The organism is Lipingzhangella rawalii, from assembly GCF_031628175.1.
Lineage (GTDB): Bacteria > Actinomycetota > Actinomycetes > Streptosporangiales > Streptosporangiaceae > Lipingzhangella_A > Lipingzhangella_A rawalii.
On sequence record NZ_JAVLVT010000001.1, the window covers coordinates 113731 to 229073 of the forward strand.

Genomic DNA, 115343 nt, shown 5'->3' on the forward strand with positions numbered 1-115343 from the left:
ACTCTGAATCCACTCATCGGTGGTATCCACCGTGCGGGCCAGGTCGTCGTTGGTGACAACCCGGCTGGGCTGATGCTCGCCGAGCGCGATGACCCGGCTACCAGGCGACTGGGGTGGCAGATTCTTCATGTGTCCACCGTTTCCGTAGGGGAGCGACGGCCAGGTCCGTGTGTATGGGCCGCGATCAGCTCACGAGCCTGGTCCAGATCCTCGGGCGTCTTCACCGCCAGTGTTTCCACTCCGCGTAGGCCACGCTTGGCGAGCCCGGTCAGTGTGCCGGCGGGCGGCAACTCGATCAGGGCGCTCACCCCGGCCTCGGCGAGTGTGGCGGTGCACGCGTCCCAGCGAACCGGGGCGCTGATCTGCGCAACCAGCCGGTCCAGGTACTCCTGCCCATCCTTCACGATGGCCCCGTCCCGGTTCGACAGCAACTGGGTCCGGGGGGCGGCAACGGGTGCACCCGCCGCCGCGCGGCGTAGCCGTGCCACCGCCGGCTCCATGTGTTCGGTGTGGAAGGCGCCGGCAACCGACAACGAACGCAACCGGGCTCGCGCGGGCGGGGCCGCCGCGAACGCCTCGAGCTGCGCGCTGGTGCCGGCCGCCACGATTTGGCCCGAACCGTTGTCGTTAGCCGCGGTGAGGCCGGCCGCGCTGATGGCAGAAAGAACCTCGTCACGATCACCACCGATCACCGCGGTCATCCCGGTGTCACTCGCACTGGCCGCCTCGGCCATGGCACGCCCGCGCTCGGCCACCAGGACCAGCGCCGCTTCGCAACTGAGTACACCCGCGATACCAGCGGCGGTGAATTCCCCCACACTGTGTCCCGCCACGGCGTCGGGCAGCGCCGGGTCATCCGCGAGATTGCCCAGGAGCTGTTCCGCTGCGGCGAGACCCGCGCTGACCAGTAGCGGCTGAGCGACCGCAGTGTCGCGAATCTCCTCGGCGTCGGCCGTCGTGCCATACCGGATGAGATCCAGACCGGTGACCGTCGACCAGTAGGTCAGTCGATCGGCGAGTCCGGGCAGTTCCAGCCAGGGCGTGAGGAAACCAGGCGCTTGGGCGCCTTGTCCGGGAGCAACAATCACAAGCACACCATCTAGACTGCCTTGTCAACGTCCGCGGACTGGAGTCGCACAGGCACGAACTTCCGACCGTCTGGTTTGGGGCATTCATACAAATCCCACCGTCCGGGAGTGACCTGCGGTCGCGCTGGACGCACCAGGGGTGTCAATCTGGAGAGTGATGAGCACAGATCCTGGCCAGACGACACCCGACCCCGAGGACGAGCACCTGCGGGCGGAGACGGCGCGGCGCCTGGAGCGGGCGATGGGCGAACTCGGTACGGCCGCGGTGGCGCGCATGGAGGAACGCCTGTCCTGGTTTCGGGCGATGTCCGCCGAGGACCGTTCCTGGGTGGGTCTGGTGGCCCAGTCCGCGGTTGCGGCGTTCGTCGACTGGTTCAAGGACCCCAATCGGGGGCGACCGGCCATCACAGTGGAGGTCTACGGCACGGCACCGCGTGAGCTCACCCGTTCCGTGTCCCTGCAACAGACCGTGGAGATGGTTCGGCTGGTCGTGGATACGGCCGAGGCGCGCGTGGGTGAGCTGGCGGCCCCCGGCGGGGAGCAGCAGCTGCGGGAGGCCATGCTGCGCTACACGCGCGAGGTTGCCTTCAGCACGGCCAAGGTGTACGCGCGTGCCGCGGAGGCGCGCGGTGCTTGGGACGCTCGCTTGGAGGCCCTGGTTGTGGACGCGCTCCTGCACGGGGATGGCGAGGAGGGATTGGCGACCTGGGGAACCGCGCTGAGCTGGTCGCATTCTCCCGTCATCGTGGTTGCGGGATACCGTCCGGAGGCCCAACCGGAAACCACGCTGATGGACGAGGTTCGTCGACTCGCACGCCGGCAGGGGCATGACGTCCTGGCCGGCATGCAGGGGGAACGGCTCATTGTCGTCCTGGGGGTGAACGCCAAAGTCCAGGGGGCCGAGGATCCACTACGGGTCGCCGGCACCCTGGCCGGAGCCTACGCTCCGGGGCCGATTGTGGTGGGACCGCCGGTACCGGACCTGCACTCCGCGGCCTCCTCGGCGCGCGTCGCGGTCAGTGGCCTGCGGGCAGCCGTGGCCTGGCCGGATGCTCCCCGGCCCGTACTGGCCCAGGACCTGCTGCCGGAACGTGCGCTGGCCGGGGAAGACAGCGCCGGCCAGGAGCTGGTGCGTGAGGTGTACCTTCCGTTGCGGAGCGCAGGTTCCCCGCTGTTGGAGACGCTGACGGTCTATCTGGAACACGCCAGTTCCCTGGAAGCCACGGCACGCATGTTGTTCGTACATCCCAACACCGTTCGATACCGGCTGGGCCGGATCGCCGACCTCACCGGATACGCCCCGACGGATGGGCGTGGTTCGTTCGCGTTGCGGGTCGCCGTGGCGCTGGGCCGCCTCTCCGGGCAGGAGACCACTGGCTGAGGCCTGGCGGGGCGGGGATGTGAACCCCGATCTGCACCGCGGCGTCCTTGTTCACAGTGAGATGCTTTGCTGGCCATCTGTGACGATAGGGTGGCCAGTGCGGTAACGGGGCCGAATTTTCGGGGAGATGACATCGTGGTTGATGTGTCGGTAGTTTCGGTAGTCCGATCCATAGGTACCTGGATTGTGGGCCAGGTTCGGGCATTCCGGGAACCGACCATGGCCGGTTATCTACGTCGGGTTGTGCTGGTGTTTCTGCCAGTGCCGTTGGCGGCCCTGGTTCCCATCACGATCGCTGTGTCCGCAAGCTGGGCAGCGGCGGGCTGGCTGGTCTTGGTAAGTGTCTCGGTGAGCGTGGCCTCACTGTTGATGTGCCTGATCATGCAGCCCCCACCCCTGCCGGAGGGGCTATCCACCCGCGCGTCAGTGCGACGTTCCCTGCATCGCTACCAGCAGGTCACACGCCTGCGGATCGCCCTGCCGCTGGCGGCCCTGGCCACCGGGGGCGTTGCGGCCGTGACCAGCGGTGGGTTGGCGCCCTACGTGGCGGCGCTCGTGCTCGCGTGGCCCCAGCTGCTGTTGGCCCTGCCGTCGTACCACAACATCTCCCGGGCGCGGCAGAGCATGGAGTCCTGGGGCGCGCAGGCGCAGCTGTGGGCCGCACTGGCCGAGCCCGCACCGGAGGTTCGGCCCGGCCGGCGGCGTGATCAGTTCGCATCGCTGCCCGGGCACGGGGGAGCGGAACCAGCCGGAACTCCAGCCGGTGGCGCAGCGCAGGACTCGGGTGGATCGGCGCGGCGTAGCCATCTGGCGCGGCCACCGATCCGGCGCCCGGCCGGGGCCAGCCGCCCCGTCCCGGGAGGGCCGCGGCGCCCGGGCCCCGGCCGGACTGGTCGGGTGCGGGTGCGCCGGGACTGAGGTGGCGCCGGGTCCCCGCTCCCGGTCCTGCGGTCGTTGCGGGACGTTCCAGCGGACGGCGTGGTCACTTCCGGGTGGAAGCGCAGCGTCCCTGTGCTGGCCGCTCAGCCGGATTCCGGCCTCTCTCGGCTACGGCCCCGTCCACGCTCTGGCGGCGTTTCCCGAATCTCGGTGCCACGCCGAGGCTGGTTGAAACGTCCACGGGGCGTGTGGCGGTGCCGGAAGGTCGGCCCCAGCCCGGTGCCTCCGCTGCGGTCGTCGGTTCTGCTGGCGTATTGGCTGGGCTGGCTGGGCTGGCTGGGTTGGCACTGCCGCGTTCACTTCCCGTGTTGCCCTGCGCGTGAACCGGCAGGTCGGAGCGTGGCCGGCACTCACAATCCCCGAATCGAACCAATGACCGGGCATCCCCGTCCCCCTGCCGGCATAGTGGGGGTTGCGGGATGTGGCCGTCACGTTCCGCAGCTGTGGTCCTCGGCAAGGATTGTTCAACAACGCGTGGGGCGCGGGCGCGGAGTGAGGCTGCTCACCGGTTGTGGTCGCGAAACGACCAGGGCATCCAGGGAAGAGGTGTGGTGTGACCGAGCGGGGATGGCAGTTCTGGGTAGATCGTGGTGGCACGTTCACCGACATCGTCGCTCGGCGCCCCGATGGTCACCTGGTGACTCATAAGCTCCTGTCCGAGAACCCGGGGCACTACCGCGACGCCGCGGTGGCCGGAATTCGGCAGTTGCTGGGCCTCCACCCCGACGTCGCCGTTCCAGCCGGCCAGATCGAAGTGGTGCGGATGGGAACGACCGTTGCGACCAACGCCCTCCTCGAGCGCACCGGCGAACCCACGGTGCTGGTAACTACCCGTGGGTTCGCGGACGCGCTCCGAATCGCCTACCAGGACCGGCCCGAGATTTTCGACCGCCACATCCAGCTTCCCGAGATGCTGTACCGGCAGGTGGTGGAGGTGGACGAGCGGATGGCGGCGGACGGTACCCCGTTGCGCGTCCCCGACCTGGAGCGTGTCGCCGCGGATCTCCAGGCGTCCTATGCGGCCGGGGCTCGGGCTGTGGCCATCGTGCTTATGCACAGCCACCAGTACCCCGAGCACGAACGTCTCCTCGCTGCCGTCGCGCGTCGGATCGGCTTCACGCAGATCTCCGTCTCCAGCGAGGTCAGTCCGCTGATGAAGCTGGTGCCTCGGGGGGACACCACGGTCGTGGACGCCTACCTGTCCCCGGTGCTCCAGCGCTACGTCGACGATGTCGCCACGGCAACGAGCGGTGTGCGGCTGATGTTCATGCAGTCCAACGGGGGCCTGACCGACGCGCATCAGTTCCGCGGCAAGGATGCGATCCTGTCCGGTCCCGCCGGGGGCATTGTCGGTATGGCCCGCATGTCCCGTATGGCGGGCTTCGAGCATGTCATTGGATTCGACATGGGCGGGACGTCCACCGACGTTTCGCACTACGCCGGTTCCTTCGAACGCGTCCTGTACACCCAGGTCTCCGGAGCGCGTCTGCGCGCCCCCATGTTGGACATTCACACGGTCGCTGCCGGTGGGGGATCCGTGCTGCATTTCGACGGTAGCCGGCTGCGGGTGGGGCCGGGGTCCGCTGGGGCTAACCCCGGCCCGAGCTGTTACCGCAATGGTGGCCCCCTCACCGTGACCGACGCCAACGTGATGCTGGGCCGCATCCAGCCCGACCACTTTCCGCACGTGTTCGGCCCGCACGGCGACCAGCCGCTCGATTCGGCCTTGGTACGGCGACGATTCGGGGAACTGGCCCACTCGATCACTGCACACACGGGGGTGGAACGCAGCGCCGAACAGGTGGCCGAAGGCTTCCTGCGGATCGCCGTGCTCAACATGGCCAATGCTGTCAAGCGCATCTCGGTGCAGAAGGGGCACGACGTCACCACCTATGCTCTGACCACCTTCGGTGGCGCCGGTGGACAGCATGCCTGTGCGGTGGCCGACTCCCTGGGCATCCGTACTGTCCTGGTGCCGCCGATGGCAGGAGTGCTGTCCGCGCTGGGAATGGGGCTGGCCGACACGGCGGCCCTGCGGGAACAGTCGGTGGAGCGCCCGTTGACCCCCGAACTCATGCCGACCCTCCGGTCGATCGCCTCCGAGCTGGAGAACCACACCCGGGCCGAGCTCGTGGCGGAGGGGGTCCTGCCCGAACACAGTGATGCGGTGTGGCGCGCCCAGATCCGTTACGACGGAACCGACACCCCAGTCGCGGTCACTCTGGGTGACTATGCGTCCATAGTGGCGGAGTTCGAGGCGGCGCATCGCCGCACCTACTCGTTTCTCCTGGAACGTGGGCTCGTGGTCGAGGCGGTGACCGTGGAGGCGATCGGCCACACGGAGCAGCCGGATCTCACCCGTCACGCCGAGACCACCGTCGCGGCCAGCCCCGTGGGTGGTGGAGGAGTGCCCGCGATCCCCACGCGCGGGAGCATCTACAGCCATGGGCGGTGGCACTCGGTGTCGTTGCACCACCGCGGGCAGCTGCGGGCTGGTCACCGTGTACGGGGCCCCGCGTTGATTGTGGAGGAGCAGGCCACCACCGTGGTGGCCGAGGGGTGGGAGGCGTATCTGCCCGAGGCATCGGTCGATGGGTTCCTGCGGATGGACCGGGTGCGGGCCAGAGCCGACGACGCAGCCGAGGCCGGCACGCGCCCGGACCCGGTACTCCTCGAGGTGTTCAACAATCTGTTCATGTCGATCGCCGAACAGATGGGAGCACGGCTCGAACAGACCGCCCAGTCCGTCAACATCAAACAGCGCCTGGACTTTTCCTGCGCCCTGTTTGATCCGGACGGCAACCTTATTGCGAACGCGCCACACATGCCGGTGCACCTCGGTTCCATGGGAACCACCGTGCAGGAGGTGATCCGGCGCAACACCGGGAGCATGCGGCCCGGCGACGTCTACGCCGTCAACGACCCTTACCACGGAGGAACCCACCTCCCCGACATCACCGTGGTCACGCCGGTATTCGACGGACCTGGCGCCCAGGTGCTGTTCTATGTGGCCTCCCGTGGTCACCACGCCGAGATCGGTGGGGTGACGCCCGGATCGATGCCGGCGCACAGTCGGGAAGTACACGAGGAGGGGGTGCTGTTCGACAACTGGCTGCTGGCGCGGGACGGGCAGTTTCGGGAGACCGAGACGCGAGAACTGCTGACGGGAGCCCGTCACCCGTCGCGTTCCCCCGAGGTCAACCTCGCCGACCTGCGGGCCCAGATCGCAGCGAACGCCAAAGGCGTTGCCGAAGTCGATGCGATGATCGAGCACTTCGGGCTGGACGTGGTACTCGCCTACATGCGTCACGTCCAAGACAACGCCGAGGAATCCGTACGGAAGGTGATTGACGCCCTCGATGACGGCGCCTACACCTACGAGATGGACTCTGGGGCGGTGATCGCCGTGCGTATCAGTGTGGACCGTGCCCGTCGGAGCGCCACCGTCGACTTCACCGGCACCTCCGCGCAACTCGACACCAACTTCAACGCGCCCTCCTCTGTGGCCACCGCGGCGGTCCTCTACGTGTTTCGGACGCTCGTCGCCGACGACATTCCGCTCAACGACGGTTGCCTCAAACCGTTGCGGCTGGTGATCCCGCCGGGATCCATGCTGGCCCCGGACTATCCGGCAGCGGTGGTCGCCGGGAACGTCGAGACCTCCCAGGCGGTGACCGGGGCTCTGTACGCCGCGCTAGGGATTCAGGCGGAGGGCTCGGGGACGATGAACAACGTCACCTTCGGCAACGCCAACCACCAGTACTACGAGACGATCGGTTCCGGGGCCGGTGCTGGGGCGGGATTCTGTGGCGCCTCGGTGGTGCAGACACACATGACCAACTCGCGACTCACCGACCCCGAGGTTCTGGAGTGGCGGCTGCCCGTTCGGCTGGAGGAATTCCGGATTCGCTCCGGAAGCGGTGGTGCCGGGCGGTGGCGCGGGGGAGACGGTGGGCTGCGCCGACTTCGTTTCCTGGAGCCGATGACGCTCAGTACCCTCTCCGGGCATCGTCGTATCGCACCGTACGGTATGGCTGGCGGGAACCCGGGGGCGCTGGGGCGAAACGTGGTGGAGCGTGCGGATGGCAGCCGGGTCGAGCTGGCCGGTTGTGACTCGGTGGAGGTTCGGGTCGACGACGTCCTGATAATCGAAACCCCCGGTGGGGGCGGATTCGGGCAACCCCCATCCGTGCCGCCAGACGGATCCTGACCCGCTCGACCATGGACGGGGCGGGACGGTGGGGGGCGCAGCGCTACAGGATCGCCTCGGGCGAGTAGGCCGCGGCCTGCGGATGTGCGGCCACGATCTCGCCGACGGTTCGACTGACGGCGGTCACCTGGTCCGCCGCCGCTCCCGTGAAGGACATCCGGTCGGCGAGCAGGGCGTCCAACTCGGCACGGTCGAGGGGAAGCCGCGGATCCCGCGCGAGTCTGCCCAAGAGCTCGTTGTCGCCCGAGCCCTGCTCCCGCAGGGCGAGGGCGGCAGCGACCGCGTGCTCCTTGATCGCCTCGTGGGCCGTCTCCCGCCCGACCCCTTTGCGCACGGCTGCCATGAGCACCTTCGTGGTTGCGAGGAAGGGCAGATAACGCTCCAACTCGCGGTCCAACACGGCGGGGAAGGCGCCGAACTCGTCGAGCACCGTGAGCATGGTCTCCAACAGCCCGTCCAGCGCGAAAAAGGCGTCCGGCAGCGCCACCCGGCGGACCACGGAACAGGACACATCGCCCTCGTTCCACTGTTGTCCCGCCAGCTCGGCGGTCATCCCCGCATAGCCCCGCAGGACGACGGCCAGCCCGTTGACCCGTTCACAGGAGCGGGTATTCATCTTGTGCGGCATCGCGCTCGATCCGACCTGCCCCGGCCGGAACCCCTCGGTGACCGCGTCGTGGCCGGCCATCAGGCGGATCGTCGTCGCCAGACTGGAGGGGGCTGCGGCCAGCTGTACCAGCGCGGTGAGGACCTCGTGGTCCAGGGAGCGGGGATAGACCTGGCCCACGCTTCGCAGGACCTGATCGAAACCGAGATGCTGTGCTACACGGCGCTCCAGCTCGGCGAGTGGCGCAGAGTCCCCTCCCAGCAGGTCCAGCATGTCCTGTGCGGTGCCCACCGGTCCTTTGATCCCGCGCAGTGGGTATCGAGAGATCAGCTCGTCGAGCCGGGTGTAGGCGATCAGTAGTTCGTCCGCGGCGGTGGCGAACCGCTTGCCGAGGGTTGTCGCCTGGGCGGCGACGTTGTGGGAGCGGCCGGGCAGCACCGTGTCGGTGTGTTCCGTGGCCCGGCGGGCGAGTCGGTCCAGCAGCGCCACGCAGCGGTCCCGCACATGACACAGGCTGGACCGCACCTGGAGCTGTTCGACGTTCTCGGTGAGGTCGCGTGAGGTCATCCCCGTGTGGGCGTACTCGTGCCCGGCCAGCGCGTTGAATTCCTCGATGCGAGCCTTGACGTCATGGCGGGTCACCCGCTCCCGCTCGGCGATGGAGGCGAGGTCGACCCGCTCCACGACGCTCTCGTAGTCGCGGATCGCGGCGTCGGGAACATCCACTCCGAGTTGGGCCTGGGCCCGCAGTACCGCGATCCAGAGCCGGCGCTCCAGGACGACCTTGTGGGCTGGCGACCACAGCTCGGTGAGCGTGGACGAGGCGTAGCGCGTGGCCAGGACGTCGGGAATCTGCGGTGCGGAAGTCACGATTCTCCAGCCTAGCGGGCCGCGACGGCCGGTGGCGACGGAAACGGCCGGTATGACCGAACGGGTCATACCGGCCGCGGCGGGTTCGTTGCCGACCTGACGGTTGACGCTACTGGTCGACGTCACCCTTGATGCAGGCCGCGTAGGGGCCGCTGGCCGTGAGGATGTTCAGCGGACCCTCCCAGTTCCACGGGGCCGCGCACAGCTCACTGAGAACGTCACCGTTGATCACCGCGTAGGTGTCGCCGCCGCCGTCGGCGTAGTCGTAATCGTAGGCGCTGGCCGCGGGTGCGAAGGCGAAGGTCCCGGCGAAAGCCAGAGCCGTGACAGCCAGGGTCTTACGGAGCATGAATGGTGTCCTTTCGTGTGCACCAGCACCCGAAGTGCGTGCTGACGTATTGCTCATAGTCCAGTGCTCTATGTAGTTTTGAGGTTTACAGGGCGTGTCCGGATCGGTCACCGGTAGGTGCTCGCTCGCCGGGTGCCCTCTTGTTCCGCCGGAGCGCGGACGCCGCGGCGCGCTGTATGTGCCCCCATGGCGGCCGCGTGCCAGGGCGGGCGGGGGCGTTACTGCTTGACGTCCCCGTCGATGCATGCGGAGTAGGGCCCGGTCAGTGAGGCGATCGTCCCCGGGCCTTCCCAGTTCCAGGGCAGGGCGCACCACTTGCTGGCCACATCCCCGTTGATCACGGCGTAGGTGTCGCCGTCGCCGGCGTGTGCGGCCGGGGCGAGTGCGAAGGTGCTGGCGAAGGCGAGGGCGCCTACCGCGAGGAATTTGCGCATGTCGAGAACTCCTTTTCCGGATGACCCAATGGCCACTACGAAGAGTATCGAAGATATGACTTTATGCAACTAGCACTGCGGTGGCGTGGCGGCGACGCATGAACGACGGGGGTGGTTCGGCCGGAAGTGGTCAGTTTTGTCGGGACCGGGTCCGGGGCCTGTCGACATGACCCCGGACATCCCTAGGCTGGCGCTGCACGAAGGTGGCGAGTACTGAAGAGAGACCCGTATGGCCAGGACACCGGACTGGATGCGCTCCGCCGGTGCGGCGGAGACACCCCCGGAGATCAGAGCGAGAAGCCCGCACCCGGCGCGGGTGTGGGACTACTGGCTTGGCGGCAAGGACAACTTCGCCGCCGACCGTGAGACCGCGGAGTTGCTCCTGGACGTCCTCCCGCAGTGGGGCGATCTCGCCCGGGCCGACCGGGAGTTCCTGATCCGGGTGGTGCGCTTCTTCATGACTGATGCCCGCCTGCACCAGATCGTGGACATCGGCGCGGGCATCCCAACCTCTCCCAACGTCCACGAGGTTGCCCAGGCGATCCGGTCCACGGCCCAGGTGTGTTATGTCGACAACGATCCCCTGGTGCTCGCGCACGCGCGTGCGCTCCTGCGTGGCGGCACCCAGGGGCGTGTGGACTGCGTGCAGGCCGACCTGCGCAGTCCCCGATCCTTGATGGAATCCGCGGGCGTGGATCGTACCCAGCCGGTGGGACTCACCCTCCTCGCGGTGCTGGAGTTCCTACCTGACCAGCAGGAGGCTCGATCCGCCCTACTCCGGCTCACCGAGGCGGTTCCGTCGGGGAGCTACGTGGCCGTGGCCCACCCCCTGCGCAGCCCGGCCATGGACGAGGCATTGCGCCGATGGAACCTCCGCAGCACCGTCCCGGCGCGGGCCCGAACCGAGGCGGAGATCACCGAGCTACTGAGCGGCATGGACATCCTCGAGCCGGGGCTGGTCCCCCTCCCGGAGTGGCGTCCCGCCCCGGACACGCAGTACCGGGGGCGGGACCTGCCCTTCGTCGGCGTCGTGGCCCGCACGCGGTGACGTGGCGGCAGCCCGTGGTCACCATCCTCGTCGGGCCCTCTAAGATTGGCTGCGGTCACCCCCCGACCGTAGGAAGCCCGTATGAGCCAATCGCCACGCTGGATCGACTCCGATCCCGACTTTCCGCCCGAGCTGAACTCCAAAGTGGCGCACCCGGCGCGGGTGTGGGACTACTGGCTCGGTGGAAAGGACAACTTCGCCGCCGATCGGGCGGCCGGTGACCAGTTGTCCGCGGCCATACCGGACTGGATCCCCATCGTCCGCGCCGACCGCGAGTTCCTCGCACGCGTGGTCAGCCACGCGGTCACGTCCGCAGGGATCAGTCACTTCCTCGACATCGGTACGGGCGTTCCCACCGCGAACAACACTCACGAGGTCGCCCAGCGGCTCGATCCGGCCGCACGTGTGGTCTACGTCGACAACGATCCCATCGTTCTGGTGCACGCCCGGGCGTTGCTGACCAGCACCGAGCAGGGCGCGACGGACTATGTCGACGCGGACCTCCGCGACCCCGAACGGATCCTCAACGCGGCCGCACGGACCCTAGATCTGGGGCAGCCGGTACTGGTGACGCTGCTGGGAATCATGGAGTTCATTCCGGACGATGCGGAGGCCCGTTCCATCGTGGAGCGGTTGCTTGGGGATCTGGCTCCCGGCAGCCTGCTCGCCATGACACACCCGCTCACCGGAACCGTGATGGACCAGGCTATGCGCCTGTGGAACGACAGTGGGGCCACGCCGGTGACAGTGCGGTCCCAGTCCGCGGTGCGGGAGCTCTTCGCGGGTGTGGATCTGCTGGACCCCGGGCTCGTCTCGCTGCCCCAGTGGCGACCCACACCGCAGACGGCGCACACCGATCGGGATCTGCCGTTCTACTGCGCCGTGGGCCGCAAGCCGTAAGCAGCCCCGTACGCAGGGCTGCGCCGCCCGACCGGGAACCGGGGAGGGGCTCGTGGCCTGCGGCCCCTAGTGGTGCCCGCATCGGCCAGGACAGGGGAACGGCGGTGGCCGATGCGGGCACGGGTGGTGCCCGTTCTGGCTCAGCGGGCCTCGGTGACGGTCAGGTCCCCGTCGGCGTGGCGGGCGCGTAGCACCTTCTTGTCGAACTTGCCGACGCTGGTCTTGGGAACCTCGTCCAGGAAGGTCCAGTACTCGGGAAGTTGCCACTTGGGAAGGCGGTCGGCGAGGAAGGAACGTAGCTGTGTGGCGTCCACCGACTCGCCCTCGGCGACGACCACCGAGACCAGCGGACGTTCGTCCCATCGCGGGTCGGGGACAGCGATGACCGCGGCTTCGGCGACGGCGGGATGCGCCATGACCTCGTTTTCGATGTCGACCGAGGAGATCCACTCGCCGCCGGACTTGATGACGTCCTTGGCTCTGTCGGTGAGCGTGAGGAAACCGTCCGGGGTCAACGTTCCCACGTCCCCGGTGCGCAGCCAGCCGTCGTGGAACTTGTCCCCGGCCTCCACCTGGTAGTAGCCGCCGGCGATCCAGGGGCCGCGGACCTCAAGTTCGCCGACGCTCGTGCCGTCCCAGGGGACCTGCGCGCCATCGGAGCCGATCAGGCGCGCCTGCACGGAGGCCGGAAGTCGTCCCTGGGTGATGCGGTAGCGCCAGGCCTCGTCGCCGGTGGTGCCCCCGGGGGCATGGGCCACGCTACCCAGAGGGGACGTTTCGGTCATTCCCCAGGCGTGCAGGATCGGGACGTTGTGCCGTTCCTCGAAGGCGCGCATCAGGCTCGGGGGACAGGTGGATCCTCCCACGATCACCTGGCGCAGCGTGGAGATGTCGCGGGGACGGGCGTCCAGCTCGGCGAGGACGCCCTGCCAGATGGTGGGGACCGCCGCCGCCGCGGTTGGCCGTTCTGCCACGGTCATGTCGACCAGCGGTTCGGGTTGCAGGAACCGGTCCGGCATCAACGTCGAACTGCCGATCATCAGGGCTGCGTAGGGCAGGCCCCAGGACATGGCGTGAAACATGGGGACAATCGCCAGGACGTAGTCCGCCTGGGTGAGGCCCATACCGTCAGTCATGGCGACCTGCATGGAGTGCAGCCAGATGGACCGGTGGCTGTAGACCACTCCCTTCGGATCCCCGGTCGTGCCGGAGGTATAGCACATGGCGGCGGCGTCCCGTTCGTCAACAACGGGCCAGTCGAACTCTGTCGGTTGGGAGGACAGAAGGTCGTCGTAGCGGTGCACCTGGACCGCGGCACCGTCGAGGGCGTCTCCCGGATCCCCGCCAGCCACGATGACGTGCTGTACGGTCCGCAGCTGCCCCAGGAGCGGGGCCAGGAGCGGGACCAGGGTCGCGTCGACGATAATGACGTGATCCTCGGCGTGGTTGGCGATGTAGACCAGCTGTTCCGCGGGAAGCCGGATGTTCAGGGTGTGCAGCACCGCGCCCATGGCAGGAACGGCCAGGTACGCCTCCAGGTGCTCCTGGTTGTTCCACTGGAACGTGGCCACCCGCTGGTCCCCGGTCACACCCAAACTCCGCAGGGCGTGCGCCAGCTGCGCCGCGCGCCGCCCGACTTCCGCATAGGTGGTGCGCCGAGGTTCCCCACCGGTCCAGGTGACGACCTGGGCGGCGCCGTGCGTGCTGGTGCCGTAGCGCACGAGGTCGCCGAGGTTCAGTGGGTGATCCTGCATGGTGCTGCGCATAGCCGTGAGCCCTCCTCCAAGTGACGGACATCACGAGATTAGGAGGCGACTGTTCGGTATGGGAAGACCAGAAAAGTTACTGGCGAGTCACAAAAGGTGGTTGCCCGAGCGTTCCGAGGCGCGCTCCTCCGCGGCGGTTGTCGCCCTGGGGCTCGGGCACCCCACCACGTGTGCGCTAATCGGTCAGGGTGTGGTGCGTGAGTTCCCGAACCTCGGACCCCGGACGTGCGGAGGTGGCGGGCGCTCCGGTTGTCCCGGGCAGCGCCGGGTGTTCCCAGTACACCTCGGCCGAACGCCCCCGCAATACCAGGGTCGCCACAGTGTTCTCATAGTGTGGCCCGTCCTCGATACGCCACCGCAGCGCCGGTGCGCCGACCCCGGCCAGGCGAGCCATCAGGGCGGTGCACCAGCCGGTGATTCGTCGCGCCGCAAGCCAGGTAGCCCAGCGCAGCTTGGTCGGCAGGCGGTTCCGCGTCGGGGAGCACACCAGCTGCACGATCGGCGCCACACCGCCCACGGTCTGGCGCGGATAGGCCGTGGCGAGGTAGGAGAAGTGCACATCCCCGCCGAGGAAGAGCACACTGGCCGGAGCCGGGCCACGCTGCCCCGAGGCCAGGTCGAGGACGGCGTCAGACATCCACTGGAAGGAGGCATGGAACGCGGGCCAGTGCTCCAGGTCGAAGGCCTGGCGGAGTCGCTCGCCGGTCCCCCTGAGGCCAGCACCCCACCGTCCCGCGCACACGGCCTCGTTCCACGCCTCGAGGTAGTGCACCCCGGTGGGCAGGAGAAACGGTAGCGAACTCGCCAGGATCAGATGATCGACATCTCCGGTGAGCTGCGCAGCGAGCCAGGCCTCGGTGTCTGGGTCCTGCATCGTGCGGTGGGCGTCGTTGTCGACGATGCGCCCGCATCGGGTGTCCAACATCAGCACCCGACTGTTGGCAATATCGAACCGGTAGCTCCACTGATAGCTTCCCGGTAGCTCGTGCGCCCGCCAGGCGAACTCGTCCACGACTGCCGCCGCGTCACCCTCGGTTCGGTGCACGGAGCTGAGTACCGGGTCGGCGTCACGATCCTTGGCCGACAGATTCCCGAGATGCTGGTACACCCAGTAAGCCCCGAGGCCGGAGGTGATCCGTGACCGCCACCAGGGCTGTTCCGCGATGTTCTGGCGCCAGCTTCCCGAGGTGTTCCAGTCGTCGCGCACGTCGTGGTCGTCGAACAGCATCAGGGTGGGCACGGTGGACAGCAGCCACCGCAGGTCCGGGTCGGACCAGGCCTGCCGGTACAGCTCCGCGTATTCGTCGAAGAAGACCACCTCGTCCGCCGGCGGATCGGCCTGTCGCCGTTCCGGCGTGGCCGCGGCACGGCGCTGCTGGAGGAAGGCCTGCATCCCCTCGGTCACTTCGTCGGCGTAGACCTGGTCGCCAAGCAGGAGCAGCACACTGGGTTCTCCGTAGACGGGCGTGGACGGGGCGCCGTCCACAGACCGCTCACGGGCCAGACGCGCGGCGTAGGAGCGCAGCATGTCCACACCAAGGACCGTGTCCGTCTCGGTGGTGTGGGGCGCCGCGCGATGACACGAACCGAATGCGATCCGGACGGGGGCATCCGGGTCCAGTGTGCGGATCAGGCTTGGTGGATGGACCGCCCCGGGCTGCGGCCACACCTGAGTGTCGTCGAGCAGAACCCGATAGGGCAGGGCGTGCCCCGAGGGGAGCCCGTCCAGGTCGCACAGGGCGAAATGGTGCCCGTGCACGGTGAACGTCTCGGTGCTGGCCCGCCGCTCAGTGTGCCCGTGTCCCGCGATGACCGTCACGGTGCCCGGGGTGTCGGTCTCGACCCACACGGTTGCACTGGACTCCGTCACGTGGCGCAGCATGGGACCAAGCCGTAGTTCGACGCTCACTGGATACGCTCCGTGTCTCGTCCGGGAGTCTCGGGCCGGGGCGGCACAGCGCCCTGATCGACCCTGATCACCACCCCACCTCCCCATTCAATACCGCACGGCCGTGTGGTGGAGCCATTGCGGTTGTGCCGCGTCGGCACGGGAAGGGACCGTGGCACTATGCGAAGCGAAATCATCGACGTGACCACCGGCGGCACGGATGCCGTCGTCGACATCACTCGCCAGTGCACCGAGTTCGTGACGCGTGCGGGGGCTGTCAGCGGCCTGCTGCACGTCTTCGTGCCCCACGCCACCGCAGGTGTGGGCATTCTGGAGCTCGGGGCGGGATCCGATGAGGATCTGTTGGCGGCGCTGGCCGAACTCCTGCCGGCCGACGACCGGTGGCGCCATCGCCACGGCACACCCGGTCACGGTCGCAGCCACGTCCTACCGGCCCTGGTTCCGCCGTATGCCACGGTTCCGGTCGTGGAGGGTCGCCTGGCTCTGGGAACCTGGCAGAGTATTGCCATCGTCGATATCAATGTCGACAATCCGCACCGCAACATACGACTTTCCCTGTTGACGGAGCCAAATAACGGGGCAGGATGAGGGGAGCGGCGTGACAGAGGGGGAACGCGTTGACGCGGACCGCCTCCAGCGTGTGAACTTAGCCTGCAACGGCGGCTATAGGTACGCCGCGGGGAAAGCCCGTATAGGGCGGGCCACCTTGGGTTATGGAGGAGGACTTTCGTGAGCGCGACCGCGGGCCAGGCACAGAGCGAGCACAGCCTGGCCGATCGACTTGGCATCAGGCCGGGTCAGGTGGTGCAGGAGATCGCCGTCGACGATGACGTGGATGAGCAGCTCCGCGCGTCGATCGCCGAGCGGATCGGCGGAGAGCTGGTCGACGAGGACTACGGCGGTATCGTCGACGTCGTTCTGCTGTGGTGGCGTAGCGACGAGGAGGATGACCTCGCCGATGCGTTGGTGGATGTGATGACACCAGTAGAGGCCGGAGGCATCATCTGGGTGTTGACACCCAAGGCCGGTCGGGAGGGGCACGTTCCGCCGACCGATGTCGCCGAGGCGGCCACGACGGCGGGACTGTCCCAAACCAGTGCCATCAGTGCCGGAGCGGACTGGTCAGGGACCAAGCTGATCGTGCCCAAGATGGGGCGTTGAGGCGGGAGAGTCCTCCCACCGGTGGCCGTGTTCCCGTGCGCCGACCCCGGCAGGTGACCCCGAGCGGCGCAGGGGCCCTCTTTCGTGGTGTTCACGGCGCGAACGTTACGCTTGGGGCGCTTCGTCCCGTGTAGGGCGGGCCCGGCGCCGTACCGGATGCCGGTGCGGCCCGGTCACCGTGTTCGCCCAACGTGGGTGGCACGGATTTTCCCCTAGCGAGAGGAATCCCCATTGGCGATTGAGGTTGGCCAGACTGCTCCGGATTTCGAGCTGACCGACCAGCACGGGCAGACCGTGCGCCTGTCGGACTTCCGGGGACGGAAGAACGTTGTGCTCGTCTTCTACCCCCTCGCGTTCTCCGGCGTGTGCAGCAACGAACTGTGCGAGCTGCGCGACGACGTCTCCGAGTTCCAGAACGAGCAGGTCCAGCTGCTGAGCGTGTCGGTGGACTCGATGTTCGCGCATCGCGTGTGGGCCGAACAGGAAGGGTTCGACTATCCGCTCCTCAGCGACTTCTGGCCCCACGGGGCGGTCGCGCAGAGCTACGGTGTTTTCGATGACACCAAGGGCGTTGCCGTGCGCGGAACGTTCCTGATCGACACCGAGGGTACGGTCCGCTGGAAGGTCGTCAATGCCCTGTCGGATGCCCGCGACCTGGACGAGTACCGCAAGGCACTGGCAGAGCTGACGTAACAGCGTGCCGCATGAACGTCCGGGTGGCGGGGGCGACGCCGCACCCGCCACCCGGACATAGAGGCTGCGTGGCCGGGCCGTATCGGTCCGGCCACACCCCAGTTCAGGATATTCCGGCGGGGGTCGGCGCCGTTCCGGATTTCGCCGTGCTCGATGGTGGGGTGGACGGCCGGTGGAACATCTCGACGTCGACTTCCTCGCCGGCCATGGCTGCCGTATCCCAGGGGCCGCTTGCCACCAGCGTGTGCAGCGTCTCGTCTCCGATCCCGCGCAGGTGTTTGCGTAGCGTGGCATCGTCCGGCATTCCGGGCATGCGGGAGGCGAGGCGGTCTCGGATCCCGCGTAGTCGATCCAGGAATGTTTCGAGGTCGCTGTCCCGGTCCGGGGTCGTGTCCTGCGCCGTTGCAATACGTGCGGCGATCGGCTGACTCACACCGTGCTCGTCGGTGTCCACCATCGCCGTGAAGGCCCTGCTCTTGTGTCGGTACTGGAGCATCGACATGGCCGCTTCGTGTCGGACGAAGTCGGCGTCGCGCAGGGGACGCCCACTCCAACTGGTTGCCAGTGCCCGGGACAGGGACACGGCCGAGGCGAAGCCACTGTTGAGTCCACGTCCGGGCCAGAAGTGGATCGCGTTCGCGGCGTCACCGAGGAGAAAGCCGTAGGTGCTCGGTGTGTCCACGGTGGCCGGGAGGAGTTGAGCGGTGAAGCGCGGCCGCTGCACCATTCCCAGCCGGAAGGCGGTGATGGCCGCCAGCTGGTCGTCGGCCACTCCGAACAAACGGAGTCCCTCGCGGACGCGGTCCCACAACGCGGACCCCCGGACCAGCGCGGGCAGAAACAGGGAGCTGTGTGTGGGGCAGTGGAAGTTCTCGTGCTCGTCACGCACCAGGACGCACGGCCGGGAGGCGATACAGTCCTCGAATACCTGCCGCGCGGGGTCGATTCCCACCGCCTCGCGCGCCTCCTGGGCGGTGAGTCGCATGTTCAGGAAACCCTCGCCATGTAGCGAGTTGAGCAGGAAGCGGTTCTGGGCCACGGTCAGCAGTACGGTCATGGGATCGTTCAGGGAAGAGGCCACCCGCAGCCCCAGAACCACGTCCTGGACGTGTTCCCCGTTCAGGGAGTAGATGGACTCCTCGGCCTTGCCGAAGTTCTCCCGGAAGTACTCTCGGGTGGGCGACCGGGCGCCCTCACAGATGGCGAGTACGTGCTCGCCCCCCAGGTCCGCAGCCTGTTCCTGTGGATGGAAACGGCGTGGGACCAGCCGAATGTTCTGGGGGCGGGCGTTGGCGAGCTCCAGTAGGGCGTTCTCCACGTGGGCGATCCGTACGTTGCGAGGACCGTATCCCTCCACGGAGTCGGGGCCGGTCGGCCACATTTCGGAGTAGGTTCCCTTCTGGAAGACGTGTTCCTGGACGTGCTGGGGGAGAGCCCGGAACTGGCGACTCTGGATCGTCACCACCTGCTGGCGGCGTACGTTGCCGTGGCGTTCGTCCTGCCACACCACCCGTGTTCCTTCGTTGACCCAGCGTTCGTCGTAGACCGTGATAGCCACCCGGTCGCCCATCAGGTGTTCCAGGAGGAGCGCGAACCCCAGCCCCACGGGGCCGCCTCCGGAGACGGTGACCCGCAGGACCGGCGCGTTGTCCCGTACGCGTGCCGGCGGGACCTCCACTGCCTCGCGATTGTGGGATTGGACGGGGTGGGCGGTCACGGTCTCGTTCGGGTCCAGGTTCTCGAACCGGAAGGTCTCCTCCCCGACCGTGATCAGATCGCCCGTACGCAGCTGGCATGTCTCGACCGGCTGTCCGTTGACCAGGGTGCCGTTTCGGCTGCCGAGGTCGCTGAGGACATAGTCTTCGCCCTCGCGGGCCACACTGGCGTGGTGGCGCGAGGCTTGGCGGCTGTCGACCACGACCGTGTTGTCACTGCTGCGGCCGAAGGTAATCGGCAGCTCGTCGAGCTGGAATCGCTGTCCGTGGTGATCTCCGTCATTTCCGAGTATCTGCGGCGCCATGATGGGTGTCCTTCGCTGCGTAGGCGGGGTGCCGGGGCGCTGTCCCTCTGTCCGGATACACGGGCGCGCGGTGGCGCGAGTTCACTGCGGCCCACACCGCCGCGGACCGGAGCCAGGGCGAGATCCCGCGGGCTCGGAGCCGTGTGCCCGCGTGTCCACGCATCGGGCCCCACCTCGCTTCTATAAATCTACGATGTAAAGGTGGTGCGAGTGGTGATCCCATCCGGTGCAACCCTCTCCTCAAACCAGGTACGATGACCGAAGCCGCCGACAAACCCACCACTACGGTCCGGCGCACTCTGGGGCGCATAGCTCAGTTGGTCAGAGCATTCGGCTTACAACCGAAAGGTCACTGGTTCGAGTCCAGTTGCGCCCACCCGCATCTACCCTCGTCGGCTTTTCTTTGCCCTCATCCGCTGGGGGTGCCCTCCGGGCTGCCAGTGCGACACCGGCTCCACCCGCCCACGTATGCAGTGCTCTCGTCGGGGTCCGTCCGGTGGCCGTCCTCGGTGTCGGGGTTCGGCCCGGGGCTTTCGGCTTGCTTCTCCCGGTGTCCATCGTCGCGTAGGTGCCGGAGCACCATGTCCGGGGTGGGGGTGGGTGTCGCCGCACCGTGGATTGCCGTGGTCGGCGGGGTCGCGTTGCCTCCGTTCGTCTGGCGCGCGAACGCCGCACTGTCCTCGTTCGGCCAGATGGTGGGTCCGGTGACCTGGCCGCGACGTCGGCCCAGCGCTCCGCGTAGCCGGCTACAGTACATGCAGCCCGGCGGCCAGTGGATGACCCTCGGCGCTGGTCTTTCGGTAGCTCGTTGTGGCGCATCGTCTGCTTGCCGCGCCACGGCACCGTCTACTGTGCTGCGCACAGCATCACCCCTGCGGATGGGATTCCGGCTGCCGGTGAGTCCTGTGCCAGCGAGCCACCTACTGTCAGCCTGGTGAGCGCCTTCCCGGTCCACGTCCGATGTTCCCAGCGCGCTTCCCGGTGGCCTTGGTGCCGCCCTGCGGGGCACGACGTGGTGCGTGGTGTATTACGGACCCGCTCGGATCCGAGGTATAGGGGTCCAGGGTGGGGGCGACACGGGAATCCTGGCCCGCTGGCGTTGGAGGAAGGCTGGCCCTGTCGGCTGATCATCGAAGGGGTGATCACTGGGGAGGAGGGGGCGGAGATGCGGCGTTTGCACAGGTCCGAGGGTGCGCCGATCGCGCCGTCGGCCGCCACCCGGGCGGAGGTGCGGGCGATGGTCACGGAGTACGGGGCCATGTTCCTGGTGCATGCCCCCCGTGGGGATGGGCCTCTGGGGCGCGTTGGGGTCATGGTGGGTGGCGAGTGTGCCCCAGGTCCTGGATCCACACCCCGGCTGGACAGCGCGGCACGCGTCACGGTAAGACATCCCTGCGTGTTCCCACCCACACCCAAGACCACGAAGAGTAGCAATCCAGATACAGACCTTCCTGCGAACCCCCAATACCCAGTCACAAAACCATAACGCGCCCTGAACGGTGCAGGTCATCTGGTGTGCGCCCCACGCGAGTGGGGATGGACCGGGCGGGGGCAGGTAAAATCCGTTACGCGCCCGGTGCGCCCCACGCGAGTGGGGATGGACCGCAATCGCGGCCACCTCATCGTCATCCAGAAACGTGCGCCCCACGCGAGTGGGGATGGACCTGATCGCGTCCCGAATATTCGATACCGCGTGGTGTGCGCCCCACGCGAGTGGGGATGGACCGCTGGCCTACCTGTTGGGCTGGCGCAATCTGAGGTGCGCCCCACGCGAGTGGGGATGGACCGGAGTACTTGACCCGTGGGGAGGCCGCGTGACCGTGCGCCCCACGCGAGTGGGGATGGACCGCTTTGATTTCGATGACTAGGCAAGCGGGTGATGTGCGCCCCACGCGAGTGGGGATGGACCGCCCGGGTCGGGTTTGGTCAGCCAGCACAACACGTGCGCCCCACGCGAGTGGGGATGGACCGGGCACACCACGCACCCCACGAGTAGGGCGACCGGTGCGCCCCACGCGAGTGGGGATGGACCGGAGACCGTGATGGACCATGAGCTTCCCTCCACGTGCGCCCCACGCGAGTGGGGATGGACCGGGCACACCACGCACCCCACGAGTAGGGCGACCGGGTGCGCCCCACGCGAGTGGGGATGGACCGCAGGCGGCGCTCGGCGGCCAGCAGGCGGGAGCGGAACCGAACCGTGTCCCGGCGCACGTCGAGGATGGCACGATCGGTGCCCACGTGCAGCCGGTCACGGTCGTCCGGCGGAGCTGGACACCTCGCCTTCTACCCGGGGCTCCACGCCTATGTCAGGGGAACGAACACTCCTCCCCACCCGTACCGAATGCCCGCTTCGCATCCCCGTGACCGGCTCAAATTCTCCGGGATTACCTCATTATCGGTTACAACCTGCGCATTGTCACTCATAGCGAAATCCTATCGTCTCGGAGTTGCGCCTTTAATTGGACACTCCCGTTCTGGCTGAGTGAGTTACAACCTGCCGTTTGAGCTCCGCGGAGCAAGGTTCTGGATATGCCGTCACGAGCCCGCTAGTGTTCTGCGTGGTTAGTTTGTTGAAGATGTGTGGTGGTGGTTTCGAAGATGTCTTCGGCGGTCTTGGCTTACACGAACGGTTTGGGATCCTCGTTCGAGTCATCGATTCATGCCTGCAATGCCAGTTCGAGTTTTGTGACCGAGGTGTAGGTGCTCGGCCGGATTATCCGGCGGGTGATCTTGGCGAAGAACCGCTCCACCAGGTTCATCCTACTGGAGTAGGTCCTGATGAAATGTAGATGGAATCGGGGGTGGGCCAGCAGCCAGTCGTTGGTGATCGGCGCTGTGTGTGCCGTAGGTGTCCAGAACGAGGTGCACGTCCGACGCGGGGGGAGTGTTTCCCGGTCGATCTGGTTGAGGAACGTGCGGAACTCGATGGCGCGGTGGCGGTGGTGCTGGGCGGCGATCAGTGTGTCCGAGGCCGCGTCCAGTGCGGCGGGCAGGGTGGTCGTGCCGGCACGGGTGTCGTCATGGGTTTGGCGCTCGGGCACGGCCGGCATCATCGGCAGCATCGGGGTCGAGCGGTTGAGTGCCTGGATCTGGGATTTCTCGTCCACACACCATCAGGGCGTGATCGGGAGGGGTGAGGTGGAGCCCGGTGACATCGCGAACCTTCTCAATGAAGAACGGGTCGGTGGACAGCTTCCATGCATCCACCAGGTGCGGCGTGAGCCCGCAGGCGCGCCGGATTCGCGAGACCGCGGTTTGATTCAGTCCGGCCTGGGCGGCCGTCATCCGAATCGACCGTGGCATCGCTGATCGTGCGGGGCTGGCCCGGTCGCTCCTTGTCGGACTGCGCCTGAATCCCGTCATCGATGGAGCGGTTACGCCGCCTACCCACGGTCTGAGGCCACACGCTGAGCTCTGTGGCGCCCTGAGCGTCGGAGTTCCCTTCGGCACGCCGCAGGGTGATCCGCGCACGCTGGGCCATGACCTGCGTAGAGGTTCGCCGCCGCGCGATCTACTCCAGCGTGCGCTGATCCTCATCGCTCACCACCAAGGGCCTCTTACGCCGTCCACGTGCCGCCATACAGGCCGAACATCAATTCCTCATCGCACTAACAACTCAGAACACTAGTGGTGTCGTCGGTGGCTGACGGTGGGGTTCCGCGGCCTACCGCGGGGGGCCACGTCGAATATGCGTCAAAGTTTCATCCCCCTCGGCTCCTGCCGAAGGCGGCATCGATCTGCTCCTTCGCTCGCTCCTCCTCTCCAACAAGGCACTTGGCGTAGACCTTCTTCAGGACCGCCACGCTGTGGCCGGCCCAGCGCGCCACGAGGGTCTCGGAGACCCCAGCGTTGAGCCAGGTGGACACACAGGCGTGCCGCAGGTCGTAGGGACGGCGCGCCAACGGGGCGCGAACCTCGGCGGGAGTCAGTGCCTGACGACGAGCCTGCCGCCAGGCGCGTGGGTAGGTGACCTCAGGCAGAGGCCCGCCACGCACGCCTCGGACGAGGTGCCCCTGATCGTCGACTCCGAATCGTTCCAGGTGTTCCCACAACAGTCGGGTGAGTTCCGGGGGACACGGCACAAGGTGCTCTTCGGTGTCCTCCCGCTGTTCGGAGGCCGCAAGGGCACACTGGCGGGAACCCAGCGGTGATCCGGGGAGTCCTATGCCGTATAGGCCGTCCCGACGAGGGGCTCCAGCGTGCCGCAGAGGTGCTCGTGCTCTAAGGAAGGGAGCGATCGTTGACCGTACTGGGCCGAGTGTCCAGCAGACATCGGATACTCTCCTGGGGCGCCGCAGCTACCACGCTGGTCATGGTCGCTGTTGGCATCTGGTTCTATCAGCGCAGCACTACGCTCGACGACGCGGACTTGCAGGAGATCGCCGGCACCGCCGCGGAGTGGCTCCAGGTGACCCCCTTTCCCGACCGGCGGCCCGGCCCGGTCGCACAGGCCGTCTCGGAAAGCTTGGACCGTGCGACCGCCAGGTTGGACCAACCCGCGGTTGAGGTTCGCACCTCCGCCATGGACCACCACGACGACGGCGCTCTCTCGGGATCCTGGGTTTACCGGATGACTTACGTCTACGAGGTGAGCCAGATCGACCAGGAGGAGCCGGTTGTGTGCATCACCATGAGTGAGGATGGGGAGCGCTACCACGACGGCGACTTCTACTTCGACACCACGATTAACGATTCGAGCTGCACATAACCGTGCCGTGGCCCCGATGACAGGGTGAGGGGTCGACGCTCCACTGCTGGGCTTGTGCGCACTGGTGGTGAAGTCGCGGCCGATCAAATCCGGTTCGCGGCGGCGCGGACCCATAGCCATTCACCGCCGTCAGGGCGCCTGTGGGTGGGGGCCGTGCGCCGGCCCCGCCCCCATGTCCCGTTGGCCGGGGGAGCGCGTTTTCCCGCACGACGGCCAGCGAGATCGGGGGCGGGGCGGACGTCGCCAGGCCAGGCCCAGCCTCGCTCCCAATTCCAAACAGTAGGCCCCAGACCCCTTGACCTGTGGCGCCAGGTCAAGGGGTTAGTGTCGGCCGTGGCCCCCGAAACCCGTGGCGTTGTGCTCCTACCCGCCACGCCGTAGGTAATCGCGGGCGCTCTCGGTGCTGGTTGCTAGTTCGTACTACAGGAGACGCTCGGCCAGTCCCAGTTACCGTTGTGCTGGATCGTGACGCCCCAGTCGTTGCCACTGCCGTCGGGTGTGGCCGTCAGGACCTGGGAACTGGGCCATTCGGCGTTCACGTTCCAGGTGGCGATGATGCTGGCGGGTGACGGGACGTCCATCGTGACAGTCCAGTCGTCGGACCCCGAGACCGAAACGTTGAGGTTGTACCGGTCGTCCCACTGTTGGCCCGCCGACAGGCTTGCGGTGCAGCCGTCACCGCCGTCACCGCCGTCACCGCCGTTGCCTCCGTCGCCGCCGTTACCGCCGCCGTCCGGGCCGGTTTCCACCGTGATGTTCGAGTTGCCGCTGCTCTGGTAGCCCTCGGTTGCCATGATCATGTAGTCGTGGTTGCCCATCTCCATGCCGTGGCTTTGCCAGGCGTCGAAGTGGTTTCCGCTGGTAATGGTTCCACCGGTTCGTGGCGACTGGCGAACACTCCAGTACTGGGGAAAGGTTTGGGTGCCGTCGATGGAGGGGGCGTCGTAGCGCATCGTCTGGTAGATGTCGTATGTGCCGCCGTCGCTGGTCACGGTGCCCATGAATTCGCCGTCTGGGCGATAGGTTCCCCAGTTGTCCACCACGTAGTACTCCACGAGAGGATCCCGGGTCCAGCCGTAGAGCGCGAGATAGGCGTTTCCGGACGGATTGAAGGTTCCGGAGTAGCTCACCGCGCGGTCACCACCGGTGGCCCAGCCCTTGCCGACCACGAAGTTGCCGGTATCGCTCCACGATGTGCCGTAGTTTCCACCGGGGCCCAGATCCATAGAGACGGTGCCTGGGCTGTCGGTCCAGAATGAGTAGAAGTACCCGTCGTGGTTTCCCTGCTGGTTCTCGGTGATGGGCTCGGCGGTGGCGGTGCCGGACAACAGTGCCATGGTTGTACCGACGGCTGCTGTTACCGCGACGGCGCGGCCCAGTGCCTGGCGGGCACGGTTGTGCCATGGGTGCCGGGGCCTGGTGGGGGTGCCGGTCATGTGTGGCCTTCCTTCTCCAAGGAACGTTCCGAAAGCCGGGCAGTCGACTGCGAACCGAACGATGGCGCGTCGGCCAGGGGGATGGCCGTCGCAGCTCGATACGCATCGGTGCACCGGATCGACAGACCGTCGGGGCTGTCGATAGCCACAGTCTTCGCGTTACCGCACTGTAACGTCAATGCTTTCCGTAAAATTTCCGGAAATATGGATAGCGAAGCTTGGGTAGCAGACACGCTGTTTATGCTGGTAATGGCGCTTACGAGGCCTCAAGAGGGAGAGTGGTGCCAGAGAATAGTGTCACCCTAGCGTCAGGTAGCCCGTATAGTCCCCTCATACTTACCGGAAACATTCCGGATAGATGGTCGATGTGGGGACGGGATCCTGGAGGCGGTAGCTGACCTGGGGGAGGAGTGGAGTGTGGTCCGGGTCAACCGGATCCGATGCCCAGCGAGGCCGCCACGTCCGCGCGCAGCTGCGGCAGCATCGCATAGAGCTGGTCACCCGGACAGGTCGTGGTGATCAGATCCCGATGCCCAACGATTGCCTGGGGCTCCAGTGCATAGGTGTCGCACAACCACGCGCAGGTCTCAACCAGAGTGTCGTACAGCTCGGTGGGGGGATCCCCGTCATGGTAGGTCCCCTCGTTCTCGATGCCCACGGTCACCGGGTTGTGGTCCCGCACATGCGCTCCGAGGAGCTGACGGCCGGAACGGATTGCCTCCAGGGACCCATTCCGGCCCTCCATGAGATAACCGCCGCGGCTGATCGTCAGCTGCTGGCCGGTGTCGGACCATCCGTTGTGCTGCATGTGGTGGCGCTGAATCGCCCGGGACAGTTCGAAGGCCCGAGATTGCGACTGGTCGGAGACGTTTGGCGTGGCGGTGTGGTGAACCACGATGTAGCTCGGGGCATCGTCGAGGACCCGGGCCGGCCACTCGGGCTCGCGGGCCTGCCAGTCCGACCGATCGTGGATCCGGGGCGCGGCGGGAGTCACCGCTGGACTGGCGGGATCGGCTTCTGCGGGGGGTGAGCCGGAGCCGCCCAGCAGCACCGCCGCAGCGAGCATCGCACCACCACCGAGGATCTCTCTTCTGCTGGGGTCGGGGGTGGTACGCCTGCGTCGATGCCGTCCCATCTCTCCCTCTAGGTCAGGGGTATCAGCGGTTCGACCTCACCCTATAACGGACATATAACAGGAAGAGCCCAGGAGTTAGTTCATTTCCGCAGCGCACCGGGCCACACTCCGGGGGCATACGGAACGGCCAGCCCCGACCTCCGTGTGCAGCAGCGCCGTGTGGCCGAGGTTTCGGCAGGATCACCGGGGCAGGACGTCGGGTTCGAGACCCAGCAACTAGCTCTCAGTGTGAGATTCGCTGCATGGGTGCCTACTCAGGTGGTCGCCATGCCCCCAGGTCCAGCCGTCCCCACGCCCTGTTGACCGTCGTGTGGGGGTTTCCTGGCCAAGCTGGGGCACTCCCACCCATGTCCCCGCGCCACCGCGGGGGAGAACACGCCGCCACCCTGCCCCGTTGGCCGTCATGCGGGGGCTCCCCCGTACAACGGCCAACGGGGAGGCAGGGGTGCACCGCGGATACCCCGCCGAGCGCACAACCTCCCACTACACGGCCTAGCTCACCATGACGAATCCCGCGACCACCGCCGCGACGACGAGCAGGGCACACAGGACCGCGATGGTGATCTTGACGGCGCTGTAGGGCCGTTCGCCGTGGACCTCGCCGGTGCACCCGTTGACCAGCACCTGCCAGGTTTGTCCCCGGTAGACGTAACACCCGGTCCACACCGGAAGGAGGAGCAGCTTACCGGTGACGTCCGAGTAGTCGGTGTCCACCGAGGAGAGGCGCTGGTCGTCTCCGCCAATATCGGCGAGGCAGTCCTGCTTGATAGTTCGGGCCATCTGCCGTTTGGCGTCAGCGAGGCCCTGGTCCGGTTCAACGTCGTAGCGGAGTGCCTCGTGGCCGGCCAGATACTCGTGTGTGTAGGCAACAGCGTCGTCGAGTGGCCAGGGAGCGAGCCCGTTCAGCCGTTCGGTGTCAAGCCGGGTCGTGCCCACGACAAGGACATCGTCGAACTCGCGGCGAACCGTGCCGCTCGTGGGATACCACCGTGTACGTCGCACCCGGCGGGTGCGGGTTTCCGTCTTGCCGTCCTTCTCGACCTCGTAGGTCTTGGTCTCGTAGTAGTGTTCCCCACGTTCGCCCTCGTAGCTCGACACGGTCATCGCGTCGAAGGTCCAATGCGGAACGTAGGTGCTCTTCATCGTCTCCGCATCACTGACCTTCTTGAGACAGTTGGGAGCGAACCAAAGGCCCTGGATCCACGCCCGTAGTGCGGCGCGGGCGTCGCTACGTTCGAGGGCGAACGGCACCACCCCCTCTGGGGAAATCTGGGCGTCGTTCCTGTCGTCGACCACCAGTGGTGCCGCACAGAACTGGCACTTGTGGGACAGCTCCTCGGAATTGAACCGGGCCCCGCACTGCTCGCACTGCATATGGTGCGTCGAGATCTCTGAAGCGGCGGTGCGCGCCTTGGCCAACAGTTTCTCGTAGTCGTGTTCACGCACCGTTCCGGTCTGTGTCTCGACCTCGGCGCGGTGCCCGCAGTAGGGACATTCCAGGGCGTTGGTTCCGGGGGCGTATTCGAGGCTGGCACCACATCCCGCACAGGCGTAGGCGTCGTGGTGCTCGATGGACGGTTCGGCGGCGGGGGAGTCGTGCATCGATCCTTCTTGGCAGGCGGGCGGGGTGGAGTCAGTTCGGGGGGAGTGGGGGTGGTGTGCTGGAGAGCAACTGGGCGAGCTCAGGGACCTGGCTGGCCGGCGTCCACTGATCCATACCGGCCTTCCACACCAGCGTGTTCGCGCCAAGGACGCCCTCTGCGGCTTTACTGTTCATGCCGGACGCGTCGAACGGACCGAGCTGTTGGCCGTCAACGCCCAGATACCACTGTTCCTGCTGTGGCAACGGCGGAGGTCCGGCCTGGTTCTGGGGCTGGGCGGCCTCTGGAGCGGATTGGGCCTGCTGTTGGTTGGTTCCCAGCGCGGATGCCATCTGTTGCCCGGCGGCCACACCCATGCCCATGCCCATGGCGTCCCCCGCCCCGCTTCCGGGGTTGTTGGCCGCATCCTCCATCGCGTTGGCGGCCTGAAACTGGGCGTACTGGTCCAGGTCACCCAGGATGCCCATCTGGGAACGCTTGTCGAGGGCCTCCTCCACCTCGCTGGGAAGCGAGATGTTCTCAATGATGAAGCGTGGGACCGCCACACCGACCTCGGCCAGATCGGAGCTGAGCACCTCGGCCATGCGCTCGCCGATTGCGTGTTGGTTGGCGGCGAGGTCGAGCACCGGGGTCTCCCCGGCGGCCGAAGCCAGAGCATCGCCCAGCCGGCCAACAATCATCTGTCGCAGGTAGTCCGAAACTTCCTCGGTCCGGAACTGCGGATCGGTTCCCGCCAGCTCCTGGAGGAATCGCGCCGGATCGACGATGCGCACGGAGTAGCCACCGAACGCGCGCAACCGCACCGGGCCGAATTCGGGATCACGAACCATAACCGGGTTCTGTGTTCCCCACTTCATGTCCGTGAATTGCCGAGTGTTGACAAAATACACCTCGGCTTTGAAGGGAGACTCGAATCCGTATTTCCATCCCTGGAGGGTGGACAATACCGGAAGATTCTGGGTTTCCAGAGTGTATGTTCCAGGGCCGAATGTGTCCGCCAGGCTTCCCTCATTGATGAAGACCGCAGCCTGGGACTCGCGAACCACGAGCTGGGCGCCCATCTTGATCTCGTTGTCGTGTCGCGGGAACCGCCAGACCAAGGTGTCCCGGCTATCGTCCAACCATTCGATGATATCGATTGTCTCGCCCCGGAATGAGTCGAACAGTCCCACACTGACCCCTTCTTGCGGTTATGGTGTCGCGAGTCCTCCTGGACCCGGGGCACATTATCCAGCAAAGTGTTCCCTCCAGCAATGTGCGGGGAGCGGAACCAACGCCGACACAATCCGGCCGGCCTCCTGGTTCGCGGGCCGGGTATTCCGTATCCGGGAGCGCACGACGGACCAGACCGTGTTCCGGAGTGGTCTCTACAGAATCCGCTACCCGGCGCTGATTACGGAGTGCGACGTCGCCGTTGTCTCCAGCGGCCCCTGTTCTGTTCCCTGGCTGCGGTCATCAGCCACGGCCGGTGCCGATACCGTCCCAGGGGCGTGGCCGATGCCGGCCACGCCGCACCGCGGTGACCCTGGGTCCGCATGCGCTCCTATCGCCCCGGTATTCGCTGATGTGCCGGGGCCGCCAGACGCACGCCGTCCGGGAACGCGACCGCGGCACACCTGCTGGTTCGCCGCCTGGGTTTCGTCCCCCCGAACGTGGCACGCTGGCAGGGAGCACTCCGGAACCGCCACTGACGGATTTCTGGGGTTCGCGGCAGCCCGGACCTTCGACGGATCGGAAGGACAACCATGGCAGACGAGCTCCTGGACCACACCGAGGTGGACCGAGTGATCGGTCAGGTGGAGGGGTGGCAGCGCTCCGGAGATCGACTAGTGCGGACCTGGCAGGTCAAGGGCTTCAACGGGGCTGTACAGCTCGCGAACGTCGTCGCCTACGTGGCCAACCGCCGCAACCACCATCCCGATATCACGGTGCACGACTACAACCAGGTCACAGTGTCCGTGACCACGCACGACGCCGGCGGGCTCACCCGGCACGATGTGGCACTGGCCCGCGCGATCAACGATACGCTCGAAACGTCCGAGCGGGAGTAGCACACGCTTCGCAGTTCCGCCCGGCACAGCCTCCCGGGTCAGTGTGGTCGGCGTAGGAGCCACGCCACAAAGCCACGGCGGGGATGGCGCACGACCAGCGCCCCGGAGTGCACCTCGCCACGAATACGCACTGTGGGCGCGCCCGGCTCGGGCGCGCTGCGCACGCGGTTTCGGAACCCACCGCTGTACACGCCGACCTGGTCCTGTTCCACCAGCCACCCGTGGGGCACCACGATCTGGACCGAGCCCGAGTGCACCGTCGCAGTGAGCACGACCTCCCGCTGGGTGCAGCTGGCACGGGTCAGGTCCACACGTATGGCACCGGACACGCACTCCACCGTGATGTCGGCCGGCACCCGCCAGTACCCGTCCTTCACCAGCGATCCGCTACTGGTGCGCAGGTGGAGGGGTCCCGGCTCCGTGCCCCCCATCCGGGGCAGATCAGAGGTGACCATGTCCAGTTCGCCGCGGGTTCGCGCCGCATAGACGGCACTCACCCGCTCGTCCAGATCGCCGAGATCCAGGCGTCCGTCTGCCGTGGCCGCACGCAGGGTCTCCGCAGCGGCCTCTCGCTCGGTATCCGAGACCCGGATGGAGGTTGCCTGGTCGTGCCCCTCAGCCACAGCTGCCTCCGTTCACAGTGCCCTCCATCTGACAGTACGCACTGGCCGACTCGAACTGAAGATCACCGACGGGAAAAGCATCAGGACCTCAGGGTTCGAGGCCGGGCCCTACCGGGCGCCCACGAACGGGGGAACGGCGCTGTGGATACTGTAGATGCTGCTATGCACAGTGAACAGCAACGACCGGACGCCGTGGGTGACGTCGCTGGTGGACCATCAGATCCGCCGGCGTTGGACCACCTCGTCTATGCGGCCCCCGACGGGGAGGCCGCCGTCACCGACTTCGCGGAACGCACGGGGGTGCAGCCCGTGCCCGGGGGAGCGCACCCCGGATGGGGGACGCGCAACTGGCTGGTCGGCCTGGGCCCCGGAACCTATCTGGAGATCGTCGGTCCCGATCCGGACCAGGAGCCACCCCACGGCCAGCGCCCGTTCCTGGTGGACACCGTGCCCACGCCCGGGGTGGTGCACTGGTGCGTTCGCACACCCGACATCGTGTCGACCGTCGCTACGGCCCGGGCGGCGGGCTACGATCCCGGTCCGGTGCGCGAGATGAGTCGCCGCCGGCCGGACGGATCCCTGTTGCAGTGGAGCCTGACCGATCCGAGGTCGGCCCAGCCCGGCGGGCTGGTTCCGTTTCTCATCGACTGGGGCGACACCCGCCATCCCAGCGAGGATCTGGAGCCCCAGGCCACCGTGGAGCATCTCCACCTGTCCGCCCCCGATCCGGCTCCCGCACAGCGGGCGCTGCGGGCTCTGGGGATCTCCGAGCAGGTCGACACGGGAGCCCTGGGAATGACGGTCACCCTGCGAACCCCCGGTGGACCCGTTGTGCTCGAGCCGGCGGAGCGTCCGTGAGTACTGACATCGCACCACAGGACCTGGACTCACTGGCCAGGACCGTGGCCACACTGACGCACGGAGTCGTCAGCATCGAGGACGACCAACACCGAGTCCTGGCCTATTCCTCCTCACCGGAAGGCGCGGACGAGCTGCGTCGCCGATCCATCCTCAGCCACCACTGTCCCGAGCCCTACCTGAGCCACCTGCGGTCCCAAGGCGTGTACGAGCAACTGCTCGCCGGGGAGGTTGTCGACGTGCCCGCCTGTTCGGACCTGGGCATGCGCCGGCGCCTGGCCGTGGCCGCGTTCGTGGAGGAACGCCTCTTCGGGAGCATCTGGGTGCAGGAGGCAACCGAGTCCCTGGCCGCCACAAGTGCCGATGTTCTCACCGGAGCTGCCCGACTCGCGGCCATGGGAATCGTCCGTTCGCGCCACAGCGCGGCCTGGGGCGGGGAATCTGCCGCCGAGCTCACCTCCGCACTGCTCACCGGAAGCCGGGACGCGGCCGCCCTGGCCCGTCAGTTGGGTATTGCCGCGGATGCGCCGGCGGCCGTCGTGGCCGTCGACCTCCGGGACACCGCGGATCTGGTGGAGCACGAGCTACGTCTCAGCCGCGCTGCCAGCATCGTCAACGTCTACGCCAGTGGCTATCGCAAGAACGCCCTGGTGGCCGTTGCCCACGGCCAGATCTATGCACTTCTGCCCGCCATCGCCGGGTCACCTGGATCCACCTCCCGGATCACCGAGTGGGCCAGCACCGTGATCGGGGAGTTGCGTGCCTCTCTGCACGTGCCAGCGCAGGCAGCGGTCGCCGATGCCGCCCCGCTGGCCCAGGCGCCCGAGTCCCTGCACGCCACCCAGCAGGTACTCGACGTTCTGGCCGCGACCCCGGGGCAACGTGCCGCCTCCGTTACGGAGCGGCGTTCCACTGTGCTGCTGCACCAGATCACAGGATTGTTGGCCCAGCATCCCCAGCTGCGTCACCCTGCGCTGGATCTCCTCGATGACGAACAGCGGCGTAGCCTGGGCGCGTTCCTGGACACCTTCGGTGACACGGCCCGGGCCGCCGAGCGGTTGCACGTCCATCCCAACACCCTGCGGCACCGGATCCGCCGGATCAGCGAACGCACCGGTCTCGACCTGGACGACGCCGACCAACGGCTTGTTGTCGCGCTCCAGTTACGAACTGATCAGCGTTTGGACTCGTGAGTCTTGCGTCACCCCGAAAGTTGTCGTTGGCCACAACGGCGTGGGGTGGAGATAGTGCAGGTCCACAGCTGGCGTGGCCAGCTTCGCCGTCTAAGCTGCGCGAAACCCCTGAACTGGGAACTCGTGCGTCGGCCATCCAACGGAGCGCAATCGTGACGAACTTTGTGCTGTTCATTCTGCCCTTACTGGTTCTGGCCCTGGCCATCGCCGGTTATGTCCTGACCAAGCCACGGGAGGTGCAGAAGTGAGCGAAACCGCCGTCGTTGTCGACGTCAACTGGCCGATTGTTGCCGGTTTCGTCGGCTATCTGGTGATCCTCGTGGTCATCGCCGCCTACGCGGGATACGCACGGGCCGGTTCGATGACCGACTACTTCCTCGGCGGCCGGGCTATGCGCTATGTCGTGGTGGCCTTGAGTTCGGTCACCTCGGCCCGTAGCGGCTGGCTGGTGCTGGGTGTTACCGGCATGGCTTTCGTCAACGGTGCTGCCGCAGTGTGGGCCGTGGTCGGATACACCGTCATGGAACTGTTCCTGTTCCTGTTCGTTGCACCCCGCATCCGACGCATCACCGGGCGAATGGGAGACCTGACCCTCCCCGACTTCTTCGTCAGTCGGCTCCGCGGCGGCAACGTGCTGCGGGGGATCGTGGTCACCGTCATCGTGCTGTTCATGATCGCCTACGTGGCTTCCAACTTCCAGGCCGGAGGGACCGCCTTCGCCGGGACCTTCAACATCGACCCCGAATGGGGTCTGTTGATCACCGCGGCCATTGTGGTGCTCTACACGATGGTCGGAGGCTACGTGGCGGTGGCCCTCAGTGACGCCTTGCAGGGCCTGTTCATGCTCTTCGGACTCGTGGTCCTGCCCACTGTCGTCGTTGCCTCCCTTGGCTGGGGGCCGATGTTCGACACGTTGCAGGCCCTGAACCCGGCACTGCTGGACCCACTCGCCGTTGGCGCCGGCATGGTCATTGCCTGGATCGGTATCGGTCTCGGTTCGCCGGGGCAACCCCACGTCGTGGTCCGGTACATGTCCGTGGACGACCCGAAAAACCTGCGTCCCGCCGCGCTGTTGGCCACCTTCTGGAATGTCCTCATGGGCTGGGGTGCCGTCTACCTCGGGATGGCGGGGCGTGCGATCTACGAGACCGAGGACGCACTGCCGGGGCAGGACCCGGAGGCCCTGTTCCCGTTCATGGCCGGGGAGTACCTGCCGGCGATCGTGGCGGGGATCCTGGTGGCCGCCGTCTTCGCCGCGATCATGTCCACCGCGGACTCGCAGCTGCTGGTGGGAGCCTCCGGTATCGTCCGCGACATCTATCAGCGCATCATCGCGGGCGGACGGGACATCCCCTCCCGGTCCGCGGTGTGGATCAGTCGCGGTGTCGTGCTGGCGATGTCGCTGGCCGCCATCGGCCTGCTCTACGTTCCCGGAGCCGCTGATGCGGTGTTCTGGCTGGTGTTGTTCGCCTGGGGCGGCCTCGGAGCGGCCTTCGGGCCTCCGCTACTGTTCACCGTGTTCTGGCGGGGCACCACCGCGGCGGGAGCCGGGGCCGGCGTCGTCACCGGGGCTCTGGTGACCATCGTGTGGTACTACACGCTCTCGGACTACCTGTTCGAAGGGCTTCCCGGATTCGCAGCCTCGGCCCTGGCAGTGTGGCTCGTCAGCCTGGCCACCGCACGCAGCCGTCCTGCGGACGTAGAGGAGCAGATGCGGGTGATGCGGGGCCAGGACGGTCCCGTCACCGACAGCCCGGAGGAGACCGCCTCCCGGTAGGTGCCGCGCGGGAGATCGCGGGTGGCGCCGCCGGCCGCGCGGCGCCACCCTGGTGGCGGTGGAAGGACGGGGACTCAGGCCGGCCCGGTACCGGTCGTGTCCTTGACGGTCTGCCCCGCCTGCACCACCATCCGAATGTTGGTCGGGTCGGTGAGGACCTCCACATCATGCAGTGGATCCCCATCACACACCACCAGGTCCGCCAGCTTGCCAGCCTCCACGGTGCCAATCCGGTCGGCGAGACCGAGCAGCTGCGCAGCGTCCCGGGTCCCGGCGGCGATGGCCTGCTGTGGGCTCATGCCGAGCTGCGTGAGGAACCTCAGCTCGCCCAGGTTCGCGCCGTGCTGCGCGATCCCCGCGTCGGTGCCGAGCGCCACGCGTACCCCTCGACGGATCGCCTCCGCGACCCGCGTGAAGGTCACCTCGCCCAAGCGGAGCTTCTCCGCATAGGCCTTGTCCGTCATGAGGTGTTCCCGGCCCGCGTAGTCGAAGGTGTTCAGCGTGGGAACCAGGAATGTTCCCCGTTCCAGCATCAACTCGATACCGGCGTCGTCGATGAGGTAGCCGTGCTCCACACTCGTGACACCTCCCTCGACGGCGTTACGAATCCCCGCTGCGCCCTGGGCGTGGGCGGCGACGGCGCGCCCCCCGTGTCGCCGCGCCTCGTCGACGATCGCGGTGATTTCAGCTGCGGTGATGCCCTCGTCGTGCGGCGTGTCCGACGGGCTGGACAGACCCCCCGTGGCGCACACCTTGATCACGTCCGCGCCGTCCCGGATCAGCCGACGGGTCGCCACCACGGCCTCCTGCTCCGAGTCGGCGATCTCCGTGGCTCCCGCCAGCCAGGTGTGCGGATCGAATCCACTGGGTTGGGTGAAGTCGGCGTGGCCGCCGGTGTGGCTCATCAGCCGGAGTGCCAGCTGCATCCGGGGACCGGTTACCAGGCCCCGCTGCCAGGCGGTTCGGAAACCGGCGTCCAGCCCGCCCAGGTCCCGCACGGTGGTGACCCCCGCCTCCAGGGTGGCGCGCATTCGTTCGGCGGTTTCGAACGCCAACAGGCTCCGGTGCTGGTCCAGATGGTTCCACAGCAGGGCCCGTGGGCTGGCCAGGCCCAGGTGGACATGACAGTCGATGAATCCGGGAAGGAGGACACGCCCGTCCACATCCACGGTGTGTTGCTCCGGCTGGTGCGGTGGCGCCGAGTCGGCCGTGCCGGCATAGGCGATCTGTCCGGAGGCGTCGGTGACGACAACCGCGTTGTCAACGGGCGTTGTCCCGGTTCCGTCGATCAGCCGGGCACCGGTGAAGCGGAGGGGCTGCTGGCTCACGTTACCTCGCTCGCTGTTGTGCAACGGGTGGATCGCACTCCATTGCTCCGGGCGGTGGGGCCTGCTGCGGCCGCGGTGGCGGCGCCGCAGGTTCCCTGGAGGGTACCAAGGTGCTCGGGAGCCGGGCAGTCGCGATGCGGTCCCGCGCGTCGTCAGGTTGGGATCGCCGTGCGTAGCACCTCGGCCAGGTGCTGCGCACGGCGATCCCCGAGCTGTTCGATTTGGGTTCGGCAGGAATAGCCGTCCGCAAGCACCGCCGTGTCCGGGGTCGCAGCGCGCATCTCCGGCAACAGTCGGCGTTCCGCCGCCCCCACCGATACCTCGTAGTGCCCGTCCTCGAACCCGAAGTTTCCAGCCAGCCCGCAACACCCGGCGTCCAGGGTGCGATTGTGCAGCCCCACCCGTTCCATGAGTCGTTCCTCGGCGGAGAAACCGAGTGTGGCGTGCTGGTGGCAGTGCACCTGTGTGATCGCGTCCACGTCGAGGTTGCCGAATTCGGCGTCGGGTGCGTACTCGTTCAGGAAACCGGCCAGGGTGTGGGTCTGCTGGCCGAGCTGGGTGGCCCAGGCGGCGACGTCGGCGTTCTCGCTGGCAGCGGACAGGTACTCCGGGAGCTCGCCCCGCAGAACCGAGGTGCAGCTCGGTTCCAGCCCGACCACGGGAACCCCGGCACGTAGCGGGGCGGCCAGGGTCCGAACGGTGTGCCGCATCACGGCCCGCGCAACATTCAACTGGCCGGTCGTCACCCACGTCAGGCCGCAGCACACCGGGTTCCGTGGCACGATCACGGTGAATCCCGCGTGTTCCAGTACCTCCGTGGCCGCAGCGCCGATCCGGGGTTCCAGGTAGTTGGTGAAGGTGTCCGGCCACAGCAGGACCGTGGTCCCCGCCCGCCCGGAGCCGCCGGTGGCTCGCGAGGGTCCAGCGGCGCGCCGTCGCCGGTGGAACGCACGCAGGAAGGTGGTCTCGGCCAGGGTGGGTAGTTCTCGCTGCGCGGCGATCCCGGCCATCCGTTTGACCAGGTTCCCGGCCCACCTGGTTTGGGCCATCCCGTTCGCCTGCGGAGCTAGTGGCGCTGCCAGACGAAGCCACAGCGGAAGTGCTCCCAGCGAATAGTGGGTCACCGGCCGGATCCGTCGACGGTAGTGCTGGTGCAGAAACTCCGACTTGTAGGTCGCCATGTCCACGTTGACCGGACAGTCACTCAGACAGCCTTTGCAGGACAGACACAGATCCAGGGCCTCCCGCACCTCGGTGGAGTCCCACCCGTCCGTGATGATCTCGCCCCGCAGCATCTCCCCGAGGAGGCGAGCCCGTCCCCGTGTCGAATGCTCCTCCTGCCCGGTCACCATGTAGCTGGGACACATCACCCCACTGCTGGTGTCCACACACGTGCCGACCCCGACACATCGGCGGGTCGCCTTGGCCAGGCTGCCGTCGTCATGCGGATAGGGGAGGGCGAGGGGTAGCTGGCGCGCCGGTCCGGACACGCGTACGTTCTCGTCCAGGGGGCGCGGATCGACACCGATTCCGGGGTTCAGCAGGTTGTCGGGGTCGAACAGGAACTTGAACTGTGCGAACAGGTTCACAAGTTCGGGTGGGTACATGCGGCCCAGGAGCTCGCCACGGGCCTGTCCGTCGCCGTGCTCCCCCGAGATCGAACCTCCGTAGGAGACCACAAGATCGGCGGCTGCCTCCATGAAGTCGCGGAAGTTCGCCCGCCCGGGTGCCGTGTCGAGGTCGAAATCGAGCCGCACGTGCACACATCCCTCGCCGAAGTGTCCGTACGGGATACCGCGTAGATTGTGCTGGCGCTGGAGTTCCTGAAAATCTTCCAGGTAGCGGCCCAGCTGTTCTGGTGGAACCGCCGCGTCCTCCCAGCCGGGCCACGCCTCGGTGCCGTCCGGGGCGCGGGTGACCAGCCCGGATCCGGCCTCACGTATACTCCAGAGTTTGCGTTGCTCCGCTGGGTCGGTCACCACGATCGTCCCGGTGGTGGTTCCCGCCTCGAGGCGGGTGGCGAGCTCCCCAGCGCGCCCTTCGGCCTCGGAGGCGGTGTCTCCCCCCACTTCCAGAAAGAGCCAGCCCCGGCCCGGGGGGAGTCGGTCGAGAGCCGTCGGCCCCGGTCCCCCCGGTGCGTGCGCGAGTACCGTCTCGACCATGTCGGCGCCCATACCTTCCACGGTGAGGGGAGCCACATCGAGGATGTCGGGAACCGCATCCGCGGCGGCGGGCATGCTCCGATACCCCCCAACGACGAGTGCCCGCACGGGCGGTGCCGGCATCAACCGCACCCTGGCCCCGAGGACGATGGCGCAGGTGCCCTCGGTGCCCACCAGGGCTCGGGCCAGGTGGAAACCGTTCTCGGGGAGCAGCGCGTCCAGGGCGTAGCCGGACACACGGCGAGGCAGCCGCGGATAGCCAGTGCGCAGCAGTTCCAGGTTCGCAGTGCTGAGGTCGCGCAGACCGCGGTAGAGGTCACCCACCCGACCCGGCTCGGCGCACCGTCGCCGGAGCTCCTCCGGCGACGTGCGGCCGACCGTCAGCCGGGTCCCGTCGGCCAGCAGAACATCCAGTTCCTCGATATTGTCCGCGGTCCGGCCCCAGGCCACCGAGTGGGAGCCACAGGAGTCATTACCGATCATGCCGCCGAGCGTGCACCGGCTGTGGGTTGACGGATCCGGGCCGAACGTCAGCCCGTGTTTTCCCGCAGCCTCCCGCAGCTCGTCCAGGACCGTGCCCGGACCCACCCATGCGGTGTGGCCCTCGGGGTCGATTTCGCTGATCCCGGACATGTAGCGGGAGCAGTCCAGCACGAGCCCCCTACCGAGTACCTGGCCGGCGATACTTGTTCCCGCTCCCCGCATGGTCAGTGCCACGTCGAATTCCCGCGCCAGTGCCAGGACCGCCGCTACGTCCGCACCGTCGACGGGATAGACCACTCCGAGGGGAGGATGCCGGTAGATGGAAGCGTCGGCACTGTGCGTGGCCCGTGCGGTGGTGGAGAAGTCGACATCGCCGCGCACCTCATCCCGTAGCCGTTCCTGAAGCCGCATTGTCCGCGCGTGTGACACTCCCATGGCCGGTCCTCTCCTTGTCCCACGTGGTTGACACCAGGCCGGTGTGGGCCGGGTCTCCCCGAAGATACAGAAGGCATTGTGGGTGTTGCCGGAGGAATCGGGGAGCGGTCGGTGGGGCGAGGCGTCCCGCGGCTCCGGAGCAGATCCACGGTGCGGGAGGCTGTGCTATCTGGAGCTGCTGTCCGGGCCGTCGGGCATGATGTCGGGAGCGAAGTACTCGTCAACAGGCATCGGGCCCCGGTAGCCCTGGCAGACACAGGTGTGGTGGGAGTCGCCGCGTTCCCCGGTCCAGCGGCCAGGGATGATCACCTGAGCTCGACATTTTCTGGTCTCATTGTCGTGGAACACCAGGTGGTGTCCACAACCGCAGATCGCCTGCGGTGTACCGGACGGGCCGGTGAGTGCAGAGCGGTGGCCGCGGGCTGGTTGGCGGCGACGCCCCGCCAGTAGACGTCCCAGTACGACACCGGACAGGGCGATCGCCGCTCCGGTCACGAGGCTGAGGGGCTCCAACGGTCACCGCCCTCCCTGTCGGGGTGCCAGATCTGCCGAACGACCGGGCTCGAGTGCGGACGAACCTCAGGGTAGCCACTCTCCGCCGGTGGCACACAGTGGGGCGCGGCGCGGGCTAACCTGCCCCCGTGAGTACTTCGTCCACAAGCATGGCTGACGCACGACCGAACACGCCGACACTGGCCTCCGTCCGCACCGTCCTGGAGCGCAGCTACGACCCAGCGTGGGCTGCCTCCTGGGACGCGGTGGGCCTCGTCTGCGGTGCCCCCGAGCAGCCGGTGGGGCGTGTCCTGTTCGCAGTAGACGTGACATCTGGGGTGGTCGACGAGGCCATGAGCTGGGGGGCAGACCTGATCGTGGCGCACCATCCCCTGCTGCTCCGTGGGGTGAACAGCGTTGCTGCGGACACACCGAAGGGTGCCCTCGTGCATCGGCTGATCCGTTCCGGTATCGCCCTGTATACGGCACACACCAACGCCGACGTGGCCAATCCGGGCGTCTCGGACGCTCTGGCGAGCGCAGTGGGGTTGTCCGGGCAGCTGCGGCCGCTCGCCCCCGACGTGACCGATTCCCAAGGCGAACGTGGCCTCGGCCGGGTCGGGGAACTGGAGGTTGTGACGTCGCTGGGTGACTTCGCCGAACAGGTGGTCGCGGGAATTCCCGCGACGGCAGCTGGGGTACGCGTCGCCGGTGATGCCCGACGGCCAGTGCGTCGGGTCGCGGTTTCCGGGGGTGCCGGAGACTCCCTACTCGAGGAGGCACGAGCCGCGGGAGTCGACGTCTTCGTCACCTCTGACCTCCGCCACCATCCGGCCACAGAGTTCGTCGAAGCCCATGACACCGCATTGATCGATACGCCGCACTGGGCCAGTGAGTGGCCCTGGCTGCCCGTCGCAGCAGCGCAGCTCTCCCGGGCCATGGCCGGTCACACCACAACCGGGCAGACTACGCTGGAAACGCGAGTCTCCACCATCGTCACCGACGCCTGGCATGACGCATTCGGCATGTCTCGCCACATTCATGAGGGAGTGAAGTGAAAGCTGAACCCGAGCACCAGCTACGCTTGCTCGATCTGCAAGAGATCGACAGCACCCTGGATCGGCTCCAGCATCGGAGCCGTAACCTGCCCGAGACCGCCGAGGTGGCTCAGCTCGACGCGCGCCTTGGGGAACTCCAGAGCAGCGTGACGGAAGTCGAGACCGAACTCGCCGACATCGCACGCGAACAACGTAAGGCCGAATCCGACGTGGAGCAGGTGCGTAACCGCGCCCAGCGGGATCAGCAACGCCTGGATTCGGCGCAGGTGTCCTCCCACAAGGAGTTGGAGAGTCTCCAGTCGGAGATCGCTTCCCTCAACGAGCGGCAGTCCGAGCTCGAAGAGATCGTCCTGGAGATCATGGAGCGCCGAGAGGCGGCCGAGAACAGGCGGGCACGGTTCAACGAGGAACTGGAATCGGTGTCCGCGCAGCGGGATGAGGCCGAGGAACGCCGTTCGGCCGCGGTGGTGGACCTGGACACCGAGCAGCAGTCGGTACGCGACCGGCGTGCCCGGGTGGTCGCCGAACTTCCGGAGGATCTCCTCGCTCTCTACACCAAGCTCCGGGAATCCTATGCGGGGATCGGCGCCGCGGCTCTCCAGTACGGGCGGTGCCAGGGCTGCAAGTTGGCACTGAGCACCGCGGAACTCTCGGAAATCCGCACGGCCGCTCCGGACGAGGTGCTGCGTTGCGAGGAATGCCGGCGCATCCTGGTACGGACGACGGAGTCGGGCTTGTGAGGCGGCTCCGAATAGAAGCGGATGGAGGGTCGCGGGGTAACCCCGGCCCGGCGGGCTACGGGGCCGTCGTTCGGGATGCGCAGACCGAGGTGCTGCTGGCCGAGGTCGCCGAACCCATCGGTGTGGCCACGAACAACGCCGCGGAGTATCGGGGCCTCATCGCCGGTCTGCGTCGTGCCGCCGAACTGGCCCCATCCGCGACGGTGAACGTCCAGCTGGACTCGAAGCTCGTCGTGGAGCAGATGTCCGGTCGTTGGCGGATCAAGGACCCGGACCTGGCAGTGTTGGCTCGAGAGGCCCAGGAGCTTGCGGCCGTGTTCGCGGACGTCAGCTACACGTGGGTTCCACGGGAGCGCAACGCACATGCGGATCGGCTCGCCAACGCCGCCATGGATGGCAGTTCCGTGGATGACGGCGCGCATTCCGCTGGGTCGACTCCTCCATCGGCAGACCGTTCGACGAGCCCGGCTGGTCCTGGCTGGGCAGCTCCGGCCACGGATGCCACCACCCTGCTGTTGTTGCGGCACGGACAGACCGAACTGTCCGTTGAGCGCCGGTTCGCCGGCCGGGGCGATATCCCACTCACAGACGTGGGCGTGCACCAGGCAGATCGTGCGGCGTCCCGATTGCGTGATGTCCCCATCGACGTGGTCGTTTCATCTCCCCTGCGCCGTGCCCGAGACACGGCCGCTCCCGTGGCTGCGGCACTGGGGCTGGACGTCGAGGTGCACGACGGACTAACGGAGACCGACTTCGGAAAGTGGGAGGGGTTGACCTTCGCTGAGGCCCAGCAAGACTGGCCTGAGGCCCTGTCCCGGTGGGTGTCTGACCCTGAGCAGGCTCCGCCCGGGGGGGAAAGCTTCGCCGCCGTGGCGCGCCGGGTCAGCCTCGCCCGTGACGAGCTCCTGCGCGACTACGCGGGCAGGTCGGTGTTGATCGTCAGCCATGTCACGCCGATCAAGACCCTGCTCCGGCTCGCGCTGTTGGCGCCCCCCGAAGCGTTGTACCGCATGCACCTGGACGTGGCCTGCCTGTGCGAGGTCGATCACTATGCCGACGGCCCCGCGGTCGTGCGTTCTGTGAACGATACCGCGCATCTGCATTCGAGCGGATGACAAATCGTGGCGGCGGGACGCCGGCAGCTGGCGGCTCAGCCGGTGACTCCCGCGGCCGGCCGCCGTGGATCCCTCGGTCGTGGCCACAGCGATCGCGGGGCATATACTGAAGGGACGGGGAGTCGGTCAGGCGACCGCGGCGGTGCTCGCGTACCGTCGAGGAAAGTCCGGACTCCACAGGGCAGGGTGGTCGGTAACACCGACCCGGGGCGACCCGCGGGCCAGTGCCACAGAAAACAGACCGCCACCGATCCGGTGGTAAGGGTGAAACGGTGGTGTAAGAGACCACCAGCGGCCGGAGCGATCCGGTCGGCTTGGTAAACCCCACCCGGAGCAAGGTCAAGAGGAGAGCCTTCGGGTTCTCTGCGCGGACGATCGAGGGTGGCCCGCCCGAGTTCGCGGGTAGACCGCAGGAGGCTGTCGGCAACGGCAGTCCCAGATGGATGGTCGCCCGGTCCGGATACGGACCGTAACAGAATCCGGCTTATCGACCGGCTCCCCGTTCCTGTGGCCGCACTCCGGGCGCCTGGCTGGGGTGGCGGCAATGCCCGCGGCCGGATCATGGGCGTCAAACGGCCGTGTCACCTACATTGGGATCGTGCGTGCACCGAGCCACCATAGTCCTCGGTGCATGCCCTGATCCGGCGCCCCACGTACTAGTGACTCGGTGGAGACATGGAATTCTCGACAGCGACCTTGGCGGTGATGTTCGGGATCCCGCTACTGGCGATCATTGTGATCTTCCTGCTCGCGCGAAACTGGGCCACGCCGGTCGAACCCCCCGACGGTGAGGACACGCGCAATGAGTAGGTGTACCGGTCGCTGAGGCTGGGTCCACCCCCCTGGGGGCCGGGGTGCACAGTACCGGTCAGGTCCAGGTGCACCCCGGGCGGCGTTACCGTGCCGGTCCCTCACCGTAGGGATAGCCGTAGGCGTCATAGGGTGCGGGCGGATACTCCTCGTTCGGGGGCGGTGATGTCCACTGGACCGGCCAGCCGCCGGTTCCGGACTCGTAGGCGGGAGGGTCGTAGGCGGACGGCTGGTAGGCCGTTGGGTCCGGCGGTCCGGGCTGGTACGGACTCTGTGCCCCGGACGCGTAGGGGTCTGTGGGCTGGGGGGGCGGTGGTGGAGCCTGCCCCAGGAGATCCGGGGACGGGCCGTACTGGAACTGGTATCCGCTCTGGGCAGGTGGCCCCGGGGGTGGCGACGCAGGGGCGGGAGGCGCTGCCGCGTCGTACATGTGCACGCTGCTATCCACCGGCCCGTACGGATAATCCGAGGTGTAGGGCACGCCGGGCTGTTCTGCGGGGTACCCGGAGGCCGGATAGCCTTGGGGGCCGTTCGGATGCGGACCTTCCCAGCCCTGATGGAACCCCTCCGGGGTGTGGTCCTGCGGCGTCGCGGCCGGTTCTGCCGGAAACCATTCGGGTCCCCATCCTGCGGGCGTATAGCCGCTCGCCGAGTTGTAGCCACTCGCCGATGGGGATTGGTTTGCTCCGGGCGCGGTGTGTGTCTCGGGGGAGGGGTGGGCGGGGTAGGGGGCAGAGCGTGGCTCGGTTCCCGGGAACGAGGCCGGCTGATACGCCGAACCCGCGGGCGGGTTCGGGGGATAGTGGCTTCCGGTGTCCACGGTCGGGCGTTGGTGGCTTCCGGTGTCCATCGCGGGGCGTTGGTGGCTTCCGGTGTCCATCGCGGGGCGTTGGTGGCTTCCGGTGTCCACGGCCGAGCGTTGGTGGCTGCCAGTGTCCATACTGGACCAGATTGGGGATCCCGTCTCGGGTCCGGCCGTGGCTGGCCGGAAGCTGGGATCGGACAAGGGGTCGTCTGTCGCCGAACTACCGGGGCCCTGGTCCGGTGTGGCAGCCCGGGGCCTGGAGTGGGGTGGATTCGCGTCCGCGGCGGGTTGGAGTGGCGGCTCGACTGGCGGAGGGCTGGCCGCCGGGCCGGATGGGGTGGAGCCCTGGGAGACGGCGGTGTGTCCTGGGCCGGTGTCGGGCACCCCCATCAGCGGGCCCGACACCGTAGTGGAGCTGGGGTCCTGCTCCGGCATCGACGGCTCGGTGTTGCGCGGGGGAACACTGGTGCGCGGCTGGTGAGCTCGGTGAGCGGACTCGGGAGCCGACGTCGAACCGGGTGCGTGCACCGCGTTGTCCACAGGTGCCGCGACGTTCTGGTTGCCGGCGCTTTCGGTTTCCTCGGTTCCCTGCCCCAGGCTCGCGAGCTTGTCCAGGTCGCTGCCTGCGGCCCCATCCGAGCTCGACGCGGTGTCCGCCCTGGTTCCCGCTGCCGGGGCCGCGGTATCCACGGCGGCGTGCTGCTCTGCGGCCTCGGTTGCTGGGCTGTGCGGTTCGCTGTCTACCGAGCCATGTGCGGTACCGGTCCTGCGTCCGGGGAAGGGGGCGTCCTCGTCCGAGATGCTGGACCAGAAGTCGGCGTCGGACAGGTCGTCGTCACCGTCGCCCCACTCCTCGGGTTCCTTCCGCCCGCGGCCTGGCCGGAACCGCCGCGCCGCCGAGGGCCGCCGTTCCTCCGCCGGTTCGGAGTCCTCCTGCTCCTCGTCGAACTCCGCGTCCTGGGTGTCGGAGGAACCCAACGCACGCATACCCAATGCGATCAGAACTAGAACCAGGAGTACGACGAATACGGCGCCAAGAATGTAGATCATCATCAGAGACGCACCACCCTAGGGCGCGGGGCCACATGGTCAGAGGGGTCGGCGCTGGCGCGCAGACAGACTGCTGTCATGACAGAAACCGCCCACCTCGTTGCTCGGTACCTCCTGCGGCGTTCTGCGTGCGGTCCCACGCCTCCGCACGCCCCAGTGGCGGGACGGACGCCGAAGAAGTGTGTCCATCAGAAGTTCAGTGGGGGGCACGATTCCACTTTATGCGCTTCTGCGGTGAATGTGCAGTGGGCGACACGCATCGTCCCGTGTGGAACGTGTCGGTGCCCGAGGTGTCTCGTGTGGCATGTGTCGCGGCGCAGTGGGGGGTGACGGTGTGGATATGTGTCGTGCATGTCACCTGCCATCGTCGGCGAGCAGCCGCCCCCAAGCGAGGCTCCGGGCGGCAATCGCCCCCAGGGCCTCGTCGAGTTCGGCGGTGTCGTCATCCTCGAGCGTGATGGGAGCCTGTAGTGCGTAGACCGTGAACCGGTAGTGCTGGAGCACCTCATCGGAGTTCGGGCTGTCCTCGGACTGTTCTGACCGCTCGTCCTCGTAGCCGCGCTCCGCGGATGAGCCGTCCGGGCAGGGGGGATCATAGCCGACCTCGCCAACGGAGTTCTCGGCCTGTTGGGCCGAGGAGGGCAGCCCGTTCTCCGGCAGTTCGGCTATGTCGGGATCGAGGTTGTACACGACCCAGTGCACCTTGGGTCCGCCCGCGGCCTGGGGGTCGTCCACAACCACGGCGATTGACTCGGCATGCGGTGGAACTCCCGACCATTGCAGAGGTGGACTGTTGCCCTCCCCATGGCAGGTGTAGCGATCCGGGATCTCCCCACCCTCCTGGATCACCGGACTACTCACGGTGAGATCGTCCGTGGCCTCGTCGAGTGGAGAGCCGAGGATCATACCGCAACCAGAGACCAGTATCGTCAGGGCACTCGCCGCGCCGCCCACCGCCAGTGGCCGGGCTCGAGCGGCCCGGGCTGGCCGCGCGTGCGAAGGGGACCTGTTCACGTCCACGGACTCCAACTCCGGTTCGCAGGGGTTCGCTGGGGTATGCCGTGTCGAGGCTCTGCCCAAAACCCTACTCTGCCGGATGCAACGGTGTGGCCAGTCCCGGTGGTCACCGTGACCACCGGGACTCGCCCGATCAGGAGCGGTTGCGGTAGGCGCGGGCCGCCAGTGGGAAGAAGACCGCCGTGATCACCACCGTCCAGCCCAGAGTCCACAGCAGCGGTTCCGTGACCGGGGCGTCTCCACCCACCAACAGGCCACGCATGGTGTCCACGACATGGGTTACCGGGTTGATCTCGGCGAACGCGGCCATCCATCCTGGCATGTCGTTGGGATCGACGAAGGCCGAACTCCCGAAGCTCAGCGGGAACATCCAGATCATCCCGAAGTTCTGTACCGCCATCTGGGTCCGCATCACCAGGCCGATCCAGGCCGAGATCCAGCACAGCGCGAAAGCGAAAACCATGATGACGGCGGTGCTCGCCAGCACGCCGACGAGCCCGTTGCCCGGACGGAAGCCGATAGCCATTCCTACGGCGAGAATCACGACCACGGTCAGGAAGTAACGAACCAGGTCACCGAGCACCGCCCCCACCAGCGGGGAGGAGCGCGTGACCGGCAGGGAACGGAACCGGTCGAAGATCCCCTTCTGGATGTCGGTGTTGAGCGTGATCCCGGTTCCGATCGTGGTGAAGATCACGGACTGGGCGATGATGCCGGGCATCAAGAAGTCCCGGTACACCTGCCAGTCGCCCATCATGGCCTGCCCGAACACGAACACGAAGAGCGCCACGAACATGATGGGCATGAACGTCAGCCCGAGAATCTCCTCCGGATTGCGCTTGATCTTGAGCAGACTGCGCCAGGTCAGGAGCAGGCCGTGTCTGACCAGTGCCGCCGGGGTCAGCCGAGCGGGACCGGTGGGCCGCATCGGTGTGGCGGTGGACCCGGCCTCGACCGAGGGAGTGGTGGTCACGGTCACGGATGTGCCTCCTCCGGGATGATGGAATCGGTGTCGGGGGCCTGGGCCGTGTGTCCGGTCAGTGCGAGGAACACCTCGTCCAGGCTTGGCTTGCGCAGTGCCAGTTCGGCCACCGGGATCTGGGCGTCGTCGAGCTGGCGTACCACGGCCGGAAGCATCGCGGGGTCGGTGACGGCAGCGCTCACCTCAGTTCCGGAGTGACGGACGCCCCGCTCGGTGACCGCCTCTACGATGGCCGTGGCGCGACCGAGATGCTCCGGATGGACGGTTTCCAGCTGGAGAACCTGGTCGCCGGCCCGTGCCTTGAGCTGCTCGGGGGTTCCCTCCGCGATAACTGTTCCGTGGTCGAAGACGATGATGTCGTCGGCCAGCTGGTCCGCCTCCTCCAGATACTGCGTGGTCAGGAGCACGGTCACTCCGTCGTCGACGAGCCCCCGGACCACGTCCCACAGCTCGTTGCGGCTGTGTGGATCCAGTCCCGTTGTCGGCTCGTCCAGGAACAGCAGCGACGGCTGTCCTACCAGGCTCGCCGCGAGGTCGAGCCGGCGACGCATCCCACCGGAGTAGGTCTTGGCCGGGCGATCCGCTGCGTCCGTGAGGGCGAACCGGTCCAGAAGCTCGGCTGCGCGGGCCCGTGCGGCGGGACGCGAGAAATCCAACAGGCGGGCGATCAACGCCAGGTTCTGGTTGCCGGTCAGCTCTTCGTCGACCGCGGCATACTGGCCGGTCAATCCGATCCGGCGCCGTACCTCGTGTGCCTGCCGAACAACGTCGAATCCGGCTACGGTGGCGTGACCCTGGTCGGGTTGCAGCAGTGTGGACAGAATGCGCACCGTGGTGGTCTTCCCGGAGCCGTTCGGGCCGAGTACCCCCAGCACCGCGCCGGTCCGTGCGCGCAGGTTGATCCCGTCGAGTGCGGTGGTGTCGCGGAACCGCTTGACCAGCCCCTCTGCGCGGATGGCGTCGGTCATCCTTCCCCCAATACGAGATTTCGGTGCCGGAGAACATGGAGAGTGTGCCGGACCGGGGCGACATTTCCCAGCGATTTTCGCAGTGGCGGCCCGACGGCTCGACGGCCCGACGGCCCCACGGCGCCGCGGCCACCGGAACTGCTGCCGCGCCAGTGTGACGCCGGGTGTAACAGTTGGCGGGGAACGCCTGTTCCCACACGGAACGAGACGCTCGTAACAGCTAGAATTCGGGCGTGAACGCCCGACTACGACCTCCGCGCCATCTCGTCGACCCGCGAGCGATCTATATGTGGACCGTCAGCGGGCTGGCGGGGGCTGTCGTGAAGATCCTGTTCGGTGTGGCTGTTGCCTCCACCGTGGCGGTTGCCCGATTCGGCTGGGTTCCCGTGTGGGTGCTGGACAACGTCTGGTGGCTGTTCGCCGCCTATGCGACTTACGCACTGGTGCGCGCCGTCGTCATTCCCCAGTGGCGTTACCGGGTACACCGATGGGAGGTCAGCGACGACCTCGTTTACACGCGTACGGGATGGCTGAACATGAACTGGCAGTTGGTTCCGATCAGCCGGGTCCAGACCGTCGACCACACCCGTACGTGGTTGGAGCGACTGTTCGGACTGGCCACGGTGCAGATCCAGACGGCCTCCCACGCCGGATCTTCGGAGATCACCGGATTGGAGGAGCAGCTGGCGGGGCAGATCGCCGAGGACATCGCCGGCCGAGCCGGGGAGTTGCGTGATGACGCAACCTGACGCGCGACCTGGTGGCCCAGTGACATGACACAGCCAAACGATCCGCCGCAGCCGGAACGGGGCAATTCGCCAGAATCCGGTGCGCGGCCCGAACCTGACCGTACCCAGGACGTCTCCGGCGCCCGCGGGGTCGCCGGCGAGAACGGCGTGGCCCCGGACTCGGCTGACAGCCTGGGCGGGGGGAGCCCGTCCAGCCAGGGGGAGGCGCCCCCCTGGTGGCCCGATGCCGCCGGGGAGGTGGCCCCGGACGAACAGTGGCACCATCCGGCGCCAGAGGGAATGCGGCGGCTCAGTCCCCGCATCCTGGTGACCGAGCCGGTGCGGTACCTGCGGACGCTCTTTCCTTTCGTGATCGTTGCGCTGATCTTCGGTACGACCAACCCGATGGTTCTCACCGGCGCGGTCCTGGCCATCGTTGGCTTTCTCGTCAGTGGTTTCGTGACCTGGCAAACCGTGCGTTACCAGGTCACGAGTGAGCATCTGGAGATCCATCGTGGGTTGGTGAACCGCAGTAAGCGCACGATTCCCCTGGAACGGATCCGGGGTGTGGACGTCACCTCCACACTCCTGCACCGCATCTTCGGTCTCGCCGTTGTCCGGGTGGAGGCGGCCGCCGGGGGAGGCCACTCCGAAGAGGGCACCCTCGACGCCATTGATGTCGGGGAGGCCGAGCGGCTGCGGGACGAGCTGCTGCGCCGTCGAGCCGAGCTCCGTGGTCAGACGCACGAGCACCAAGGTCCGCAGTCCACATCCGACGCGGCGCTGGCCTCGGGTGCATCGACCCCCGGAGCCACCGACCATACCGACACAACCGTCGAGCCGGATGCGCCCACCGAGGAGGACCTCCCGCAGCACAGCACCAGCACTCGGGTGCACTTCGTGCTACCGGCGCGTTGGTACCTGTTCGGCGCACTGAGCCTCGGCTATCTGTTGACCCCGTTCGTTGTCCTGGCCACACTGCTCGGCTTTGCGGGGCAGGTGGCGCGGGATGCCCGACTGGCCAGCGACGTCGACGTGCAGAGCGTCGCCGACTGGATCGCCGAAAGCAGTGCGGCCACCATCCTGTGGGCCGTCGTGGGCGGCATTGCCGTTCTTCTCGTGCTCATGCCCGCATTCGCTGTGGTGTCGTACGCCGTTAACAACTGGTCGTTTACCCTGTGGCGCCGCGGTGTCTCCCTGGTGGCCGAGCGTGGTCTCTTCACCCGGCACAGTGTGACCCTCGAACTGCGGCGGGTGCGCGGCTACGAGATCCTGGACAGTCCTCTGGAGCGGTGGGCCAGCACTGCGGCGCTGCGTGCCATCGTCACGGGGTTGGGGGATGCGGCGACCCGGGCCACGCTGCTACCCATCGTCCGCAGAAGCACCCTGCATCGTGTGGTCTCCTCGGCTCTGACCCCCTTCAGGGGGGAGCTCGTGGCACATCCACCCGCGGCGCGCTCCCGAAGGCTGTTCCGCGCGGTGACACCCTTCGTGGTGCTGGCGGGGATCGCCTGGGCTCTGGGGCAGTACTGGTTCGCCGTGACAGCCCTCGTCCTGGCACTCGCGTCGGTGCCGCTGGGAATCGACCGTTACCGGGCCCTGGGGCACGGCTACGACGGCCACCATGTGAGCGTACGCTCCGGCAGTCTGAGCCGCACTCAGGCTGTGATCGAGCGTCCCGCAATCATTGGCTGGCGTTGGAACCAGTCCCTGTTCCAGCGCCGGGTCGGACTGGCCACCCTGGAAGTAAGCGTGGGTGCGGGCAGCGGAGGCTACTCGGCCTTGGACATGAACTTCGCCGATTCCGTGCGTTTCGTCTCCGAGGTGACGCCAGACATGGTGCGCCCGTTCCTCGTGGACACGTCCCCGTCTGGCCCCCAGGATGAGGCAGCTACGTAGGAACGGCACCCGGATCCAGCCGGCCCCTAGTCCTGCTTCTTCGAACCGAACATGATCTCGTCCCAGGAGGGGACGGAAGCGCGGCGCCCACGTCCCCTGGACTTGGCACGGTGCGCCGGCTTTGCCGGACTTGTCGCCGTTTCGCCGTCCGACGAGCCCGTTTCCTCCTCCCGGCTGGGCGGGTTCGTTCCGATCCCGGCGCTTGCGGCTGCCGGACGTCGGCGCGTGGGCCCCGTCTCCGTCGCGGGGGGCTGTGTCGCGGGAGGTTCCGCGGCTGGGGGGTCCTCTGCTGCGGTGGTGCGTCCGGGAGCCGGGGGGGTCGGTGGCGTGAGGATCGACGGCGAATCGGCGGGGAACGGCGGGCTCGGCCGACTCGATGGCACCGAGCCCGGCACTGGCCGGTCCTCGGATTCCGCGGGTGCGGGTGACTCGGTGGGCCGTGGCGGCTCGGCGCTCGCGGTCGGTGCCGGGCGGTGCTCCTGCGGCTCCGGAGCGGCGGTGTGGGCCACCTCGGGAGGGTGGCCGTCGGTCCCGGAGGGTCCCGCGGTCGGCTCCGCCGGCTGCCGGGGCGCCTCCTTCCCGGAGGGAGTGGCACCGCGCCGGGCGGGAAGCGGAGTGACGTTCGCTCGTGGGTCCGGTGTTCGAGGGCCCGATCCCGACGCGGTGTCCGCACCGGTGATGAACCGCTGGGCCTCCTCGTCATCCGGGGTGACGCTGCGGCGGCGGGGGTCGTAGGTCCAGTGGGCGTTGCGTTCCTGGCCATCGATACTGAAGGACAGTTGGACACGCCAGGTAGCGTCGGCGAGTTTCCACGAGTCCCACACGGCATCGCCAGCGTCCACGTGGCCCGGCCCGATCCGTGCGGTCACCAGATCTGCCAACGGAGGGCCGGGAGTGGCCTCGGCCGAGCTCCGGACCGTAGCCCGTTGCGCCTGCTGTGCCATGTACTCGCGTTCCTGGAGCACGGGTCCCTCGAACCAGCGCACACGCTCGATCGCGATCCCGGACACCTCGGAGATGGACTCCGCGGTCTCTCCCGAGCGGATCCGGGCCTGGATTTCCTTCGGGCGCAACGGATTCTCCACTTCGATTTCGTACGGGCCAAGCCGGGAGAACTGGCCCCGCACAGCAGCGCGGAGACGGTCATCGACGGGCAGGGCGAAGCGGCTACCTCGGTCAGCGCTCGCCAACACCAGGTGAGTGCCGTCCTCGCTGACGGCGACGAGGCGAAGCTCCTGCATCGAGTTCCCTTTCGCGTCCCGTCGAGGGTATGTCCCGGGCCATCCCCCATGTCCTCAGTCTTGTCGGCGTTCACTCCGTTCGGCCAGTACCGTCCTCGGCATGTCCACGTTGCCGTCGTCGGGTTCCGGCTCAGTCGGTGGCCCCGGAGCAGTGTCCATGTCCATTACCACCCACTCCCGCGTACCTATGGTGCCATCTTGACATGTCCGACGCCCGGGTACAGGGTTCGCCGCTCGGGCGCGGGCGGGATCCCTACGGTCGACGTCGCAGGCGACAATGCGGAGTACAACCGGGTGTCGTGATCTATCCGATGGTGGGTGGGCTGGGAACGACCGGCGAGGATCGCGTAGGTTTGGGTGTCTCCGTGTGGAGGTGCCCGCATGCCGTCCGTTCTCGGATCCCCCAGGGCGGCGACCAGGATCAGCGGGTACTGGGCGACATCGTGGCGCCCCTTCGCGTCACAGGAAAGGGGGGATCGTGCGCGAGCCCAACCGCACCGAAGACACGCCATCCGTCGACACGACCGACGCTGCTGCTGTGGACACCAGCAGTGCCTCTCCGCGTATCGACCTGAGCCCATCGCAGGTCGTCGGGGGTGGTGCGGCAACGTTGGCGGCAGCGACAGCCGCCTCCTACGCCGGGCTCTACGGGACGATCATCGGCGCCGCCGTCATGAGTGTGCTCAGCACCTCTGGTACCGCGGTGTTCCAGTACTACCTGCGGCGCAGCGGGGACAAGGCCAAGGAACTGGCCGAGACCCAACGGCGTCGCCCGGCAGGGTCGAACGCGCCCGACGGTCAGCCAGGCGGTGGGGCTGGCGGTGGGGTTGGCAGTGGGGTTGGCAGTGACGGCGATACGACCACAGCCCTGTCGCACACGGCGCCGTCGCAGACGCACGCCTCGTCCGGCACGGACGTATCGGTGCCGGGATCTCCGAAGCCGCGAGCAGCGGGGGGATGGCGACGCTGGCGCGGGGCCGCGCTGTCGGCTGTGGCGGTTTTCCTCGTCGTCATGGCTCTGGTCACGGCGTTCGAGCTGTTTTCGGGCAAGTCGCTCAGTGACACGGTTCGTGGTAGCGACGGAGGGTCCGCCCCCACGCTGCTGGGGGGTGGGTCCACGGCCGAGGAGGACGAGCCCGACTCCAGCGAGGGCGACACCGGTGAGGATGCCGATCCCGCACCGCGGCAGCACACGGAACCGAATTCGGAACCGGAACAGGGCCAGGGCGGCCAGGAACCCGGAGCCGGTTCCGACTCCGAGGGAGACCGGGACGCCCCCACGGACACCGAGCCCGGTGGCGCTGGAGGCGACGACGGTTCGGATGACGGCCAGTCCGATGTTCCCGACAGTGGGGATCGAGACACCGGGCAGTCGGATCCGGGTGATCCGGGTGAAGAGTAGTGCGGGCGGTGCAGCCGGGGGCGCCGCGGGTGTCCACCGATCCCGCGCAGCCCCACCCGAGGCGTCAGTCCCCCAGGACGCGGTCGATATAGGCGTTGCCGAACCTGCGCTCGGGATCCACCTGGTCGCGCACAGACCGGGCGTGCCCCAGGCGTGGGTACAACTCCACGAGGTCACTGTAGGTGCGGCTGTGTAGCTTGCCCCAGTGCGGGCGCCCGGCGACGTTGGCGAAGATCGCTTCCAGGTCCGCGAAGTAGTGGTCGTGACGTCCGCGTTCGTGGACGTGGGCCGCGACGTAAGCCGTTGGACGTCCGTAGGCGGGGGAGAGCCAGACGTCGTCGGCGGGGGCGAACCGGATCTCCAGGGGAAAGGTGATTCGGTACTCCCGTCGGTGGAGAAGAGCGCGGATCTCCCGAAGCACATCGCCCAGCGTTTCCACGGGGATGGCGTACTCCGTTTCGACGAAGCGGACTCGACGCGCCGTGGTCAGTACCCGATGCGCGGTATCGGTGTAGGTACGCGACGTCAGAGCTCGGGCCGACACCTGGTTGATCATCGGGACCAGTCGGGGAGCACGATGTGCCGTCCGGTTCACCAGCTCGAAAGCGGTGTTCTGGAGAAACTCGTCGTCCAGACGGCGCCGCCACCGGGGCAGGGGGTGTGCCGGCCCCTCCACCCGGTTGTTCTGCTTGGTCTGGACCCGGTCCGTGTACGGGAACCAGTAGAACTCGACATGGTCATTGGTGGCACGGAGCACGTCCAGCTGCTCCAGTGCCTGATGTAGCGGCATCGGCTGTTCCCTGGCCTGGAGCAGAAAGGATGGGACCACCGCGAAGGTGACCGAGGTGAGGATACCGAAGGCTCCGAGTCCAAGCCGGGCCGCGGCGAACAGGTCAGGGTTGTGTTCGGGGGAACAGCTCACAATGGAGCCGTCGGCCAGGACGAGCTCCAGGGCGAGGATCTGCTGGGCGAGCCCGGCCAGGGTTCGACCCGTACCGTGCGTGCCGGTCTGGGTCGCACCCGCAGCCGTCTGTGCGGCGATATCACCCAGATTGCCGAGCGAGAGCCCGTGGTGTTCCAGAACCTCGTTCAGGTCGCACAGGGGGAGACCCGCCTGGACGGTCACCCGTCCGGCGTCGCTGTCTACGGAACTGACCCGCCCCAGAGCTGTCGGGGCCAGCAGCATGCCGTCGGTGACTGCGGCTGCGGTGAACGAGTGCCCGGAGCCGACCATACGCACCCGCTCACCGCGTCCGGCCGCCTGCGACACGGCGACGGCCACCTCGGCGGCGCTGGTGGGGGTACGGACCGTTTGGGGGCGTGCCTGCTGGGTGCCCGCCCAGTTCTGCCACGTTAACGTACGCATCGCTTCACGGGCGTGACGTCTGGGCCGGTGGTGGTGGCCACGCCACGCGCCTCCTTTCCGGGCCGGCAGTACCCGGAGACTACCGTGGCCGAGCCTGGGCCGGTGCACGAGCCGGGCGAACAGCTGGTTACATGGAGTTATGCAGCGCACAGCACAGCCATACGATGCCTTCCTATTGCTGTCCTTCGGCGGGCCCGAGGGAACCGAGGACGTGATCCCGTTCCTGGAGAACGTCACCCGGGGACGCAACATCCCGCGCGAGCGTCTGGCCGAGGTCGGCGAGCACTACTTCATGTTCGACGGGATCAGCCCGATCAACCAACAGTGTCGCGACCTCATCGCCGCGATCGAGACCGACTTCGCCCGCAATGGCGTGGAGCTTCCCGTCTACTGGGGCAACCGGAACTGGGATCCCTTCGTCGAGCACACCCTCGCCCGCATGCACGAACAGGGCATACGGCGGGTGGTCGCCCTGGCCACCTCGGCACACAGTAGCTACTCCAGCCACCGCCAGTACCTTGAGGATATCGAGCGGGCCCGGAAGGCGATCGGTCCGCAGGCGCCCGAGGTGGATCTGATCCGGCCCTACTACGACCACCCCGGCTTCATCACGGCCCTGGCGGAACACACCCGCGAGGCGGTGAACCGGGTGCCCGACGGGCTGCGTTCCGAGACCCGCCTGCTGTACTCCGCTCACTCCATTCCTACGGCCATGGCCGAAGCCAGCGGCGACCCACGCACGGAGCACGGGCCGGGTGGCGCTTACGTCGCCCAACTCGCGGAGGCGGCGCGGCTGATCACCGAACAGGTTGCGAGCGAACTCGGAACCGCCTACCCCTACGAGCTCGTCTATCAGAGTCGCAGCGGCCCGCCGAGCCAGCCCTGGCTGGAACCCGATATCAACGACCGCCTGGAAGAGCTGGCGGCATCCGGGGTGCGGTCGGTTGTCGTCATTCCACACGGGTTCGTTTCCGACCATATGGAAGTGATCTACGACCTCGACGTGGAGGCTCTCGAAACCGCCCGTAAACTCGGGATCCACCTCGAGCGCGCACCCAGCCCCGGGGTTCACCCGGCGTTTGTGTCCATGGTCCGTGAGCTCGTTCAGGAACGGAGCGATCCCGCAGCCGAACGGGTGTCGTTGAGCCGGCTCGGTCCCTGCCCGGATGTGTGCCCCGTCGACTGCTGCATGCAACGATGAGCATCGAGACCGGATACACGAACGGGCCCGGTGCGGGGGACTCCTCACCGGCTGCATTGGTGGACCTGGCACAGCGCATCGCCCTGGAAGCTGGCGAGATCGCCGCAGCCGGCCAGTCCCGGGTTCGCGTCCTCGACACCAAATCGTCGCCCACGGACGTGGTGACCGAGATGGACCAGGCCAGCGAGCGGCACATCCGTGACCGAATCGTCGGCCTGCGTCCCACAGACGCGGTTCTGGGCGAGGAGGACGGTGACTCCCGGGGCAGCAGCGGCGTGCGTTGGATCGTCGACCCGATCGACGGAACCGTCAACTATCTCTACGGTAGGCCCGACTGGGCGGTCAGCATCGCGGTCGAGGACCGCGGCACCGTGGTCGCCGGGGTTGTGGCGGCCCCGGCCCTGGGCCGCACCTACACCGCGATCCGGGGTGGCGGTGCCTGGGATGGACAGCGCCGCCTCCGGCGCGATGCTCCACCCGAACTCGACACGGCGCTGGTGGCAACCGGGTTCGGCTACGCCGCCCAGCGCCGCCAGCGGCAGGCGGAGATCCTGCGCGGGCTACTCCCCCGGGTGCGGGATATTCGCCGTGCCGGTTCGAGTGCCCTGGACATCTGCGCGGTGGCTGCGGGGGAGGCCGACGCCTACTACGAGCACGGACTCAGTCCTTGGGACTGGAGCGCCGCCGCGCTGGTGGCCACCGAGGCCAAGGTCCACGTACGGGAGCCTACGGAGCGCGAGCCCACGGGTGTCCAGCCAGACGGTCGCGCTACTGATCTCCTGGTCGCTGCTCCCGAGCCCCTGTGCTCATCCCTGGACATCCTCGTCGGACAGTGTGATCCGGGCATGGGCACGGTGGGGCGGATCACAGCGCCCTCGTGACCCGACGCCCGTATTCTTATCTCTTTCTTACTCGTGATGTGTCATATTTGAGATGTGCGGGGTTGACGTCGCTGCCGGTGTCTTGGGGGATGCGCCGGCAGCGGCCCCCGCGGCCGGGGTAGCGTGGCACTGCCGGTGTGTTGGGGGATGCGCCGGCGGTGCCACGCGGTCCCGGCCATAAGGGAGCGAGACGTGCGGGTACTGATTGTCGAAGACGAGCAGGTCCTGGCGGACACGATCGCCGTTGGCCTGCGTCGGGAATCCATGGCGGTGGACGTCGTCTACGACGGAGACAGCGCGCTCGAACACAGCAGCGTCAACGACTACGACGTGATCGTGCTCGATCGTGACCTGCCGAAGGTACACGGTGATGACGTCTGCCGCAGTCTGGTGGAGCGCAGCTACTCCGGCCGGATCCTCATGCTCACGGCTGCCGGCGAGCTCAGTGACAAGGTGGCCGGACTCAGCCTTGGCGCCGATGACTATCTCGCCAAGCCCTTTGCGTTTGCCGAGCTCACCGCGCGGGTGCGTGCGCTGGGTCGTCGGGCCACGCCTCCGCTTCCCCCGGTGCTGAGCCGTAACGGAATCACCCTGGATCCCGCGAACCACACGGTGCAGCGGGACGGTCGCGACATCAGTCTCACCCCCAAGGAGTTCGCGGTGTTGGAGGTGCTGCTGCGCGCCGAGGGCGGCGTGGTGAGTGCCGAGGGACTGTTGGAGAAGGCCTGGGACGAGAACGCGGATCCGTTCACGAACGTGGTCCGGGTTACCGTCATGACACTGCGCAAGAAGTTGGGGGAGCCGCAGGTACTCCACACCGTCCCCGGTGCCGGCTACCGTATCTAGGCCGGTTTCCTGTGGTGTCGGGCCTGCGGAGCCGGCGGGACCCCGGACAGGTAGCCCCGCGGGCGAGGGTCGTCGCGACCACGAGCGGCAGGCGCCTTCTGCCCCGCGCGCCCTCGGGGCGGAGGCCGTCCGGAACCGGGAGACCCATCACGGCATGGCGGGTAGCGAGGTGAGTAACGATCGACACGGAGCGGGATTCGGACGGGGCCGAGGAGGCGGCAGCGCCCGACCACGGCGAGAGTGATTCCCGGACGGGCCCGTCGACCGGGTATAGCAACGGCGGTCCGCGCTGGCGCCGGCAGGGCGCGAGCCAGGACCGCTCGGGGGCCGCCCGCCCCCGTGGTTCGTCCTACCTTCCCGACAAGCTCAGCCTGCGCGCACGTCTCACCCTGATCTACGGAATGCTGTTCTTTGCGGCAGGGTCGCTGTTGGTGTTGGTCAACTACGTGGTGGTGGCTGGCATCCTCAACCAGTTCGACCTGTTGCTGGTTGTCCAGGGGGACCAGCTCGTTCCCGACCAGCAGGTTGCCGACCAGCTCAAGGCACAGCTGATCGAGAGTGTGCTGGGTGATCTGACCCGCTACTCCATCATCGGGCTGGTGGTGGTCGGACTGTTGGCCGTCATTCTGGGCTATGTGGTGGCCGGCCGTGCCCTGTCCCCGCTGCACCGAATCACCCGAACCGCACGCCGACTGTCCGAGCGTTCCCTGCACGAGCGCATCGCCCTGGGGGGACCCGACGACGAGATCAAGGAGCTCGCGGACACGTTCGATGGAATGCTCGCCCGTCTGGACCACGCGTTCGATGCGCAACGCCGGTTCGTGGCCAACGCCTCGCATGAGCTACGCACCCCGTTGGCGATCAACCGCACCCTGCTCGAGGTGGCCCTGGCCGACCCGGACGCCTCCGCGGACCTCAAGGCGATCGCTCGGACCCTGATGGAAACGAACACTCGGCACGAACGACTTATCGAAGGCCTGCTGTTTCTCGCCAAGAGCGACCGGGAGCTCAGTGCGCGGTCTCCCGTCGACCTGAACGAAGTGGCGACCACGGTCTTGGGTCAGCTGTCCGAGGAGGTGAGTGAGGCCGGACTGCAACTGCGCACCGACCTGCACCCCGCCCCCATGGTCGGGGACCCGGTTCTCCTGGAACGGCTGGTGGCGAACCTGGTGGAAAACGCGATCCGGTACAACACCACCGACGGCGAGGTCATCGTTCGGGTGGGGCCTCACGACGGTGCCGCGGCGGTCCAGGTGGAGAATCCCGGGCCGGTCATTCCTGCCTACGAGGTCAGCGACCTCTTCGACCCGTTCCGACGAGGCTCTGGGGATCGCGTGTCCTCGCGGAACAGCGCGGGGCTGGGCCTGTCCATCGTACGTTCGGTGGTCCGGGCGCACGGCGGGGAACTTCGCGCATGGCCGCGGCCGGGGGGCGGTCTCGTTGTCACCGCCAGGTTTCCCGAGAGTGCAACCACTACGGATCCAGAACGGCGAACCGACCCGGACGGGATCGTGTCCGTACCCACGACCCAGGCCTCCAACTGACGAACGCGTGTCACACGACACGATCACCAGTGGAGCAATCCGCTTCTGTGGGTAGGTATGCTCACCCGGGCGCGCATCCGGTGGCGGGGCAGTGACGTCATCGTGAACGTGTCCGCACGGTAGTCACGACAGTCGTGACAAGTTCAACCGGGAGCACAGGCGAGTCGTGGGTGGCAGAGGGGTACGGCGTGCGCGACCGCGTCGCGCCGTGTACGCGGCGGAACCGAAGCGCGTGTGTGCGCGGGCGGATCCACGCCGACGCCCAGTCCGACGCCAGCGCCGTGACGACCCAGCGTGCGGCCGGTATCGGCCATCGTCCTACGCGGTGGTCACAGTCCACTTACGCCGGGGGAATTTCTTGCTGAATCGGGCACAAGATGGCTTGCCCAAGCGTTACAAGCGCGCGACGAGGGATGAACCGAGGGGGATGGAGTAAAGGAAATGGCCACCGACTACGACAGCCCGCGCAAGGCGGACGAAGAGATGAGCGAGGACAGTCTGCAAGAGTTGCAGGCGCGTCGCACCGACAAGGGCACCAGCACCATCGACGTCGACCCGGAAGAGGTCGCTGAGGGGATGGAGCTTCCCGGTGCGGATCTGTCCAATGAGGAGCTGTCCGTCCGGGTTCTACCGCGGCAGGCTGACGAGTTCACCTGTTCGCGGTGCTTTCTGGTCCATCACCGTAGCCAGCTCGCCGAGGAGCGTAGCGGGCAGCTCGTCTGCCGGGAATGTGCTGCCTGAGCCGCCCCGACACCGGATGCGGCAGCGGCGACGCCGACGTCCGTACCGCGTTGTGCGTCCACGGCGAGGTTGCCATGTGGATCTCCGTGGACGCACAGCGCGTCCGTGCCGTGGGCGCCGGAGACGCACGGTACCGGCGATGTCACCGGGCGAACGTGGGTGACCCACGTCCCCGGCTCGCCGATCCGCCTCGCTGCTGGCACTGCCGGCACTGCTGGCACTGCCGGCCCTGACGGCGTTGGCGGCGCTAGCGGCACTGACGCCGCGGCAGTCGTCTAGGCCCGGGTAGAGCCGCGCGCATGGCCACCGAGTCGCCGATGCGCAGCCCGGACCGCCAGTACACGGGTGACCTCCATGCCCACTCCCGTGAGTGCGGCCCAGCCCAGAGCCTCGGCAAGTCCCGTGTCGAGGGACTCCGGATCCGTGGGCGGTTCCTTGCCCGTCGCGCTGGTCCATGCGAAGCTCAGGACCTTGCGCGCGGCGTAGCCGGCGGCGATCGCAGCGACGCCCGCCACGATTCGGGAAGTGAAGTCCCCGCCTTCGTCTGTCTGTGTCATCTTCGCCATCCGCGTCTAGCAGTTGCGTGTCACCTTGGGTCGACCCGCCGGTGGGATCTGGTCCGCGCCGGTGGGTGCGGACACGGTTCCCGGCACGATTTCGTGCCGGGCGTCCGTAGAACGAATCCTTTCACGCCTGGGACTTACCAGGAGCCGGTGCGAGCGACCGGCCAATACCCATACCATGGCCCCTATGACCCAGCGCTCTCCTGACTTCAGTGTGCCCAGTAAGCCCTCGCTCGACGGTGTCGAGGAGAAGTGGGCACAGGTATGGGAGCAGACCGGTGTCTACCACTTCGACCGTACTGCCCAGCGCTCGCAGGTGTACGCGATCGACACTCCGCCCCCGACGGTCTCCGGGTCGCTGCACATCGGACACGTGTTCTCCTACACCCACACCGACATCGTCGCCCGGTTCCAGCGGATGCGGGGGAAGGCGGTCTTCTACCCGATGGGGTGGGACGACAACGGTCTGCCGACGGAACGGCGCGTACAGAACTACTACGGTGTGCGCTGCGACCCTTCCCTGGCCTACGATCCCGACTTCAGTCCACCGGAGAAACCGGATCCCAAGCGTCAGGTTCCGGTGTCACGCCGGAACTTCATCGAGTTGTGTGAACGTCTTACGGTTGCTGACGAGCAGGTGTTCGAGCACCTGTGGCGCCGGCTGGGGTTGAGCGTCGACTGGCGGTACACCTACGCCACCATCGACGATGATTCGCGAACCGCCTCGCAGCGGGCGTTTCTGCGTAACTTCGCCCGCGGGGAGGCCTACCTGGCCGAGGCTCCCACGCTGTGGGACGTCACGTTCCGCACGGCGGTGGCCCAGGCGGAGCTGGAGGACCGCGAACGTACCGGGGCCTACCATCGGATCGCGTTCCAGCGGCCCGACGGCCGCACCGTGGAGGTGGAGACCACCCGCCCCGAACTGATCCCGGCCTGTGTGGCCCTGGTTGTTCATCCCGACGACGAGCGCTACCGCGAGTTGGTGGGTCAGTCCGTGCGAAGCCCCCTGTTCGGGGTTGAGGTGCCGGTTCGGGCACACGAGCTCGCCGAGCCGGACAAGGGAACGGGCGCGGCGATGATCTGTACGTTCGGTGATCTCACCGACGTCACCTGGTGGCGGGAACTGAACCTGCCGGCGCGCCCGGTCGTTGGCTGGGACGGCCGGATTCTTGCCCAGACCCCCGAGGCGATTGTCCGTCCCGAGGGGCGGGACGCCTACGCGCAACTGGTGGGCGCCACGGTGCACACCGCGCGCGAGCGCATCGTCGAGATGCTTCGGGCCTCCGGGGAGCTGGTCGGGGAGCCGCAGCCAACAACACGGCCGGTGAAGTTCTACGAGAAGGGGGACAAGCCGCTCGAGGTTGTGACCACCCGGCAGTGGTACATACGTAACGGCGGGCGTGACGCGCAGGTGCGCGACGAGCTCATCGCGCGGGGCCGGGAGCTGAACTGGTACCCGGATCACATGCGTACCCGCTACGAGAACTGGGTTGGTGGACTCAACGGTGACTGGCTGATCAGCCGGCAGAGGTTCTTCGGGATCCCGTTCCCGGTCTGGTATCCCCTGGACTCCTCCGGGAACCCGGACTACGCCGCGCCCATCCTGCCCGACGAGTCCGCTCTTCCAATCGATCCCAGTTCCGACGTTCCACCGGGCTACACCGAGGAGCAGCGAGGTGCCGCGGGTGGGTTCATCGGAGATCCCGACGTGATGGACACCTGGGCGACCTCCTCCCTCTCGCCACAGATCGCGGGGCGCTGGGAGCGCGACAACGACCTGTTCCACCGGGTGTTCCCGATGGATCTGCGGCCGCAGGGGCAGGACATCATCCGCACCTGGCTGTTCTCCACCGTGGTGCGCAGTCACTTCGAACATGGGGGCCTGCCCTGGCACAACACCGCGATTTCCGGATGGATCCTGGACCCGGACCGCAAGAAGATGTCCAAGTCCAAGGGCAATGTGGTCACTCCGATGGACATGCTGGAGCGGTACAGTTCGGACGCGATTCGCTACTGGGCTGCCAGTGGACGCCTGGGGACCGACACCGCCCTGGACGAGGGACAGATGAAGGTGGGGCGGCGTCTGGCGATCAAGTTGCTCAACGCCAGCAAGTTCGCGCTGTCCGTTGCCGGTCCCCACAGCGGCGCCGATCCCGCCGCCGTCACGGAGCCGCTGGATCGGGCTATGCTCGCGGCACTGTCCACTGTGGTCGCGGACGCCACCTCGGATCTGGCCTCCTATGACCACACCCGCGCTTTGGAACGCACCGAGCGGTTTTTCTGGGAGCTGTGCGACGACTACCTGGAACTGGTGAAGGCGCGGGCCTACGACGCCGAGGCCAACCCAGTCGCGGCCGCCTCCGCGCGGTCGGCCCTGTTGCTCGCCCTGTCCACCCTGCACCGCTTGCTGGCACCGTTCCTCCCCTTCGTTACCGAAGAGGTCTGGTCCTGGTGGCAGGAAGGATCGGTGCACGGTGCCGAGTGGCCGGACGGCACCGATCTGGACACCGCCGCGGCGGGCGCCGGGGCTGATGTCCTGCATGCTACGGCCGAAGCGCTCCGGGGGATCCGTAAGGCCAAGTCGGAGGCCAAGCTGTCCATGCGCGCAGACGTGGCCCGGGTCCGGGTGTGCGGGAAGACCGCCGAGGACGCTCGTCGGGCGAGTGCTGATCTCGCTGCGGCCGGTAACGTTCAGGACCTCTTCTTCGAGGACAGTGATGAGGTGGAGCTGCACGTCGACGTCGAGTTGGCGGAATCCGCGACCGGATGACCTCGCCGGCGCGGCCGCGACACCGCGACACAGTCGTGGCCGCGCCGTGCCCCGGGGCTCTCCCGGGGAACGGGGGTGTGGCTGGCGCTGTCCCCGGTTGCGGTGGCCGGGGTGGGCTACGCGGCCGGTTCGAACGACTCGGTGAATTCCTCCATCAGTTCGCGGCCGCCGGCATCCCACTCCGACTGGGGCATGTTCAGGAACAGGGCGTAGCCGTACTCGTCGGTGTGGAAGCCACGGTTGATGGCGCGCATTGGCCCGTACTCGTTGTTGGCGTGCGTGAACTCCCAGTCTGCTGCGGTGTGGTAAGGGTCCATTGCGGGGTGATCCAGATACTCCATGCGGACCCGGTCGTAGTCGGTGAAGTTCCCCGCGATCTGGCTTTCGAGATCCTCCCAGTCCGCCAGCGCGTCGTCACCGGGATTGGTCGTCTGGTCCACCAGGAGATGCCCGCCGTTCGGGTTGCGGAAGTAGACCATGTCCCCCTCGGGATCCACCTCCCACTCCTCCGGCACGTGCAGGGCGAATCCGGTGGCGTCCTCGTGCAGGGTCATTCCCTCCGGAGGACTGTTCGACTCGTCCTGGTCGCCGTCGTCGTCGCCGTCGTCTCCGTCATCACCACCCGGTTCCGTACGGTTCGGCTCCCCCGTGTGCGGTGGGTCCTCGTTGCCTGCGGGGGTGGCGGAGGTTCCGTGGTCCCCGGTGCCCAACACGCTGATCAGGCCCACCGCAAGGAGCGCCACGAAGGCCAGGACCGTCACTCCCGCCGCCGCCCACGTCCGCGGGCGACGCGCCACGACCGGAGTGATCCGCGGTAGGTGGTGGGAGGCGGCTCGGACCAGCCCCATGGGCGTAGCCCGATCGACACCGTTGGTGATCTCACGCAGGGCAGCGCTCGCGGAGGTTCCATCCATCCGCTGCTGTGGATCCTTGGTCAGGAGACCCGTGAGGACCGTTCCCAGCGGCCCGGCCTCGGTCGGTGGTGGTGGTTCCTCGGCGATGATGGCGGTGAGTGTCGCCAGGGGACCGCCCTCACGGTGGAACGGGGACCTGCCATACAGCGCCGCGTACAAGGTGATCCCCAAGGACCACATGTCCGAGGCGTCCGTGGCGGAGCCGCCGCGGGCCACCTCGGGGGCCAGGTACGCCGGCGAACCCACGAGTACCCCCGTACGTGTCAACGTGGAGTCGCTGTGGTGCACCGCGATACCGAAGTCCGTGACGACTACCCGTCCCCCGTCGGTGACCAGGACGTTTCCCGGCTTGACGTCTCGATGTACCACGCCTGCGGCGTGCGCCACCGCCAGTGCGTCTGCGAGCTGTCGACCGTAGCTGGCCACCTCCGCCACGGGACGTGGCCCCTCGTCAGCGAGAATGGTGGCCAGAGAGCGGGCACGTACCAGTTCCATGATGATCCAGGGGCGATCGTCGGCCTCGACGACGTCGTAGATCGCAACAATTGAGGGATGGCTGATCCGTGCTGCGGTACGCGCCTCGCGTTGCATCCGCTGACGCAGTTCGGCGCGTTCCGTGGTGCCCATTCCCGGCGGGAAGATCAACTCCTTGATCGCGACGTCCCGCTCCAGCAGGCTGTCTCGTCCCTGCCACACCCGACCCATCCCGCCCTGACCCAACAGGATCTCGGGGTGGTAGCGCCCAGCGAGTGGAAAGATCGAGGAAGGATCGGTGGTGGTATCCGAGTCATCGGTCATCACGACACTCCAGGCGGCAAGAACGAGGGTCGGAAAACAGGGGGGAGGACCGGTATCCCCGTGATCGAGGGAGGATCACGGTTCGGTTCCGTTCGGATTCTACGCAACCACAGCTGCCACGCGGCTGCCACGCGGCTGCCACGCGGCTGCCACGCCGGTGGCACGCGGGTGGGAGTGCACTCCGGTAGGGTGACGGGTTGTGATGCCCGCAGACCAGACCCACGTACTCGTGCAGTTGCTGGACCCACAGGCACAGCTGCCGCGCTACGCCCACCCGGGCGATGCGGGCGCAGACCTGGTGACCACGAGTGAGGTCGAGCTGGGCCCTGGTGAGCGCGCGGTCGTGGGTACGGGGCTGGCCGTGGCGCTTCCCGAGAATCATGCCGCCTTCGTGCATCCGAGGTCCGGACTCGCCGCCCGGTACGGTGTCACCCTCGTGAATGCTCCGGGCACGATCGACGCGGGCTACCGTGGCGAAATCAGGGTGACCCTCCTCAACACCGACCGGAGCCACAGCGTGCGGTTCCGTCGTGGGGACCGGATCGCCCAGCTGGTGATCCAGCGGGTGGAACGCCCCGTGTTCCAGGAGGTGGCGAGTCTGCCGGAAGCAGAGCGTGGCACGGCGGGTTTCGGTTCCACCGGTGGCTATGAGGTCGCAGGACAAGCGGGAGAGGTGTGAGGCGTGTTCGGACGCCGACGCAAGAAGCAGAAGAGTCAGCAGACGGACGCTCGGGAGATTGGGATCGTCGATGTTCCCGAGGAACTGCGTTCGACTCCGGCCGAGCCGAACAAGCCAGCCGATGTGTTTCGTGGCCAGGGCCCCTGGGACGCTGCGGAGGACGTTCCCGAGGTGCGGCGCATCGACTTCGGGAGTCTTCGGGTTCCGGTTGTCTCCGACATCCAGCTTCAGGTCAACATGTCCAAGAAGAAGGAGCAGGTGGTCGGGGTCACCCTGGTGAGCGGCAAGACCATGCTGCAAGTGATTCCCCTGGCGGCTCCGAAGTCCACGGGCCTGTGGGAGGAGTTGCGTTCGGAGATCCAGGAGGAACTGACCAAGGCCAAGGCCCAGATCCGCGAGTTCGAGGGCACCTTCGGACCCGAGGTGCGTGCGGTGATTCCAGTTCCGGGGAAGACCAACGACTCCGGGAATCCGGTGGGGCGTCCCGTGCGCTATTTCGGGGTTGACGGCCCCCGTTGGCTGCTGCGTGGCATCATGCGTGGAGAGGGAGCGCTCGATCCCCGGGTGGCGGCCCGAATCGAAGAGGTTTTTCAGGGCATCGTCGTGGTGCGTGGGGAGAACCCGCTGCCGCCGCGGGAGCGGCTGCCGTTGAAGTTGCCTCCCGAGACCCGCGCGGGCATCAAACGCGCGCGTGAGCAGGCGGCTCAGGAGGACAGTTCCGGCGACGCCTCCGGTGGGGAGGAAGCCCAGCCGGAAGCGATCGGCACAGACCAGGATGGGGCCACGTCGGCGTCCACCGTGTCGACCGGCGCTCCGTCTTCGGACGGGGACGCAGCACCACGAGCTGACGAGGGCGAGGACGAGGACGCAGCCCGGACACGGGGAGGCAGTCAGTGACGGACACGTCGGCAGGGACCGAAGCCCTGCCCAATGACTGGAGCCGTGTCCTGGGCGTGGTCGCACACCCGGATGACCTCGAATACGGGGCATCCGCTGCGCTCGCACGCATGTCCCGTGCGGGTGCGCACGTCACGGAGCTGTTGGTGACCAGGGGAGAGGCGGGCATCGACAGCATCCCGCCCGAGGAGTGTGCCCCGATCCGCATGCGCGAGCAGGAGGCGGCCGGAAGCGCGGTCGGAGCGTCCGGGGTGGAGTTCCTGGAGTTCCCGGACGGAGCCCTCGAATACGGTTTGCCCCTGCGGCGCCAGCTGGCCCGGGCGATCCGCGTGCACCGGCCCGATCTCGTTATCTCGTTGAATTTTCGGGAGAGCTTCGAGGAGGGTGGCTCCTTCAACCATCCCGACCATCGGGCACTGGGGCCGGCGCTGTTGGATGCCGTGGTCGACGCCGCCAACCGCTGGATGTTTCCGGACCTCGCGCAGGACGGGCTGCCGCCGTGGAAGGGCGTGCGGTATGTGGCCTTCGCCAATCCGCCGCATCCCACCCATCACGTGGAGCTGTCCGAAGCCGATCTTCAGGCCGGAATCGCCTCCCTGGTGGCGCACGAGGTGTATTTCGCGAATCTCGACCAGACCATGGATGCCGAGTCGTTCCTACGGGAAATCGCGGAGCGCAACGGCGCGGCCGCCGGGGTTCCCCTGGCTGCCGCGTTCGAGGCCATCCCCTGCTGATCCGCCCGGTCCTGTGACACGACGAGGCAGGCCCGGCTACGGTGCGGCGACAGTGCCGAGGAACAGCAGTGCACCGTCGCGCCGTAGTAGCACGTGAAACGGGCGGTCGGCGGTGAAGGTGACCGGACGCTGGGTCGAGACCGCGGCGAGGGTCATCATCACCGCGGTGGCTGCGGCGCCCTCCGCCCCGTACTCGTCCACCTCCAGTACCGCTTTGTGCTGGATCCCGTCAATCATGAGGGGAGTGCGCGAAATCCCGGTCAGGTCAGCGTCGCTGGTGAATACGGTGCGTACCCCGCACTGGGAGAGTGCGCCGCTGAGCTCGCTGTCGTAGCTCAGCCCGAACCGGGGAAGCTGAAGTCGAACCTCGGTGGGCGACCTGGCGCGGTACAAGGCATGCAGCTCGGCCGGGGCCGGCAGAGACGGAACGTGTCTCTCGGCCGGGGGCGTGGACGGGAGTACCACATCCATGGCGAGCTCGTGTTCCGCACGCAGCGTCACCATGCGCCATCCACCAAGCTCGGCGTGGGGCAGCTGGCCGGTGTGGCGCATCATCGGTACGCTACGTCGCCCATCGGGGGCGTGGAAGGTCGTGGGGCGGGTCGCGTCTGCGTCGAAAGGAGTGAGCCAGCGGAGCCGCGCCCAGAGTGCGTTCACCAGCACCGCACGTGTGTCGGCGTGCAGGGATCCCGGCCCGAGGAGATCCGTGATACGTCCGCGCGTCACCTTGGACACATCGCTGTTGATCTCCTGTCGGGCCCGGTCGGCATCCGTGGCGAAGTCGGCGTGGAGTACGGCTGCGTCGGGGCACTGCCGCAGTGTGGACTCGAACCGGGGCTCTACCGCGATGTCGGGACGCGTCCACAGGGCGGTACGGCTGGCCAGATCGGGGACCGGTGGTGCGTCCTTGCCCCGGTCCGCGTCATCGGGGGCCGCCCCGGCGGCACGGTTCAGCTCGGTGAGCAGCGTCGCCGGCTCCGGTCCCAGGAGGTTGTCGAGTTCCTCCCGGGTAGTCCCGCGAGCCCCGCTCGCTACCAGACTCAGTGCTGTGGCCAACGAGTAGGGCGAGAATATGCGGTTGCCGGACGCGGGCGGTTCCAGTGTCCCGCCGAGACGTAGGGCGAAGTCCACGTGATCCCCGGGAAAACTCGGGGGTGCGGGTCGTGCCATGCTCACCTCCCGGTCGTGCCTGCTCCAAGAGTACGCAATCCCGGTGCGGACACTCACCTGTGGCAGGTGTAGTCCGGCTAGGCTGGACGGTGCGCCACATGGCCGGGCCGTGCGGCACCAGACTGCAACCATCAGGAGAACGATGTCCAAATCCCAGTCCACACCGGGCCCGGAGGGCGAGCCGGGCGCGGATCATCCCCGGACGGATCCGGACGCGGCGCAGGATCACACATCGGGCGACTCTCCGCCTGAGGACCACGTCCGCGGGGTGGTCTCCGAGCAGACCGTGGAGTCGGCTGTTCGGCGGGAGCTGGCCAAGGCCCTGGGTGGTAAGCGGGGAATGGTGGAGACGGCAATTCCCACCGTCCTGTTTACCATCACCTACCTGGTTCTCCAGGATCGTCCCGGACTCCGCGAGTTCGGGCTACTCGACGATCCCGCTCTGGAGTGGGCACTGGGATTGGGTATCGGTGCCGCGTTGCTGCTGGTGGTGGTGCGGCTGCTGCAACGGTCCCAGGTCCAGTACGTGATCAACAGCCTGATTGGGATTGCGATTGCCGCTCTGTTCGCGGCGCGGAGCGGCCAGGCCGAGGATGCCTTTCTGCCAGGGATCATCTACAACGCCGTGTATGCCGCGGTTCTCGTGGTCAGCATCCTGGTGCGGTGGCCGGCGGTGGGGCTGCTCATCGGTGCGGTGACCCAGGATGTCCAGCACCGGTGGCGTCACAATCCCGCGGTGGTCCAGCTGAGCTCCCGCCTGACCTGGCTCCTGGTTGTTCCCTGCGTGTTGCGGGTCGCGGTGCAGTATCCGCTCTACCTGGTGGCCTCCAATGACGTCGCCTGGGCACTGGGTGCCTTGGGCGGGGCCAAGGTGGCCATGGGGTGGCCCCTCCAGGTGGCAGCCCTGGCCGCGATGGTGTGGCTGTTGGCACGTGGACACACACCGTTGACCTCCGTAGAGGGCTTGGGTGAGGTCTCGGGGCGCCCCGCGGGCCGGTTAGAGTAGGCGGCGCGGGGCGGCTGTGTAGGCGACCGTGCCGACGGACGTCATGCCTACGGTGCCCTGGAAGTGGTGTGTGATGAGTCGGGTCGGAACGCGACTAGAGCTGCGTGTGGATGCGGTTGCCCACGGTGGCTGGTGTGTGGCCCGGCATGAGGACCAGGTCGTTTTCGTGCGCCACGCGCTGCCCGGGGAACTGGTGCAGGCGCAGGTGACCGAGGAAACCAAGCGGTTTCTGCGTGCGGACGCGGTGGATGTGGTGGAACCCTCGGCGGATCGGGTCACTCCACCATGTCCGTTCGCGGGGCCGGGAAAGTGTGGCGGCTGCGACTGGCAGCATGCCTCACTGGAGGGCCAACGTCGCCTCAAGGGGCAGGTTCTCACCGAACAGCTTCGGCGTATCGCTGGAATCGAGCGTGATGTCGAGGTCGAGGAACTTCCGGGAGCCAGCGATGGCCTGGGATGGCGAACCCGGGTGCGGTATGCCGTGGCAGGGGACGGCACCGCGGGGCTGCGTCGGCATCGCTCGCATGAGATCGAACCGGTCGATGAGTGTCGCATCGCCCACCCGGAAGCACGCCGGCTGAACGTTCCGCAACTGAACTGGCCCGGTGTTGCCGAAGTGGAGACGGTGGTCTCCGGGAGCACCTCAGACCGGGCCGTGGTGGTGACGCCGCGGGCAGCGAAGCTGCCGCGTCTGCCGCGTCTGCCGGTGGGTGCCTCGGTGCTGCGGCGGTTCCGGGGAGGGCGTACACAGCAGGTGCAGGGGCGCCGGGGTGTCCGTGAGATGGCCGCCGGCCGTCAGTGGCGGACATCGGCTTCCAGTTTCTGGCAGGTGCATCCGGCCGCGGCCGAGACTCTCGCCGTTGCGGTCCGCACAGCCACCGCGCCACTGCCGGGCGAGACCGTCCTTGATCTGTACTGCGGAGTGGGCCTGTTCGCGGGCGTTCTGGGGGATGAGGTGGGTCCCCAGGGGCGGGTGCTGGGAGTGGAGTCCCATCCCGCCGCGGTCCGGGATGCACGGCACAACCTTCAGGATCTGCCCCAGGTTCGAATCGAACAGTCGGACGTCCCGGCCAAGCTTCGGGAGTGGAACGACCTGCGTGCGGACCTGGCTGTTGTCGATCCGCCGCGCACCGGGCTCGGCGACGGGGTCGTCGCCGCCCTGGCGGAGCTACGCCCCAGTCGTATCGCCTACGTCTCCTGTGATCCGGCAACACTGGCGCGCGACCTGGGACGGTTCCACGAGGTGGGCTATCGCCTGGGCGAGCTACGGGCCTTCGACGCGTTCCCCATGACCCACCATCTGGAGTGTGTGGCGCTGCTCAATCGAGGTGGCTCCGCGTCTGGCGATGCGGCGCTGTGAGCCATCGATCCTTTACCCGGCTCCTCCTTTCCTCGCGTTGCGGATCGCGGTACCTTCGACATCCCGAGAGTGAACGAGCTTCGGGGGTGACGGTGCCTGGGAGCGGCGGCGGTCAGGTCGGTCCCGAGCCGGCGTGAAGGGGGGCCTGCCGCCGCTTCCGCCGGCGGCGCGCCGCCAACGGCCGACGTTCCGCAAGGCCGCGGTCCGGTAGCACAATGTGGGTATGCGCCTGAGGATTTTCACCGAACCCCAGCAGGGAGCCAGCTACGACACCCTACTCCGGGTGGCGGGGGCAGCCGAGGCCCTCGAGTTCGACGCATTCTTTCGTTCCGACCACTATCTTCGAATGGGGTCTGCCGACGGCCGGCCCGGACCGACCGACGCCTGGATCACCTTGGCCGGCCTGGCTCGGGAGACCAAACGGATCCGGCTCGGGACATTGATGACCGCAGCCACCTTCCGCTATCCGGGGCCGTTGGCGATCAGTGTCGCCCAGGTGGACCAGATGAGTGGGGGGCGGGTCGAGTTCGGCCTGGGAGCGGGCTGGTACGCCCAGGAGCACACCGCATACGGAATCCCCTTCCCGGATACGCCACAGGAGCGGTTCGAACGTTACGAGGAGCAGCTGGCGATCGTCACCGGACTGTGGGCTACCCCGGAGGGGGAGAGTTTCCAGTATGCCGGGCGCCACTACCGGCTCACGGACTCGCCGGCCCTACCGAAACCGGCCCAGTCTCCTGCTCCACCGGTGCTGATCGGGGGAACCGGGGCAAAGCGCACACCACGACTCGCGGCAACCTTCGCCGACGAGTTCAATGTGCCGTTCAGCTCACCCACGCAGACCGAGGCGGCGTTCGACCGGACTAGAGCAGCGATGCGGGCGGTGGACCGGACAGCTCCCATGACGTTCTCCGCGGCCCAGGTGGTGTGCTGTGGCCGTAACGATGCCGAGGTGTCCCGGCGGGCCGCAGCGATTGGACGCGATGTGGATGAACTGAAAGCCAACGGACTCGCCGGAAGTCCGGAGGAGGTCGTCGACAAGATGGCCCAGTTCGGGCAGGTGGGCTGCGAACGGCTCTATCTCCAGATTCTGGATCTGGAGGACCTTGACCATCTGGAACTGATCGCCTCGGCCGTGGCTCCCAAGCTCACCTGAGGATCGGGGCGGGTCCGTATTCGCGCTGTCCTTCCGGCTCTCGGGTCCGCGAACGGGCTGTAACTTGATGTCGAGATACAGCTGCGATAGCTTGATATCGAGAGACTTTGGGGAGGCGTCGACAGGCCGAGCCACACCCGGCATCCCTGGCAGACAGCTGTGGTGCTGTCATGATGAGGCAGGCCCCACCGTGTGGGGTGCCGGGGTCGTGGCGACCGCTGCGCTCGGCGTGCGGGCGTCGCCCCGACGGCTGACCGGTCCTCCCGGATCGGGCCAGTCTTCCTGGAGTCACCGCGCCGCCGTAACGGCAGGGTGCACAGAGACATTCGCAAGATCAGGAGGCATCCATCGTGTCCGCGAACAGCTTCGGCAGCCGTGACACGCTCCATGTTGGTGGGGAGTCCTACGATATCTACCGCTTGGACGCGGTTCCGGGCTCTGCGCGCCTGCCCTACAGTCTGAAGATCCTGCTGGAGAACCTGCTCCGCACCGAGGATGGGGCGAACGTCACAGCCGAACACATCCGTGCCCTCGGCGACTGGGACCCCGGGGCGCGCCCCGATCAGGAGATCCAGTTCACCCCCGCGCGTGTGATCATGCAGGATTTCACCGGTGTTCCGTGTGTGGTGGATCTCGCGACCATGCGGGAAGCGGTGCGGGACCTGGGCGGTGATCCGGCGAAGGTCAACCCGTTGGCCCCCGCCGAGCTCGTCATCGACCACTCCGTCGTTGTGGACCTGTTCGGTCGTCCCGACGCCTTCGAGCGCAACGTCGAGATCGAGTACGAACGCAACCACGAGCGGTACAAGTTCCTGCGGTGGGGCCAGACCGCCCTGGACGAGTTCCGAGTGGTACCGCCTGGTACCGGCATCGTGCACCAGGCCAATATCGAGAATCTGGCACGGGTAACCATGGTCCGCAACGGGGTTGCCTACCCGGACACCTGTGTCGGTACCGACTCCCACACGACCATGCAGAACGGCCTGGGGATTCTCGGTTGGGGTGTCGGCGGTATCGAGGCCGAGGCCGCCATGCTGGGTCAGCCCATCTCCATGCTGATTCCCCGGGTTGTGGGCTTCAAGCTCACCGGACAGCTGACGCCCGGAACCACGGCCACCGACCTGGTGCTGACCATCACCGAGATGCTGCGCGAGCACGGTGTGGTCGGCAAGTTCGTTGAGTTCTACGGGGATGGTGTGGCCTCGGTGCCGCTGGCCAACCGGGCAACCATCGGCAACATGAGCCCGGAGTTCGGCTCGACCGCCGCCATGTTCCCCATCGATGCCGAGACCATCCGCTACATGCAGCTCACCGGGCGCAGCAGCGACCAGACCGAGCTCGTGGAGGCCTACGCCAAGGAGCAGGGCCTGTGGCACGACCCGGCCCACGAGCCCGTCTACTCGGAATACCTGGAGCTCGACCTGGGACAGGTCGTTCCCTCCATCGCAGGTCCCAAGCGCCCCCAGGACCGGGTTGCCCTGACCGAGGCCAAGGAGACCTGGCGGCACGACGTGCGCGGCTATGTCACGGACGAGGTGGACGAGACCAGCGACGAGTCCTTCCCCGCCTCGGACGCCCCGGCGCAGCACCCCAACGGCCAGCGCCCGCACCGGCCGGTTCCGGTGACCCTGGCCGATGGAACCCAGACCCAGATCGACCATGGCTCGGTCGTTATCGCCGCCATCACTTCCTGCACCAACACCTCCAACCCCTCGGTGATGATCGGTGCGGCCCTGCTGGCCAAGAACGCCGTGGAGAAGGGGCTGTCCCGTAAGCCGTGGGTCAAGACCTCCCTGGCGCCCGGGTCCAAGGTGGTAACCGACTACTTCGAACGCTCGGGCCTCACCCCGTACCTGGACAAGCTCGGGTTCAACCTGGTTGGTTACGGTTGCACGACCTGCATCGGGAACTCCGGCCCGCTGCCGCCGGAGATCTCCCAGGCGGTCCAGGACAATGATCTGGCCGTGGTGTCGGTACTCAGCGGGAACCGTAACTTCGAGGGCCGGATCAACCCGGACGTGAAGATGAACTACCTGGCCTCTCCGCCGCTGGTTGTGGCCTACGCTCTGGCCGGATCGATGGACACCGACATCACCTCCGAACCCCTGGGAACGGGTGCGGATGGACAGCCGGTCTACCTGGCCGACATCTGGCCCGCCCCGGAGGAGATCCAGGAGGTGATCGACAGCTCCATCGCCTCGGACATGTACACCGAGGCCTATGCCGACGTCTTCGCCGGGGACGAGCGCTGGCGTTCCCTGCCGACTCCGACCGGCAACACATTCGAGTGGGACCAGGACTCCACCTACGTGCGCAAGCCCCCGTACTTCGACGGGATGGGGGTTTCTCCGGAGCCGGTCACGGACATCACCGGTGCCCGGGTGCTGGCCAAGCTCGGTGACTCGGTCACAACGGACCACATTTCGCCTGCTGGCGCCATCAAGCCGGATAGCCCGGCCGGAGAGTACCTCAAGGCCCATGGGGTGGAGCGCAAGGACTTCAACTCCTACGGCTCCCGCCGTGGCAACCACGAGGTGATGATCCGGGGCACCTTCGCGAACATCCGGCTGCGCAACCTTCTCGCGCCCGGAACCGAAGGTGGTGTGACCCGCGACTTCACCCAGGCCGACGACCCCAAGGATGCGCCCATCACCACGATCTACGATGCGGCGCAGAACTACAGCGCGCAGAACACGCCGCTGGTGGTGCTGGGCGGTAAGGAGTACGGATCCGGGTCCTCCCGGGACTGGGCAGCCAAGGGAACCCGGCTGCTGGGAGTGCGTGCGGTTATCACCGAGTCCTACGAGCGCATCCACCGGTCCAACCTCATCGGGATGGGCGTCCTCCCCTTGCAGTTCCCCGAGGGAGAGTCCGCGGACTCGCTGGGGCTCACCGGGGAGGAGACCTTCTCCATCACCGGTGTCACCGAGCTCAATGAGCGGATTCCGGACACGGTGCGGGTGAGCACCGACACCGGAGTGTCCTTCGATGCCGTGGTTCGTATCGATACTCCGGGAGAGGCAGATTACTACCGCAACGGCGGCATCCTGCCCTACGTGTTGCGCCAGCTGCTGCACAGCTAGCCGCAGCGAAGATTCGGGGGCCGCGCCACCGGCACGGCCCCCGAACCCATTTCTTCCGCAACGGGCACCGGTGTGTCCGCGGCCGTCCGGCCGACCAGGCCTCAGCGCAGGCCGCGGTGGTGGCATCGATTGGACGATGCGGTGTCTCGGAAACTCTGCCGGCCACACTTGCGCTGTGTTCCGCCCTACTCCGGTGCGGTGACCGCCATCCTCACACGGGCCCGGTTCTCGGGGCGTGGCGACGCGCCGTCCAGGTAGCGAGCGGATTAGCGGAGCGCAGTCCCGATGCGCCCCGATGCCACAGCTGTGCGATCCGTTCACCGTTCCCTTCTCTCTTCCTGTAGGTGCCTGAATTGGCCGACCGGAGCGTTATGGGTAGCCCCGAGTGCCCGGGGGTGTGCAGCCACGGTCCGGGCACCGGGATGCCGAGAACGCCGTCGGCGGCCACCACGGCGCGTGCGGATCCGTCAGCACAGACGCCACGATCGCCCAGGTACGGCCGATGTCTGGCAGGTGGTCATCGCTGACCGTCGCGGTGGACAGTGCCAGTCCGCGTCGCACCCGCGACGACTCCCGGACGTCTCCACCGAGGTCCGTGGATCTGCATGGGAACGTGCCGTTCCCTCGTGTGCGACGGTGCCGGACATGCCTGGTGAGGCGATCCCTGTTACCAGCGGAGGATTGCTGCCATGTCCCCATCGTCGGCCAGTAGGTCCGGCACCCGGGAGGGTAGTACGGTAACCCGTACCCCGCTGGTCAGACCCTCCCGGATCAGCCGCTCTGCCAGGTCCGGCTCTGGGATGAGGGACTCCTGCGGTTCTCCCGGCGGCCGCTCGTCACTGGGAAAGCAGCGCCCGTCCCGGGTGCAGTGGCCGGACAGGCGACGCGCTCCGTGGAGGAAGAGGTGCTCCACGCGTCCCTCCCGCCATGCCCCGAGCGTGTCGCTGAGTCCCACCGAGCCCGGCCCCCCGCTCAGGGCGGCCTCGCGGGCCCGCCGCAGTAGTTCCCGATACCGTTCCAGACGCGCCGTCTCGATCTCGGGTCGTGCGAGTGCTGCGATCTCGGCCGGAGACTTGCTCTCCACAACACGATCCAACAGCACGACCGTGCGTTTGGTGGTGGACAAGGTGCCACGAATCGTCTCGACCAGCTGAGCGTCGCCCGTTACCACGATGGTGTCCCAGCCGTACTCATCGGCGATCGCGCTCACCTGCGGCCGGATGGAGGCCAGATACCGGTGGACGTGTTCCTCCAGACGACGGTCGAACAGGTCACCCTGGGTTGAGGCGCGGGCGAATTCGCCGGGATGCCCGCCGGCCGGGCCACGCATGGCGCGCCAGTCCTCGCTCTCGACCTCGACGGGGATGGTGCGTACCTCCTCACCCATGCCGAATCGGACATCGAGGATGCGCACCGTACTGTGGGACAACGCAACAACCCCGGCAGGGGCGCCGAGGGTGAGCGCTTCGGCAAGAGGCGTCAGGTAGGGCTGTTGCCCCAGCACAGCGCGAGCTCCGAGATCTGCCTGTACGGACAGTCGATGGATCTCGCTCCCACTCACCGGCGCGAAGAGGGCTCGTCCCATTCCCGGCTCGCCGTTCGCCAGCATCGACTCCAGTTCGGGTTCAATCGCCTCAAGACGCTCGAGCTGGGCGAAGCGGCGCCTGCGATCCTCGATGTCGTTCACCTCGCTGCGCAATTCGGCGATCGCACGGTTGACCTGGAGCCGCCACGCCGGGGCCGAGGATCGGTCGCGTGGGTCGGCTGTCGCGTATACCGAGAGCACACCCATCTCGTCGGTCATTCTGGCCAGGTCACGCAGCGTTGTGTGGTCCAGGATCACGCTGTTCCTCCGCCCCCTCGTCGACGCCTCGCTTCCGCACGGTCGCGGAGCGTTTCCCCTCCAGTCTGTACAGCACAGCCCGGACGCAATCAATGACAGGCACGGAGTCCGTCGTCTCCGACCGGCACGGCCGTGGATGCTCGTCGGTAGCCGGACACAGGGAAGCACGCATCGACGTCCCAGGACCACCTCCGGCGTGTGGTGACAGTATTTACGTTGGCCGCTGGCTGCGGGCTGTGTCTAGGTGTCATTCTGCCCGGCCCGGGCCGAGCCATGCCTGGCACCGGCAGTAACGGGCCGTGAGATGCCATGTGATTGCGTCGACGCGCTATGGGTAGGCCGAACAGTGACGGGAGGACAGCGCGTGTCACCGGTGCCCGTTCAAGGAGGTGTCCGCTGTGGGGGGATGTGGACCAGACGTGAATCACACCGGCTCGGCGTGGGTGTGGCATGTCGCGGCCGTTGGGTGCGTCGCCGTTCTTACCCTGGCCGGAGCAGCCGGTTGTGACGACCTGACCGGAACCGATGGTGGCGATGTCGAGACCGAAGAGAACTCGGACGAGGGCACGAATGGGGGGATCTACTGAGTCCCTGATACGGGGTGCACCAGGGACTTGGGGAGATGGTCGTGTCATTCGGTGACGGGATGTGCCTCCGCGTCACCCGGCTCCCACTAATCGCGGTGACTGAAGGTCTGACCGTGACTCCGATACTTCGCAGAGTTGTTGCGGTCAGGGAAGGGTCGCAACAATGGTGATCGATCGTATTTGTATCCGATGTCGTCCGAAAAATGGAGCACGACGTCTGGCGTCTTCGCCAGAAAGATGGGAAGCTATAAGTGGACGCATCAGCTCCAGGTGCGGGCTCGTGGCCGTTTCGGTGTGACCGGACAGTACGCGGCGCGGAACGGGAATCCGTAACCGTTCGTCGCGACACCGAGGCGGACCGCCCCACCCAGGGCCGTTTGGCCGTCCGTGCGGCGATGGGGCGCCCCATCGCCGGACGCGAAGAGACCGACCGAGCGTTATGGAGATACCGATCATGAGTGACCAGACGCTGCCGACACTGCGCCGGCTGACCGCCGCCGGTGCGATCGCCGCCGTTGCCGCCTTCCCGCTCGTTGCCTGTGACGAGGTTGACGACGCGACGGACAACGACGAGGTCGAGGACGTCGACGACGGCATGGATGACGAGGACGACGCCCTCGACGACGAGGACGACGCCTTGGACGACGAGGAGTAGTTCTCCAGGCTCATCGCGGGGTGGCGGGTACCGTCACCCCGCTTCTTCGTTGCTTCTTCGTTTGCGACGGAGACGCTCGAAAATCGGCCTGACGGCCCTGGTCAGAATGCCGGGTGAATGGCGGGGAAAGGCTGGTTGACAAACGGGCCAGTCGGCGAGTCAGTGCAGTGGCTGCAACTGATCGTGTAGATAGTGAGCGAGTGTGCGCGCATAGCTCGCCGTGAGGTGGGAGTTGTCGCGGTAGACGAGGATATTGCCGACAACGGCGGGACAGTGGTCTGGTGTACATATCCGGTCAGTAAGGTCGACAATGGTCACCGAATCCGGAAGGTCCTCGCGTTGGGCCACGTCGGGCGGGCCACTCGGGTACATGTCCGCCCTGCTCCGGCCGCACCGAACTGCGTCGCGTCCGTGGGTCTCCACGCACTCCGGTACGTCCACCATCGGCCACGGGGTGTCCCGGACGGCGATCACATCGATGCCCAATCGGCTCAGGTGGCGCCAGTGACGGAGATAACCATCGGGGGTGTACTCCCGGCCACCACCGATCCGGGTCGCCGTTGTGAACACCGCATCTGGGTCGAGTACGGCCAGACGCTGTAGGGCATCGTCGTTCCAAGCGTGACATGCGGTGTAGGGAGCGCCGTCGAGCTGCTGTTGCTCCGCACTGAACAGGCAGGCAGATTTGGTCATGGACACCACTCGCCAGCTGTGCTCCTCGGCCAGCAACCGTAGCGCGGGCAGCCAGTGTGCGGCATGTGAACCACCCACCAGGGCCACGGTCCGATCGGCGTGTTCCATGGAGGCACCGAAGGTGCAGCTGTGTGCCTCCGTGCTGGCCTGGTCCTGGTGGCATCCCGTCTCGTAGACGACCGGGAGGTCCCCGCGGGCCTCGAGGGCGGTGGGGCGGTACGGAACGTCAGGTTCGGGGGGCTGTGTCAGCGCTGCGGCACCGGGATAGTCCTCGCTTCCCGTCGTGCTGATGTCCTGATGTTCGCCGTGCTGGTACGTGTGGAGCACTGAGCCCCATGCGCCGGTGGCGGTGAGGACCGGGACCAAGAAGGCGGCGCCCAGGGCCAGGCCACCATGTGTGCTGTGCTGGCCCAGACCCGAGGCCGGAAGTCGGTGCTCCAGCAGCCAGTGTGTCCCGACCGCCAGGGTGAGGGACGCGAGTACGACGAGCGCGCCGCCGCCCAGGGTCGGTACCGTCCGCCCGGTCACTGCGAGGTAACACACCAGCAGGGGCCAGTGCCACAGGTAGAGGGAGAACGAGTATCTCCCCAACCACCGCAACGCAGGGATGCGGAGCAGCCGGTCCGCTCCGACACGGGTGGGGGGACCGGCTGCGGAGCACACGATCAGAGACGCGGCTGCGAGTGTGGGCCACAGGGCTGCGTAGCCGGGGAACTGGCCTGGATGACCGTCCGCGGTGGTGATAATGACTCCGCAGGTCACGAGTGCCACAAGGCCCAGCCACCCCAGAAGTAGGCGGATATGCCGGCTCGGGCGTAGCGAGGGCAGGGCCAGGGCGAGCAGCCCCCCAAGAGCGAATTCCCACAGTCGGGCCAGTGTGTTGAAATACGTCGGCTGGGGATGCTGGACGGTGGCTGCGATTGAGTACGCCAACGATGCACCGGCCACCACTGTGAAGCCGCAGAGAAGCGTGGATCGCTGGGACCAGCCGCGGTGGTGGGCGAGGACTGCGAGTCCCAGGATCACGAGTGGCCATAGCAGGTAGAACTGCATCTGGACGGCCAGAGACCAATAGTGCTGTGCCGGGCCGGCCGCGTTCTGCGCGGCCAGATAGTCCACGGCGTTGCCGGCCAGGTGCCAGTTCTGGACAAACAGCGCCGCGGCGGTGAGTTCGGACTGTACGCTGGGCCAGCGGACCTGGGGCAGCCACAGAACGGTTGCTGCGCCGATGCCAACCAACACGAACAGGGCGGGGGGAACGACCCGGCGGGAAAGGCGTGCGCAGTGGGTCCCGAGCCATGCGGGGGCCTCGCGCAGGTGTGGCCGAACCAGCCGTGCGGTCAGAGACCACGTGATCAGGAGCCCGGACAAGAGGAAGAAGACATCCACGCCGCCGGACACGCGATTGAACCAGATGTGGTAGATCACCACGAGCGCAACGGCGAGGCCCCGCAGGCCCTCGATCTCCGGTAGGTGGCCCCGTGACCCCGTGGGTTTCCTTGGTCCGATGGGACCCGTCGACGGTTCGGGACGACGCGGGGCGAACTGTTCGTGTTTCTGCGGCATGGGAAGCTGTACATCAGTGGTGGGCCGGGTCGGGATCGGACCCGACGTGTGGGCATGGGCACGAGCCCGGATCAGCACCGTGGCCCGGGCGTCCCTGTGGCCGCCTGCCGATGGTGCGTCGGTACCTGGACCCTAGCCCGCTTCCGTTGGGTGTTCTGGGCCGTCACACCCGCCGTTACGGGGATTTCGTGGAGCCGAACCATGACGTTCACCCCCGGGGCCGGTCCGGTTCACCCTCGGCGTCGCTTGGAGGATTCGCCGATCCGGGCGACCTCCATGCCTCGATGGGAGCGGCTGCGGGTAGCGTCGATTCGCTATGACCGATGTGTCCATTCTTCTGCTGGCCGGAACTGCGGTGCTCGCCGGATCGGTGGTGCAGAGCGGTGTGGGGATTGGCCTGGGCCTGGTTGCGGCTCCGGTGGTTGCCCTGCTGGATCCCACGCTCATGCCCGGTGCCATGTTGATCGCCGCGATTGTGCTGCCGGTGCTCACCGTTCGGGCCGAAGGGCCGGCGAGCCACACCGTGGATTGGCGGGGGATCGGTTGGTCCATGCCCGCACGCATACTCGGGACCGTGGCCGGAGTGTGGATCGTCGCCCTGGTCACCCCGAAGCATCTCGCATTGGGTGTGGGGGTGATGGTGCTCGTTGCCGTCGCGGTGACCGCAAGCGCCGTGCGGGTACGGACCACACCCCTGACCCTCAGCCTGGCCGGGCTCGCCTCCGGCATGGCGGGCACCGCCACCTCGATGGGCGGCCCCCCGATGGCGCTGGCCTACCAGAACGAGAGCGGCCCCCGGGTGCGAGCCACCTTGGGCATGTACTTCCTGATTGGTGTGGCCCTGTCCCTGATCGCGCTGGTGATCGGAAACCAGCTACCCGCCCGGCAGGTAGCCTTCGGCCTGGCCCTGGCCCCCTTCGTTCTGGTCGGTTTTGTCCTCGCCGGCCCCGTGCGCCGACACGTGGACGGGGGGATGCTCCGGCGGTGTCTGCTCACCGTGGTCACCGTGTCCGGGATCGTGCTGGTGGGGCAGGGTGTGTGGTGAGACTCCACCAGCGCCCGGCGCCACGTCACCAGGATGCTTATGCCCGCAGGCGGGCTACGCTCGCGGTTATGGCTACTCCAACGAGGGACCAGCTGGCCGCGGTCCGGGGACGAACCATTCCCGACGTTGTGGGGACGGGCCTCGAGATCCTGTTCTGCGGGATCAACCCCAGCCTGTACTCCGCCTACACCGGGCACCATTTCGCCCGGCCCGGAAACCGCTTCTGGCCGGCGTTGTACCAGGCAGGGTTGACGCCCCACCAGCTTGCTCCCGCCGAGCAGCAGCGGCTGACGGAATGGGGACTGGGCATCACAAACCTGGTGGCACGGGCAACTGCGCGTGCCGATGAGCTCGGCCCGCACGAACTGGAGGAGGGTGGCCGCCGGCTGGCCGCGCTCCTGCGCGAGCATCGGCCCGGCTGTCTCGCGGTTCTGGGTGTCACCGCCTATCGCACCGCGTTTCGGGTCCCGTCGGCGGTGATCGGGCCACAGTCAGCCACACTGGAAGCGATCCCGGTGTGGGTGTTGCCCAATCCGAGTGGACTGAACGCACAGTGGCCCCTCCAGCGCATTGCGGGGGAGCTGGACCGGATGCGGAACTGGATCCGGGGGTCAGCGGCGTACGGGGCGGGATCCGCGGCTGCGTCTGTGCGCCCCGGACCGGATGGGGAAGGCACCACGGCATCCCGGCGGGTTACGTAGACTCGGGACTTGTCGGCAGCCGTAGCCCGTGACGTGGGGATACTGGCCGCCACAGAGCCGGCGCAGTGGCTGCCGGGAGACTGTGACCGCTGACGAGGGGACTGACCAGAGTGACCTTGCTCGAGTCGATCGACAATCCGGACGACCTCAAGCGCCTTCGCGCCGACCAGATCCCCCAGCTGGCCGAGGAGATTCGGGAGTTCCTCGTCCGGGAGGTCACCCGTACCGGTGGACACCTCGGGCCGAATCTCGGCGTTGTCGAACTGACCATCGCCCTACACCGTGTCTTCGACTCGCCCAATGACCCCATCTTCTTCGACACCGGGCACCAGTCCTACGTGCACAAGTTGCTGACCGGCCGACAGGAGTTCCACGATCTGCGCCAGCGCCATGGACTCTCCGGGTATCCCTCCCGCGCCGAGTCCCAGCACGACCATGTGGAGAACTCGCATGCCTCCACCGCGCTGTCCTACGCCGACGGTTATGCCAAAGCGAATGCCCTCCAGGGGCGCGAGGACTCCACCGCTGTCGCGGTCATCGGGGACGGTGCGTTGACCGGAGGCATGGCCTGGGAGGCCCTCAACAACATCGCTGCGGGGGCAGCCGAGCAGCGTCGACGAATCGTTGTGGTGGTCAACGACAATGGGCGCTCCTACTCCCCGACGATCGGTGGGCTTGCCGATCACCTGGCCACAGTGCGGATGACTCAGGGCTACGAACAGGTGCTGGAACTGGTGAAGTCCACCCTCAACCGCACCCCGTTGGTCGGTCAGCCTCTGTACGACGCGTTGCACGGCATCAAGAAGGGGCTCAAGGACGCCATCCAACCCCAGTGCATGTTCGAGGACCTGGGGCTCAAGTACATGGGGCCGATCGACGGCCACGACCCCTCGGCGGTGGAGAGCGCGCTCCGCCGGGCACGGTCCTTCGGTGGTCCGGTGATCGTGCACTGCCTGACCCAAAAAGGCAAGGGCCACGCTCCGGCGGAGAATCACGAAGAGGACCAGTTCCACGCGGTACGCGCAGCTCCGGCCAAGCCGGCGGGATCAGCTCCGTCCCGCCCGAAGTGGACGGCGGTTTTCGGGGAAGAAATCGTGCGCATCGGCGCGGAGCGCAGCGACGTGGTGGGCATCACCGCGGCGATGCTGCACCCGACCGGTCTCTCGAAATTCGCGGAGGCCTACCCGGAGCGGATCTTCGATGTGGGGATCGCGGAACAGCACGCGGCGACCTCCGCCGCAGGGCTGGCCATGGGGGGTATGCATCCGGTCTTCGCGGTGTACGCGACCTTTCTGAACCGCGCCTTCGACCAGTTGCTGATGGATGTTGCTCTCCACCGGCAGCCGGTCACCCTCGTATTGGACCGCTCCGGGGTGACCGGTCCGGACGGACCCAGCCACCACGGCATGTGGGATCTCTCGCTGCTCCAGCTTGTTCCGGGGCTCGCCGTCGCGGTGCCGCGGGATGAGGCGCGGCTCCGGGAGCTGTTGCGCGAGGCTGTGGCCGTCGACGACGGCCCCACGGTACTGCGGTATCCCACGGGCCAGGTGGGGGCGGAGCTGCCCGCCGTGGGCCGGATCGGGACCGCGGACGTCCTGCGGGCCGCCCCGAGGGAACGCCTGGCCCGGCAGGAAGAACCGAGCGATTCTGGGACTGTCGACGATTCCGCCGTGGAGCGGGTCCCAGCCGAGAGCGAGACCGTGCTGCTCGTCGCGGTCGGCGCCATGGCTGAGTCGTGCTGCGACGTGGCCGACCGTATGGCCGCGCAGGGCATTCCGGTCACTGTGGTCGATCCGCGCTGGGTCAAGCCGCTGGACGGCGAACTGGTCGCGGCGGCGGCTCGGCATCGCCTTGTCGCGGTGGTGGAGGACAACGGGCGTGCCGGTGGTGTGGGGGACGCCATGGCTCGAGCGCTACGGGACCACGGGGCCCAGGTTCCGGTGCAGACCTTCGGGGTGCCCCAGGAGTTCCTGGAACACGGCGCCCGCGGCGAGCTGTTGTCGGAGTTGGGGCTGGACGCCCAGCACCTGGCGCGGCGGCTCACCGAGATTGTCGCCAGCCACGCGACTCCCTCTCTGGAGGACCAGCAGCCTGCCCGTTAACCCCGATCCGAGGCGGACACCGCACATGACGAGTACCACATCCACCCCCACCCACGACTCGACATCGGATCCGCTGCGTGTTGCGGTCATCGGATCGGGGCCCGCCGGCATCTACACCGCCGGGGCCCTGGTGAACCAGGACCGAGAACCGGTCGCCGTTGATGTCCTGGATCGGCTCCCCACCCCCTACGGGCTCGTACGTTACGGCGTCGCTCCTGACCACACGAAGATCAAGGGGGTGGCCAGCGCGCTGCGCGACATGTTGGAACAGCCCAATGTGCGGTTCGTCGGCGGAGTGGAGTTCGGCAGGCACGTAACCCGGTCGGACCTCGCGCGGGTCTACGACGCCGTGGTATATGCAACCGGCGCCAGCGTGGACCGCCGGCTGGAGATTCCCGGGGAGGACCTTCCCGGAAGTGTTGCCGCCACGGACTTCGTCAACGCCTACAGTGGCCATCCGGATATCGACCCTGAGCAGTTTCGCTTGGACGTCGAGGAGGTCGCTGTCGTCGGTGCGGGCAACGTTGCTCTGGATGTCGCTCGGATCCTGGCCAAGACGGCGGATGAGCTACGGCATACGGATATTCCGCAACCGATGTTGGACGTTCTCGCCGCAAGCAAGGTGCGCCGCATCCACATTCTGGCCCGGCGTGGACCGGTCCAGGCCAAGTTCACTGCGCCCGAACTGCGGGATCTTGGCGAGCTGCCCGGGGCCAACGTGGTGGTGAATCCCGCCGAGGTCGATATTGACCCCAACTCCGAGGTGATGCGCAACGCCGCTCGCGCCGCGCGCACCAATCTGCGATATCTCAACGACTGGGCCCAACGGTCCCGGGCGGCAGAGGGACGCACGGTCGAGCTGCGGTTCTGGCGCCGACCGGTGGCCATCGTTGGTCCGGATCGTGTCGCGGGGCTGGACCTGGAAGCGACCGATTTGGACGAGCAGGGCGATCTGGTCGGGACGGGGCAACGGGAACGTCTCGATGTGGGGATGGTGGTGCGGTCGGTCGGCTACCTGGGGGTTGCGCTGCCGGGGGTGCCGTTCGACTCGCGGACCCGTACGGTGCCCCATGACGCGGGGCGGGTGCTGGACACGGAGGGGACGGTGCGGCGCGGCGACTATGTTGCCGGCTGGATCAAGCGCGGTGCGAGCGGCGTCATCGGCACCAACAAGTCGGATGCCGCTGCGACGGTGCGTTCCCTGCTGGATGACGCCCCCATCCTGCGCGCCGCCCGTGGCGAACGTGGCTCGCTCGAGGAGATCCTCGCGGATTCGGACGCCAACCAGGTGCTCTACGAGGACTGGCAGGCCATTGAGGCCGCGGAGGCACGGTTGGGTGCCGCGCTGCACCGCGGGCCACGCGTCAAGTTGCACACCTGGACCAAACTCTACGACGCGGCTGCGGGCCGTGGTTGACCTGACCGCTGTTCCCAGGCCTTGCCGCGGGCCGCGACCGGACCGACGGATGCACCGTGCTGGGTTCGCGGCTGTTGACAACGACTGCGGTTCTGCACATCCCGGGACTGCCTAGACTTGGGGAGGCCAGGCTCAACGGAGGTGTGTGTGAACGGGAGCGACGGACGCCGGGTCACGATCTCCACGATCGCCCGGGAAGCGGGCGTCTCGATACCGACGGTGTCCCGCGTCCTCAACGGGCGTTCCGACGTGGCGCCGGGGACGCGTGAGCGCGTCGACGAGTTGCTTCGCCGGCACGGGTATCGGCGTCGGGGCGCTCCGGCCCGTTCCGAAGCCGGACTGATCGACCTGGTGTTCAATGACCTGGACAGCCCGTGGGCGGTCGAGATCATCCGGGGCGCGGAGATGGCGGCCCAGGAGGGTGGTGTGGGAACCGTGGTGTCCGCGGTCCACGGTGACGCCACGGCGACCCAGCAATGGCTGCGTAACCTGCGGGGCCGCACCAGCGACGGGGTTGTGGTCGTCAACTCCGAGGTGGCTGGTGGGATCCAGGTGGAGTTGCAACGGCTGGATGTGCCGCTGGTGGTCGTTGACCCCACAGGGGGTGCCGAGGGCGACGTGCGTACGATCGGGGCCACCAACTGGGCTGGGGGCATGGCGGCGACGACACACCTTCTGTCGCTGGGGCACGAGCGGCTCGGCTGTGTCGCGGGGCCCGCCCGGTTGATGTGCAGTCGGGCTCGACTCGACGGGTTCCGTGCGGCCCTCGAACGGGCCGGGCTCGACTGGGACGAGGACCTCGTGCAGCAGGGCGACTTCTCCCACGAATCCGGTTTTTCCTGCGGGCAGGCGCTGTTGGCGGCCGGCAGGCATCCCACCGGAATCGTGGTGGGCAGTGACCAGATGGCCTTCGGGGTGTACGAGGCCCTGCGTAGGCGCGGTCTCCAGGTTCCCGATGACGTCAGTGTGGTGGGTTTCGACGATCTCCCGCAGGCGCAGTGGGCCTCCCCGCCGTTGACCACGGTCCGGCAGCCGCTGAGCGAGATGGGGGCGATTGCGGCGCGCAGTGTGCTCGCCCTGGCCCGGGGGGCTCAGCCCGACGTTCCGGCGCGCATGGAGCTGTCGACGGAGCTGGTGGTGCGTGACTCCACCGCCCCGGCGCCGAACTGAGCCACGGGTCAGTGGACCTCGGCGTACGTGCGCAGGGGGCGGTCGGGCGGCAGTGGGCCGCGAGGGCCCTCCAGGGTGACGGGGACCTGCCCGCGAATGTCGGTGCTGGATGCCGCAATCCGTAGCTCCGCCGGTCCGGGGGCGTGGATCCACTGGCCACACCGGTCGGCGATCGCCAGCACCCCGGCCGGAACCCGGAACCGCACGCACCGCTGCTGTCCGGGAGCGAGCTCCACCCGCGTGTAGCCGATGAGGCGAGCTTCTGGCTGGGTTGCCTCGGCGACTGGTCGGTGCGCGTACAGCTGCACGACCTCCGTGCCGTGGCGGTTTCCCGAGTTGCCGACCCGCACCGATAGCTCGGTTGTAGCATCCGGGGACAGGGGCTGGGGGGCGGTGGGGTCGGCGGCCACGTCGTTGATCCGGATGTCGCTCCAGGTGAACTCGGTGTAGGACAGGCCGTGGCCGAAGGGGTATCGGGGCGTCGGATCCACACTGCTGACATCGCTGACATGTCCCAGTCGTGGCACTGTGTGCGGGCTGGGCTGTACGTCGCCACGTGCGGGGACGCTGACCGGGAGTCGCCCGGAGGGGTTGACCCGGCCGGTGAGGACTCCGGCCACCGCGGCCGCACCCTCCTGGCCCGGGAAAAAGGCTTGAACCACGGCCGCTGGAGTGTGCTGGGCCGTGCCCAGGGCGTAGGGGCGACCAGACAGTACGACCGCGACGACCGGGACGCCGGTGTCCAGGAGAGCCTGGAGAAGTTCGCCCTGTTGGCCCGGAAGGTCCAGGTCGGTGGCGTCGCATCCCTCGCCGGACGTGCCGCCCCCGAAGAGGCCGGAGAGGTCTCCCAGGACAGCGACGCAGACGTCGGCCTCCTGACAGGTACGCACGGCGGCGGGAATGTCGGTGACGTCGTCTCCGGACACGGTGCAGCCCACCGCATGAGTGATCTGGGCGGTGGGGAGCTCTGCGCGAAGTGCTTCGGTGAGCGTGGGTATGGCGACCCCGAGGGGAAGCTCGGGGTGGTGTTGGCCGACGTGCCGCGGGAATGTGTAGCAGCCCAGCATCCCGTTGGGATCGTCGGCGAGCGGGCCGACAAGCGCGATTCGCGCACTGGCGTCCAGGGGGAGGTGGCCGTCGTTGGCGAGGAGGATCACCGACTCCTCGGCGGTTCGTCGCGCCAGCGTCCGTGCCGCGGGTGGATCCAGGTCCGGTTCGCGGGCGGACTCCGAGTCCCTCGGGGCCAGCCCGGGGGGTGTGGGGGTCCAGTCGTGGTCGAGGAGCCCGAGTTGACACTTCTGGTGGAGAACCCGGCGCGCGGCCCGGTTCAGTGTCTCCGTGTCCACCTTCCCTGCTTCCACGGCACTCAGCAGGGGCGGCCCGAAGCAGTTGACCATGGGAAGCTCGATGTCGAGGCCGGCTTCGAGTGCGTGCCGTGCCGCCTGGGTACGTCCCTCGGCAACCTGGTGGAGGGTTTGCAGGAAACTGACCCCGAAATAGTCGGCGACGACCACGCCGTCAAACCCCCACGTCTGTCGCAGGAGGTCGGTGAGGAGGCTGGTGTCCGCATGGGAGGGCACTCCGTCCACCGCGGTGTAGGAGGCCATGACCGAACGGGCCTTACCGTCGCGGATCGCCATCTCGAAAGGCAAGAGTAGTTCGGCGAATTCCCGGGGTCCGATGGATACAGGACCAAAGTTGCGTGCCGACCGCGCTGCCGAGTATCCGGCGAAGTGTTTCAGGGTGGCGTGGACACCGGAGTGTTGCAGCCCTTGTACGTAGGCGGTTCCGATGGTTCCGACCAGGTAGGGGTCCTCGCCGATGGTCTCCTCTGTGCGGCCCCAGCGCAGATCTCGGGTGACGTCCAGGACCGGGGCGAGCCCCTGGTGTACACCCATCGCATACATACTGGCGCCGATCTGTTCCGCCACCGTGGATACAAGGTCCGGATCGAATGTGGCCCCCCAGGCGAGTGGGGTGGGAAAGATCGTGGCCTTCCAGGTCGTCCATCCGGTGAGACATTCCTCGTGGGCCAGCGCCGGGATCGCGAATCGGTTGGCGGATGTCACCTGGTGCTGGAGGTCCCGCAGGCGACGCGCCCCCTCGGTAGGGGTGATCGGGGCGGAACCGAAGGGGCGGGTGATGTGGCCCACTCCGGTGGTGACCCAGTCCGACCATTCGAAGTTCTCGTCGGCCATTTCCCGTTGGAACGGAGCCACGTTGCCGGTCACGTCGCTGGCGCCGAGCCAAACACCGGATAGTTGTGCCACCTTCTCCTGAGGGGTCATCGCCGCCAGGAGCGCCTCAACCCGCTCCTCGGGTGAATGCTCGGGATCGCTCCACGGGGGCAGGTCCGCGGCGGTGGGGGAAGTGGGGGCGTGGTTTCCAGCTGGGGCGCTCACGATCCGTCCTTACCTCGTGGCGATCGGTCCGGCGCAGCCGTGGACACGATCTCGATCGTTCGAAAAACTATCGATTGCTTTCCGGAAAGTATGGCGCCATGGCTATGCTCGTCAACCCATGGCGGTTCGAGTGTTCGTCCTGGGTCTGTGCAGGTAGCTGGATGTTGTCGGTGCTGGTTCCGAGCATGGCCAGCGAGTACAGTGATCCATGCCACCGGATGTATTGACGGTCACACGGGGTTCGGTCTAGCCTGCCACGTCAAGATGTTCGGAAATATTTCGGAAACACTCCGAGGGCGGTGTCCAACCCATGAGACAGCATTTCCCCCAGCACAGAGTTGTCGCGGCCGCTTCGGCCGGAGCCCTGCTGATGGCGACCGCGTGTGGACAGTCCGGCCCGGGAGCCGACGACACGCTCCAGGTCTGGGCGGTCGAGGACGAGGTCCTCAATCCGCTGCTGGAGGAGTCCATAGCGGACTTCAACGCCGGCAGTGACGTAGAACTGGAGCTCGTCACGATCCAGAACGACCCCTACAAGGAGCGCCTCCAGGTGGCGATGGGCTCGCCGGAGCGCCCCGACATCTTCTTCAACTGGGGCGGGGGCAACCTCGGCCAGTACGTCGACGCCGGCCAGGTCTACGACATGACGGCCGACCTCGACGACAACCCCGAGTTCCGAGACGCCTTCCTGCCCAGTGTGCTGGAGGTCGCCGAGCTCGACGGTTCCGTGTACGGGGTGCCGATGCAGGGAACCCAGCCCGTCTCCTTCTTCTACAACCAGGAGGTGTTCGACGAGGCAGGGGCGGAACCGCCCGAGACCTACGCCGAGCTGCTGGACCTGGTCGAGGTCTTCCAAGGCGAGGAGGTTACGCCCGTTGTCCTGCCGGGGGCGGCTTCCTGGACGCTGCTGATGTGGGTGTCCTATCTGGTGGATCGAGTCGGGGGTGCCGAGGTCTACGCGGACATCTCCCGTGGTGCGGACGGGGCGTGGGATGACCCCGCGGTTATCGAAGCACTCGAACGCTCCCAGGACCTCGTGGACGAGGGCGCCTTCGGCAGCGACTTTGCGGCCGTGGACTGGGACGGTGGGCAGGCCACCACCCTGCTCGCCGAGGGCGAGGCCGCCATGATCCTGATGGGGCCCTGGATGGTGCAGGACGTCGAGGCCAATGCGCCGGAGTTCTACGAGTCCGGAGACCTCGGCTGGTTCGCCTTCCCCGAAGTGGAATCCGGCCAGGGCGACCCCAGCGCCGTCGTGGGGCCACCCACGAACTACTTCTCGGTACACGCCGAGACGGACCATCCCGAGGTCGCGATGGACTGGCTGATCGATTCCATGGCCTCGGACGAGTACGTACAGGGCCTGATCGACAGCGGAGCCGTGCCGCCGATCGAGGGCATCGAGGACGACCTTGCCGACAGCGAGCGGGCCGAGTTCACCACCTGGCTCTACGACCTGACTGAGGAGTCCGAGCACTTCACTCCCGCCTGGGACCAGGACCTGGACCCCTCGGAGGCAGAGACCATGCTCACCAACTTCTCCCTCGTGTTCGAGGGGGACATGACGCCCGAGGAGTTCGTTGCCGATATGGATGACGAATCTTGATGCACGCCACAGAAGACACGGCAACAACGACGCCGCGGGCCGGTGCACGCACCGGCCCGCGGCCGGCTGACGGGGGCGGCCGGCCGCGCGGCGGGCTGCGTCGCCCCCAGCGTTCCGAGCGCCCCGGAATCGTGTGGATCGTTCCGGCCCTGTTGTTCTTCGGGCTCTTCGGTCTGGGGCCGGTACTCGGGGTCGTCTACCTCAGTTTCACCGAGTGGCGGGGCCTCGGCGAACCCACCTGGGTGGGGCTGGAGAACTGGGCCGAGATGGCCTCCGACGACGGGGTGACCAACGGTCTGAAGCTCACCCTGGTGCTGACGGCATTGTGCTGGGCCACGCAGACCCCGATGGCCTTGCTCTTCGGTGTGTGGGCAGCGGGTCCCCAACGCATACGCGCGGTGGTCAGCGCGGTGTACTTCCTGCCCCTCTTGCTTTCCGGAGCGGCAATCGCACTGCTGTGGTTGTCGCTGTTGGACCCCAACTTCGGCCTGGCGGCGGACATCGGCCCGTTCGTGGGGGTTCCGGACGGCAACTTCGTGGGCGACAGTTCCCTCGCGCTGTACGTGATCGTGCTGGTCACTCTCTGGCAGTGGCTACCGTTCCACATGCTGCTCTACCAGTCGGCCGCACGACAGATCCCGCGAAGCCTCTACGAGGCCTCCGAGATCGACGGTGCAGGGCGGCTACACCAGTTCCTGTTCATCACCATTCCCCAGCTACGGCACACGATCATCGCCTCCTCGGTGCTCATGATCGTGGGGGCGATGACCTACTTCGAGACGGTGTTCCTGATCACGGGTGGCGGCCCGGGAGTGTCCACCCGCATCCTGCCCCTCGTCATGTACTTCGAGGGCTTCCGCGCCTTCGACATGGGCTACGCGAGCGCGATCGCGGTACTCCTGGTCGTACTCGGCTTCAGTATGGCGATGGTGACGGTGTGGCTGTCCGGTTACTCCCGGATGCGCAGTCAGCGGGAGGGAGCCCAGTGACAGTAACCAGCACATCAACCAGCACATCCACCCCTGGGGCCGAGACAGCCCCCGCACCGGCGCGCACACGGCCACGCCCGTGGCGTCTGCGCCCCCTGCGTCGCGGGCCCAACGTGCCCATGGGCCTGTTCGCGCTGTTCTGGCTGGTGATGGTAGCCGTTCCGCTGTACCTGTTGGTCGTGACCAGCCTGCGCCCCTCAGGGGGGTACCTCGCGGACGGGCCGCTGTCCTTCCCGGACGCGGTGACCCTGGAGAACTACCGCACCGTCTTCGAGGCGGGGTTCCTACGCTATCTGGTCAACAGTCTCATCGTCGCGGCCAGCGCCATCCTTCTGGTGCTTGCCGTGGCCCTACCCGGGGCCTTCGCCATCGTACGTAGCCACAGTCGGTTCGTACGGGTGGGTTTCGTTCTCTTCCTCCTGGGACTCGCTATCCCGGCCCAGGCCGTCATCATTCCGGTGTACCTGATCATCACCCGGATGAACCTCTATGACTCCCTGGCGGGGATCATTCTGCCCACCGCGGCCTTCACGCTGCCGATCTCGATCCTGGTGTTGACGAGTTCGCTGCGTGACGTTCCGGGGGACCTCTACGAGGCCATGGCCATCGACGGCGCCCGGACCTGGCAGGTCTTTCTGTACATGGTGGTGCCGCTCGCACGCCCGGGCATCGTGACCGTGACGATCTTCGTGGGACTCCAGGCCTGGAATAACTTCATCTTCCCGCTGGTTCTCACCCAGAGCCCCGAGGTGCGGGTGCTACCGATGGCATTGTGGGAGTTCCAGAGTCAGTACACCACCGATGTGCCCGGGCTGATGGCGGCGGTTGTGCTCTCGTTGCTGCCGATCTTCGCCCTGTACCTGTTCGGGCGGCGTCAGCTCCTCAACGGTCTCGCTGCTGCCGGAATGGGCAAGTAACGCGTCATCGCCTCGTGTTCCCGCTCTGGGCGGGGGCACGATAACTGCGGGGCACGTGCCGGGCGTTCCGGCACGTGCCCCGCAGTGTGTGGCGGCCGTCCGTTGCTAGCGCACTCCGAACAGGTGCTCCAGGGCCAGCTGATCCAGATGCTCCATGTGGTAGCCGCGCTCGCGCACGGTGGCCAGATCCAGGCTCTCGGAGCGGAGCGAGGCCACGTCCTCCCCGGAGGCCAGCGTGGGCTCCGCCAGCTCGTCCACGCGGGCATCGGCCAGTGCCTGTCGGACCTCGGGGTCGGCGCGGAATGCGGCGGCCCGTTCCCGCAGGATCAGGTAGTTGCGCATGCACGCGGCGGCCGAGGTCCACGCCCCGGTGACGTCCTCCGTGCGGGGCGGTTTGAAGTCGAAGTGGCGCGGCCCGGTGTAGCCGGAGCTCTCCAGTAGGTCCACCAGGAAGAACGCCTCCTTGACGTCACCAGCTCCGAACCGCAGGTCCTGGTCGAACTTGACCCCACGCTGGCCGTTCAGGTCGATGTGGAACAACTTTCCGTGCCACAGCGCCTGCGCGACCCCATGGACGGCGTTCAGGCCGGCCATCTCCTCGTGCCCGACCTCCGGGTTGAGGCCCACCATCTCCGGGTGGTCCAGTTCGGTGATGAACGCCAGGGCGTGCCCCACCGTCGGAAGCAGAATGTCGCCCCGCGGCTCATTGGGTTTGGGCTCCAGAGCGAACCGCAGGTTCAGGCCCTGGTCCCGCACATAGGCGCACAGCGTGTTGAACGCCTCGGCGAGCCGGGACAGCGCCTGGCGCGTGTCGGTCCCGGCCTCGGTCTCGGCGCCGTCCTGGCCTCCCCAACACACGTAGGTGTGCGCACCGAGCTCGGCGGCTCGGTCGATATTGTCCAGCACCTTACGTAGTGCGTGACGACGCACATCCCGACTGTTGGAGGTGAAGCCGCCGGCGCGAAACACCGGGTCGGTGAAAAGGTTGGTCGTCACCATGGGCACCGACAGGCCCGTGTCCGACAGGGCCGAACGGAACCGTTTCAGTGTGGCGGAGTGCGTGGCCTGATCCGCCTGCGGGTCCAGGAGGTCGTCGTCGTGGAAGGTGACCCCGTATGCGCCGAGGTCAGCCAGGCGGTGCACGGTATCCACCGGGTCGAAGGCGGGGCGTACCGCCGAGCCGAAGGTGTTTACGCCCTGCCAGCCCACGGTCCACAGCCCGAAGGTGAACTTGTCCTGTGGGGTTGGGGTGTAGTCAGCCACCGTTGTGTCCTCTCCTGTTCGATTACCTGTTGGCGAACGTCACGGACGCTCGGGTTGCGGCATAGCGTTCGCGGATGTGGGGGAGGGGATCGGCCTCGTGGACCTCGGCCCCACGAATGCTTCCCCAGTCCGGGGGGCGATCTGAGCCCGCCAATGCCCAGGCCGCCTGGCGGGCGGCGCCGACGGCGACGTACTCGCGGTCCTCGGGGACCAGCACCGGCCGTTGCAGGATCTGCGGCGCGATGGTGCGGAGTGCGACGGAGCGTGCCCCACCACCGATGAGCAGGATCCGTTCCACCGGAACTCCGTGGTCGCCGAGGGCGTCCACGGCGTCGGCGAGCCCACAGAGCATTCCTTCACAGAAGGCCCGGGCCAGGTTCTGGGGTGTGAGGTTGTCTGTGGTCACACCCGCGAGATGCCCGGTTGCCTGCGGAAGGTTGGGCGTGCGCTCACCCGCCAGATACGGCAGCAGGGTCAGTCCCTGTGCTCCCGGCTTCGCCTGGAGAGCCAGGCGGTCGAACTCCGCACGGCGTGTTCCCAGGAGCGCACTGGCCACCTCCGGGACCCGGGCGGCGTTGAGGGTGCACACCAGTGGCAGGTACTGGCCGGTCGCGTCGGCGAATCCGGCGATCGTTCCGGAGGGGTCGGACGGCACAGCCCCGGTGGCCGCGAACGCCGTCCCGGAGGTGCCGATCGATACCACGATGTCTCCGGGCTGCGGATCGACCGCCAGGGCGGCGGCCATGTTGTCTCCGGTGCCAGCCGCCACCAGGTCACCGGGGAACAGGTCTCGGTGGTGTCGACGCGGTAGGGACTCGGACGGTGCCGCAACGCGGGGAACGGACAGTTCTCGCCCGAAGGCCATGCGTATCAGGTCGGGACGGTATCCTTCGCTGGCGGAGTAATAGCCGGTCCCGGAAGCGTCCCCCCGGTCGGTTACCGCCACACCCGTGAACTGTTTCGTGATCCAGTCGTGCGGCAACAGCACCGTCTGGGCACGCCGCGCGTGTTCGGGTTCGGTGTCGGCGAGCCAGCGCAGCTTGGTCACCGTGAAACTCGGGGCGGGAACACTCCCCACCGCTTCCGCCCACATCGCGGGGCCGCCCAGCTCGGCGATCAGCTCCTCCGTAGCTTGGGCGGACCGGGTGTCGTTCCACAGCAGGGACGGTCGTATCACCCGGTCGTCCTCGTCCAGCACGATCATGCCGTGCTGCTGTGCAGCGACGGAGATCGCCGCAACATCCTCGAGGAGACCCCCCGCGCATGCCTGCGTGAGGGCCTGCCACCAGGTGTCAGGATGGATCTCGGTTCCGTCGGGGTGGGGGGCTTGGGCCTGGCGGACCAGAGTCCCGTCCCCGGCGTGACACACGACGATCTTCGTGGACTGCGTGGACGAGTCGATCCCTGCGACGAGCGGCACTTTAGGCACGATCAGCTCCCTGCTCCCGTGTGGGTGGACGTGTGACTAAATTAGTTTGGTCAGTAAACAAACTAAAGTCAACAGGACCGACCATGCCTCGAAGGGCAGGGCACAATGGGTCGAGATACCGACAAGGGGGGAGCGTCGTTTCGTTGACGCGGTACAGCACGGCCCAGCGCGCGATCCGGGCCAGCAACCTGGGACAGGTTCTGGGCGTCGTCCGGCGTCGCGCACCCTGTTCCCGCGCCGAGGTTGCCAGTGAGCTCGGCCTCACCCGGGCCACCGTTTCCAGTCTCGTCGCGGAACTGACCTCGCATGGGTTGGTGCGGGAGGAAGGGACATCTACCACGGGCAAAGTGGGACGTCCCGGCCAGATGCTCCGGTTGGACGACCGCTTCGTGGCTGCCCTCGGAGTCGAGGTCAACGTCGACTACCTCACCCTGGTCGCTGTGGATCTGATGGGCGGGGAACTGCTCCACCGCCATGTCACCTTCGACACCCGCAGCTCCGGTCCGCACCAGACCCTCGCCCGTCTGGCCGAGGTGATCGCATCGGGAATGAGCGAGCCGGGGCTGGCCCGGCGGAGAGTGCTCGGCGTGGGGGTGGCCGTGCCTGCACTCGTGGACGACGCGGGGACAGTGCGGCGGGCACCCAACCTCGGTTGGAGTGACGTGCCACTGGCCGCGGAGCTGCGAAACGCCTCCGGTTCCTGCTCCCAACTGGCCGAGGCGCCCATACTCGTGCACAACGACGCCAGTCTGGCCGTGGTGGCCGAATACCGGGACGGGCATCTGGCCGGGACGCAGGACCTGGTCTACCTCACGGGTGAGGTTGGTATCGGCGCTGGGATCCTCCGCGGAGGTCACCTGTTGCAGGGGGCGCACGGCTATGCCGGGGAGATCGGGCACATTGCGATGCAACCGGATGGTCCGCGGTGTGCGTGTGGACGCCAGGGCTGTCTGGAAGCCCTGGCCGGCATCGAAGCGATTCTACGGAGAGCAGTTCCGGACCGGGTTCGGACGACGGACCCGCTCGCGGCCAGGGAGCTCGCCGGGGCTGTGCACGAAGCCGTGCGCCGGGCACAGTCCGGAGACGCCGACGTGGTGGCCGTACTCGACGAGGCGGGGCACTGGCTGGGGAATGCGGCGGCGCACGTGTGCAACCTGCTGGACACCGAGGCGATCATCCTTGGCGGATACTTTGTTCCCCTGGGGCCCTGGCTGTTGCCGGCCGCGAACGATCGTCTGCGTTCCGGGGTGTTCGCCGCCCAGCACCACGACACCCGTATCCACCTGTCCACCCTGGGCTTGACCGCGGCGGCCCGAGGCGGCGCGTCCATGCCCGTACAGTCCCTGGAGCGCGGCCAGATTCCCGTCCCGGCCACCGAGCCCGCCTGAGCAGCACCAGCACAGGTGCGGTGGCCGAGCAGTAGACATTTCCCTACACATCGGAAGGCGTGCACGTGACCGTACGAGACTTCGGAATCACCACCACCGGCGAGAACACCCAGGTGATCACCCTGTCGGACGACGATGGGCTCACGGTACAGGTGACCGACTACGGAGCCACACTCGTGGGGCTTTGGGCCCCGGACCGGGACGGCACACGTGCCGACGTCCTGCTGGGATTCGACTCCGTCGCCGGATACGAGGGTCCAGCCAACGCGTACTTCGGGGCCACGGTCGGCCGGGTGGCGAATCGGATCGCCGGCGCGTGGTTCGCTGTGGACGGTCACAGCTATCGGCTCGCAGCCAACGAAGGGCCGAACCACCTCCACGGAGGGAGCCGGCAGTCCCTGGACCGGGTGGTGTGGCGACTCGTGGAGCGAGACCGCTCCAGCGTACGGTTCCAGCATGTCTCCCCAGCCGGGACGGAAGGGTATCCGGGAACCCTGTCGGTGTGGGCCACCTACACGGTCCGGGACACCACGCTCACGATCCACTACGCAGCCACCACAGACGCGGCCGGTCCGGTCAATCTCACCAATCACATGTATCTGAATCTTGCCGGTGCGGGGGCGGACACGGTACTGGACCACCAACTGGAACTTGCGGCCTCGGCATACACACCGGTGGGAGCCGACCTGATTCCCACGGGAGACGTGGAGCCGATATCCGGGGGGCCACTCGACTTCCGCAGCCCCCGGCGGCTGGGGGAGCGGATCGCAGACCTCGCCGCCCCCACCGGTCCCGACGGCTATGACCACAACCTGGTCCTGGACGGGGACAACACGAGCCCACGCACGGTAGGGATCCTCACGCATCCCCCATCGGGGCGAAGCATGCGGCTGGCCACGGACCAACCGTGCCTTCAGGTCTACTCGGCCAACCATCTACCGGCGGGGACAGCCGGGAAGAACGGGCAGATCTACGGGCCGCACGCAGCCCTGTGTCTGGAACCCCAACAGTTTCCCAACGCCGTGCACTGCCCGGACTTCCCCTCCGTGATCCTGCGTCCCGGACAGACCTACACCCACACCTCCAGCTACACCTTTGGAGTGACATAGGGCCTGCCACAAACCCGCACGGTCCCGCAGCGGCCGGGACGGCCGCGATATTCGGGGCTGTCCCGTGTGCGGTGTCACCATTTTTCCTGGTCATCCGCGTGTTGGGTGAGGCGGCCGTCGAACGTGAGGTCGGAGGCGTTCCGGGCACTCTTCCAGTGGGCTCGGCCGGTGGTGGCCCCGGCACTGTACGGCCGCATCACGGCCGCATCATCGTGAACATCGCCGCGGTGGTGGCCGTTGGTGGGGTGCCTGCCATCGGGGGGCCAGGCTCGTGCTCGGTGTTGAGGCCTGGCCGGGGGATCGTGGTGTCGGTGATTCCGTGTCCGCACGCGCCGTGGTGGCCGCCGGCGGCGTCGCGCCGTGGTAGTCCCGGTGGTGTGCTGTTTTCCGGGGCGCTCCCCCGCACGACGGCCAGCGGGAGTGGGGGCGGGGTGGGCCTGGGGGAGACATCCCTGCGGTGGGGGGTCTCCCGCGTGGCGGCGAGCGGGCAGGGGGCGCGGGAGTGTCCCGGCCCCGTTCGGGACGTCCCTCGGCGCAGCGGCGAGCGGAGTGTGTGGGGGGCGCCGCCGGGGGTGTCGCCACCGGGTTGCAGGGGGTGGCCGGCGGGGTTGGGGCGCACTGCGGTGCCGCCGTCTGGCCAGGAAGAGTCTCCGCGGTGGCCGAGGTGCGGTGTGGTCATCCGTGTCGGGAGGCGCGAGGCTAGCTGGATCAGCGCGTCCTCCAGGGGCGGTCCTCCACGACCACAGCACCCTCACCCGTTGGCCCGGGGTGCTGGGCTGTGTGCGCCCCGGCCCCGGGAGCTGCCTCCCGCGGCCGCAACACCCTTACACACCCCGCCGGCCGTGTGGCGGAAGGCGGTGCATCTGCCGTGGGGATGCCCTCGATGCGCCGCGCCCCCGCGCCCCCGCTGGCCGTCGTGCGGGAGAGCGCCCCCAGGGCGCGACGCCGCCGGCGGCCGACACGGCGCGTACCGGCGCATAAGCACAGACACCACGATCGCCCGACCGGGACCTGCTCTGGTGGGAGCCAGACGCAACAACGACCGCGGTAGGTACGGATACTCACCGCATCTGGGTCCGGCAACTCTGCCCGCGTCCCGGACCGAACAGTAGCGTTGTCCCCATGTCCGAGACTGGAGCACACCCCACCCCGCCCGAGCCGACCACCCGCCACACCCCCGCGCCCGCAACCACGCCCCGTCCCGGTGCGGCCCTGGGCACGGCCGCGAGCGTCACCATTCTGACCGTGCTCACGTCCGTGCTGCTCACCTATGGCGGGCTGATACTACTGTTCGGGATCCTGGCCGTGCAGGACACCGGGAGCGGCTGGGGGGAGGTCTTCCTGTGGCCCCTACTGCTCCTGGGCCTCCTCACCCTCGCCGCGTGGCTGCACAGCGCGTGGCTCCGCATGCTGCGCGTGCGGCTGCGGCGGACGATCACCGTGGCCGGCCTGGCCTGGGGAACGTTCGCTCCGTTCGTGTTTCTCCCAGTGGTCACGAGCATGGTCGACGCCGTCGTCCTGGCCGTAGGAAGCGCCGCTGTCGGGGGATTGACGGCCTTCCTGGTCGTATCCCAGCAAGTCGACGGCCCAGCCGACACGACCTCCACACCGACCAGCCACCTACCCGCACCGCGCTGAGGAAGCACACCAATAGCGCGCTCCTCATCACCCGCGCTGCCCCGGAGTCACTCCTACATTCCCGCAGTGGAGCCACTTCTGGCGCCCATGAACTGCACCAGGACCGCAGGCATCGCCAGCGGGCAGCGGAAGGTGACGATCGCCGAACCCGTGGCGGTGCGACGATACCGCGCCGGCCCGGAGCGGGGGAGGACCTGGGGCGGGTGGGTATCAGCCGGAGCGGGGAAGGTCACCTGGGCGATTCGTCCACTGAGATCGTCCCTGGCGCCGTACGCCCTAGCCGGAGTCGTGATCACATGTGGGAGTGCGGTACTCGACCCCGACAAGTTCGAGGATTTCCCGCAGCTCGGCCTCGAACAGGGGCCCCATGTCCCGCACCACATAGTCCAGCTGGTGGAACACCTCCATGCAGATCAGCCCGTACAGCCGCGCCCACACGCTGGCCAGCACTCGGATGGCCTCCACCGGAACTTGTCGATCCTGACCGCAACTAGCGATCTCGGCAAAGGGGGCCAGCGAATGCTTGAGCCCGTCTGGGACCGTCTGCGGCCGCGGCGGAACGAAGCGTTGCTCGGCCCAGATGCGATAGAACAGCGAGAAGAACACGGCACCGAAACGCTCCCCAGCATCCCGGGCCGGACCAGCCTCCGGACATGCGCTGTGGTGTCCGGACTCGGGTCCGAACAACAGTGTGAACTCCGCCGGGAACTGGGTGGCCCACTCACGGAACGCCCGTGCCGCGGCGTTGGTCTGCCCATCCAGATCATGGTCCGGGCAGGCGGCGATGGCCGCACGTACATGGGCGGTGAGCTCCTCGAAACAGTCCACCTGAAGGGCTTCGAGGAGATCCTCCAACCCGCTGAAGTACCGATACAGCCCCGGGGCGGTCATTCCCATCTCCCGGGCGATCGCCCGCAGGGACACGCCCGCGGCCCCGGACCCCACCAGGAGTTGACGAGCGGTCTGCTTGATCTCGGTGACCGTGGCCGCACGTACCCGGCGGCGCCGTGTCGGTGCGGGCGGTGCCGCATCCGCGTTGTTGACCTGCACCCGTGCCTGCCCCCTCGACAGGGCTCTCTGCCTGCATTCGACGTGTCTACGCACGTGCGTCGACTGACAGGATAACCGGCCCCCTGGGTGTCACCGCGGTCGACGGTCCGGGTGGGGTGGGCCGCCCCGACCCGCACCCGGCGGACGGCCCCGGGCGGGAGGGGGAGTGGGACCCGGGGCCGTCCGGTCCTGCGTGCCGGGGCGGACTGCGACTGGGGTCAGCCTGGGTCCCGCCCCGGCCCGTTTCGTTCAGAGGGCCTTGAGCTGCTCGCCGTGGAAACGACGGCCGTTGACCCGTTCCGAGACGCCGCTGCGGTCCAGGTAGGGAGTGATCCCCCCCAGGTGGAACGGCCAGCCCGCGCCGGTGATGAGGCACAGGTCGATGTCCGCCGGCTCGGCCACCACGCCCTCGTCCAGCATGATCCGAACCTCACGGGCGAGTGCTTCCAACGCCCGGTTCAGAATCTGCTCTTCGGTCAGCGGGGAGTCACCCCCGGAGAACAGCTTACGAACCTCGTCCTTCAGCGTGAGATCCGAGTTGAGTAGTTCCGTGTGCCCTGCGTCCACGACCGCACGCAGCTGCTCCGAAACGTGGAAACGCTCCGGGAAAGACTCGTGGAGTGTCTCCGCAACGTGCAGGGCCACGGCCGGACCGACCAACTGCGTCAGCAGCAGTGGGTTCATCGGCAACCCCAGGGGAGCCACCGCGCGGTCGGCGACCTCGGGGTCGGTCCCCTCTTCGATGGCACCGAGGACGGTTCCCATGAACAGGGTCAACAGTCGGTTGACCACGAACGCGGGTGCATCCTTGACCAGCACGGACGTCTTCTTCAACGTCTTGGCGGTGGCGAAGGCGGTGGCAAGGGTCGCATCGTCGGTGTGCTGGGCCCGCACGATCTCCAACAGCGGCATGACCGCGACGGGGTTGAAGAAGTGGAATCCCACGACCCGTTCCGGGTGCTTAAGGTCCGCTGCCATCTCGGTCACCGACAGCGAGGAGGTGTTGGTCGCCAGGACCGCCTCGGGACTGACTACGGCCTCGACCTCGGCAAAGACCTGCTTCTTGATGGACATCTTCTCGAACACGGCCTCGATCACGAAGTCCGCGTCGGCGAAGGCATCCTTGCTCAGGGACCCGGAGACCAGTGCCTTGAGCTGCGAGGCCTTGTCGCTGTTGATCCGCCCCTTGCCGTGCAGCTTGTCGATCTCACCATGTACGTAGGCCACCCCCTGGTCCAGGCGGTCCTGGTCCAGGTCGGTCAGGACCACCGGCACCTCGAGGCGACGGGCGAACAGCAGGGCCAACTGTCCGGCCATCAACCCGGCGCCCACCACGCCGACCTTGGTGACGGGGCGGGCCAGCGACTTGTCCGGGGCACCGGCCGGCTTCTTGGCACGCTTCTGCACCAGGTCGAAGGAGTAGAGGCCGGCACGGAGCTGGTCGGTCATGATCAGGTCGGCCAGGGCCTCGTCCTCAGCCGCGAAGCCGGCGTCGGCGTCGCGGTTTTTCGCCTCGGCGATCAGCTCGATGGCCCGAGCCGGAGCTGGCGCCGCGCCGTGGAGCTTGCCCTCGACGGTGAACCGAGCGAGGTTCACGGCCTGGTCCCAGGCTTCACCGGTATCAACCTCGGGACGGGTCACGGTGATGTCGCCGTTGATGACCTGCGCGGCCCAGCGCAGCGACTCCTCCAGGAAGTCGGCTGGCTCGAACATGGCATCGGCGATCCCGAGTTCCCGGACCTCGGGGCCCTTGATCATCTTGTTCTGGGCCAGCGGGTTGTCCACGATGATCTTGAGGGCCTTCTCCGCACCGATGAGCCGGGGGAGGAGATACGTTCCGCCCCAGCCCGGGATGAGACCGAGGAAGGTCTCCGGGAGGGCAGCGGCGGGAACACCGCTGGAGACGGTGCGGTAGTGGCAGTGGAGGGCGACCTCGAGCCCGCCACCCATCGCGGCGCCGTTGATGAACGCGAATGTTGGAACATTCGTCTCACCGAGCTTACGGAACACATCGTGCCCGTACTTGGCCACGGCGTGGCCCTGGGACCACTCCGAGATTTTGGGCATGCCGTTGAGGTCGGCCCCGACCACGAAGATGAACGGCTTGCCCGTGAGCGCGATCGCCTGGATTTCGCCGGCGTTCGCACGTGCCAGCGCCGCGTCGACGGCCTGCTCCAGGCTGCGCAGGCTGGCCGGGCCGAAGGTGTTTGGCTTGTTGTGGTCGTGGCCGTTGTCCAAGGTGATCAGCACCGCGGTGCCGGCCCCGTGGGGGAGCTGGACATCGCGGGCGTGCGCGTGGGTGACGACCTCGTCGGCGAAGAGCTCCTGCGCCTGCTCGAGCTGGCTGCTCACTTGGCCCCCTTGTGGTTCGTGTTCTCCCAGAGGACGGTTCCGCCCATGCCCATACCGACGCACATGGTGGTCAGGCCGTAGCGCACGTCGGGGTTTTCCGCCATGAGGCGCGACAGCTGGGTCATCAGCCGCACTCCGGACGAGGCCAGCGGATGTCCCACGGCGATTGCTCCACCCCAGGGGTTGACCCGGGCGTCGTCGTCGGCGACACCGAAGTGTTCCAGGAAGGCGAGCACCTGCACGGCAAAAGCCTCATTGATCTCGATCAGCCCGATGTCGGACATGCTCAGGCCGTTGCGCTCCAGGAGCTTCTCCGTGGCCGGAACCGGGCCGACGCCCATGACCTCGGGTTCGACTCCGGCGAACGAGAAGTCCACCAGGCGCATACGTGGGGTGAGGTTGAGATCCTCGGCCACGTCCTCGGCGGCGATGACCGCCCCGGTGGCCCCGTCGTTCAGACCAGCGGCGTTTCCGGGGGTGACCCGGCCGTGTGGACGGAAGGGAGTTTTCAGACCGGCCAGGGACTCAAGGGTGGTCTCCGGTCGGGGCGGCTCGTCGGTCGTGGCCAGGCCGTAGCCCTCCTCGATGGAGCGCACCGCCATCTCCACCAGGTCGGGCTGGATCTTGCCGTCCGCGTAGGCCTTGGCGGTCTTCTCCTGGCTGCGTAGGGCGTAGGCGTCCGCACGCTCCTTGGTGATGCTGGGGAAGCGGTCGTGCAGGTTCTCCGCGGTGTTGCCCATGACCAGAGCGGAGGGATCCACGAGCTTCTCGGCGAGGAACCGGGGATTCGGGTCGACCCCCTCACCCATGGGGTGCCGCCCCATGTGTTCCACACCGCCGGCGATGGCAACGTCGTAGGACCCGAAGGAGATCCCCGCGGCGGTGGTGGTGACCGCGGTCATGGCTCCGGCACACATCCGGTCGATGGCGAAGCCGGGGACGGTCTTGGGAAGGCCGGCCAGCACGGCCGCGCTGCGGCCGATGGTCAGGCCCTGGTCTCCGATCTGCGTCGTGGCCGCGACGGCGACCTCGTCGATGCGTTCCGGGGGAAGCCCGGGGTTGCGGCGGATGAGCTCGCGAATGACCCGGACGACCAGGTCATCGGCACGCGTCTCGGAATAGAGGCCCTTGCCGGCCTTGCCGAACGGGGTTCGCACCCCGTCGACGAAGACGACGTCGCGGGCGGTTCGCGGCACGATCGCGCCTCCTTACTCACATGAGTCGGTTGGTGACACCCCCAATGCTACTCGCCAGTAACCACTGATGCGAGCAGGAGAGCGGGGTGTCGGAAGGACAGCCAGACAGCGGGTGTGCCCGACCCGCTGGGCGAGAGCGTCCGAGAGCGGACCCCGCGGGTGTGTCGCTGCTTCTCGAGTGGATGCGGGCCCGTCACGACCACCCGGAACGGGGCCACGGGCAGTAGCTAGGCCCGCATGGCGCGGTCCAGGGCACCGGCATTGCGCCATGCCGGCGTAGCGAGCCCTACATCTCGTCGTCCAATGGGCGCCGGGGATGGATAATCGCGTCCGGACCCGGGTAGATCAGGTTCTCGTGGCCGTCCTCGAACTGCACCACGTACGGGGGATCCCCGTCCTCGCCGCGGACGTCCACAATAGTGCCGACGCGGGCCGGCTGGCCGACCGTGGGTCCCTGAACCTGAAGCTGGTCACCGACCTCAGCTCGCATCGTTGTCACCTTCTTCGGGATACTGCGCTGGCTGCGCTGTCGGGTCTGGCGTGCCCGGTCTCCTACCCACCAGCCGGCGTCCTGTCACCGCAGAGCGCGTCAAAACCTGGCCATGGACCCCGACCACGCGACTCGGGTCTGCCCTGCACCGTGCAGGACAGACCCGGCTAGCGCAGTGCTGCCGCGGCCCGCTCTCGTCCCATCGCGCGATAGGCCTGGGCCAACTCCCGGCGCAGACGCATCGTCAGCACCCGAACGTCGGGGTCGTCGGATGCGGTCAGCGCTTCCCCATAGGCCTGTTCCAGGGTCCGGGTTCCCGCGGCGAACCTGCCCGCGGTGAGTTGCAGCCGCCCCAGGTGCAGCTGCACCGACAACGTGTCGGGATGCCGTGGCCCCAGACGCCGCATCCGCTGTGCCTGCACCATGCGCAGTTGCTGTGCGGCGGTCTCGAAGCGTCCGGACGCACGATGGGCCAGAGCCAGTCCCACGCGCAGACTCTCTACCCGTTCACCGCCGGGGTCCGGATCGTCGGCCAGAGCCCGCTCGAAGTGGGTTACCGCAGAATCGAGCTGACCGGTTCTGCGATACGCGGTCGCGAGTCCCGCGCGCGCCTGCACGGTGCTGACGTCCCGTGGCCCGAAGCGCTGCTCACGCTGACGCAGAAGTTCCAGCCAGTGGTGGGTCGCTTCCTCGTAGCGCCGGGCGTCGTCGAGTGTTCCCGCGAGATTCTCGCGGATCACATCGGTCTGGGGGTCGTCCTCCCCAAGTGCGGACACAGAGTCCTCAAGGGCCCGCTCGAACTGGGAGATCGCCTCGGTGCGTCGCCCCACCTGCGCGTACTTGGCGGCGAGATTGTTGCGCGCGGCGATGCTGCGATGGTGCTGCGGCCCCAGGGTGGTGACGTACTCCTGGAGGGTCTGTTCCAGCCAGGCGGCCCGAGCCGAAGGTGTCGCTCCCGCTACCGGGGGTGGCACCGTGGCACCACTGCGAACGGTACTGGCGGGACGGGCAAGGAGGCCGGAGAGGCCACTGGCTCGCTTAACCGCGTCCCACACTGCCGATACCACGATCACTCACCCCCACTCGATCCGAACGGCTGCATGCTGCGGAGGACCGCGGACAACCACCGTCGTGAACAAAACGATTCTGTAACATTAATCCGCGAGCGTGCCGTTTTTGTCGGATTCGCGGGTGTGTTGGATGTGAGTTACACCACGCCCCCGTGGAGGTTGGGGCCGAGGGGGATGGTGGCCGGTCTAGCCCTGCTGCTCTGCTTCGCGGAGGGCCGCAGCGAGCCGCGTGGCACACAGCTCGCGTTGCCAGCGTCGAACCTGGTGTTGACGGAGCTGGGCAGCCACGGTCTCCGGGTCCACCGGCTGGGGAGGGTCCCAGGCGAGGCGCCGCACCGCGTCCGGCTGGACCACGTTCTCCGCTGGCATGCACACTTCCTCGGCAACGGCACTTACCACCCCCCGAGCCGCCGTGAGTCGTCCTGCGGCCTGGGGATCCCGCTCGGCCCAACGATTGCCCGCGGGCGGGCCGTCACCCGGCGGATTGGGCTGCGGCAGCTCCGTGCTGGCCATGGTGCGGGCGCGTCGCACCGCCGCGAACCAGGTGGACAAGTGCCGGCGCGCCCCTCGGGTGGTGAAGTGCTTCATCGCGGCGAGCTGCCCCGGCGACGTGGGCATCTGGGAAGCCGCCGCCACAATCCCGGCGTCCGGGAGGACTCGCCCCGGGGAGAGGTCTCGGTCCCGGGCGATCCGGTCCCGTTCGTTCCACAATTCCCGAACCGCGGCCAGCCCCCGCTGGCTCCGCACCTTGTGGATCCCCGACGTGCGCCGCCAGGGGTCACTGCGCGGTGGACGCGGTGGAGCAGCGAGAACGGCCGCGAACTCCTCACGGGCCCAGTCCAGTTTCCCGGCGGCACGTAGTTCCGCCTCCAGGGCGTCGCGCAGTTCCACCAGGAGTTCGACATCCAGAGCCGCATAGCGCAGCCAGTCCTCGGGCAACGGACGGGCGGACCAGTCGGCCGCAGAGTGCTCCTTGGCCAGCCCGACCCCCAGGAGGTGCTCGGTCATGGACGCCAGCCCCACCCGCTGGTACCCCAGCAGACGCCCAGCGAGTTCGGTGTCGAACAGGGCGTTGGGACGCAAGCCCAGCTCGGCAAGGCACGGCAGGTCCTGGTGGGCTGCGTGGAGCACAACCTCATCCGTCGACATTGCCTGGTCGATCTCCGACAGATCGGGGCAGGCAACCGGATCGATCAGCGTTGTTCCCGCGCCGGCGCGGCGCAGCTGGACCAGGTAGGCCCGCTGGCCGTAGCGGTATCCCGAGGCGCGCTCCGCGTCCAGCGCCCACGGGCCGTGCCCCGCGGCGAGGCGGTCGGCGGCCGTGGTGAGCTGCCGCGTCTGGGAGATCACGGCCGGAGTTCCCTCTCGTGGGGCCGCCAGCACCGGCGAATCCGCACCGGACTGCGCCGAGCCAGTGTCGCCGGCATCCGGGACTGGCGCCGGGGGCACCTCCGCCGGGGTTCGGCCGGCCGGTTCGGCTTGGTTGTCGGTCGAGTTCAGCGCGTTGGCCACAGATCCACGTTAAGTCCTGGTCCGATCTGCGCACCACTCCCAGACACGCCGGAACCAGTGTCGACCACCACACCACGCTCACTCCACACCACAGCCACCACTTCGAAACGCAGACGCCCGACGACAGCCCCTCAGGCTCGACTCCTGCGCTGGTCGAGGTCACTCACGTCCATCGGTGGGAGGCCGGCAATGGCACACATCACCTCCAGCCAAGCCGCCATGTGTCCGGACAACTCGACCGAAACCGGGGTCCAGGAGGCACGCAACTCCACCTCGGTGGAGGTGGACTGGTCGGCCTTCGTCCCGAACCCCTCCGTGGTGGCGCGGGTCACTGTTCCACTGAGCGCCTGCTGGCCGTCGGTGTGGGTGGACAGCCCTTCGGTCAACCAACTCCAGGTGACCTCGCCCACAAGCGGATCGGCGGCCATCTCCGACTCCAGCTCCGCACCCACATAGGCGACGATCCGCAGGGGGCCGGGCCACTCCCGGGACTGGTCCGGGTCGTACAGGACGATGAGCCGCCCCAACGCGACATCGTCCCCGTCGACGTGCACCGCGCCGGACCATGCGGCGGCGTGTGGTGCGAGTCGTCGCGGAGCCGGAATCTCCTCGATGCGAACCTCGGGTCGAAGCTGGGGCGCCTCAAGACTGGCCAAGGCTTGCTGGAACTCTGCCGGTACGTCCTCGGCCTTACCGGGAGGGGGCATGATGGGGATCTTGACCTTACTCACTCGGGTGCGTGCACACGCACGTACGGTGGCTGACACGACGAACCGGACCCATCCGAGCGCGATGGGGTCCGGCACCATCCCGACGGTGGCACGTTCGCGCACCGGCCCGATGCAGCAGCCCCGGCGTGTCGGGCTTTCGTGATCCTCTCGCGACGTCGGATCGACCGACGGACACAGCACGGACGCAGTGGTCCCCGCGGCATGGCACGATCGGATATGTGACCCTGCACGACTCTCCATTCCTCCGCGCCTGCCGGCGTCTACCCGCACCCCACACGCCGGTGTGGTTCATGCGCCAGGCAGGCCGTTCGCTGCCCGAGTACCGCAGCCTGCGAGCCGACGTTCCCATGCTGGACGCGTGCGCACGACCGGACATGGTCAAAGAGATCACGCTGCAACCCGTCCGCCGGTACGACGTCGATGCCGCCATCCTGTTCAGTGACATCGTGATGCCACTGCGAGCGATCGGGATTGACCTGGACATCAAGCCGGGGATCGGACCCGTGGTGGCCGAGCCGATCCGGGAACCCGACGCGGTAGCGCAGCTGCGCCAGCTGGAACCCGACGACATCCCGTACATCACGGAGGCCGTGGGAGAGCTGGTTTCGGAACTGGACAGTACACCGCTGATCGGATTCGCCGGTGGGCCGTTCACCCTGGCCTCGTACCTGATCGAGGGTGGGCCCTCCAAGAATCACGAACGCACCAAAGCACTGATGTACAGCGACCCCGACACCTGGGACGACCTCATGCGTCGCCTCTCGGGGATCACCATCGCCTTCCTGCGAACCCAGGTCGCTGCGGGAGCCAGCGCCGTCCAGGTCTTCGACTCCTGGGTCGGCGCGTTGAGCGCCGCAGACTACCGTAGGTCGGTCCTCCCGTTCGCCAAGCACATCTTCCGTGAGCTGGGTTCTCTCGAGGTGCCACGGATCCATTTCGGGGTTGGTACCGGAGAACTGCTGGGGCTGCTGAGTGAGGCTGGGCCAGATGTTGTCGGTGTGGACTGGCGGGTTCCCCTGGACACGGCTGCCCAACGGGTACAGCCACACACCGCGCTTCAGGGCAACCTCGATCCGGCGGTGCTCCTCGCACCGTGGGAGGTGGTCGAGGAGCGGGCACGGGCGGTGTTGGCCGACGCCGAACCCACCGAGGGACACATCTTCAATCTTGGGCACGGAGTGCTGCCGGAGACGGACCCGGACGTGGTAGCGCGTCTGACCGAACTGGTCCACACGGAGACCGCGCGCTGAGTCCACCCTGTGGTGCACCAGGTCCGCACCAGGCCGGGCCGCGACCACAGTCGTCGAGCGTATGGCCGGTTGGACCGTCTCACGGGATTTCGCCGTCCACATCCCATCCCGCTCCCTGCGGAGCGTGACGAGAGCGACCCCGGGGCCGGACACGCCCACCGCCAATAGTCTGGAAAGCTGGTCGCATGGACCAGGACACATCCGTGAGTACCGGCGCCGCCGCTGCCCCAGGGAGCCGCCACGTCGTGGTGGTGGGCGCCGGCATATCCGGCCTGACCGCTGCCTACGAGCTGCGGTGTCGTGGCCTGAGCGTGACGGTTCTCGAGGCGAGCGAACGTGTCGGTGGCAAGATCGCCAGCACCGACCTCGGAGGTGTCCGTGTTGACACCGGAGCGGAGTCGATCCTGGTTCGACGTCCGGAGGCCCGCACCCTGATCGAGGAGCTGGGAATCGGCGCCGACCTAACTTACCCGGAGGAGGGTCTTTCCGCCCAGGTCTACAGTCGTGGTGCTCTGCGACCGCTGCCCGCCGGCCAGGTGATGGGGGTGCCCGCACGGTTGCTGCCCCTGGCCCGCAGCGGCATCGTCTCCCCGCGAGGTGTGGTGCGTGCCGCGGTGGAGCGGCTGCGGTGGTTCTCCGCCGTGGATCGGGACCAGTCGGTCGGTGATTTCGTCGCCCACCGAATGGGCAGCGAGGTGGTGAGCCGGCTGGTGGAGCCGCTTCTGGGAGGGGTCTATGCAGGCCGCGCCGCGGACCTCTCCCTGGATGCCACCGTTCCGCAGCTGGCGGATGGGGCCCGGGCCGGACACTCGGCTGCCGCGAGCGCCCGTGCGGCTCTGCGCGCGCGTGCTGCGGCCTCGGGGCCCGTGTTCGCCTCGCTGCGGGGAGGCGTGGGACATCTCGTGGCCACCCTCGAGAACACCCTGCGCAGCGACCCCGAAGTGCGGTTGGAGACCGGGGCCACGGTGCGTGAACTCCGCCGCCAGGAGGGCCGGTGGACACTCACTGTGGGCTCCGCGGCCGCAGCCCACCAGGTCGATGCCGACGGTGTGATCCTTGCCTGCCCCGCGATCCCTGCGGCGCGACTGTTGGCAGATCAGGATCCCGCCGCGGCCCAGATTCTGTCGGGGATTCCCACGGCCAGTATGGCCGTGGTGAGCCTCGCGTTCCCCCGTTCTGCCCTTCCCCGCAGACATCGTGCATCCGGGTTCCTGGTTCCCCCCGCCGAGGGGAGAACCATCAAGGCCGCGACGTTCAGCAGCCGCAAGTGGCCTTGGCTGGCCGCAGAGCTGGACACGGTGGCTGGCAATGACGAGCCACTGGAGCTGGTGCGCTGTTCGGTCGGGCGGCTCGGGGAGGAGGCGGTGTTGCAACGGCCAGACGGGGAGCTGGTGGCCGCCGCCGTCGATGATCTCCGGGAACTCTGCGGCCTCGACGCGGTCCCGGTCGACAGCCACGTCACGCGTTGGGGTGGGGCACTGCCCCAGTACAACGTCGGCCATCTGGAACGAGTCCGCGAAATCAGGGCGCGGCTGCGCAAGCATCCCGCGCTTGGGGCCTGCGGTGCCAGCTACGACGGGGTTGGCATCGCCGCCTGTGTGGCCGATGCCCGAACCACGGCTCAGGAGGTCGCCGGTCGGTGTCCCACCGGCACCACCACGGGGGCCAACGAGTCACCATCCGCAACCACGGGGAGGAACACATGAGCACCGAATCGGCGCAGGGCAGCACGTCCGCGCAGAATACGTCCCCCGAAGAGCTCAACAGCCTCATTCGCTACACCATGTGGTCGGTGTTCAAGGCTGGCGACCTCAGCGCGTGGGCCGATGCCGACCGGGTCAAGGCCGGCGCGGAGGTGGCCACCCTGTTCGACGAGGCCTCCACATCGGGCGTGACGACACGTGGTGTCTACGACGTCCAGGGATTGCGTTCCGACGCCGACCTCATGGTGTGGTGGGTCGCGTCCAATCCCGACGATCTACAACGCACATATGTGGAGTTGCGTCGCACCAGCCTCGGCCGGATGCTGACTCCGGTCTGGTCGGCCATGGGGATACACCGCCCGGCTGAGTTCAACCGGGCACACGTGCCCGCGTTCCTCGCTGGGGAAGAGCCTCGGGACTACCTGTGCGTGTATCCCTTCGTCCGGTCCTATGAGTGGTACCTTCTCCCCGCCGAGGAACGATCCGCCATGCTCGCCGAACACGGACGGATGGCTGCCGGCTACGGGGATGTGCGGGCCAACACCGTCTCCTCGTTCGCACTGAGCGACTATGAGTGGCTCCTCGGATTCGAGGCCGACGAATTGCACCGGATCGTGGATCTCATGCGGCATCTGCGCGGTGCGGCGGCCCGACGACACACGCGTCTGGAGGTGCCGTTCTTCACGGGACGTCGCACCGAGGTGGGCGAGCTGGTAACACGCCTGCCCTGAGGCCAACCTCGGCTGGGGGCGACGGCGAGCCAGTCCGACGCGACACGTGAGTTCCCCGGGCCGGCCCCGGGGAACTAGTTGGTCAGGCTGTGGCTGGGTCCGGGTCGTCGCCCTGCATTCCCAGAGGTGCCTCGTCCTCGTCTTCGACCACATCGTCCTCGCCGTGATGGCGGGTGGCCAGCACGTAGAAGGGAAGCGCGACCACCATCGCCAACACCAGCCCCGCCCCGGCGTACAGGAGAATGTCGCCGAGCGGCAGGCTCAGCGCCCATGCTGCCAGGAGTCCCACCCCCAGCAGGATGGCCGTGAGGACACCATAGGCGAGTCGCCCGCGCGGCTTCGGGTAGGAGATCCGGCTGACCATCAGCCAGGCCACGGCCAGAATCGCCGCAAGTCCTGCATACAGGGGAGGTTGCAGCAGCACGATGGTGACGACCGCCATCGCCCCGAAGGGGCTGGGCAGCCCCGTGAAGTAGTCCGTTCCCGGTGACTGGCAGGAGAACCGGGCCAAGCGGACCACCACCGCCAACAGAACCGCGGCTCCGGCTCCGATCGCCAGCAGTCCCCGAGAGTCCCCCCCGAGTCCGCCCCAGGTGACGACGAAGAACGCCGGTGCGAACCCGAAGCTGATGACATCGGCCAGATTGTCCAGTTCCGCTCCCATGCCGCTTCCGCCGAGTTTTCGGGCAACCCGGCCGTCAAAGACGTCACAGGCGGCTGCCAGCAACAGCAGGATGACGGCGGTGGCCACGGCCTCTCGCTGTAGCGGGCCCACCACCCCGGAGGACACCTGGCCCACCTGAGCTGCCGTGAGCTGCCACACAGCCATGAATCCACACAGCGCGTTGCCCAGCGTTAGGTAGTCAGCCACCCCGAGACGGAGTCGTGGCTGCGACGTGATCTCGTCCTCCGGACCGGCGGCGGGCGCCGCCAGATCTTCGTTAGTCGCGGTCAAGGCGTGTCTCTCCCGCTCGTACGCGCTGTCCGATCTGTACGGCTGGCTCCACTCCCACGGGCAGGTACACGTCGACGCGGGAACCGAACCGGATCAATCCGATGCGCTGGCCCGCGGACACCGACGCCCCGGGGCGAACGTAGGGCACGATGCGACGCACGAGGGCCCCGGCGATCTGTACCAGTGTCACCGGTCCCCGTTCCGTCTCCAGAGTCCACACGACGCGCTCGTTGCGTTCGCTGTCCTTGTCGAAGGCCGGGCGGTAGCCCCCGGGGTGGTGCACCTGCTCACGCACCCGGGCCGGAAGGGGGGAGCGATTGACATGCACGTTGAGTGGGCTCATGAACACCGCGATGCGGGTCCGTCCGTCGCCCTGGTCCTCCACACTCTGCACAGTGCCGTCTGCGGCCGAGAGGATCCCCTGGGGCGGGGGAGTCCGAACCGGATCACGAAAGAACCAGGTCAGCGCGCAGCTCGCCCCAACAGCTGGAAGTGCCAGCAGCCGGCCGGTACGGGATCGGCGTGCCGCCACGATCGCCGCGGCGGTGGCACCCCAGGCAGGCAGGAGCCACGCGGCAGATCCACGCGCCATACGGAACCGGGAGACGGACGTCGTGGCGCCGCGGTTGGCGGGCCCGGAGGGGGTGGCGTCGGTCATCAGCAACCTTTGGGTGGGGCCGGAGTCCTCGCTGGCTCGGTCCCCGGAGCGGGAAACGGCGGGAGTCCGGAGCGGGTAGGAACGGGATGTGGGGTTGGAGGCTGGTTGGTGGCCGCACGTCCCGCCGGGCAGCGGCCCGGCGTTCCCATGCACCATCCGGTCCGCGTTGGCGTCCGTTGGGAGGGGATCGGCAATTCCTCCTTCCACGGTCGGGCCAGCAGGGCTCGGCTGGCCCGCAGGCGTCGACCACGGTGCACGGCCCTACCGGTTCGGCTGGTGATAGGTGAGTGAGCTGCACCCATCAAACAGGCCCTAGGATTCCTCCTCAAGTGTCAAGGCTATGGAGTTGATGCAATAGCGGTCATCCGTGGGCGTGTCATAGCCCTCGCCATGGAACACGTGCCCCAGGTGGGAGTCGCACTGGGCGCAGCGGACCTCCGTGCGTATCATGCCAAGGGACCGATCCTCGTGCAGCTGCACCGCAGGTGAGGACGCGGGCTCGAAGAAACTGGGCCAGCCGCAATGGGACTCGAACTTGGCCGTGGACCGGAACAGCTCCGCGCCGCAGGCTCGACAGCGGTACACCCCGGCGGTCTTCGTCGCGACGTAGCGGCCGCTCCACGGCGCTTCGGTCGCACCCTGGCGTAGAACCGCGTACTCCTGTGCGTCGAGGCGCTGCCGCCATTCCTGTTCGCTGACCTGTGCATCGTCCATGCCACCGACGCTACCGCCTGTCTCCCGTTCTCGCGGAGTCGTTCCCCGTCGTCCCCGGTCGAGTCCGTGTCCACCAACGTATCCCCCGGGTGGGCCAACGTTGGAAACAGAAGCATCACACCGGCTTTTCCGAAATGCGACGTTCCGTGCCCTTGGTGCTGGGTAGGCCTCCGAACGAGGGTCCGTACGGGGCTGGTTCGGCGCCAGTCCCCTCCGTATGCGTCACGTTGTGGTGGGGAAGTGACCATGCTTGTTTCGTATCGCCAGCCGCTTGGACACAGACAACCGTTGCGCGTCGGCCGTATTCTCTACTGGCGACTCTGGGTGGGCTACTGTCTGGACCGGCTCGGTGCGGAACTTCAGCCCGCCCGGACTGTGGCCCGTCGCTGGAGTCGGGTCGCGGGCGGGGCTATCGCGCGCTGCGCGCGTCCCGTCGGTGCCGCACTCGCCAGCGTGCGACCGCGCCCCCTCACCGATGCTGGACTGTTGACACTGGTCACCGTGGTGGCACTCGGAGCGCTCACGCTGGCGGCCGGGTTGGGCTACGGGGTTGCGTACTGGATGCTCACCGCTCCCGAGGATGTCCTGGTTGCCGGGGTGGCTGTCGTGGTCGGCGTGCTCCTGCTGGTGATGGTGGCGCTGGTGTTCGGCGCTCGCCGCGACGCTCGCGCACCCCGGCGACGGTCCTTGGGTGAAGGACGGTAGCCGGCCCCAGCCCGCGGTGTGGCACGTCGGGGCCGGCCCGGCCCCGACGTCAGGCGTCGAAGTCGTAGGCAAGTACATGGGCGGAGCCGTCCAGAACCATCTCATTGAGCTCGACGGCCTGCTGGTGTGCGGTCAGTGCAGTCCGCACCACCTCGATGACGGGTGTTCCCGGGGCGAGGCTGAGGGCTTCGGCCTCGTGCGGGCCAGGCATCCGTACCCGCAGCTCCTCGGTGAAGTGGGCGGGGGCGGACCCCAGTTCGTCAAGCCGCGCATAGATGCCTCCCGGGCCGGTGTCCACGGCCGTCAGTACCGCCCCATCCCCGCGGGCCAACTCGGCCGGCAGGTAGGAGGTGGCCAGTTGCAGGGGACGGTTGTCCACGAGGTAGCGGCGCTGGCGCCGTACGGTCGTGGCGGACTCGGGCAGGTCGAGTGCTCGCGCCACGTGTTCGGGCGGACGCACCTCCCGCACCGAGACGTTGTCGACCTCAACCGTTCGATCCCCGGCGTCAGCGTCCCAGATGG

General features: G+C 67.6%; 94 protein-coding genes, 1 tRNA gene, 1 other RNA gene and 1 CRISPR repeat array (2 of these 97 only partly in view). Of the genes, 52 read left to right on the plus strand and 44 right to left on the minus strand.

The features are described 5' to 3' along the window. Positions 1-129 carry the beginning of a beta-ketoacyl-ACP synthase III gene (locus RIF23_RS00540; RefSeq protein WP_310910287.1) on the minus strand. The gene continues 828 nt to the left of window position 1, outside the view, so the window shows 129 of its 957 coding nt (coding positions 1-129); it begins with the start codon at positions 127-129; the stop codon falls past the left edge of the window. Next, on the minus strand, positions 126-1094 hold the full coding sequence (locus tag RIF23_RS00545) for an ACP S-malonyltransferase (protein ID WP_310910288.1): 969 nt from the start codon (positions 1092-1094) through the stop codon (positions 126-128). Before RIF23_RS00545 ends, RIF23_RS00540 begins: the two co-directional genes overlap by 4 nt. Before the next feature lie 151 nt (positions 1095-1245). Here RIF23_RS00545 and RIF23_RS00550 point away from each other — a divergent pair, with 151 nt between their 5' ends. The 3 genes from RIF23_RS00550 to RIF23_RS00560 all read left to right on the plus strand — a co-directional run bounded on the left by RIF23_RS00550 (position 1246) and on the right by RIF23_RS00560 (position 7618). Continuing rightward, positions 1246-2469 carry a PucR family transcriptional regulator gene (locus RIF23_RS00550; protein WP_310910289.1) on the plus strand — a complete coding sequence of 408 codons (1224 nt, stop codon included), beginning with the start codon at positions 1246-1248 and terminating at the stop codon, positions 2467-2469. Between the two features lie 186 nt (positions 2470-2655). After that, a complete protein-coding gene (locus RIF23_RS00555; RefSeq protein ID WP_310910290.1) occupies positions 2656-3387 on the plus strand; it encodes a hypothetical protein in 732 nt (243 codons plus the stop codon). Positions 3388-3961: 574 nt separating this feature from the next. Further along, positions 3962-7618: a hydantoinase B/oxoprolinase family protein gene (locus RIF23_RS00560; protein WP_310910291.1), complete on the plus strand. Its 3657-nt coding sequence runs from the start codon at positions 3962-3964 to the stop codon at positions 7616-7618. A 43-nt stretch (positions 7619-7661) separates the two neighbouring features. Here RIF23_RS00560 and purB read toward each other — a convergent pair whose 3' ends face one another. From purB to RIF23_RS00575, 3 genes are all read right to left on the minus strand, one after another. After that, positions 7662-9095 carry an adenylosuccinate lyase gene (gene purB, locus RIF23_RS00565; RefSeq protein WP_310910292.1) on the minus strand — a complete coding sequence of 478 codons (1434 nt, stop codon included), beginning with the start codon at positions 9093-9095 and terminating at the stop codon, positions 7662-7664. 109 nt (positions 9096-9204) lie between these two features. Then, on the minus strand, positions 9205-9444 hold the full coding sequence (locus RIF23_RS00570; RefSeq protein ID WP_310910293.1) for a hypothetical protein: 240 nt from the start codon (positions 9442-9444) through the stop codon (positions 9205-9207). A gap of 218 nt (positions 9445-9662) precedes the next feature. After that, on the minus strand, positions 9663-9878 hold the full coding sequence (locus tag RIF23_RS00575; protein WP_310910294.1) for a hypothetical protein: 216 nt from the start codon (positions 9876-9878) through the stop codon (positions 9663-9665). Positions 9879-10107: 229 nt separating this feature from the next. On the opposite strand from RIF23_RS00575, the gene RIF23_RS00580 reads away from it, so the two are divergent. Together RIF23_RS00580 and RIF23_RS00585 are read left to right on the plus strand one after the other, a co-directional pair. Next, the gene (locus RIF23_RS00580) at positions 10108-10926 is read left to right on the plus strand and encodes an SAM-dependent methyltransferase (RefSeq protein ID WP_310910295.1); all 819 of its coding nucleotides are present in this window, start codon (positions 10108-10110) and stop codon (positions 10924-10926) included. A gap of 81 nt (positions 10927-11007) precedes the next feature. Beyond that, positions 11008-11826 (plus strand): SAM-dependent methyltransferase, encoded by an 819-nt coding sequence (locus tag RIF23_RS00585; RefSeq protein WP_310910296.1) that lies wholly within the window; start codon positions 11008-11010, stop codon positions 11824-11826. Positions 11827-11966: 140 nt separating this feature from the next. Here the strand turns inward: RIF23_RS00585 and RIF23_RS00590 are convergent, their stop codons facing one another. Both RIF23_RS00590 and RIF23_RS00595 read right to left on the minus strand, forming a co-directional pair. Next, on the minus strand, positions 11967-13592 hold the full coding sequence (locus RIF23_RS00590) for a long-chain fatty acid--CoA ligase (protein WP_310910297.1): 1626 nt from the start codon (positions 13590-13592) through the stop codon (positions 11967-11969). 175 nt (positions 13593-13767) lie between these two features. Then, the gene (locus tag RIF23_RS00595; protein ID WP_310910298.1) at positions 13768-15501 is read right to left on the minus strand and encodes an alkaline phosphatase D family protein; all 1734 of its coding nucleotides are present in this window, start codon (positions 15499-15501) and stop codon (positions 13768-13770) included. Positions 15502-15660: 159 nt separating this feature from the next. Between RIF23_RS00595 and RIF23_RS00600 the strand changes: the two genes are divergently transcribed. The 3 genes from RIF23_RS00600 to RIF23_RS00610 all read left to right on the plus strand — a co-directional run bounded on the left by RIF23_RS00600 (position 15661) and on the right by RIF23_RS00610 (position 17355). Next, positions 15661-16089 carry a secondary thiamine-phosphate synthase enzyme YjbQ gene (locus tag RIF23_RS00600; protein ID WP_310910299.1) on the plus strand — a complete coding sequence of 143 codons (429 nt, stop codon included), beginning with the start codon at positions 15661-15663 and terminating at the stop codon, positions 16087-16089. Between the two features lie 141 nt (positions 16090-16230). Then, a complete protein-coding gene (locus RIF23_RS00605) occupies positions 16231-16662 on the plus strand; it encodes a DUF3052 domain-containing protein (protein ID WP_310910300.1) in 432 nt (143 codons plus the stop codon). Positions 16663-16893: 231 nt separating this feature from the next. Then, positions 16894-17355, plus strand: a complete 462-nt coding sequence (locus tag RIF23_RS00610) for a peroxiredoxin (RefSeq protein ID WP_310910301.1) — start codon at positions 16894-16896, stop codon at positions 17353-17355. 103 nt (positions 17356-17458) lie between these two features. Here the strand turns inward: RIF23_RS00610 and RIF23_RS00615 are convergent, their stop codons facing one another. Then, the gene (locus RIF23_RS00615; protein ID WP_310910302.1) at positions 17459-19375 is read right to left on the minus strand and encodes an FHA domain-containing protein; all 1917 of its coding nucleotides are present in this window, start codon (positions 19373-19375) and stop codon (positions 17459-17461) included. A gap of 302 nt (positions 19376-19677) precedes the next feature. On the opposite strand from RIF23_RS00615, the gene RIF23_RS00620 reads away from it, so the two are divergent. Beyond that, a tRNA-Val gene (locus tag RIF23_RS00620) sits at positions 19678-19751 on the plus strand. Between the two features lie 33 nt (positions 19752-19784). Here the strand turns inward: RIF23_RS00620 and RIF23_RS00625 are convergent. From RIF23_RS00625 to RIF23_RS00635, 3 genes are all read right to left on the minus strand, one after another. Further along, positions 19785-20132, minus strand: a complete 348-nt coding sequence (locus tag RIF23_RS00625) for a hypothetical protein (protein WP_310910303.1) — start codon at positions 20130-20132, stop codon at positions 19785-19787. A 758-nt stretch (positions 20133-20890) separates the two neighbouring features. After that, positions 20891-21532: a CRISPR direct-repeat array (repeat unit 29 nt; unit sequence GTGCGCCCCACGCGAGTGGGGATGGACCG). A gap of 503 nt (positions 21533-22035) precedes the next feature. Next, on the minus strand, positions 22036-22485 hold the full coding sequence (locus RIF23_RS00630) for a transposase (RefSeq protein WP_310910304.1): 450 nt from the start codon (positions 22483-22485) through the stop codon (positions 22036-22038). A gap of 594 nt (positions 22486-23079) precedes the next feature. Continuing rightward, a complete protein-coding gene (locus tag RIF23_RS00635) occupies positions 23080-23460 on the minus strand; it encodes a hypothetical protein (protein ID WP_310910305.1) in 381 nt (126 codons plus the stop codon). A gap of 158 nt (positions 23461-23618) precedes the next feature. Between RIF23_RS00635 and RIF23_RS00640 the strand changes: the two genes are divergently transcribed. After that, on the plus strand, positions 23619-24086 hold the full coding sequence (locus tag RIF23_RS00640; protein WP_310910306.1) for a hypothetical protein: 468 nt from the start codon (positions 23619-23621) through the stop codon (positions 24084-24086). A gap of 410 nt (positions 24087-24496) precedes the next feature. On the opposite strand, the gene RIF23_RS00645 is transcribed toward RIF23_RS00640, so the two are convergent. The 4 genes from RIF23_RS00645 to RIF23_RS00660 form a co-directional block, all read right to left on the minus strand. After that, a complete protein-coding gene (locus RIF23_RS00645; protein ID WP_310910307.1) occupies positions 24497-25522 on the minus strand; it encodes a glycoside hydrolase family 11 protein in 1026 nt (341 codons plus the stop codon). A 427-nt stretch (positions 25523-25949) separates the two neighbouring features. Further along, complete coding sequence (locus tag RIF23_RS00650) at positions 25950-26657, minus strand: peptidoglycan recognition protein family protein (protein WP_310910308.1); 708 nt, start codon at positions 26655-26657, stop codon at positions 25950-25952. A gap of 492 nt (positions 26658-27149) precedes the next feature. Then, positions 27150-28259, minus strand: coding sequence for a hypothetical protein (locus RIF23_RS00655; RefSeq protein WP_310910309.1), 1110 nt, complete (start codon positions 28257-28259; stop codon positions 27150-27152). Between the two features lie 31 nt (positions 28260-28290). Beyond that, a complete protein-coding gene (locus tag RIF23_RS00660) occupies positions 28291-29430 on the minus strand; it encodes an SPFH domain-containing protein (RefSeq protein ID WP_310910310.1) in 1140 nt (379 codons plus the stop codon). Between the two features lie 573 nt (positions 29431-30003). Between RIF23_RS00660 and RIF23_RS00665 the strand changes: the two genes are divergently transcribed. After that, positions 30004-30309 (plus strand): 4a-hydroxytetrahydrobiopterin dehydratase, encoded by a 306-nt coding sequence (locus RIF23_RS00665; protein ID WP_310910311.1) that lies wholly within the window; start codon positions 30004-30006, stop codon positions 30307-30309. 38 nt (positions 30310-30347) lie between these two features. On the opposite strand, the gene RIF23_RS00670 is transcribed toward RIF23_RS00665, so the two are convergent. Continuing rightward, complete coding sequence (locus tag RIF23_RS00670; protein ID WP_310910312.1) at positions 30348-30932, minus strand: DUF1707 domain-containing protein; 585 nt, start codon at positions 30930-30932, stop codon at positions 30348-30350. A gap of 162 nt (positions 30933-31094) precedes the next feature. Between RIF23_RS00670 and RIF23_RS00675 the strand changes: the two genes are divergently transcribed. From RIF23_RS00675 to RIF23_RS00685, 3 genes are all read left to right on the plus strand, one after another. After that, entirely contained in the window at positions 31095-31790 is a 696-nt protein-coding gene (locus tag RIF23_RS00675) for a VOC family protein (protein WP_310910313.1), read from the plus strand. Next, positions 31787-32983, plus strand: a complete 1197-nt coding sequence (locus RIF23_RS00680) for a PucR family transcriptional regulator (RefSeq protein WP_310910314.1) — start codon at positions 31787-31789, stop codon at positions 32981-32983. The genes RIF23_RS00675 and RIF23_RS00680 overlap by 4 nt, the downstream gene beginning before the upstream one ends. 244 nt (positions 32984-33227) lie before the next feature. Then, positions 33228-34760, plus strand: coding sequence for a sodium/proline symporter (locus tag RIF23_RS00685; protein ID WP_310910316.1), 1533 nt, complete (start codon positions 33228-33230; stop codon positions 34758-34760). 74 nt (positions 34761-34834) lie between these two features. On the opposite strand, the gene RIF23_RS00690 is transcribed toward RIF23_RS00685, so the two are convergent. From RIF23_RS00690 to RIF23_RS00700, 3 genes are all read right to left on the minus strand, one after another. Continuing rightward, positions 34835-36088 (minus strand): metal-dependent hydrolase family protein, encoded by a 1254-nt coding sequence (locus tag RIF23_RS00690; RefSeq protein ID WP_310910317.1) that lies wholly within the window; start codon positions 36086-36088, stop codon positions 34835-34837. Positions 36089-36240: 152 nt separating this feature from the next. Next, positions 36241-39168, minus strand: a complete 2928-nt coding sequence (locus tag RIF23_RS00695) for an FAD-binding and (Fe-S)-binding domain-containing protein (RefSeq protein ID WP_310910318.1) — start codon at positions 39166-39168, stop codon at positions 36241-36243. A 165-nt stretch (positions 39169-39333) separates the two neighbouring features. Then, a complete protein-coding gene (locus tag RIF23_RS00700) occupies positions 39334-39681 on the minus strand; it encodes a hypothetical protein (protein ID WP_310910319.1) in 348 nt (115 codons plus the stop codon). A gap of 149 nt (positions 39682-39830) precedes the next feature. Here RIF23_RS00700 and RIF23_RS00705 point away from each other — a divergent pair, with 149 nt between their 5' ends. The 5 genes from RIF23_RS00705 (at position 39831) to RIF23_RS00725 (ending at position 43383) form a co-directional block, all read left to right on the plus strand. Beyond that, positions 39831-40718 carry a Nif3-like dinuclear metal center hexameric protein gene (locus RIF23_RS00705; protein ID WP_310910320.1) on the plus strand — a complete coding sequence of 296 codons (888 nt, stop codon included), beginning with the start codon at positions 39831-39833 and terminating at the stop codon, positions 40716-40718. Beyond that, a complete protein-coding gene (locus RIF23_RS00710) occupies positions 40715-41458 on the plus strand; it encodes a zinc ribbon domain-containing protein (RefSeq protein ID WP_310910321.1) in 744 nt (247 codons plus the stop codon). The genes RIF23_RS00705 and RIF23_RS00710 overlap by 4 nt, the downstream gene beginning before the upstream one ends. Continuing rightward, positions 41416-42573, plus strand: a complete 1158-nt coding sequence (locus tag RIF23_RS00715; RefSeq protein WP_310910322.1) for a bifunctional RNase H/acid phosphatase — start codon at positions 41416-41418, stop codon at positions 42571-42573. The genes RIF23_RS00710 and RIF23_RS00715 overlap by 43 nt, the downstream gene beginning before the upstream one ends. A gap of 118 nt (positions 42574-42691) precedes the next feature. Beyond that, positions 42692-43076, plus strand: an RNA gene (gene rnpB / locus RIF23_RS00720) — RNase P RNA component class A. 172 nt (positions 43077-43248) lie between these two features. Then, positions 43249-43383 carry a hypothetical protein gene (locus RIF23_RS00725; RefSeq protein ID WP_310910323.1) on the plus strand — a complete coding sequence of 45 codons (135 nt, stop codon included), beginning with the start codon at positions 43249-43251 and terminating at the stop codon, positions 43381-43383. 85 nt (positions 43384-43468) lie between these two features. Here RIF23_RS00725 and RIF23_RS00730 read toward each other — a convergent pair whose 3' ends face one another. From RIF23_RS00730 to RIF23_RS00745, 4 genes are all read right to left on the minus strand, one after another. Continuing rightward, positions 43469-45241, minus strand: coding sequence for a hypothetical protein (locus tag RIF23_RS00730; RefSeq protein WP_310910324.1), 1773 nt, complete (start codon positions 45239-45241; stop codon positions 43469-43471). A 351-nt stretch (positions 45242-45592) separates the two neighbouring features. Beyond that, positions 45593-46144 (minus strand): YbhB/YbcL family Raf kinase inhibitor-like protein, encoded by a 552-nt coding sequence (locus tag RIF23_RS00735; RefSeq protein ID WP_310910325.1) that lies wholly within the window; start codon positions 46142-46144, stop codon positions 45593-45595. Between the two features lie 244 nt (positions 46145-46388). Then, a complete protein-coding gene (locus RIF23_RS00740) occupies positions 46389-47183 on the minus strand; it encodes an ABC transporter permease (RefSeq protein ID WP_310911193.1) in 795 nt (264 codons plus the stop codon). A 47-nt stretch (positions 47184-47230) separates the two neighbouring features. Continuing rightward, positions 47231-48205 (minus strand): ATP-binding cassette domain-containing protein, encoded by a 975-nt coding sequence (locus RIF23_RS00745; RefSeq protein ID WP_310910326.1) that lies wholly within the window; start codon positions 48203-48205, stop codon positions 47231-47233. Between the two features lie 233 nt (positions 48206-48438). Here RIF23_RS00745 and RIF23_RS00750 point away from each other — a divergent pair, with 233 nt between their 5' ends. Both RIF23_RS00750 and RIF23_RS00755 read left to right on the plus strand, forming a co-directional pair. Further along, positions 48439-48954, plus strand: coding sequence for a PH domain-containing protein (locus RIF23_RS00750; protein ID WP_310910327.1), 516 nt, complete (start codon positions 48439-48441; stop codon positions 48952-48954). Positions 48955-48978: 24 nt separating this feature from the next. Further along, positions 48979-50832 carry a PH domain-containing protein gene (locus tag RIF23_RS00755; protein WP_310910328.1) on the plus strand — a complete coding sequence of 618 codons (1854 nt, stop codon included), beginning with the start codon at positions 48979-48981 and terminating at the stop codon, positions 50830-50832. A gap of 26 nt (positions 50833-50858) precedes the next feature. Here the strand turns inward: RIF23_RS00755 and sepH are convergent, their stop codons facing one another. Further along, positions 50859-52073 (minus strand): septation protein SepH, encoded by a 1215-nt coding sequence (gene sepH / locus RIF23_RS00760; protein ID WP_310910329.1) that lies wholly within the window; start codon positions 52071-52073, stop codon positions 50859-50861. A 478-nt stretch (positions 52074-52551) separates the two neighbouring features. On the opposite strand from sepH, the gene RIF23_RS00765 reads away from it, so the two are divergent. Continuing rightward, positions 52552-53475: an ICP22 family protein gene (locus RIF23_RS00765; RefSeq protein WP_310910330.1), complete on the plus strand. Its 924-nt coding sequence runs from the start codon at positions 52552-52554 to the stop codon at positions 53473-53475. A gap of 64 nt (positions 53476-53539) precedes the next feature. Here the strand turns inward: RIF23_RS00765 and RIF23_RS00770 are convergent, their stop codons facing one another. Then, the gene (locus RIF23_RS00770) at positions 53540-54841 is read right to left on the minus strand and encodes a D-arabinono-1,4-lactone oxidase (protein ID WP_310910331.1); all 1302 of its coding nucleotides are present in this window, start codon (positions 54839-54841) and stop codon (positions 53540-53542) included. A gap of 139 nt (positions 54842-54980) precedes the next feature. Between RIF23_RS00770 and RIF23_RS00775 the strand changes: the two genes are divergently transcribed. The 5 genes from RIF23_RS00775 (at position 54981) to RIF23_RS00795 (ending at position 60054) form a co-directional block, all read left to right on the plus strand. Next, the gene (locus tag RIF23_RS00775; protein WP_310910332.1) at positions 54981-56042 is read left to right on the plus strand and encodes a ferrochelatase; all 1062 of its coding nucleotides are present in this window, start codon (positions 54981-54983) and stop codon (positions 56040-56042) included. Continuing rightward, positions 56039-56923, plus strand: a complete 885-nt coding sequence (locus tag RIF23_RS00780; RefSeq protein WP_310910333.1) for an inositol monophosphatase family protein — start codon at positions 56039-56041, stop codon at positions 56921-56923. Before RIF23_RS00775 ends, RIF23_RS00780 begins: the two co-directional genes overlap by 4 nt. A gap of 192 nt (positions 56924-57115) precedes the next feature. Further along, the gene (locus tag RIF23_RS00785; RefSeq protein WP_310910334.1) at positions 57116-57769 is read left to right on the plus strand and encodes a response regulator transcription factor; all 654 of its coding nucleotides are present in this window, start codon (positions 57116-57118) and stop codon (positions 57767-57769) included. 179 nt (positions 57770-57948) lie between these two features. Continuing rightward, positions 57949-59313, plus strand: coding sequence for a sensor histidine kinase (locus tag RIF23_RS00790; protein WP_407659380.1), 1365 nt, complete (start codon positions 57949-57951; stop codon positions 59311-59313). Between the two features lie 441 nt (positions 59314-59754). Further along, entirely contained in the window at positions 59755-60054 is a 300-nt protein-coding gene (locus tag RIF23_RS00795; protein ID WP_310910335.1) for a DUF4193 domain-containing protein, read from the plus strand. Positions 60055-60329: 275 nt separating this feature from the next. On the opposite strand, the gene RIF23_RS00800 is transcribed toward RIF23_RS00795, so the two are convergent. Continuing rightward, complete coding sequence (locus tag RIF23_RS00800; protein WP_407659344.1) at positions 60330-60611, minus strand: DUF4235 domain-containing protein; 282 nt, start codon at positions 60609-60611, stop codon at positions 60330-60332. 193 nt (positions 60612-60804) lie between these two features. Here RIF23_RS00800 and valS point away from each other — a divergent pair, with 193 nt between their 5' ends. Beyond that, positions 60805-63387 carry a valine--tRNA ligase gene (gene valS, locus RIF23_RS00805; RefSeq protein ID WP_310910337.1) on the plus strand — a complete coding sequence of 861 codons (2583 nt, stop codon included), beginning with the start codon at positions 60805-60807 and terminating at the stop codon, positions 63385-63387. A 116-nt stretch (positions 63388-63503) separates the two neighbouring features. Here the strand turns inward: valS and RIF23_RS00810 are convergent, their stop codons facing one another. Next, positions 63504-65099 carry a serine/threonine-protein kinase gene (locus tag RIF23_RS00810; protein WP_310910338.1) on the minus strand — a complete coding sequence of 532 codons (1596 nt, stop codon included), beginning with the start codon at positions 65097-65099 and terminating at the stop codon, positions 63504-63506. A 202-nt stretch (positions 65100-65301) separates the two neighbouring features. On the opposite strand from RIF23_RS00810, the gene dut reads away from it, so the two are divergent. The 3 genes from dut to RIF23_RS00825 are packed head-to-tail and all read left to right on the plus strand — an operon-like array spanning position 65302 to position 67409. After that, positions 65302-65778 (plus strand): dUTP diphosphatase, encoded by a 477-nt coding sequence (gene dut / locus RIF23_RS00815; RefSeq protein WP_310910339.1) that lies wholly within the window; start codon positions 65302-65304, stop codon positions 65776-65778. Positions 65779-65781: 3 nt separating this feature from the next. Beyond that, the gene (locus RIF23_RS00820) at positions 65782-66675 is read left to right on the plus strand and encodes a DUF3710 domain-containing protein (protein WP_310910340.1); all 894 of its coding nucleotides are present in this window, start codon (positions 65782-65784) and stop codon (positions 66673-66675) included. After that, positions 66672-67409, plus strand: coding sequence for a PIG-L deacetylase family protein (locus tag RIF23_RS00825; RefSeq protein WP_310910341.1), 738 nt, complete (start codon positions 66672-66674; stop codon positions 67407-67409). Before RIF23_RS00820 ends, RIF23_RS00825 begins: the two co-directional genes overlap by 4 nt. Positions 67410-67445: 36 nt before the next feature. Here RIF23_RS00825 and RIF23_RS00830 read toward each other — a convergent pair whose 3' ends face one another. Beyond that, complete coding sequence (locus RIF23_RS00830; RefSeq protein WP_310910342.1) at positions 67446-68579, minus strand: serpin family protein; 1134 nt, start codon at positions 68577-68579, stop codon at positions 67446-67448. Between the two features lie 142 nt (positions 68580-68721). On the opposite strand from RIF23_RS00830, the gene RIF23_RS00835 reads away from it, so the two are divergent. The 4 genes from RIF23_RS00835 (at position 68722) to acnA (ending at position 75184) form a co-directional block, all read left to right on the plus strand. Then, complete coding sequence (locus RIF23_RS00835) at positions 68722-69585, plus strand: DUF3159 domain-containing protein (protein WP_310910343.1); 864 nt, start codon at positions 68722-68724, stop codon at positions 69583-69585. A gap of 73 nt (positions 69586-69658) precedes the next feature. Next, positions 69659-70945: a class I SAM-dependent RNA methyltransferase gene (locus RIF23_RS00840; protein ID WP_310910344.1), complete on the plus strand. Its 1287-nt coding sequence runs from the start codon at positions 69659-69661 to the stop codon at positions 70943-70945. Positions 70946-71168: 223 nt separating this feature from the next. Further along, a complete protein-coding gene (locus RIF23_RS00845) occupies positions 71169-72101 on the plus strand; it encodes an LLM class F420-dependent oxidoreductase (protein ID WP_310910345.1) in 933 nt (310 codons plus the stop codon). Positions 72102-72451: 350 nt separating this feature from the next. Beyond that, positions 72452-75184, plus strand: a complete 2733-nt coding sequence (gene acnA, locus RIF23_RS00850; RefSeq protein ID WP_310910346.1) for an aconitate hydratase AcnA — start codon at positions 72452-72454, stop codon at positions 75182-75184. Between the two features lie 667 nt (positions 75185-75851). Here the strand turns inward: acnA and RIF23_RS00855 are convergent. Continuing rightward, positions 75852-77027 (minus strand): VLRF1 family aeRF1-type release factor, encoded by a 1176-nt coding sequence (locus RIF23_RS00855; RefSeq protein ID WP_310910347.1) that lies wholly within the window; start codon positions 77025-77027, stop codon positions 75852-75854. A gap of 419 nt (positions 77028-77446) precedes the next feature. On the opposite strand from RIF23_RS00855, the gene RIF23_RS00860 reads away from it, so the two are divergent. Continuing rightward, the gene (locus tag RIF23_RS00860) at positions 77447-77614 is read left to right on the plus strand and encodes a hypothetical protein (protein ID WP_310910348.1); all 168 of its coding nucleotides are present in this window, start codon (positions 77447-77449) and stop codon (positions 77612-77614) included. A 454-nt stretch (positions 77615-78068) separates the two neighbouring features. Next, positions 78069-78269 (plus strand): DNA primase, encoded by a 201-nt coding sequence (locus RIF23_RS00865; RefSeq protein WP_310910349.1) that lies wholly within the window; start codon positions 78069-78071, stop codon positions 78267-78269. A gap of 159 nt (positions 78270-78428) precedes the next feature. On the opposite strand, the gene RIF23_RS00870 is transcribed toward RIF23_RS00865, so the two are convergent. Continuing rightward, positions 78429-80528 carry an acyltransferase family protein gene (locus tag RIF23_RS00870; RefSeq protein ID WP_310910350.1) on the minus strand — a complete coding sequence of 700 codons (2100 nt, stop codon included), beginning with the start codon at positions 80526-80528 and terminating at the stop codon, positions 78429-78431. A gap of 316 nt (positions 80529-80844) precedes the next feature. Here RIF23_RS00870 and RIF23_RS00875 point away from each other — a divergent pair, with 316 nt between their 5' ends. The 5 genes from RIF23_RS00875 (at position 80845) to RIF23_RS00895 (ending at position 86963) form a co-directional block, all read left to right on the plus strand. Then, positions 80845-81573: a sulfite exporter TauE/SafE family protein gene (locus RIF23_RS00875; RefSeq protein WP_310910351.1), complete on the plus strand. Its 729-nt coding sequence runs from the start codon at positions 80845-80847 to the stop codon at positions 81571-81573. Positions 81574-81641: 68 nt separating this feature from the next. Next, positions 81642-82274, plus strand: coding sequence for a G/U mismatch-specific DNA glycosylase (mug, locus tag RIF23_RS00880; protein ID WP_310910352.1), 633 nt, complete (start codon positions 81642-81644; stop codon positions 82272-82274). A 110-nt stretch (positions 82275-82384) separates the two neighbouring features. Next, on the plus strand, positions 82385-84376 hold the full coding sequence (gene dxs / locus RIF23_RS00885; protein ID WP_310910353.1) for a 1-deoxy-D-xylulose-5-phosphate synthase: 1992 nt from the start codon (positions 82385-82387) through the stop codon (positions 84374-84376). Positions 84377-84401: 25 nt separating this feature from the next. Beyond that, positions 84402-85793, plus strand: a complete 1392-nt coding sequence (locus tag RIF23_RS00890) for an FAD-dependent oxidoreductase (protein ID WP_310910354.1) — start codon at positions 84402-84404, stop codon at positions 85791-85793. Between the two features lie 147 nt (positions 85794-85940). Next, positions 85941-86963, plus strand: coding sequence for a LacI family DNA-binding transcriptional regulator (locus RIF23_RS00895; protein ID WP_310910355.1), 1023 nt, complete (start codon positions 85941-85943; stop codon positions 86961-86963). A gap of 8 nt (positions 86964-86971) precedes the next feature. Here the strand turns inward: RIF23_RS00895 and RIF23_RS00900 are convergent, their stop codons facing one another. Next, a complete protein-coding gene (locus tag RIF23_RS00900) occupies positions 86972-89365 on the minus strand; it encodes a glycoside hydrolase family 3 N-terminal domain-containing protein (protein ID WP_310910356.1) in 2394 nt (797 codons plus the stop codon). A 310-nt stretch (positions 89366-89675) separates the two neighbouring features. Between RIF23_RS00900 and RIF23_RS00905 the strand changes: the two genes are divergently transcribed. From RIF23_RS00905 to RIF23_RS00915, 3 genes are all read left to right on the plus strand, one after another. After that, positions 89676-90971: an ABC transporter substrate-binding protein gene (locus tag RIF23_RS00905; RefSeq protein ID WP_310910357.1), complete on the plus strand. Its 1296-nt coding sequence runs from the start codon at positions 89676-89678 to the stop codon at positions 90969-90971. After that, a complete protein-coding gene (locus tag RIF23_RS00910; protein ID WP_310910358.1) occupies positions 90971-91960 on the plus strand; it encodes a carbohydrate ABC transporter permease in 990 nt (329 codons plus the stop codon). Before RIF23_RS00905 ends, RIF23_RS00910 begins: the two co-directional genes overlap by 1 nt. A 119-nt stretch (positions 91961-92079) precedes the next feature. Then, complete coding sequence (locus RIF23_RS00915) at positions 92080-92877, plus strand: carbohydrate ABC transporter permease (protein ID WP_310910359.1); 798 nt, start codon at positions 92080-92082, stop codon at positions 92875-92877. Between the two features lie 105 nt (positions 92878-92982). Here RIF23_RS00915 and xylA read toward each other — a convergent pair whose 3' ends face one another. Together xylA and xylB are read right to left on the minus strand one after the other, a co-directional pair. Then, positions 92983-94140, minus strand: coding sequence for a xylose isomerase (gene xylA, locus RIF23_RS00920; protein WP_310910360.1), 1158 nt, complete (start codon positions 94138-94140; stop codon positions 92983-92985). Between the two features lie 22 nt (positions 94141-94162). Then, positions 94163-95560, minus strand: a complete 1398-nt coding sequence (xylB, locus tag RIF23_RS00925; RefSeq protein WP_310911194.1) for a xylulokinase — start codon at positions 95558-95560, stop codon at positions 94163-94165. A gap of 152 nt (positions 95561-95712) precedes the next feature. Between xylB and RIF23_RS00930 the strand changes: the two genes are divergently transcribed. The 3 genes from RIF23_RS00930 to RIF23_RS00940 all read left to right on the plus strand — a co-directional run bounded on the left by RIF23_RS00930 (position 95713) and on the right by RIF23_RS00940 (position 99704). Then, the gene (locus RIF23_RS00930) at positions 95713-96957 is read left to right on the plus strand and encodes an ROK family transcriptional regulator (protein WP_310910361.1); all 1245 of its coding nucleotides are present in this window, start codon (positions 95713-95715) and stop codon (positions 96955-96957) included. Positions 96958-97022: 65 nt separating this feature from the next. Then, positions 97023-98066: an aldose epimerase family protein gene (locus RIF23_RS00935; RefSeq protein WP_310910362.1), complete on the plus strand. Its 1044-nt coding sequence runs from the start codon at positions 97023-97025 to the stop codon at positions 98064-98066. Positions 98067-99188: 1122 nt separating this feature from the next. Beyond that, positions 99189-99704, plus strand: coding sequence for a hypothetical protein (locus tag RIF23_RS00940; RefSeq protein WP_310910363.1), 516 nt, complete (start codon positions 99189-99191; stop codon positions 99702-99704). A 276-nt stretch (positions 99705-99980) separates the two neighbouring features. Here the strand turns inward: RIF23_RS00940 and RIF23_RS00945 are convergent, their stop codons facing one another. The 7 genes from RIF23_RS00945 to RIF23_RS00975 all read right to left on the minus strand — a co-directional run bounded on the left by RIF23_RS00945 (position 99981) and on the right by RIF23_RS00975 (position 108081). After that, a complete protein-coding gene (locus RIF23_RS00945) occupies positions 99981-100754 on the minus strand; it encodes a TetR/AcrR family transcriptional regulator (protein ID WP_310910364.1) in 774 nt (257 codons plus the stop codon). 249 nt (positions 100755-101003) lie between these two features. Beyond that, the gene (locus RIF23_RS00950; RefSeq protein ID WP_310910366.1) at positions 101004-103106 is read right to left on the minus strand and encodes a 3-hydroxyacyl-CoA dehydrogenase NAD-binding domain-containing protein; all 2103 of its coding nucleotides are present in this window, start codon (positions 103104-103106) and stop codon (positions 101004-101006) included. Next, positions 103103-104302: a thiolase family protein gene (locus RIF23_RS00955; RefSeq protein WP_310910368.1), complete on the minus strand. Its 1200-nt coding sequence runs from the start codon at positions 104300-104302 to the stop codon at positions 103103-103105. The genes RIF23_RS00950 and RIF23_RS00955 overlap by 4 nt, the downstream gene beginning before the upstream one ends. A gap of 286 nt (positions 104303-104588) precedes the next feature. Beyond that, positions 104589-104792 carry a DUF1918 domain-containing protein gene (locus RIF23_RS00960; RefSeq protein WP_310910369.1) on the minus strand — a complete coding sequence of 68 codons (204 nt, stop codon included), beginning with the start codon at positions 104790-104792 and terminating at the stop codon, positions 104589-104591. Between the two features lie 167 nt (positions 104793-104959). After that, positions 104960-105859, minus strand: a complete 900-nt coding sequence (locus RIF23_RS00965; RefSeq protein WP_310910371.1) for a tetratricopeptide repeat protein — start codon at positions 105857-105859, stop codon at positions 104960-104962. A gap of 189 nt (positions 105860-106048) precedes the next feature. Continuing rightward, positions 106049-107374 carry a ribonuclease D gene (locus RIF23_RS00970; RefSeq protein WP_407659346.1) on the minus strand — a complete coding sequence of 442 codons (1326 nt, stop codon included), beginning with the start codon at positions 107372-107374 and terminating at the stop codon, positions 106049-106051. A 131-nt stretch (positions 107375-107505) separates the two neighbouring features. Continuing rightward, on the minus strand, positions 107506-108081 hold the full coding sequence (locus RIF23_RS00975; protein WP_310911196.1) for a DUF3000 domain-containing protein: 576 nt from the start codon (positions 108079-108081) through the stop codon (positions 107506-107508). A 305-nt stretch (positions 108082-108386) separates the two neighbouring features. Between RIF23_RS00975 and hemE the strand changes: the two genes are divergently transcribed. The 3 genes from hemE to hemQ all read left to right on the plus strand — a co-directional run bounded on the left by hemE (position 108387) and on the right by hemQ (position 111789). Continuing rightward, positions 108387-109355, plus strand: a complete 969-nt coding sequence (hemE, locus tag RIF23_RS00980) for a uroporphyrinogen decarboxylase (RefSeq protein ID WP_310911197.1) — start codon at positions 108387-108389, stop codon at positions 109353-109355. A gap of 185 nt (positions 109356-109540) precedes the next feature. After that, entirely contained in the window at positions 109541-111061 is a 1521-nt protein-coding gene (gene hemG / locus RIF23_RS00985; RefSeq protein WP_310910372.1) for a protoporphyrinogen oxidase, read from the plus strand. Next, complete coding sequence (gene hemQ, locus RIF23_RS00990) at positions 111058-111789, plus strand: hydrogen peroxide-dependent heme synthase (protein WP_310910373.1); 732 nt, start codon at positions 111058-111060, stop codon at positions 111787-111789. The genes hemG and hemQ overlap by 4 nt, the downstream gene beginning before the upstream one ends. Positions 111790-111871: 82 nt before the next feature. On the opposite strand, the gene RIF23_RS00995 is transcribed toward hemQ, so the two are convergent. The 3 genes from RIF23_RS00995 to msrB form a co-directional block, all read right to left on the minus strand. Further along, positions 111872-112744, minus strand: coding sequence for a CDP-alcohol phosphatidyltransferase family protein (locus tag RIF23_RS00995; RefSeq protein ID WP_407659347.1), 873 nt, complete (start codon positions 112742-112744; stop codon positions 111872-111874). After that, the gene (locus RIF23_RS01000; protein WP_310910375.1) at positions 112731-113402 is read right to left on the minus strand and encodes a phosphatidylserine decarboxylase; all 672 of its coding nucleotides are present in this window, start codon (positions 113400-113402) and stop codon (positions 112731-112733) included. The genes RIF23_RS00995 and RIF23_RS01000 overlap by 14 nt, the downstream gene beginning before the upstream one ends. 312 nt (positions 113403-113714) lie before the next feature. Then, positions 113715-114116: a peptide-methionine (R)-S-oxide reductase MsrB gene (msrB, locus tag RIF23_RS01005; protein WP_310910376.1), complete on the minus strand. Its 402-nt coding sequence runs from the start codon at positions 114114-114116 to the stop codon at positions 113715-113717. 246 nt (positions 114117-114362) lie between these two features. On the opposite strand from msrB, the gene RIF23_RS01010 reads away from it, so the two are divergent. Continuing rightward, the gene (locus tag RIF23_RS01010; RefSeq protein ID WP_310910377.1) at positions 114363-114821 is read left to right on the plus strand and encodes a hypothetical protein; all 459 of its coding nucleotides are present in this window, start codon (positions 114363-114365) and stop codon (positions 114819-114821) included. Positions 114822-114870: 49 nt separating this feature from the next. Here RIF23_RS01010 and RIF23_RS01015 read toward each other — a convergent pair whose 3' ends face one another. After that, positions 114871-115343: the 3' portion of a GntR family transcriptional regulator gene (locus tag RIF23_RS01015; RefSeq protein ID WP_310910378.1), read on the minus strand. 292 nt of this gene lie beyond the right edge of the window; 473 of the gene's 765 nt are visible here — the last part of the coding sequence; its start codon lies off the right edge, out of view; it ends in the stop codon at positions 114871-114873.

Excerpts from the sequence above, each read along its gene's own strand:
- RIF23_RS00730 (WP_310910324.1), bottom strand. The coding sequence starts at position 45,241 with ATGATGATCTACATTCTTGGCGCCGTATTCGTCGTACTCCTGGTTCTA.
- RIF23_RS00745 (WP_310910326.1), bottom strand. The coding sequence starts at position 48,205 with ATGACCGACGCCATCCGCGCAGAGGGGCTGGTCAAGCGGTTCCGCGAC.
- RIF23_RS00905 (WP_310910357.1), top strand. The coding sequence starts at position 89,676 with ATGAGACAGCATTTCCCCCAGCACAGAGTTGTCGCGGCCGCTTCGGCC.
- RIF23_RS00910 (WP_310910358.1), top strand. The coding sequence starts at position 90,971 with ATGCACGCCACAGAAGACACGGCAACAACGACGCCGCGGGCCGGTGCA.
- RIF23_RS00725 (WP_310910323.1), top strand. The coding sequence starts at position 43,249 with ATGGAATTCTCGACAGCGACCTTGGCGGTGATGTTCGGGATCCCGCTA.
- RIF23_RS00600 (WP_310910299.1), top strand. The coding sequence starts at position 15,661 with ATGCGAAGCGAAATCATCGACGTGACCACCGGCGGCACGGATGCCGTC.
- RIF23_RS00775 (WP_310910332.1), top strand. The coding sequence starts at position 54,981 with ATGCAGCGCACAGCACAGCCATACGATGCCTTCCTATTGCTGTCCTTC.
- RIF23_RS00705 (WP_310910320.1), top strand. The coding sequence starts at position 39,831 with ATGGCTGACGCACGACCGAACACGCCGACACTGGCCTCCGTCCGCACC.
- hemG (WP_310910372.1), top strand. The coding sequence starts at position 109,541 with ATGGACCAGGACACATCCGTGAGTACCGGCGCCGCCGCTGCCCCAGGG.
- RIF23_RS00800 (WP_407659344.1), bottom strand. The coding sequence starts at position 60,611 with ATGACACAGACAGACGAAGGCGGGGACTTCACTTCCCGAATCGTGGCG.
- RIF23_RS00590 (WP_310910297.1), bottom strand. The coding sequence starts at position 13,592 with ATGCGCAGCACCATGCAGGATCACCCACTGAACCTCGGCGACCTCGTG.
- RIF23_RS00650 (WP_310910308.1), bottom strand. The coding sequence starts at position 26,657 with ATGGGACGGCATCGACGCAGGCGTACCACCCCCGACCCCAGCAGAAGA.
- RIF23_RS00840 (WP_310910344.1), top strand. The coding sequence starts at position 69,659 with ATGAGTCGGGTCGGAACGCGACTAGAGCTGCGTGTGGATGCGGTTGCC.
- RIF23_RS00735 (WP_310910325.1), bottom strand. The coding sequence starts at position 46,144 with ATGATCCTCGGCTCTCCACTCGACGAGGCCACGGACGATCTCACCGTG.
- RIF23_RS00655 (WP_310910309.1), bottom strand. The coding sequence starts at position 28,259 with ATGCACGACTCCCCCGCCGCCGAACCGTCCATCGAGCACCACGACGCC.
- RIF23_RS01000 (WP_310910375.1), bottom strand. The coding sequence starts at position 113,402 with ATGACCGACGCCACCCCCTCCGGGCCCGCCAACCGCGGCGCCACGACG.
- RIF23_RS00870 (WP_310910350.1), bottom strand. The coding sequence starts at position 80,528 with ATGCCGCAGAAACACGAACAGTTCGCCCCGCGTCGTCCCGAACCGTCG.
- RIF23_RS00715 (WP_310910322.1), top strand. The coding sequence starts at position 41,416 with ATGCCGGCGCATCCTGGTACGGACGACGGAGTCGGGCTTGTGAGGCGG.
- RIF23_RS00580 (WP_310910295.1), top strand. The coding sequence starts at position 10,108 with ATGGCCAGGACACCGGACTGGATGCGCTCCGCCGGTGCGGCGGAGACA.
- RIF23_RS00845 (WP_310910345.1), top strand. The coding sequence starts at position 71,169 with ATGCGCCTGAGGATTTTCACCGAACCCCAGCAGGGAGCCAGCTACGAC.
- msrB (WP_310910376.1), bottom strand. The coding sequence starts at position 114,116 with ATGGACGATGCACAGGTCAGCGAACAGGAATGGCGGCAGCGCCTCGAC.
- RIF23_RS00940 (WP_310910363.1), top strand. The coding sequence starts at position 99,189 with ATGTCCGAGACTGGAGCACACCCCACCCCGCCCGAGCCGACCACCCGC.
- RIF23_RS00830 (WP_310910342.1), bottom strand. The coding sequence starts at position 68,579 with ATGGCACGACCCGCACCCCCGAGTTTTCCCGGGGATCACGTGGACTTC.
- RIF23_RS00575 (WP_310910294.1), bottom strand. The coding sequence starts at position 9,878 with ATGCGCAAATTCCTCGCGGTAGGCGCCCTCGCCTTCGCCAGCACCTTC.
- RIF23_RS00780 (WP_310910333.1), top strand. The coding sequence starts at position 56,039 with ATGAGCATCGAGACCGGATACACGAACGGGCCCGGTGCGGGGGACTCC.
- RIF23_RS00585 (WP_310910296.1), top strand. The coding sequence starts at position 11,008 with ATGAGCCAATCGCCACGCTGGATCGACTCCGATCCCGACTTTCCGCCC.
- RIF23_RS00550 (WP_310910289.1), top strand. The coding sequence starts at position 1,246 with ATGAGCACAGATCCTGGCCAGACGACACCCGACCCCGAGGACGAGCAC.
- RIF23_RS00865 (WP_310910349.1), top strand. The coding sequence starts at position 78,069 with ATGAGTGACCAGACGCTGCCGACACTGCGCCGGCTGACCGCCGCCGGT.
- RIF23_RS00810 (WP_310910338.1), bottom strand. The coding sequence starts at position 65,099 with ATGACCGATGACTCGGATACCACCACCGATCCTTCCTCGATCTTTCCA.
- RIF23_RS00770 (WP_310910331.1), bottom strand. The coding sequence starts at position 54,841 with ATGCGTACGTTAACGTGGCAGAACTGGGCGGGCACCCAGCAGGCACGC.
- RIF23_RS00625 (WP_310910303.1), bottom strand. The coding sequence starts at position 20,132 with ATGTACTGTAGCCGGCTACGCGGAGCGCTGGGCCGACGTCGCGGCCAG.
- RIF23_RS00740 (WP_310911193.1), bottom strand. The coding sequence starts at position 47,183 with ATGCGGCCCACCGGTCCCGCTCGGCTGACCCCGGCGGCACTGGTCAGA.
- RIF23_RS01010 (WP_310910377.1), top strand. The coding sequence starts at position 114,363 with ATGCTTGTTTCGTATCGCCAGCCGCTTGGACACAGACAACCGTTGCGC.
- RIF23_RS00835 (WP_310910343.1), top strand. The coding sequence starts at position 68,722 with ATGTCCAAATCCCAGTCCACACCGGGCCCGGAGGGCGAGCCGGGCGCG.
- RIF23_RS00665 (WP_310910311.1), top strand. The coding sequence starts at position 30,004 with ATGGCAGACGAGCTCCTGGACCACACCGAGGTGGACCGAGTGATCGGT.
- valS (WP_310910337.1), top strand. The coding sequence starts at position 60,805 with ATGACCCAGCGCTCTCCTGACTTCAGTGTGCCCAGTAAGCCCTCGCTC.
- RIF23_RS00675 (WP_310910313.1), top strand. The coding sequence starts at position 31,095 with ATGCACAGTGAACAGCAACGACCGGACGCCGTGGGTGACGTCGCTGGT.
- mug (WP_310910352.1), top strand. The coding sequence starts at position 81,642 with ATGGCTACTCCAACGAGGGACCAGCTGGCCGCGGTCCGGGGACGAACC.
- RIF23_RS00875 (WP_310910351.1), top strand. The coding sequence starts at position 80,845 with ATGACCGATGTGTCCATTCTTCTGCTGGCCGGAACTGCGGTGCTCGCC.
- RIF23_RS00795 (WP_310910335.1), top strand. The coding sequence starts at position 59,755 with ATGGCCACCGACTACGACAGCCCGCGCAAGGCGGACGAAGAGATGAGC.
- RIF23_RS00615 (WP_310910302.1), bottom strand. The coding sequence starts at position 19,375 with ATGGCGCCGCAGATACTCGGAAATGACGGAGATCACCACGGACAGCGA.
- RIF23_RS00645 (WP_310910307.1), bottom strand. The coding sequence starts at position 25,522 with ATGACCGGCACCCCCACCAGGCCCCGGCACCCATGGCACAACCGTGCC.
- RIF23_RS00975 (WP_310911196.1), bottom strand. The coding sequence starts at position 108,081 with ATGCCCCCTCCCGGTAAGGCCGAGGACGTACCGGCAGAGTTCCAGCAA.
- RIF23_RS00960 (WP_310910369.1), bottom strand. The coding sequence starts at position 104,792 with ATGCGAGCTGAGGTCGGTGACCAGCTTCAGGTTCAGGGACCCACGGTC.
- RIF23_RS00915 (WP_310910359.1), top strand. The coding sequence starts at position 92,080 with ATGGGCCTGTTCGCGCTGTTCTGGCTGGTGATGGTAGCCGTTCCGCTG.
- dut (WP_310910339.1), top strand. The coding sequence starts at position 65,302 with ATGCCCGCAGACCAGACCCACGTACTCGTGCAGTTGCTGGACCCACAG.
- RIF23_RS00570 (WP_310910293.1), bottom strand. The coding sequence starts at position 9,444 with ATGCTCCGTAAGACCCTGGCTGTCACGGCTCTGGCTTTCGCCGGGACC.
- sepH (WP_310910329.1), bottom strand. The coding sequence starts at position 52,073 with ATGCAGGAGCTTCGCCTCGTCGCCGTCAGCGAGGACGGCACTCACCTG.
- RIF23_RS00695 (WP_310910318.1), bottom strand. The coding sequence starts at position 39,168 with ATGGGAGTGTCACACGCGCGGACAATGCGGCTTCAGGAACGGCTACGG.
- RIF23_RS00755 (WP_310910328.1), top strand. The coding sequence starts at position 48,979 with ATGACACAGCCAAACGATCCGCCGCAGCCGGAACGGGGCAATTCGCCA.
- RIF23_RS00890 (WP_310910354.1), top strand. The coding sequence starts at position 84,402 with ATGACGAGTACCACATCCACCCCCACCCACGACTCGACATCGGATCCG.
- hemQ (WP_310910373.1), top strand. The coding sequence starts at position 111,058 with ATGAGCACCGAATCGGCGCAGGGCAGCACGTCCGCGCAGAATACGTCC.